Origin of the sequence: Mycolicibacterium arseniciresistens, assembly GCF_030519285.1 — a bacterium.
GTDB classification, from domain to species: domain Bacteria; phylum Actinomycetota; class Actinomycetes; order Mycobacteriales; family Mycobacteriaceae; genus Mycobacterium; species Mycobacterium arseniciresistens.
Genome location: NZ_JAUMSQ010000001.1, coordinates 1 through 113,549, shown reverse-complemented (window position 1 = coordinate 113,549; position 113,549 = coordinate 1). Strand labels below are relative to the sequence as shown.

111 protein-coding genes, 1 other RNA gene and 2 pseudogenes (1 of these 114 running past the window's edge) are annotated in these 113,549 nt (G+C 67.4%); 63 read left to right on the top strand and 51 right to left on the bottom strand.

Annotated features, from left to right (window positions below; translation table 11 throughout):
• From Q2100_RS00565 to Q2100_RS00545, 5 genes are all read left to right on the top strand, one after another.
• On the top strand, positions 1-399 hold the 3' portion of the coding sequence (locus tag Q2100_RS00565; RefSeq protein WP_302912390.1) for a lysophospholipid acyltransferase family protein. It extends 276 nt beyond the left edge of the window; only the last 399 of its 675 coding nucleotides appear in the window; its start codon lies beyond the left edge, outside the window; it ends in the stop codon at positions 397-399.
• Positions 400-412: 13 nt separating this feature from the next.
• On the top strand, positions 413-1,321 hold the full coding sequence (locus Q2100_RS00560) for a phosphatidate cytidylyltransferase (RefSeq protein WP_302912389.1): 909 nt from the start codon (positions 413-415) through the stop codon (positions 1,319-1,321).
• 8 nt (positions 1,322-1,329) lie between these two features.
• A complete protein-coding gene (locus Q2100_RS00555; RefSeq protein WP_407667553.1) occupies positions 1,330-3,627 on the top strand; it encodes an ATP-binding cassette domain-containing protein in 2,298 nt (765 codons plus the stop codon).
• Positions 3,628-3,791: 164 nt separating this feature from the next.
• Positions 3,792-5,147, top strand: coding sequence for an NAD-dependent epimerase/dehydratase family protein (locus Q2100_RS00550; RefSeq protein WP_302912388.1), 1,356 nt, complete (start codon positions 3,792-3,794; stop codon positions 5,145-5,147).
• The gene (locus Q2100_RS00545) at positions 5,144-6,028 is read left to right on the top strand and encodes an SDR family NAD(P)-dependent oxidoreductase (RefSeq protein ID WP_302912387.1); all 885 of its coding nucleotides are present in this window, start codon (positions 5,144-5,146) and stop codon (positions 6,026-6,028) included. The genes Q2100_RS00550 and Q2100_RS00545 overlap by 4 nt, the downstream gene beginning before the upstream one ends.
• A 98-nt stretch (positions 6,029-6,126) precedes the next feature.
• On the opposite strand, the gene Q2100_RS00540 is transcribed toward Q2100_RS00545, so the two are convergent.
• The 7 genes from Q2100_RS00540 to Q2100_RS00510 form a co-directional block, all read right to left on the bottom strand.
• On the bottom strand, positions 6,127-6,846 hold the full coding sequence (locus Q2100_RS00540) for a DUF4189 domain-containing protein (protein WP_302912386.1): 720 nt from the start codon (positions 6,844-6,846) through the stop codon (positions 6,127-6,129).
• 231 nt (positions 6,847-7,077) lie between these two features.
• The gene (locus Q2100_RS00535) at positions 7,078-8,532 is read right to left on the bottom strand and encodes an SDR family NAD(P)-dependent oxidoreductase (RefSeq protein ID WP_302912385.1); all 1,455 of its coding nucleotides are present in this window, start codon (positions 8,530-8,532) and stop codon (positions 7,078-7,080) included.
• Between the two features lie 70 nt (positions 8,533-8,602).
• Positions 8,603-10,297, bottom strand: coding sequence for a glycoside hydrolase family 13 protein (locus Q2100_RS00530; RefSeq protein WP_302912384.1), 1,695 nt, complete (start codon positions 10,295-10,297; stop codon positions 8,603-8,605).
• Complete coding sequence (locus Q2100_RS00525; RefSeq protein ID WP_302912383.1) at positions 10,294-11,298, bottom strand: glycosyltransferase family 4 protein; 1,005 nt, start codon at positions 11,296-11,298, stop codon at positions 10,294-10,296. The genes Q2100_RS00530 and Q2100_RS00525 overlap by 4 nt, the downstream gene beginning before the upstream one ends.
• Before the next feature lie 98 nt (positions 11,299-11,396).
• On the bottom strand, positions 11,397-13,019 hold the full coding sequence (locus Q2100_RS00520) for a sensor domain-containing protein (RefSeq protein WP_302912382.1): 1,623 nt from the start codon (positions 13,017-13,019) through the stop codon (positions 11,397-11,399).
• 118 nt (positions 13,020-13,137) lie between these two features.
• On the bottom strand, positions 13,138-13,950 hold the full coding sequence (locus tag Q2100_RS00515; protein WP_302912381.1) for an alpha/beta hydrolase: 813 nt from the start codon (positions 13,948-13,950) through the stop codon (positions 13,138-13,140).
• 47 nt (positions 13,951-13,997) lie between these two features.
• Positions 13,998-14,792 (bottom strand): SDR family NAD(P)-dependent oxidoreductase, encoded by a 795-nt coding sequence (locus tag Q2100_RS00510; protein WP_302912380.1) that lies wholly within the window; start codon positions 14,790-14,792, stop codon positions 13,998-14,000.
• Positions 14,793-14,914: 122 nt separating this feature from the next.
• Between Q2100_RS00510 and Q2100_RS00505 the strand changes: the two genes are divergently transcribed.
• Positions 14,915-16,339, top strand: a complete 1,425-nt coding sequence (locus Q2100_RS00505; protein ID WP_302912379.1) for a dihydrolipoyl dehydrogenase family protein — start codon at positions 14,915-14,917, stop codon at positions 16,337-16,339.
• A gap of 20 nt (positions 16,340-16,359) precedes the next feature.
• Here Q2100_RS00505 and Q2100_RS00500 read toward each other — a convergent pair whose 3' ends face one another.
• The 3 genes and pseudogenes from Q2100_RS00500 to lnt form a co-directional block, all read right to left on the bottom strand.
• Positions 16,360-17,445: a resuscitation-promoting factor gene (locus Q2100_RS00500; protein ID WP_407667554.1), complete on the bottom strand. Its 1,086-nt coding sequence runs from the start codon at positions 17,443-17,445 to the stop codon at positions 16,360-16,362.
• 177 nt (positions 17,446-17,622) lie between these two features.
• Positions 17,623-18,000 (bottom strand): annotated as a pseudogene (locus Q2100_RS31800) (transposase); the annotation flags it as partial.
• Between the two features lie 88 nt (positions 18,001-18,088).
• Complete coding sequence (gene lnt / locus Q2100_RS00495) at positions 18,089-19,615, bottom strand: apolipoprotein N-acyltransferase (protein WP_407667552.1); 1,527 nt, start codon at positions 19,613-19,615, stop codon at positions 18,089-18,091.
• 95 nt (positions 19,616-19,710) lie between these two features.
• Between lnt and Q2100_RS00490 the strand changes: the two genes are divergently transcribed.
• The 4 genes from Q2100_RS00490 (at position 19,711) to Q2100_RS00475 (ending at position 22,125) form a co-directional block, all read left to right on the top strand.
• The gene (locus Q2100_RS00490) at positions 19,711-20,229 is read left to right on the top strand and encodes a hypothetical protein (protein WP_302912377.1); all 519 of its coding nucleotides are present in this window, start codon (positions 19,711-19,713) and stop codon (positions 20,227-20,229) included.
• 190 nt (positions 20,230-20,419) lie between these two features.
• Entirely contained in the window at positions 20,420-20,812 is a 393-nt protein-coding gene (locus tag Q2100_RS00485) for a hypothetical protein (protein ID WP_302912376.1), read from the top strand.
• 101 nt (positions 20,813-20,913) lie between these two features.
• Positions 20,914-21,123 carry a hypothetical protein gene (locus Q2100_RS00480; RefSeq protein ID WP_302912375.1) on the top strand — a complete coding sequence of 70 codons (210 nt, stop codon included), beginning with the start codon at positions 20,914-20,916 and terminating at the stop codon, positions 21,121-21,123.
• A gap of 363 nt (positions 21,124-21,486) precedes the next feature.
• Entirely contained in the window at positions 21,487-22,125 is a 639-nt protein-coding gene (locus Q2100_RS00475; protein ID WP_302912374.1) for a TetR/AcrR family transcriptional regulator, read from the top strand.
• Positions 22,126-22,168: 43 nt separating this feature from the next.
• On the opposite strand, the gene Q2100_RS00470 is transcribed toward Q2100_RS00475, so the two are convergent.
• A complete protein-coding gene (locus tag Q2100_RS00470; RefSeq protein ID WP_302912373.1) occupies positions 22,169-23,047 on the bottom strand; it encodes an enoyl-CoA hydratase in 879 nt (292 codons plus the stop codon).
• 95 nt (positions 23,048-23,142) lie between these two features.
• On the opposite strand from Q2100_RS00470, the gene Q2100_RS00465 reads away from it, so the two are divergent.
• Positions 23,143-23,997, top strand: a complete 855-nt coding sequence (locus Q2100_RS00465) for an alpha/beta fold hydrolase (RefSeq protein WP_302912372.1) — start codon at positions 23,143-23,145, stop codon at positions 23,995-23,997.
• A 30-nt stretch (positions 23,998-24,027) separates the two neighbouring features.
• Here the strand turns inward: Q2100_RS00465 and Q2100_RS00460 are convergent, their stop codons facing one another.
• Entirely contained in the window at positions 24,028-25,650 is a 1,623-nt protein-coding gene (locus Q2100_RS00460) for a flavin-containing monooxygenase (RefSeq protein ID WP_302912371.1), read from the bottom strand.
• A 123-nt stretch (positions 25,651-25,773) separates the two neighbouring features.
• Here Q2100_RS00460 and Q2100_RS00455 point away from each other — a divergent pair, with 123 nt between their 5' ends.
• The 9 genes and pseudogenes from Q2100_RS00455 to Q2100_RS00415 all read left to right on the top strand — a co-directional run.
• The gene (locus Q2100_RS00455) at positions 25,774-26,829 is read left to right on the top strand and encodes a ferredoxin--NADP reductase (protein WP_302912423.1); all 1,056 of its coding nucleotides are present in this window, start codon (positions 25,774-25,776) and stop codon (positions 26,827-26,829) included.
• Between the two features lie 88 nt (positions 26,830-26,917).
• On the top strand, positions 26,918-28,099 hold the full coding sequence (locus Q2100_RS00450) for an acyl-CoA dehydrogenase family protein (protein WP_302912370.1): 1,182 nt from the start codon (positions 26,918-26,920) through the stop codon (positions 28,097-28,099).
• 15 nt (positions 28,100-28,114) lie between these two features.
• Positions 28,115-29,023 carry a VOC family protein gene (locus Q2100_RS00445; protein WP_302912369.1) on the top strand — a complete coding sequence of 303 codons (909 nt, stop codon included), beginning with the start codon at positions 28,115-28,117 and terminating at the stop codon, positions 29,021-29,023.
• Positions 29,020-30,486 carry an FAD-dependent oxidoreductase gene (locus Q2100_RS00440; protein WP_302912368.1) on the top strand — a complete coding sequence of 489 codons (1,467 nt, stop codon included), beginning with the start codon at positions 29,020-29,022 and terminating at the stop codon, positions 30,484-30,486. Before Q2100_RS00445 ends, Q2100_RS00440 begins: the two co-directional genes overlap by 4 nt.
• A 180-nt stretch (positions 30,487-30,666) precedes the next feature.
• Positions 30,667-31,518: an IclR family transcriptional regulator gene (locus tag Q2100_RS00435; RefSeq protein ID WP_302912367.1), complete on the top strand. Its 852-nt coding sequence runs from the start codon at positions 30,667-30,669 to the stop codon at positions 31,516-31,518.
• Entirely contained in the window at positions 31,515-32,459 is a 945-nt protein-coding gene (locus Q2100_RS00430; RefSeq protein ID WP_302912366.1) for a LipP1 family hormone-sensitive lipase, read from the top strand. The genes Q2100_RS00435 and Q2100_RS00430 overlap by 4 nt, the downstream gene beginning before the upstream one ends.
• Positions 32,452-32,799: a hypothetical protein gene (locus Q2100_RS00425; protein WP_302912365.1), complete on the top strand. Its 348-nt coding sequence runs from the start codon at positions 32,452-32,454 to the stop codon at positions 32,797-32,799. The genes Q2100_RS00430 and Q2100_RS00425 overlap by 8 nt, the downstream gene beginning before the upstream one ends.
• Positions 32,792-33,409, top strand: coding sequence for a Dabb family protein (locus Q2100_RS00420; RefSeq protein ID WP_302912364.1), 618 nt, complete (start codon positions 32,792-32,794; stop codon positions 33,407-33,409). The genes Q2100_RS00425 and Q2100_RS00420 overlap by 8 nt, the downstream gene beginning before the upstream one ends.
• A gap of 34 nt (positions 33,410-33,443) precedes the next feature.
• Positions 33,444-33,635 (top strand): annotated as a pseudogene (locus Q2100_RS00415) (SDR family oxidoreductase); the annotation flags it as partial.
• On the opposite strand, the gene Q2100_RS00410 reads toward Q2100_RS00415, so the two are convergent.
• Positions 33,632-34,519 (bottom strand): SDR family NAD(P)-dependent oxidoreductase, encoded by an 888-nt coding sequence (locus tag Q2100_RS00410; RefSeq protein ID WP_302912363.1) that lies wholly within the window; start codon positions 34,517-34,519, stop codon positions 33,632-33,634. The pseudogene Q2100_RS00415 and the gene Q2100_RS00410 overlap by 4 nt on opposite strands.
• Positions 34,497-36,338, bottom strand: a complete 1,842-nt coding sequence (locus Q2100_RS00405; RefSeq protein ID WP_302912422.1) for a flavin-containing monooxygenase — start codon at positions 36,336-36,338, stop codon at positions 34,497-34,499. Before Q2100_RS00405 ends, Q2100_RS00410 begins: the two co-directional genes overlap by 23 nt.
• Before the next feature lie 217 nt (positions 36,339-36,555).
• Here Q2100_RS00405 and Q2100_RS00400 point away from each other — a divergent pair, with 217 nt between their 5' ends.
• The 6 genes from Q2100_RS00400 to Q2100_RS00375 all read left to right on the top strand — a co-directional run bounded on the left by Q2100_RS00400 (position 36,556) and on the right by Q2100_RS00375 (position 42,514).
• Positions 36,556-38,142 carry an acyl-CoA synthetase gene (locus tag Q2100_RS00400; protein WP_302912362.1) on the top strand — a complete coding sequence of 529 codons (1,587 nt, stop codon included), beginning with the start codon at positions 36,556-36,558 and terminating at the stop codon, positions 38,140-38,142.
• Positions 38,143-38,242: 100 nt separating this feature from the next.
• Positions 38,243-38,722 carry a nuclear transport factor 2 family protein gene (locus tag Q2100_RS00395; RefSeq protein ID WP_264012186.1) on the top strand — a complete coding sequence of 160 codons (480 nt, stop codon included), beginning with the start codon at positions 38,243-38,245 and terminating at the stop codon, positions 38,720-38,722.
• Positions 38,723-38,727: 5 nt separating this feature from the next.
• Positions 38,728-39,588 carry an SDR family NAD(P)-dependent oxidoreductase gene (locus tag Q2100_RS00390; protein ID WP_302912361.1) on the top strand — a complete coding sequence of 287 codons (861 nt, stop codon included), beginning with the start codon at positions 38,728-38,730 and terminating at the stop codon, positions 39,586-39,588.
• Between the two features lie 4 nt (positions 39,589-39,592).
• Positions 39,593-40,537 carry an alpha/beta hydrolase gene (locus Q2100_RS00385; protein WP_302912360.1) on the top strand — a complete coding sequence of 315 codons (945 nt, stop codon included), beginning with the start codon at positions 39,593-39,595 and terminating at the stop codon, positions 40,535-40,537.
• 114 nt (positions 40,538-40,651) lie between these two features.
• Complete coding sequence (locus Q2100_RS00380; protein WP_302912359.1) at positions 40,652-41,728, top strand: hypothetical protein; 1,077 nt, start codon at positions 40,652-40,654, stop codon at positions 41,726-41,728.
• 3 nt (positions 41,729-41,731) lie between these two features.
• Positions 41,732-42,514, top strand: a complete 783-nt coding sequence (locus tag Q2100_RS00375; RefSeq protein ID WP_302912358.1) for an SDR family NAD(P)-dependent oxidoreductase — start codon at positions 41,732-41,734, stop codon at positions 42,512-42,514.
• Positions 42,515-42,517: 3 nt separating this feature from the next.
• Here Q2100_RS00375 and Q2100_RS00370 read toward each other — a convergent pair whose 3' ends face one another.
• Genes Q2100_RS00370 through Q2100_RS00360 form a run of 3 tightly spaced genes read right to left on the bottom strand, consistent with a single transcriptional unit; the run spans position 42,518 to position 44,763 of the window.
• Positions 42,518-43,330: an SDR family NAD(P)-dependent oxidoreductase gene (locus Q2100_RS00370; protein ID WP_302912357.1), complete on the bottom strand. Its 813-nt coding sequence runs from the start codon at positions 43,328-43,330 to the stop codon at positions 42,518-42,520.
• A 9-nt stretch (positions 43,331-43,339) separates the two neighbouring features.
• Complete coding sequence (locus Q2100_RS00365; protein WP_269895792.1) at positions 43,340-43,627, bottom strand: ferredoxin; 288 nt, start codon at positions 43,625-43,627, stop codon at positions 43,340-43,342.
• Positions 43,624-44,763: a 3-ketosteroid-9-alpha-monooxygenase, oxygenase component gene (locus tag Q2100_RS00360; protein ID WP_302912356.1), complete on the bottom strand. Its 1,140-nt coding sequence runs from the start codon at positions 44,761-44,763 to the stop codon at positions 43,624-43,626. Before Q2100_RS00360 ends, Q2100_RS00365 begins: the two co-directional genes overlap by 4 nt.
• Positions 44,764-44,862: 99 nt before the next feature.
• Here Q2100_RS00360 and Q2100_RS00355 point away from each other — a divergent pair, with 99 nt between their 5' ends.
• Complete coding sequence (locus Q2100_RS00355; protein ID WP_302912355.1) at positions 44,863-46,578, top strand: 3-ketosteroid-delta-1-dehydrogenase; 1,716 nt, start codon at positions 44,863-44,865, stop codon at positions 46,576-46,578.
• 42 nt (positions 46,579-46,620) lie between these two features.
• Here the strand turns inward: Q2100_RS00355 and Q2100_RS00350 are convergent, their stop codons facing one another.
• Positions 46,621-47,289 (bottom strand): PadR family transcriptional regulator, encoded by a 669-nt coding sequence (locus tag Q2100_RS00350; RefSeq protein WP_269895789.1) that lies wholly within the window; start codon positions 47,287-47,289, stop codon positions 46,621-46,623.
• A gap of 124 nt (positions 47,290-47,413) precedes the next feature.
• On the opposite strand from Q2100_RS00350, the gene Q2100_RS00345 reads away from it, so the two are divergent.
• From Q2100_RS00345 to Q2100_RS00335, 3 genes are read left to right on the top strand one after another with little or no spacing between them, the layout of a single operon-like run.
• On the top strand, positions 47,414-47,959 hold the full coding sequence (locus tag Q2100_RS00345) for a flavin reductase family protein (protein ID WP_302912354.1): 546 nt from the start codon (positions 47,414-47,416) through the stop codon (positions 47,957-47,959).
• Positions 47,952-49,511, top strand: coding sequence for an FAD-binding protein (locus Q2100_RS00340; protein ID WP_302912353.1), 1,560 nt, complete (start codon positions 47,952-47,954; stop codon positions 49,509-49,511). The genes Q2100_RS00345 and Q2100_RS00340 overlap by 8 nt, the downstream gene beginning before the upstream one ends.
• The gene (locus tag Q2100_RS00335; protein WP_302912352.1) at positions 49,508-50,101 is read left to right on the top strand and encodes a PaaI family thioesterase; all 594 of its coding nucleotides are present in this window, start codon (positions 49,508-49,510) and stop codon (positions 50,099-50,101) included. Before Q2100_RS00340 ends, Q2100_RS00335 begins: the two co-directional genes overlap by 4 nt.
• A gap of 19 nt (positions 50,102-50,120) precedes the next feature.
• On the opposite strand, the gene Q2100_RS00330 is transcribed toward Q2100_RS00335, so the two are convergent.
• The 5 genes from Q2100_RS00330 to Q2100_RS00310 form a co-directional block, all read right to left on the bottom strand.
• Positions 50,121-50,504, bottom strand: coding sequence for a nuclear transport factor 2 family protein (locus Q2100_RS00330; protein WP_302912351.1), 384 nt, complete (start codon positions 50,502-50,504; stop codon positions 50,121-50,123).
• Between the two features lie 85 nt (positions 50,505-50,589).
• The gene (locus Q2100_RS00325) at positions 50,590-51,600 is read right to left on the bottom strand and encodes a zinc-dependent alcohol dehydrogenase (RefSeq protein WP_302912350.1); all 1,011 of its coding nucleotides are present in this window, start codon (positions 51,598-51,600) and stop codon (positions 50,590-50,592) included.
• A gap of 61 nt (positions 51,601-51,661) precedes the next feature.
• The gene (locus Q2100_RS00320) at positions 51,662-52,411 is read right to left on the bottom strand and encodes an SDR family NAD(P)-dependent oxidoreductase (RefSeq protein WP_302912349.1); all 750 of its coding nucleotides are present in this window, start codon (positions 52,409-52,411) and stop codon (positions 51,662-51,664) included.
• Complete coding sequence (locus tag Q2100_RS00315; protein ID WP_302912348.1) at positions 52,408-53,652, bottom strand: alkyl sulfatase dimerization domain-containing protein; 1,245 nt, start codon at positions 53,650-53,652, stop codon at positions 52,408-52,410. The genes Q2100_RS00320 and Q2100_RS00315 overlap by 4 nt, the downstream gene beginning before the upstream one ends.
• Complete coding sequence (locus tag Q2100_RS00310) at positions 53,649-54,902, bottom strand: sulfotransferase family protein (RefSeq protein WP_302912347.1); 1,254 nt, start codon at positions 54,900-54,902, stop codon at positions 53,649-53,651. The genes Q2100_RS00315 and Q2100_RS00310 overlap by 4 nt, the downstream gene beginning before the upstream one ends.
• Positions 54,903-55,028: 126 nt before the next feature.
• Between Q2100_RS00310 and Q2100_RS00305 the strand changes: the two genes are divergently transcribed.
• The 3 genes from Q2100_RS00305 (at position 55,029) to Q2100_RS00295 (ending at position 57,335) form a co-directional block, all read left to right on the top strand.
• Positions 55,029-55,895, top strand: a complete 867-nt coding sequence (locus tag Q2100_RS00305) for a helix-turn-helix domain-containing protein (RefSeq protein ID WP_302912346.1) — start codon at positions 55,029-55,031, stop codon at positions 55,893-55,895.
• Position 55,896: 1 nt separating this feature from the next.
• Positions 55,897-56,886, top strand: a complete 990-nt coding sequence (locus Q2100_RS00300; protein WP_302912421.1) for an LLM class flavin-dependent oxidoreductase — start codon at positions 55,897-55,899, stop codon at positions 56,884-56,886.
• A gap of 185 nt (positions 56,887-57,071) precedes the next feature.
• Positions 57,072-57,335, top strand: coding sequence for a hypothetical protein (locus Q2100_RS00295; protein ID WP_302912345.1), 264 nt, complete (start codon positions 57,072-57,074; stop codon positions 57,333-57,335).
• Here the strand turns inward: Q2100_RS00295 and Q2100_RS00290 are convergent.
• From Q2100_RS00290 to prfB, 10 genes are all read right to left on the bottom strand, one after another.
• Entirely contained in the window at positions 57,332-58,270 is a 939-nt protein-coding gene (locus Q2100_RS00290) for a cutinase family protein (protein WP_302912344.1), read from the bottom strand. The two genes, Q2100_RS00295 and Q2100_RS00290, sit on opposite strands and share 4 nt — an antisense overlap.
• A 135-nt stretch (positions 58,271-58,405) precedes the next feature.
• Positions 58,406-58,774: a transfer-messenger RNA gene (gene ssrA, locus Q2100_RS00285) on the bottom strand.
• A 128-nt stretch (positions 58,775-58,902) separates the two neighbouring features.
• The gene (locus Q2100_RS00280) at positions 58,903-61,233 is read right to left on the bottom strand and encodes a putative bifunctional diguanylate cyclase/phosphodiesterase (protein ID WP_302912343.1); all 2,331 of its coding nucleotides are present in this window, start codon (positions 61,231-61,233) and stop codon (positions 58,903-58,905) included.
• Positions 61,234-61,323: 90 nt separating this feature from the next.
• Complete coding sequence (locus Q2100_RS00275) at positions 61,324-62,148, bottom strand: EamA family transporter (protein WP_456094130.1); 825 nt, start codon at positions 62,146-62,148, stop codon at positions 61,324-61,326.
• 29 nt (positions 62,149-62,177) lie between these two features.
• The gene (gene smpB / locus Q2100_RS00270) at positions 62,178-62,672 is read right to left on the bottom strand and encodes an SsrA-binding protein SmpB (RefSeq protein WP_302912342.1); all 495 of its coding nucleotides are present in this window, start codon (positions 62,670-62,672) and stop codon (positions 62,178-62,180) included.
• 2 nt (positions 62,673-62,674) lie between these two features.
• On the bottom strand, positions 62,675-63,571 hold the full coding sequence (gene ftsX, locus Q2100_RS00265) for a permease-like cell division protein FtsX (RefSeq protein ID WP_264012202.1): 897 nt from the start codon (positions 63,569-63,571) through the stop codon (positions 62,675-62,677).
• A complete protein-coding gene (ftsE, locus tag Q2100_RS00260) occupies positions 63,572-64,261 on the bottom strand; it encodes a cell division ATP-binding protein FtsE (protein WP_264012268.1) in 690 nt (229 codons plus the stop codon).
• A 40-nt stretch (positions 64,262-64,301) separates the two neighbouring features.
• The gene (locus Q2100_RS00255) at positions 64,302-64,799 is read right to left on the bottom strand and encodes an Rv3103c family proline-rich protein (protein WP_302912420.1); all 498 of its coding nucleotides are present in this window, start codon (positions 64,797-64,799) and stop codon (positions 64,302-64,304) included.
• Positions 64,800-64,825: 26 nt separating this feature from the next.
• A complete protein-coding gene (locus Q2100_RS00250) occupies positions 64,826-65,806 on the bottom strand; it encodes a mechanosensitive ion channel family protein (protein WP_269895780.1) in 981 nt (326 codons plus the stop codon).
• Entirely contained in the window at positions 65,796-66,911 is a 1,116-nt protein-coding gene (gene prfB, locus Q2100_RS00245) for a peptide chain release factor 2 (protein ID WP_302912341.1), read from the bottom strand. The genes Q2100_RS00250 and prfB overlap by 11 nt, the downstream gene beginning before the upstream one ends.
• A 196-nt stretch (positions 66,912-67,107) precedes the next feature.
• On the opposite strand from prfB, the gene Q2100_RS00240 reads away from it, so the two are divergent.
• Positions 67,108-68,478 carry an FAD-dependent oxidoreductase gene (locus Q2100_RS00240; RefSeq protein ID WP_302912340.1) on the top strand — a complete coding sequence of 457 codons (1,371 nt, stop codon included), beginning with the start codon at positions 67,108-67,110 and terminating at the stop codon, positions 68,476-68,478.
• Between the two features lie 4 nt (positions 68,479-68,482).
• Here the strand turns inward: Q2100_RS00240 and Q2100_RS00235 are convergent, their stop codons facing one another.
• Positions 68,483-68,836, bottom strand: a complete 354-nt coding sequence (locus Q2100_RS00235) for a hypothetical protein (protein WP_302912339.1) — start codon at positions 68,834-68,836, stop codon at positions 68,483-68,485.
• 23 nt (positions 68,837-68,859) lie between these two features.
• On the opposite strand from Q2100_RS00235, the gene hisN reads away from it, so the two are divergent.
• The gene (hisN, locus tag Q2100_RS00230; protein ID WP_302912338.1) at positions 68,860-69,648 is read left to right on the top strand and encodes a histidinol-phosphatase; all 789 of its coding nucleotides are present in this window, start codon (positions 68,860-68,862) and stop codon (positions 69,646-69,648) included.
• A 54-nt stretch (positions 69,649-69,702) separates the two neighbouring features.
• Here the strand turns inward: hisN and Q2100_RS00225 are convergent, their stop codons facing one another.
• Positions 69,703-70,290 carry a TetR/AcrR family transcriptional regulator gene (locus Q2100_RS00225; RefSeq protein ID WP_302912337.1) on the bottom strand — a complete coding sequence of 196 codons (588 nt, stop codon included), beginning with the start codon at positions 70,288-70,290 and terminating at the stop codon, positions 69,703-69,705.
• A gap of 154 nt (positions 70,291-70,444) precedes the next feature.
• Here Q2100_RS00225 and Q2100_RS00220 point away from each other — a divergent pair, with 154 nt between their 5' ends.
• From Q2100_RS00220 to Q2100_RS00210, 3 genes are read left to right on the top strand one after another with little or no spacing between them, the layout of a single operon-like run.
• On the top strand, positions 70,445-71,083 hold the full coding sequence (locus Q2100_RS00220) for a hypothetical protein (RefSeq protein ID WP_302912336.1): 639 nt from the start codon (positions 70,445-70,447) through the stop codon (positions 71,081-71,083).
• Positions 71,080-71,649: a hypothetical protein gene (locus Q2100_RS00215; protein WP_302912335.1), complete on the top strand. Its 570-nt coding sequence runs from the start codon at positions 71,080-71,082 to the stop codon at positions 71,647-71,649. Before Q2100_RS00220 ends, Q2100_RS00215 begins: the two co-directional genes overlap by 4 nt.
• The gene (locus tag Q2100_RS00210) at positions 71,646-72,251 is read left to right on the top strand and encodes a hypothetical protein (protein ID WP_302912334.1); all 606 of its coding nucleotides are present in this window, start codon (positions 71,646-71,648) and stop codon (positions 72,249-72,251) included. Before Q2100_RS00215 ends, Q2100_RS00210 begins: the two co-directional genes overlap by 4 nt.
• Here Q2100_RS00210 and Q2100_RS00205 read toward each other — a convergent pair.
• The 5 genes from Q2100_RS00205 to Q2100_RS00185 all read right to left on the bottom strand — a co-directional run bounded on the left by Q2100_RS00205 (position 72,193) and on the right by Q2100_RS00185 (position 77,015).
• Entirely contained in the window at positions 72,193-73,476 is a 1,284-nt protein-coding gene (locus Q2100_RS00205) for a hypothetical protein (RefSeq protein WP_302912333.1), read from the bottom strand. The two genes, Q2100_RS00210 and Q2100_RS00205, sit on opposite strands and share 59 nt — an antisense overlap.
• A gap of 183 nt (positions 73,477-73,659) precedes the next feature.
• On the bottom strand, positions 73,660-74,409 hold the full coding sequence (locus tag Q2100_RS00200; RefSeq protein WP_302912332.1) for an SDR family NAD(P)-dependent oxidoreductase: 750 nt from the start codon (positions 74,407-74,409) through the stop codon (positions 73,660-73,662).
• Positions 74,409-75,245 (bottom strand): mycofactocin-coupled SDR family oxidoreductase, encoded by an 837-nt coding sequence (locus tag Q2100_RS00195; protein WP_302912331.1) that lies wholly within the window; start codon positions 75,243-75,245, stop codon positions 74,409-74,411. The genes Q2100_RS00200 and Q2100_RS00195 overlap by 1 nt, the downstream gene beginning before the upstream one ends.
• Positions 75,245-76,480: a cytochrome P450 gene (locus Q2100_RS00190; protein WP_302912330.1), complete on the bottom strand. Its 1,236-nt coding sequence runs from the start codon at positions 76,478-76,480 to the stop codon at positions 75,245-75,247. The genes Q2100_RS00195 and Q2100_RS00190 overlap by 1 nt, the downstream gene beginning before the upstream one ends.
• Positions 76,481-76,484: 4 nt before the next feature.
• On the bottom strand, positions 76,485-77,015 hold the full coding sequence (locus tag Q2100_RS00185; RefSeq protein ID WP_302912329.1) for a nuclear transport factor 2-like protein: 531 nt from the start codon (positions 77,013-77,015) through the stop codon (positions 76,485-76,487).
• Positions 77,016-77,204: 189 nt separating this feature from the next.
• Between Q2100_RS00185 and Q2100_RS00180 the strand changes: the two genes are divergently transcribed.
• The gene (locus Q2100_RS00180; RefSeq protein ID WP_302912419.1) at positions 77,205-77,843 is read left to right on the top strand and encodes a TetR/AcrR family transcriptional regulator; all 639 of its coding nucleotides are present in this window, start codon (positions 77,205-77,207) and stop codon (positions 77,841-77,843) included.
• 25 nt (positions 77,844-77,868) lie between these two features.
• Here the strand turns inward: Q2100_RS00180 and Q2100_RS00175 are convergent, their stop codons facing one another.
• The 4 genes from Q2100_RS00175 to Q2100_RS00160 form a co-directional block, all read right to left on the bottom strand.
• Positions 77,869-78,471 (bottom strand): carboxymuconolactone decarboxylase family protein, encoded by a 603-nt coding sequence (locus tag Q2100_RS00175; RefSeq protein ID WP_302912328.1) that lies wholly within the window; start codon positions 78,469-78,471, stop codon positions 77,869-77,871.
• Positions 78,472-78,510: 39 nt separating this feature from the next.
• Positions 78,511-78,975, bottom strand: a complete 465-nt coding sequence (locus Q2100_RS00170; protein ID WP_302912327.1) for a hypothetical protein — start codon at positions 78,973-78,975, stop codon at positions 78,511-78,513.
• Positions 78,972-80,339 carry an aromatic ring-hydroxylating oxygenase subunit alpha gene (locus Q2100_RS00165; protein WP_302912326.1) on the bottom strand — a complete coding sequence of 456 codons (1,368 nt, stop codon included), beginning with the start codon at positions 80,337-80,339 and terminating at the stop codon, positions 78,972-78,974. Before Q2100_RS00165 ends, Q2100_RS00170 begins: the two co-directional genes overlap by 4 nt.
• Before the next feature lie 199 nt (positions 80,340-80,538).
• A complete protein-coding gene (locus tag Q2100_RS00160; protein WP_302912325.1) occupies positions 80,539-82,287 on the bottom strand; it encodes an MOSC and FAD-binding oxidoreductase domain-containing protein in 1,749 nt (582 codons plus the stop codon).
• Positions 82,288-82,400: 113 nt separating this feature from the next.
• On the opposite strand from Q2100_RS00160, the gene Q2100_RS00155 reads away from it, so the two are divergent.
• On the top strand, positions 82,401-82,856 hold the full coding sequence (locus Q2100_RS00155; RefSeq protein WP_302912324.1) for a nitroreductase/quinone reductase family protein: 456 nt from the start codon (positions 82,401-82,403) through the stop codon (positions 82,854-82,856).
• Positions 82,857-82,868: 12 nt separating this feature from the next.
• Here the strand turns inward: Q2100_RS00155 and Q2100_RS00150 are convergent, their stop codons facing one another.
• Positions 82,869-83,867 carry an NAD-dependent epimerase/dehydratase family protein gene (locus Q2100_RS00150; RefSeq protein ID WP_302912323.1) on the bottom strand — a complete coding sequence of 333 codons (999 nt, stop codon included), beginning with the start codon at positions 83,865-83,867 and terminating at the stop codon, positions 82,869-82,871.
• A gap of 243 nt (positions 83,868-84,110) precedes the next feature.
• Between Q2100_RS00150 and Q2100_RS00145 the strand changes: the two genes are divergently transcribed.
• The 3 genes from Q2100_RS00145 (at position 84,111) to Q2100_RS00135 (ending at position 89,073) form a co-directional block, all read left to right on the top strand.
• The gene (locus Q2100_RS00145; protein WP_302912322.1) at positions 84,111-85,316 is read left to right on the top strand and encodes a cytochrome P450; all 1,206 of its coding nucleotides are present in this window, start codon (positions 84,111-84,113) and stop codon (positions 85,314-85,316) included.
• A gap of 48 nt (positions 85,317-85,364) precedes the next feature.
• Complete coding sequence (locus tag Q2100_RS00140; RefSeq protein WP_302912321.1) at positions 85,365-87,557, top strand: MMPL family transporter; 2,193 nt, start codon at positions 85,365-85,367, stop codon at positions 87,555-87,557.
• Between the two features lie 97 nt (positions 87,558-87,654).
• Positions 87,655-89,073, top strand: a complete 1,419-nt coding sequence (locus tag Q2100_RS00135) for a wax ester/triacylglycerol synthase family O-acyltransferase (RefSeq protein WP_302912320.1) — start codon at positions 87,655-87,657, stop codon at positions 89,071-89,073.
• Positions 89,074-89,091: 18 nt separating this feature from the next.
• On the opposite strand, the gene Q2100_RS00130 is transcribed toward Q2100_RS00135, so the two are convergent.
• Positions 89,092-89,952 carry a Coq4 family protein gene (locus Q2100_RS00130; protein WP_302912319.1) on the bottom strand — a complete coding sequence of 287 codons (861 nt, stop codon included), beginning with the start codon at positions 89,950-89,952 and terminating at the stop codon, positions 89,092-89,094.
• Between the two features lie 201 nt (positions 89,953-90,153).
• Complete coding sequence (locus Q2100_RS00125) at positions 90,154-91,419, bottom strand: cytochrome P450 (RefSeq protein WP_302912318.1); 1,266 nt, start codon at positions 91,417-91,419, stop codon at positions 90,154-90,156.
• A gap of 324 nt (positions 91,420-91,743) precedes the next feature.
• Here Q2100_RS00125 and Q2100_RS00120 point away from each other — a divergent pair, with 324 nt between their 5' ends.
• Together Q2100_RS00120 and Q2100_RS00115 are read left to right on the top strand one after the other, a co-directional pair.
• Positions 91,744-93,144, top strand: a complete 1,401-nt coding sequence (locus Q2100_RS00120; RefSeq protein ID WP_302912317.1) for an acyl-CoA dehydrogenase family protein — start codon at positions 91,744-91,746, stop codon at positions 93,142-93,144.
• Between the two features lie 34 nt (positions 93,145-93,178).
• On the top strand, positions 93,179-94,393 hold the full coding sequence (locus tag Q2100_RS00115) for an acyl-CoA dehydrogenase family protein (RefSeq protein ID WP_264012221.1): 1,215 nt from the start codon (positions 93,179-93,181) through the stop codon (positions 94,391-94,393).
• 10 nt (positions 94,394-94,403) lie between these two features.
• Here the strand turns inward: Q2100_RS00115 and Q2100_RS00110 are convergent, their stop codons facing one another.
• From Q2100_RS00110 to Q2100_RS00100, 3 genes are all read right to left on the bottom strand, one after another.
• Positions 94,404-95,402 (bottom strand): acrylyl-CoA reductase family protein, encoded by a 999-nt coding sequence (locus tag Q2100_RS00110; RefSeq protein ID WP_264012222.1) that lies wholly within the window; start codon positions 95,400-95,402, stop codon positions 94,404-94,406.
• A gap of 66 nt (positions 95,403-95,468) precedes the next feature.
• Positions 95,469-96,443, bottom strand: coding sequence for an esterase family protein (locus tag Q2100_RS00105; protein WP_302912316.1), 975 nt, complete (start codon positions 96,441-96,443; stop codon positions 95,469-95,471).
• Between the two features lie 325 nt (positions 96,444-96,768).
• Positions 96,769-97,248: an SRPBCC family protein gene (locus Q2100_RS00100; RefSeq protein WP_302912315.1), complete on the bottom strand. Its 480-nt coding sequence runs from the start codon at positions 97,246-97,248 to the stop codon at positions 96,769-96,771.
• A 149-nt stretch (positions 97,249-97,397) separates the two neighbouring features.
• Here Q2100_RS00100 and Q2100_RS00095 point away from each other — a divergent pair, with 149 nt between their 5' ends.
• From Q2100_RS00095 to Q2100_RS00060, 8 genes are read left to right on the top strand one after another with little or no spacing between them, the layout of a single operon-like run.
• The gene (locus Q2100_RS00095; RefSeq protein WP_302912314.1) at positions 97,398-98,519 is read left to right on the top strand and encodes a homogentisate 1,2-dioxygenase; all 1,122 of its coding nucleotides are present in this window, start codon (positions 97,398-97,400) and stop codon (positions 98,517-98,519) included.
• A gap of 1 nt (position 98,520) precedes the next feature.
• A complete protein-coding gene (locus Q2100_RS00090) occupies positions 98,521-99,708 on the top strand; it encodes an alpha/beta hydrolase family protein (protein ID WP_302912313.1) in 1,188 nt (395 codons plus the stop codon).
• On the top strand, positions 99,705-100,946 hold the full coding sequence (locus Q2100_RS00085; protein WP_302912312.1) for a CaiB/BaiF CoA transferase family protein: 1,242 nt from the start codon (positions 99,705-99,707) through the stop codon (positions 100,944-100,946). The genes Q2100_RS00090 and Q2100_RS00085 overlap by 4 nt, the downstream gene beginning before the upstream one ends.
• Positions 100,943-101,857, top strand: coding sequence for a hydroxymethylglutaryl-CoA lyase (locus Q2100_RS00080; RefSeq protein ID WP_302912311.1), 915 nt, complete (start codon positions 100,943-100,945; stop codon positions 101,855-101,857). Before Q2100_RS00085 ends, Q2100_RS00080 begins: the two co-directional genes overlap by 4 nt.
• 2 nt (positions 101,858-101,859) lie before the next feature.
• Entirely contained in the window at positions 101,860-102,471 is a 612-nt protein-coding gene (locus Q2100_RS00075; RefSeq protein WP_269895756.1) for a TetR/AcrR family transcriptional regulator, read from the top strand.
• A 21-nt stretch (positions 102,472-102,492) separates the two neighbouring features.
• The gene (locus Q2100_RS00070; protein ID WP_302912310.1) at positions 102,493-103,731 is read left to right on the top strand and encodes an acyl-CoA dehydrogenase family protein; all 1,239 of its coding nucleotides are present in this window, start codon (positions 102,493-102,495) and stop codon (positions 103,729-103,731) included.
• A 1-nt stretch (position 103,732) separates the two neighbouring features.
• Positions 103,733-104,719, top strand: a complete 987-nt coding sequence (locus tag Q2100_RS00065) for a phosphotransferase family protein (protein WP_302912309.1) — start codon at positions 103,733-103,735, stop codon at positions 104,717-104,719.
• Positions 104,719-105,063, top strand: coding sequence for a DUF6285 domain-containing protein (locus Q2100_RS00060; RefSeq protein WP_302912418.1), 345 nt, complete (start codon positions 104,719-104,721; stop codon positions 105,061-105,063). Before Q2100_RS00065 ends, Q2100_RS00060 begins: the two co-directional genes overlap by 1 nt.
• Here the strand turns inward: Q2100_RS00060 and Q2100_RS00055 are convergent.
• On the bottom strand, positions 105,048-105,686 hold the full coding sequence (locus Q2100_RS00055; RefSeq protein ID WP_302912308.1) for a class I SAM-dependent methyltransferase: 639 nt from the start codon (positions 105,684-105,686) through the stop codon (positions 105,048-105,050). The genes Q2100_RS00060 and Q2100_RS00055 overlap by 16 nt on opposite strands.
• Before the next feature lie 94 nt (positions 105,687-105,780).
• Here Q2100_RS00055 and Q2100_RS00050 point away from each other — a divergent pair, with 94 nt between their 5' ends.
• The 10 genes from Q2100_RS00050 to Q2100_RS00005 form a co-directional block, all read left to right on the top strand.
• Positions 105,781-106,185, top strand: a complete 405-nt coding sequence (locus Q2100_RS00050; RefSeq protein ID WP_302912307.1) for a nuclear transport factor 2 family protein — start codon at positions 105,781-105,783, stop codon at positions 106,183-106,185.
• A 2-nt stretch (positions 106,186-106,187) separates the two neighbouring features.
• Positions 106,188-106,724: a YceI family protein gene (locus Q2100_RS00045; RefSeq protein WP_302912306.1), complete on the top strand. Its 537-nt coding sequence runs from the start codon at positions 106,188-106,190 to the stop codon at positions 106,722-106,724.
• 77 nt (positions 106,725-106,801) lie between these two features.
• Positions 106,802-107,203: an Rv3143 family two-component system response regulator gene (locus Q2100_RS00040; protein ID WP_264012235.1), complete on the top strand. Its 402-nt coding sequence runs from the start codon at positions 106,802-106,804 to the stop codon at positions 107,201-107,203.
• A 184-nt stretch (positions 107,204-107,387) separates the two neighbouring features.
• The gene (locus Q2100_RS00035; RefSeq protein WP_264012236.1) at positions 107,388-107,792 is read left to right on the top strand and encodes an NADH-quinone oxidoreductase subunit A; all 405 of its coding nucleotides are present in this window, start codon (positions 107,388-107,390) and stop codon (positions 107,790-107,792) included.
• Positions 107,783-108,337: a NuoB/complex I 20 kDa subunit family protein gene (locus tag Q2100_RS00030; protein ID WP_264012237.1), complete on the top strand. Its 555-nt coding sequence runs from the start codon at positions 107,783-107,785 to the stop codon at positions 108,335-108,337. Before Q2100_RS00035 ends, Q2100_RS00030 begins: the two co-directional genes overlap by 10 nt.
• Positions 108,334-109,053, top strand: a complete 720-nt coding sequence (locus Q2100_RS00025) for an NADH-quinone oxidoreductase subunit C (RefSeq protein WP_302912305.1) — start codon at positions 108,334-108,336, stop codon at positions 109,051-109,053. Before Q2100_RS00030 ends, Q2100_RS00025 begins: the two co-directional genes overlap by 4 nt.
• Positions 109,053-110,393 carry an NADH dehydrogenase (quinone) subunit D gene (gene nuoD / locus Q2100_RS00020; protein WP_302912304.1) on the top strand — a complete coding sequence of 447 codons (1,341 nt, stop codon included), beginning with the start codon at positions 109,053-109,055 and terminating at the stop codon, positions 110,391-110,393. Before Q2100_RS00025 ends, nuoD begins: the two co-directional genes overlap by 1 nt.
• Entirely contained in the window at positions 110,390-111,265 is an 876-nt protein-coding gene (nuoE, locus tag Q2100_RS00015) for an NADH-quinone oxidoreductase subunit NuoE (protein WP_302912303.1), read from the top strand. The genes nuoD and nuoE overlap by 4 nt, the downstream gene beginning before the upstream one ends.
• On the top strand, positions 111,262-112,578 hold the full coding sequence (gene nuoF / locus Q2100_RS00010) for an NADH-quinone oxidoreductase subunit NuoF (protein WP_302912302.1): 1,317 nt from the start codon (positions 111,262-111,264) through the stop codon (positions 112,576-112,578). The genes nuoE and nuoF overlap by 4 nt, the downstream gene beginning before the upstream one ends.
• A partial coding sequence (locus Q2100_RS00005) for a 2Fe-2S iron-sulfur cluster-binding protein (RefSeq protein WP_302912301.1) occupies positions 112,575-113,549 on the top strand: 975 nt, incomplete at its 3' end. The genes nuoF and Q2100_RS00005, both read left to right, overlap by 4 nt.

Here is a 113,549-nt window from a genome sequence, read left to right as displayed (position 1 = left end):
GTCGCCACCTCGCTGGCCGGCATCCTCCCGGTCCGGCGAACCGGTGACGGCGGCTACGCCGCACTGCTTGCGGCGGCCGAGCCGGCGCTGCGGGCCGGCCGCACCGTCGTCCTCTACCCCGAGGGGACGCGGTCGACCGACGGCAGCATCGGCGAGTTCCGCTCCGGCGCGCTGCGATTGGCCCGCGAATGCGGCGTGCCGATCATCCCGGTCGCGATCGCCGGCACGGCTGACGTGCTTCCCAAGGACGGCCGCTACTCCCCCGCTCCGATGAGGGTCCGTCTCGGCGCGCCGCTGGATCCGCACGACACGTCGGCGGCGCAACTGCGGGCGCATGTGTCGGCCCTGCGGGAAGATTTCGAAGGCCGGGCCGGTGACCGATACGCGCTCGCATCCTGAGACAGGCGCCTGAATGACGATCTTCGACCAGTACCTCGCGTTCCTCCACCTCGACCGGCGGATGGCGCTCGACATCGACCTGGGTCCGCTGCAGCTGCATCTCTTCGGCCGGTCGGTGTTCCTGATGTGGATCACGGTGGCCATCCTGGCGGTCGCCGGCATCGCGGTCCTGGTCTCGCGCAGGCCGGAGTTGATCCAGAAGTGGCGCACCTGGGTGCTGATCGCCCCCGCCGTCGGCCTGCCTGTGTGGATCGGCCACGGCACCACCGCCGTACTGGCCGCGGCGCTGGCCGTCGTCGCGGTCACCGAGTACGCGCGGCTGGTCCGGCTCGAGCGGGCAGACACGTGGGTGCTCCTGGCCCTCGCCGTGCTCTATCCCCTCGCCGCGTGGCTGCGGCCGTCACTGCTGCAACTCGCGCCCGTCGTCCTGCTGCTGTGCGCGCTGCCCTCGGTCCTCGGCGGCGACGTCGAGAACGGCGCCAGGCGAACCGCATTCACCGCCTTCGGTTCGGTGTGGATCTGCTGGTCCCTGTCACACCTCGTGATGGTGCTGCCGGACACCTACCTGCTGTGCTTCGCCGTCGCGGCCACCGACGTCGCCGCCTGGTGCGGCGGAAAGGGGCTGCGCCGCATGGCCTGGGCGCGCCGCCCGTTGTCGCCGTTGAGCCCCAACAAGACGGTCGGCGGCCTCGTCGGTGCGATCATCGGCGCATTCGTCATCCTCACCCTGCTCGGCAGCATGTCAGTCGGCCTGCTCATCGCCGTCTCGATCGGCGGTGTCTTCGGCGACCTCCTCGAGTCGATGCTCAAGCGGCAGGCTCAGGTCAAGGACGCCGGCGATTGGCTCCCCGGGTTCGGCGGCCTTCTCGACCGCGTCGATTCGCTGTTACTCGTCCTCCCACTCGCGTACTTCCTAGGATGAACGAACCCATGAGCCACTCTTCGGTTCCCACGATGACGCCCACGATCACCGTCTGCTCGGCACGTGGGCGACACACGTTCGCGCCGGGTCGTGATGTCGTGATCGGACGCGACGTCCGCGCCGACGTCCGCATCCCGCATCCGAAGGTGTCGCGTTCGCACGTGATACTTCGCCATCTCGACGAGGGCTGGATCGTGGTCGACGACACGAGCCTGCACGGGATGTACGTCGAGGGGCAACGGGTGCCTTCGGTCGATGTGCATGGCGGGCTGACGATTCACCTCGTCGCGCCCGACGGTCCGCAGCTGAGATTCGAACTCGGCACCGCGCCTCCTGCGGCCGACGCGGTGACCAAGCGGATGTCGCGGCAGCCCGGCCGGGAGGATTCACTCACGATCGGGCGCGCCGCCGACAACGACATCGTCGTGCCCGACGTGCTCGCCTCGCGCCACCACGCCACACTCGTCACCACGGACGGGGGCGTGCAGCTGTCGAGCACCGACGCCCGCAACGGCACCTTCGTCAACGGGGTGCGCGTCACCGACGCTCCCCTCGCCGACGACGACGTCGTGACGATCGGCAACGTCGACTTCGTCTTCACCGCAGGTGCGCTGGTGCGCCGCACTCAGCCGGCCGTCACCACCGGCGGTCTCGAGGTGAACGAGGTGAGCCTGGCGATCGAGCGTGACACCGTTCTGCTGGACCGGGTCTCGTTCACCGCCCGCCCAGGCACGCTGACGGCGGTGATCGGGCCCTCGGGCTCGGGCAAGTCCACGCTGGCGAGGATGATCGTCGGCGCCGGACGGCCGACCAGTGGTGCGGTCTCGTTCGAAGGGCGCGACCTGCACACCGGGTACGCCGCATTGCGCAGCCGGATCGGCATGGTGCCGCAGGACGACATCGTGCACGGCCGGCTCACCATCGCCCAGGCACTGGAGTTCGCCGCCGAACTTCGGATGCCCGCCGACACCGCCGCCGAGGACCGCAGGCAGGTGATCGCCGCGGTGCTCGAGGAACTCGAACTGAGCGGCCACGCCCAGACCCGCATCGACAAGCTGTCGGGCGGTCAGCGCAAGCGCGTCTCGGTCGCGCTCGAACTGCTGACCGGTCCCTCGCTGCTGGTGCTCGACGAGCCGACCACCGGACTGGACCCGGCGCTGGACCGGGCGGTGATGGGGATGCTGCGCAGGCTCGCCGACGCGGGCCGGGTGATCGTGGTGGTGACCCACTCACTGACGTTCCTGGATGTGTGCGATCAGGTGTTGCTACTGGCGCCGGGCGGCAAGACCGCCTTCTGCGGCCCGCCCGGCGCGCTCGGCCCGGCGATGGGATCCACCGACTGGGCGGACATCTTCACCAGCGTCAGCGCCGACCCCGACGGTGTCCAACGCCGGTTCCTGGCGGGCAGAGAGCCATCGGCCGCACACAGCGTCGTCGACGACGCATCCGCGCAGCCCGCGAGAGCGGCCGCACCGTCGTTCACCGGGCTGCGCCGTCAGGTCAGCACGATCGCCCGTCGTCAGGTACGACTGCTGATGGCCAACCGCGGCTACCTCGTTTTCCTCGCGGTGCTTCCGTTCATCGTCGGCCTGCTGCCGCTGACGGTGGCAGGCGACGCCGGTCTCGGCGGACCCCCGCCGGACGGTGCGCCACCCTTCGAGGCGAAACACGTCATCGCGCTGACGAGCTTCGCCGCCATCCTGATGGGCGTCACGCTCACCGTGCGCGACCTGGTCGGTGAACGTGCCATCTTCCAGCGCGAGCAGGCCACCGGGATGTCCGCCTCGGCGTACCTGCTGGCGAAGATCGCCGTGTTCGGCGCGGTGGCGGTGATCCAGTCGGCGATCCTCGTCCTCGTCGTCACGGCGCCCGGGTTCGGCAAGCCCGCGCCCTCACGCGCGGTGGTGCTGGGCAGCCCGATGCTGGAATTCTTCGCCGGCATCGCGGCGACGGCCGTCGCAGCCGCGGTGCTGGGACTGGCGGTGTCGGCCCTGGCACGGACCGGCGATCAGGTGATCGTGCTGCTGGCGGCGACGTTGATGGCGCAGCTGGTGCTCGCCGGCGGCTTCATCCCGGTGACGGGCAGGCCGCTGTTCGAGACGCTGGCATGGCTCACCCCCGGGCGATGGGGATTCGCCGCGACCGCGTCGACGGCCGACCTGACCTCGCTGGTCGCCGGGATCGCCGATGACAAGCACTGGCGACACTCCCCGTCGGCATGGCTGTTCGACATGGCCATGCTGGCGGTGCTCACCGTGCTCTTCGCCGGCATCGCCCGCTGGCGGATCCGGTTCAGGGCTTCCTGAGCGCCGCGGCGCGACGTTTGCGGCCCACATCCCCGGGTAAGGCTGGGGTGCCGGACGCTTTCTGCAACGTGTGAGCAGCCTCGCATCATCAACGGCAGCACCCTGCGCCATCCGGCTCCGAATACAGGGCATCCGCTGCCGACACTCTGTTCAGGAGACACCACATGCGCGTTGTCGTCACCGGCGCTTCGGGCAACGTCGGCGCCGGCGTGCTGCGGGCGTTGGCCGCACAGATGCCCGACGCCGAGGTGGTCGGCATCTGTCGGCGCCCACCCACGACGGGTGAGAAATACGAACGTGTGCAGTGGCATGCCGTGGATCTGTCGTCGCCCACCGCCGCAGCCGAACTCGAACCGGCGCTGCGACGCGCTGACGTGGTGATCCACCTGGCGCTGGCGATCCAGCCGGTGCGCGACACGGATTACCTCTACCGCGCCAATGTGCTTGGCACACAAGCTCTTCTTTCTGCAATGACGGCAGCGGGGATCCGACAACTCGTGTACGCCTCCAGCCTTGGCATCTACGCCCCCGGCCGCGGGGAACCCGTCTCGGAGGACTGGCCGGACACCGGCCAGCCCGCCTCGACGTACAGCCGGCACAAGGTGATGGTGGAGCGGATGCTCGACCGGTTCGTCGAAGAGCAACCCGAGACGGTCGTGGCACGCTTCCGTCCCACCGTCGTGGTGCAGCGTGAAGCAGCCTGGCTGATTCGTTCGCTCTACCTCGGTCCCCTGGTGCCCCGCGCCGCCTTCGAACTCCTGCGTCGCGGTGCGGTGCGTCTTCTCCCCCTGCCCAGGGGCATCGCGCTGCAGTTCGTCCATGCCGATGACGTCGGCGATGCGGTGATCCGGATGATGCAGCACCGTGCCCACGGTTCGTACAACATCGCGGCGAACGTGCTGGACAGCACCGCGCTCGCCGCCCTGGTCGGGGCACAGGCCGTCGGCGTCAACCCGCGGATGATGCGGACGGTGGTCAGCGCGCTCAGCGCGAGCCGCGTGGTGGCGCTGACTCCGGGCTGGTATGACGTGGCCACCAATTCACCCGTCATGGACACGTCGAAGGCCCGCCGCGAACTCGGGTGGGCCCCCACGCGGACGTCGGCCGAGAGCGCGATGGAACTCCTCGACGGAATGGCTGAGGGCGCCGCGGGCACGAGCGCGGCGATGGGCTGGAGATCCGAGGAGCGACGCATGACACCACAGACGATCCGGCGGATACACGACGGCTCCCTGTTGCTGTGGACCACTCTGGCCGTCGCCCGTGCGCTCGGCTTCGGCGCTGCCAAAGTTCCGGAGGCCGCGGCCGTCGCCGTCAACCTGGCCGCCGGCACACCGATGGCGTTGGAACGTGTCCTCGAACGCCGCCGCGACCCCGTCGCGATACTGGCGCCGCTCGCCGTCGTCGCAGCGCTGACGACCACCGTCCGTGGCGGATGGGCGCCGGTCGCCGCCACCACGGCCCTCAGCCTGCTCGCCGCGGCCGAACGCCGCCGGGCCTCACGGATGGGAAAAACATGAACACACAACACATTGACTCTCAAGTGGTCGTCGTCATCGGCGCTTCGAGCGGGATAGGGCGGGAGACCGCGTTGCACTACGCCAGACGCAATGCCGCCCTGGTGCTGGCGTCGCGCTCAGAGGACGCCCTGCAGGACGTCGCAGACGAGTGCAGATCGGTCGGCGCCATCGACGTGGTGGTGCAGGCGACGGACATCGCCGCCGCCGACCAGGTACAGGAACTATTCGACGTCACGATCGAGCGATTCGGCCGGGCGGACATCGTGGCCCAATGCGCGGCCATCACCGCCTTCGGCCGGTTCGAGGATGTGCCGGCCGACGTCTTCGATGACGTGGTGAAGACGAATCTCCTCGGCGCCGCCAACGTGGCGCGCTCGGCACTGCGCCACTTCCAGGAGCGGCGCTCGGGGCACCTGGTTCTGGTCGGATCACTCCTGGGAACGATCGCGGTGCCATATCAATCTCCCTACGTACTCAGCAAATTCGCGTTGAGTGCGCTCGTTCGGGTGTTGCGTCAGGAGAATCGTCATCTGCCGGAGGTCCGGATCCACGGCATCTACCCGGGACCGGTCGACACTCCGGTGTACGGGACGGCGGGGAATTACTCCGGCCTCACCCCGCGGGTGCCGCCGACCGCTGACGCCCCCGCCGTCGTCGCGGCCGCCATCGTGCGCGCCACCGACAGGCGGCGCTCCAGCGAGCGTCAGGTCGGTCTGCTGAACTGGCCGGCGATCGCCGCCTTCCGGTTGCTGCCGGCGGTCTTCGATGCCCTGGTCGGGCCGTTCGTCCGTGCCGCCTCCTTCGATTCGGGCCCCAGCGACGCCAGCGCCGGGAACGTGCGGTACGCGCCGAGTGCCGTCAACCCGCGCGAATCGGCATGACCCTGATCTGAGGCCCCTCGCTCTCTGACTGCCGCAGAGGAACAGACGAAGCCGCCCGGACCGTGGTGTCACGGTCCGGGCGGATCTTGTCGAACGACTCAGAAGTACGTCGTCGTCGTGGTGCTGGTGCCGTTGTCGCAGGCGATGGTCACCGTCCAGTTCCGGAACCGCGGAACCGCAGGCACGACCCTGAGGTCGTACTTCGAGTTGGCGGGCAGTGCGAAGGCGCGGTTGAAGTTCTCGGCCGTGTAGGTGCACTGCGACGAGACGCCACTGCGGTCGGTGATGTGAGCCACGAAGCCGCCCAGCACCGGGTCGAAGGACACCGTCGGCCCCAGCTTCGGCGCGGGCGGAGGAGGCGGCGGATCGTTGGGCGGCGGCGGGGTGGATCCATTCGCGCAACCGGATACGATCACCTTGGCGCCCTGCTGATTCTGCAGCTTGGCCCTGGCCTTGCTCTGCGCGGCGGAAAGCGACGGATCAGATGCCCCGGTCATCTCGCCGTAGTCGTTGGAGGCCGCCGCCGCACACTCGTTCGTCGCGATCACCTGCGCGACGCAGTGGCTGCCGCCGTTGCTCACACAGTTCGACAGCGCACCCTGGGCGGCCTGGTCCTGGCTGGCGCCGATGGAAGAACCGCCTGCCATCGTGACGGGCGGATTCTCGCTGACGAAGCCGATGGCGAGCGCGATGTGCTGATCGGCGGCACTCGCCGGAGCGGCGGCGCTGACCATGCCGACACCAGATGCGAAGGCAGCCAGGAAGATCATCGCTGCGGTACGGGTGCGGCGGCCGGCTGCGTCTCTTGAGATGGTCATGTTGTCCTCCGATGGAAGTGAGCCGATGTTCGGACCCTCTTGGGCTACTCGAATACTCGGCGTCACGACGCGGCGGGGTAATCGCCTCGAGGGCAGACTTCACCGGAGGATGGGAAGGGTTTCCTGTCCGCTGGGCAAGGGTCTTATCCGGGCAGACTCGCTCGAGGCGATGGCGCTGTACGTCGATAACGGTTGTCCAGCAACCGTTTCGGCTTGCCGGTCGGCCCGCGACTACCAGTTGCTCGGCGAGTAGTCCTTCAGGAAGCAGCCGTGCAGATCTTCGCCGGCCTCGCCGCGGACGATGGGGTCATACACCCGGGCGGCGCCGTCGACGAGGTCGAGTGGGGCGTGGAAACCCTCCTCGGCGAGTCGCAGTTTCGTCGGGTGTGGCCGCTCGTCGGTGATCCATCCCGTGTCGACGGCGGTCATGAGAATGCCGTCCTGCTCCAGCATTTCGGCGGCGCTGGTGCGGGTGAGCATGTTCAGCGCGGCCTTCGCCATGTTGGTGTGCGGGTGCCCCGGTCCCTTGTAGGCGCGGCTGAACTGCCCCTCCATCGCGGACACGTTGACGACGTACGTGCGGCGCGCGGGTGAGGCGGCCATCGCCGGGCGCAGGCGGCTCACCAGGATGAACGGCGCGGTCTGGTTGCACAGCTGGACCTCGAGCAGTTCCATCGCGTCGACCTCGTGCACGCGCTGGGTCCAGCTGTTGACCGACGCGGTGTCGGGCAGCAGCCCACCCGCGTCGATGGCGGTGCCCGCCGCGATCCGCTCCGGGGACGCGCTGCGGGCGGCGAGGGCGAGTTCGGTGACCGGAGGGCAGGAGCGAAGTGACCCGGGATCTGACGGGGCATGCGGGGCCGGGTGCTCGGAGAGGCTGCCTGCGAGTGCGGCCGGATGGGCGTCGCTGACGCGGTCGAACGTGATGACGTCGACCAGTGAAGGCGCCGGGGTCCGCTCCGCTTCGACGAGTGCCGCATACGAGCCGGGGGCCCGGCGCACCGTCTGGGCGGCGTTGTTGATCAGGATGTCCAGCGGGCCCTGCGCGGCGACGCTGTCCGCGAGCGCGACCACCTGCGCGGGGTCGCGGAGGTCGATGCCCACCACGCGGAGCCGGTGCAGCCAGTCGGCGCTGTCGGGCATCGCGGAGAAGCGGCGCACGGCGTCGTTCGGGAATCGGGTGGTGATCGTGGTGTGCGCCCCGTCGCGGAGCAGTCGCAACGCGATGTACATGCCGATCTTGGCGCGACCACCGGTGAGGAGTGCGGTCTTGCCGGTCAGGTCGGTGCGGGCGTCGCGCTTCGCGCGGTTGAGCGCGGCGCACGCCGGGCAGAGTTGGTGGTAGAACGCGTCGACCACCGTGTACCGGATTTTGCACATGTAGCAGGCCCGCGGCCGGAGCAAGGTGCCCGCGGTGGCGCCGAGCGCAGCCGACACCAGCGGCAGACCCTGCGTCTCGTCGTCGATGCGGCCGGGCGCACCGGTGGCGGTGGCGGCGGTGACGGCCTCGTCGGCGGCCGCCACTGCATCGCGCTTGGCGTGCCGGCGGGCCTTCCGTACCGACTTGAAGATGCTCGCCGTCGCCCGGCGCACGGCCACGGCGTCGGGATGCTCGGGGGGCAACGACTCGATGTCGGCCAGCACCTGCAGGCACATGTCGAGCTTGTCCGGGTCGATCGCGTTCACCAACAAAGAGTACTGGTCGGAAACCGCGGGTCCCGCACACGCACGACGCGGCCGAATGGCCCGTCGCCCGTCAGGTCACATGGGCCGAGTAGATTCGCGCCTCCCAGCCGGCGAGTTCGAGGCACGACGACAGCATGGTGACCGGGGTGTCCGGCATGTTGCCGAGCAGCAGTTCGGCCGCAGTCCATTCCCGACCGATGTCGACGGTCCGCCGATCGCGCCCGCAGTTCGCGATCACGAGGATCCTCATCGCCGGGGTGGTTCTGATGTAGGCCCAGATCTGCTGATCCTCCGCCATCAACGGGGTGAAGTCGCCGTCGACCAGGACCGCCGACTCGTGTCGAAGCCGAATAAGGGCTTGGTAGTGCGCGAAGACCGAATCAGCCGAATCGACCTGGTTCTCGGCGTTGAGCCAGACGTGGTTGGGGTTGACCGGCAGCCAGGGATCACCGTCGCTGAATCCGGCGTTGCGATCTGCGTTCCACTGCATCGGCGTCCGGGCGTTGTCACGGCTGATCTCGGCCATACCGGCAAGCGCAACCGCCTCGTCGTTGCCGAGTTCGAGCACATTCCTCAGATAGTTGACCGCCTCGATGTCCTTGTGGTCCTGCGCCGTTCGGAACGGATAGTTCGTCATCCCGAGCTCCTCGCCCTGGTACACGAAGGGGGTTCCCCGCATCCCGTGCAGAACGGTCGCGAGCGCCTTGGCCGATGCGGCCCAGTAGTCCGGGTGGTCGTCGCCGAACCGGGACACCACGCGCGGCTGGTCGTGGTTGTTCCAGTACAGACTGTTCCAGCCTGTTTCGGCCAAAGCCGCCTGCCATCGATGCAGCGATCGCTTCAGGACGACGAGGTCGAGCCCGATGTAGTCGAACTTGTCCGAGGGGCTCTGGTCAACCGACATGTGCTCGAACTGGAAGACCATGTCGAGCTCGCCGCGTGCCGGATCGGTGTACAGCCGCGCTTGTTCCGGCGTCACGGCGGGCATCTCTCCGACGGTGAGGAACTCGCCGTCGCGGCTTCCGAAGACCTCGCGGTTCATCTCGGCGAGATAGTCGTGGACGTGCGGCCCGTTGGCGAAGAGGTCGATCGCACTTGCGAATGTGCGCCCCGGCTGCGGTGCGGCGTCGGGCAGTCCGTCGGCCTTGGAGATGAAATTGATCACGTCCATGCGGAAGCCGTCGACTCCACGGTTGAGCCACCAGCCCATGACCTCGTGAACGGCACGCCGAACTTCGGGGTTCTCCCAGTTGAGGTCGGGTTGCCTTCGGTCGAACAGATGTAGGTAGTACTCGCCGGTGGCCTCGTCCAGCTCCCACGCCGAACCTCCGAAGACCGACGCCCAGTTGTTGGGTTCTCCGCCGTCGCGAGGCTGCCTCCACACGTACCAGTCCCGTTTCGGGTGGTTTCGTGACGACCGGGACTCGACGAACCAGGGGTGCTCGTCGGAGGTGTGGTTGACCACCAGATCCATCACCAGCTTCATGCCGCGTTCGTGCACCCCGGCGAGCAGGGTGTCGAAATCGGCGAGTGTGCCGAACATCGGATCGATGTCGAGGTAGTCGCTGATGTCGTAGCCGTTGTCCGCTTGCGGCGAACGGTATACCGGCGACAGCCAGATCACGTCCACCCCGAGCTTGCGCAGATAGTCGAGCCGCGCGAGGATTCCGACCAGATCGCCCATCCCGTCACCGTTGGAGTCGACGAAGCTGCGTGGGTAGATCTGGTAGACGACGGCGGACTTCCACCACGCGGCTGACGTCATGACTGTTCGCCGATCACGTTGCGGTACACCGATACATATTTGTCGACCATGGCTGTGACCGTGAACCGCTGCGCTGCGTGTCGGGCGATTCCGTGCCGGTCGAGCCCACCTGCGGCCGCCACCGCGGTCACCGCCCGATCGATGTCGTCGACCAGGAAGCCGGTGACGCCGTCGACGATCAGCTCGCCCATCGACCCCCGCGAGTTCGCGATGACCGGTGTGCCACAGGCCATCGACTCGACGACGCTGTAACCGAACGGCTCGTCGAAGTCGATCAGGTGAAGGAGGGCATGCGCCCCTCCCAGCACCTCGGCGCGCTCGGATGCATCGACAGCGCCGAGGTAACGCACACGCTCACCGTCTATGTGCGGCGCGACCTCGTCGCGAAAATACCGTTCATCCTGGATGATTCCGGCGATGTCGAGCCGACGCCCACACCGGCGGGCGACCTCGATCGCGTGCGCGGTGCCCTTGTCGGGGTGGATCCGCCCGAAGAACAGCAGGTGCTCACCGGGGCTCGGGTGCACCGCGAACGCGTCGATGTCGATGCCGTTATGGATGGTGGCGGCGTAGCGCAGATCCGGGTGCCGGTCGGCGTCGCTGATCGACACGTAGGCGGTGGTGCGGTCGTAGCGCTGGTACACGGGGACGATGTGGTGCGAGGAGAACCCGTGGACGGTGGTGATCACCGGTGTCGCGACGAGGTCGCTGTAGGTCAGCGGCAGGAAGTCGAACCCGTTGTGGATGACGTCGAACTGGTCCGCCCGCTCGAACACCGAGGCGATGTGCAGGCACTCTGCGACCTTGGGTTCGATCGTCGCGTCTTCGGACCAGCCGGATCGTACGGTGGCATGCAGATGCGCCGTCGTGATCGAGTCTGCGGTGGCGAACAGCGTCACCTCGTGGCCGGCCGCGACGAGGCCTTCGGTGAGCAGCGAGGCGAACTGCTCCCATGGCCCGTAGTGACGAGGGGGCGTCCGCCAGGCGATGGGCGAGAGCACAGCTATTCGCAGGGGACCGCCGGCACAGGTCTGGGTAGGAATGCGACCAGGCTACGCGGACTCCTGCCGGTGAGCCGCCACGTGCTGGTGGCGCCGCGTCACCGACTCCGTCGGCCCCGCGTGCGTTTGGCCTCGTACATCGCCTGGTCGGCGTCGCGCAGAAGCTGGTCGGCGGTTCGCCGATCCGATCGGCCGACCTCGACCACTCCGATGCTGGCGCCGATCGGGCCCTGCGCGGCGGGGACGGCGAGCGCCGCGTGCAGACGGTTCACCAGGTCGTCGAGATCGGCGGACGTCGCAGCCCGGCATACGAGGACCACGAATTCATCACCGCCCCAACGTCCGACGACGTCGTCGGGAGCGACGGTGCGGCGCAGCCGTTCTGCGGTGGTGCGCAGCACGTGATCTCCGGCCTCGTGGCCGTGCGTGTCGTTCGTCGTCTTGAGGTGATCGACGTCGATGAAGAGCACGGCCCGCAACCGGACGTCGCCCGAGTCCCCGCTCAGAGCGTCATTGATGCGCAGGAGCACCGCGGCGCGGTTGGGCAGGGACGTCAGACCGTCGTGAGTGGCGAGGAATTTCATCTCCTCGGCTTCGGCACGTTGCGCGGTGACATCGGTGAAGGTGATGAGCATGTGCGAGCGCCCCGGCTTGTCGGGATCGAGCAGCCGACAGCTCGACAGGATCCAACCCCTGCCCTGCGGGCGGTCCCACCCGTACACCAGGTTGTCGAACGACACACCTGTACGTAGTACCGCGAGAGCCGGACGGTCCTCTGGCGCGATGTTCACGCCGTTCTCGTCGTAGAACGGGCGTTTCTCGGTCGCCTCGAAGAAGTTGACACCCACGAGGTTCGCCCCTTCAGGGGCGCCCAGGATTCGCAGTCCGGCGGGGTTGATGGACTTGATGGTGCCGTCCTTGTCGGTGACGATCAACCCCTCGATCATCGACGTGACGACGGCTTCGAAGTGCTGTTCCGCGCGGTGCAGTGCCGTCAGGTCGCAGCACACCAGGACGTATCCCTCGGCCATCGTCGCGGCGGAGACCCGCACATCGAGGATGTGGCCGTCGGCGGAGCAGTGTTGAGCCTGTGCGACGCCACCGGACGCGACGATCAAGGCGGGCCTGAGGTCTGCGCCGACCGCGACGGCGATGGGTAGTCCGACCGCGTCGGCCGCGCAGCGCCCGTAGATGGCCTCGGCGGCCGGGTTCCAGCTGGTCACGGTGCCGTCTGCGGTGGTGCCGATGATGGCGTCGCTGACGTGGTTGACGAGAGCGGCCTGGTTTCTGAGCGCCGCCTCGGCGGCGTGCCGCACACTCACGTCCCGGGTGATGATCTGCCATGCGTCGGTGTCATCCGACCCCAGTTTGACCGCGACGACCTCGACCGCGAGCGTGGTGCCGTCGCTGCGCTTCATCTCGGCCGGGAGGTGCGGCGAGCAGTCGCCGCGGTTCACGACGCCGGCGAGATCGGCGAGCATCGGGACCAGCGACTCGGCCGTGACGAAGTCGCTGATCGGGCGGCCGACGAGTTCGGCGCTCGTGTCGGCCCCCATCAGTCGCACGCCGGCCGCGTTGACGTAGATGACGCGCCCGGCTGCAGTCACGCAGATCCCGTCGGGGCTCTGTTCGACCAGTTGCCGGTACCAGTGCTCACCCGACCGCAGCAGCTTCCCGTCGGCCCCTGGCGCGAGCATCGACGGGTGCAGCGGGTCGGACATAGATCACCAACGTACCTGGCAGCGCTTTGCCAGGATAGACACGCGCAAATATCGTCACGATAATCTCCGCTGCTGAGCCGCGATTCCGCGGCCGTCACCGACACCGAGGGGCAATTGCTCACACCCCTACGTCCGTCAGCCAGCGAAGAACAGGTGGCGCGACCCGGTCGACCGCCGACGCGGCCACGATCCAGTGCGGCAGGTCAGGATGCACCTGATGCTCGGCGCTGTAGCGCTTCGCGATCCGGCGCGAGATCCACGACGCGACGTTGCGGTCGGCACCGCCGCTGACGCACAACACGGGACACGTGACATCCGCCGCCCTCACCCGGGTCGGGGCCGCCCCCAACGACATCTGACGGAAAACGCGTCCGGAGTCGCGAACCAGCTCGGGGATGAGCTGATCCTGCTCGGCCGGCGGAAGCGTCACCAGCGGCACGTTGCGCATCGTGCGCGGACTGGGCAGGAACGGGCGGCCACGCAGCAATGCGGGAAGGATCGGTAACAGATACGGCGTCATCCGCGGCTGAGTCCACAGGATCCCCGGCGGCACGGATGCGAGGAGCACGAGCGCGACGGGTTCGCGCTCCGCGGCGATCTTCTGAGCGAGGAGACCGCCCATGCTGTGACCGATGACGATGGCCGGTTCGCCGAGCGCGTCATAGGCCGCCGAAACGACTGCGAAGCATTCCGGGATCCCCGTCCGCGTCAAGGTCGCGTCGTCGGAGGGGTCTCGTCCGGGCAGCGTCGGCGTGACCACGCGGTAACCGGCGGACTGCAGGACGTCGACCCACGGTCGCATGAGCGCCGGCTTGCCGAATACGCCGTGCAACAAAAGAACCGGTGGCTTCGTGGTCATCGGCATGTCACCCTGGTGCTTCGCGTTCTCCTGCACAAGGGCAGTGTCGCGGATCGTGGTGCGCCGCGCCATTACATGAGAGGTAATGGTGGTCGGCCCCTGGGGCGACGCCGCCGCGGCTACTGCGCCAGGTATCCGCCGTCGACGGGCAACACCGCGCCGGTGATGAACGAGGCGTCGTCGGAGGCGAGAAAGACGATGGCGCTTGCCACTTCGTCCGGTTCGCCGAGACGGCCCATCGGGTGCATGCGTTCGATCGCCGCCAGATACTCCGCGCCACCCGGCTCGTCCGGAATCCGCCTGACAGCGTCGGTCCGGATCGTTCCGGGGGCCACGGCGTTGACTCTGATTCCCCGGTCGGCCCATTCGACCGCCAGGTGTTTGGTCAGGCCGGTGGCGACGAACTTGGCGGGCCCGTAGGCCGCCTGCCGCTTCTGTCCGGCCAGTCCGGAGATCGAGGAAAGGCAGACGATGGCGCCGCCACCGGTCGGCAGCATCGCCTCGATCGCGAACTTGCAGGTGAGGAACATGCCGCGGCCGTCGATGGCCATCACGTCGTCCCAGTCGGCGGCCGTCATCTCCAGCACGTCGCCGAGCGGGATGACGCCGGCGTTCGCCACCAGAACGTCGAGCCGCCCGAAGCGCTCGACCGCCGCCTCGATCATCCGCCGGGCATCCTGCTCGATCGAGACGTCGCCGATGACCGTCTCGACTTCGGCGCCGGCGTGCCGCAATTCGTCGGCGAACGCCAGCAACGGCTCACCCTGAACGTCGGTCACGACCAGACGCGCGCCCTCGCGCGCGAACAGCTCGGCCGTCGCCCGACCGATGCCGAATGCCGCGCCGGTGATCACCGCGGACTTCCCGACGAGGCGTCCTCGTCCCTCGGCTGTATCCGGGTCACTGATGGTCACGCCCGAAGCGTACGGGTCTGTTCGGCGCCAAAGCCCGCGAATCTGCGTTGGGACCGTCACTATTCAGGGACGGCATCGGGTCCCGGCCGGTGCACCCACGTCCGCGGAGAGGTTTGGTCGACATGCGTGTTGTCGTCATCGGAGGTGGCCCCGCCGGTGTGTCCGCCGCACTGCACGCCGCCGGGCTGGGCGCGGAGGTCACGCTCATCGAGCGGGCGCGAGTCGGTGGAACCGCGCTCAACAGCGGTCCGGCACCCGTACGCACCCTGGCTCGCGCCGCGAGGCTGGTGCGGGACTGGAACTCCTGGGAGAGATTCGGTCTGCACGGGCCGCGACCCGAGGTCGACCTCGCCGCGACCCTCGGCAATGCGCAGCGGGTGGCCGACTATCTGTACGAGCGCAAACGGCTGGCAGACCACATCCGCTCCGCCGGAGTCGATCTCGTCGAGGAGGCCGGCGAGGCCCGATTCGTCGACACCAACACCGTCGCCGCGGCCGACGGGCGCAGATGGACCGCCGATCGGGTGATCATCGCCGTCGGCGGCAGGGCCGGGCGACTGCCGATTCCCGGAGCCGAACTCGGCCTGACCTACGAGGACGTCCGCAGCCTGACCGCCCTGCCCGACCGGGTCTGCGTCATCGGAGCCGCGGACACGGGTTGCCAGCTCACGTCGATCCTCGCCGACTTCGGCTCTGACGTCACGCTCGTCGAGTACGCGCCCCGCATCGTGCCGCGAGCCGATGCCGACGTCTCCGCCGCGCTGGAGCACGCTTTTCGCGGCCGTGGGATCAGCGTCGTCACCGGCGCTGCCGTGCACCGGATCGACGCGCTCGCCTCCGGTGTGCGCGTTCTCTACCGCGTCGGGGACGAGGAAGGCACGGTCGACGTGGACGCGGCGTTCTTCGCGGTGGGATGGCCCGGCAACGCCGATCTCGTCGACGCTGCCGCGGCCGGTCTGGTCACCGAGCGCGGCTACGTGGTGGTCGACGAACACACGGCCACGAACGTGCCGCACATCTTCGCCGCCGGTGATGTCGACGGGAACAGCATGGTCATCAGCAGCGCAACCCTCGAAGGCCGGGTCGCGGCCGAGAACGCGGTGCTCGGCCGGCATCGCAAGGTGGTGCATGAGATCGTCCCCGGCGGCAGTTTCACCGACCCCGAATACGGCAGCGTCGGGCTCACCGAGGAGCAGGCCCGCGCACGTTATGACTGCACTGTGGCCGTGGCCCGTTATGAGGACATGCTGCGGCCCGTCGCCGACGGACACCCGGAAGGGTTCTGCAAGTTGATCGTCGAGACCTCGCGTCGGCACATCGTCGGCGCGCACGTGCTCGGCGAGTACTCCGCCGAGGTCATCCAGATGGTGGCGGCCTGCATGGCGGCGGGGATGCGTGTCGAGGACGTCGCCGAGCTGCAGTTCGCCTTCCCCACGTTCACCGAAGGAGTCAGCCAGGCCGCGCAGATGGTGGTCAGCCGGCTCGGCGTCCGTCCGGTCCCCCATCTGTGGACCCGCCTGAGCTCCATGCCGTCGGACCTGGCGTAACCGGGTGGTCCGTCAAACGGTCAGCGTCGCGCTCTGGTGCTGCATACCGGCCAGGCACCCCAACCCTGCTTCGCCCGTGTGATCTCGGCGATCGCGATCTGCTCTTCTCGAGTGGCCAGGTCGGCCCGCGGCGCATAACGCAGTCCGCCGTGGCCCTCCCAGGTGCTCTGTGTGAACTGCACGCCGCCGTAGAAGCCGTTGCCGGTGTTGATGGCCCAGTTGCCGCTTGATTCGCACGAGGCGAGTGCGTCCCATGTCGCGCTGTTCCTCACCGGCGGCACCTGGGTGCCCGGCTTGGCACCGACCCGGTGTACCTGCGCCAGGGCGGGTGTCACGACATTGTGAGCGACCAGCCGTCGGCCGACCTCACGCCCGTTGACCGTCGAGACGGCAAAGGTGACGTCCTGGGTGCCAGGCCTTCCGCGGTCCTCGACGACGCGGCGGCTGAGGTTCATCGTCGGGTCGTGGATGCGCCGCAGCGGCGCATGCAGGGCTGTGCGTGCGGCGACCTCATGGGTTCTGATGCGGGTCACCACGATCCGCATGCCCGCGGCGACCGGCGTAGACGCCGGGGGCACCACCTTGTCGTCCTGCTGGAGCGGCGCGCCGGCCGCTGCCAGCAGATGCCCCACGGTGGTTGCCGCCAAGCGTCGATCGCCGGCCATGCCGCCGTCGATGATGTGCACCTGTTTCGGGCTCACCAACGGCAACGCCGTGCCGGCCAACGGCAGGCGGCTGGCGCGAGACATCGCAACGGGCGCATGGTCGCTCATCGACAGCCGCTCGAGTGCCTCGTCAACGGTCAAGGCAGTCGTCCACACCTGCTTGCCTGGTTGACCGTCGATCGACACCTGCAGCGGGCGACCACGTCGCAGCACGATGGTGTCGGACTGGCGGATCCGCTGATCGGTGCCTGGCTGGAGCTCGTCGTGCTCGCCCACGGCGTAGCCGTTTTCCCGCACCACGTCGATCACGCGCGACTTCATCGTCGATACCGTCATCGACGCGTCGTCGACCGACAGCGTGACGCGCTTGTGCACCGCCACGGCGTAGCCGCCGGCAAGCATCAAAGCCGACAAGAGTGCGCCGACCAGCGCACGTTGCACCGTCGATGTGGCGGTGGTCGTTCTAGCCTCGTCCTCGGCCGTATCGGTGCGTTCGGCGTCGTCCAGCAGGGTCACGGCCTTCTCGGCCAGGCTGTTCGTCGTCCCGCTCAGCGCGATCCGGCCCAGCCGGAGCACACCAGCGGCCCGGCACAACACCAACGCCTGCACGAAAAGCGGTGTCAGCGCAGCCAAGTGCCGCCTACGGAACCGTGCGATCTCTCGATGGTCCGGGGCCTGCCCTGCGGCCAGCCACCGGAAACACGCATCGTCGACACACTTGCGTTCGATCTGCCGCGACGAGCGCACCCCGGTGATGTAGCCGTAGAACAGGACGCCCAACAGCAGACGCGGATCACATGCCGGCGTGTCGCGCCCGTCGGCGTAGGCGGCCCGAATGGGGGCGAGTTCCAAGTGCTCGTCGACCAGGTCCGCAATCAACCGGGCCAGTTGCTCGGACGAGATCCCGCCGTTCAGGGACGGCGCCGATCTCCGAAGATGGGTGGATACCCGAAACAGCGTGTTCAGCAGAGGGTTTCGACCCCGCGAGACGCGCATCTGCCCGCTCACCAAATCTACCTCGAACAATCCATCGGCACGGAGTTCATCAGCCACCAATCATGCCCCCCAACCGATTCCCAGCCGATCACCCCGCCCGGCGTGTTGAGCGCCGAGACCGCAGGGTCGCCATGCCGATGGCGCCGGCGAGGATGGACAACGCGAGCGCCAATACCCAGTTGCCGAACCGTTGGAACGGGGTGGTGTGCGAATCGAGCGGGACCTCCACCACGATCGCCCCGCGTTCAATGGCGGGGTACCAGGCGAGTTGTCGGCCTCGTGCGTCGAAGGCAGTGCTGATTCCTGACAGCCCGGTGTGGACCGCTGGGTGCCCCACCTCCGCGGCGTGCACCGCGGCCTGGCTGGCCAACTGCGCCTGCGCCCAACTTCCTTGGTACGTCGAGGTGGAACTCTGATACACCAGCAGCTGCGCGCCGCGCTGCACCTCCCGGCGGGGAAGGTCGGAGAAGGTCGTCTCGAAACTGATCAGCGGTCCGATCGCGAGCCCCCCGACGGGCTTTTCCGGGTCGGCACCCGCCGGCCCTCCGGTGTGCAATACGACCTGTCCACTGCCGCGCCGTCGGTCCTCGGCCGCCGCCTCGGTGTGCCGGGTGGCCCAACCGAGCAGCGGCCGCAGCGGCACGTACTCGCCGAATGGCACCAGCCGCGTCTTCGAATACGCGCCGCGCGATCCGTCCGGTCCGATGAGGACCGACGACTTCGAGATTCCGCCCGCGCGGTCACGGGCATCGACGTTGACGAGCAGGTCCGCGCCGACCCGTCGGGACAGGGCCGCCAGGCGCGCCATGGCCTCCGGCTGCCCGCTGAGATCGACCCCGACGCTGCTCTCGCCCCAGACGATCACGTCGAGCCGCCGGCCCGCGAGAGCCGCGGTCAGCGCTTCGCCGGCCGCCTGACGAGCGACGGAGTCCTCGATGTCGCCCGGCTGAACAAGCGCCACCCGTACCGTCGACCCGGCCGCAGGAGCCGGTCCCAGCCAGAACCACGCCGGACCGAGCGCCGCACATGCCAGTGCCACCGCTGCCGCGGTGACGCGGACGGAGACGCGCCGATGCAGGATCGCACCGGCGATCGCGGTGTTCGCGCCGACGATCACGAAACTTGTGAGCCACATGCCGCCGAGTGAGGCCGAGGCGAGCGTGGCCGGCTGGTTCCACTGCGACGCGCCGAGCAATGCCCATGGACCACCCAGGCTCGGCCACGATCGCACCGCCTCGGCCACCACCCATGCACTGGGTGACACCACCATGGCCGCGAAAGTCCCGCGGGCCGTGATCGGTTCGCGCAGAAGCAGATACGCGGCCACACCCCACGGCATCCACAGCGCCCCGAGTCCGATGGCCAGGACGATCAGCAGCGGCCCGGCACTCGGCAGCAGCCAGTACTGGGTGGCCGATACGTAGCCGGCCATACCGCAGCACGCCCGCAGAGCGGCCGCGCGGGCGGTCGGCGCCGCACGCACCACCAACAGCAGCGGGACGATGCCGAACCACGCCAGCCACCACCACGACGGCGCGGGGAACGCAAGCGCCGGCAGCGCGCCGGCGAGCACTGCCGCCGCGAGGCCTGACCACGTTCGGCTCACAACGCGCACCGCCTATGCGTCGCTCGACGTGTCCGATCCCGTCGGCTGGTCGGTCGCACAACCCCAGTCTGCCGGGCGCCGGGGCGCGTTACGGTGGATCGACCATGCAGGTCTTGACCGCTCCTGCGAGTTTCGGTCACTCGGACTGCGAGCGCATCCTCGGCGCGGCGCTGGCGCAGCCCGTGCTGGCCGTCACCAGCCTGGCCTACGTTGCGGCCGGAATGGCCGTGCTGTGCTGGGCCAGGCGGTGGAGGGCACCACTTGCCGGTGCCGCCGGAGTGACCCTCGTGGCGGTCGGGGCCGGCAGCTTCGCCTTCCACGGGCCCCAGCCGTCCTGGGCCGAGCCCGCGCACGACTGGCCGATCGTCGCCGTGGGTGCGGTGTACGCCGCCGTGCTCGCCCGGAACCGGCGCCCGGGTTGGCGGTCGCTCTGGGCGGGTGCGGCCGGGGTCTTCGCCCTGGGACTGGCCGCCTACGCCGCAGGACGCTCGGGATCACCGTTATGCCGACCCGACAGCCTCTGGCAGTTCCACGGCGCCTGGCATGTCCTCTCTGCCGCTGCGGCCGTATTGGCCGCCCGCGCCATGGCGCCGGGGCGGGCACCGTCGGACATGTCCCCGTGACGACGAACCGGGCCCCGGCGGCGCTGCGCGGGACGAAGCAGCATGCAGGCCGGTCGCCGAAGTGTGCGACCCGCAATTTGTCGAAATTGTGATCGTCAGCAACGTTGGCAGGGTCTACTTGCAGCGCACGAGCAGCACCAATTATCTGACGCGTCAAATATCAGCAAACGCTGCCGACAGAGGAAGCGACATGAACACCACCAAGATGATGACGCACACCGTCGCCGGGGCGTTGATCTCGGGCGCCATCGCGGCGGTCGGGTTGGGGCTGGGCGCAGGTTCCGCCGCCGCCGAGAATCCCGCCGGCAGGTGGTGCCCAGGCCAACCGGTGCCGTTGGGTCCGTTATCGGACTTCGGCTGGGACGACAACGTCTGCCACGACTTCTGGTACGTCCCCTTCGGGGAGGGCAACGTCCCCATCACGAACATTCCCACCGGCGAACCGGTGAAGAGCCATATCTGGATCGGTTCCCCACCCGGGCGGACGCCGCCTCCACCGCCCGCACCACCGGCACCGGGTTCTTACTGCGCGACCAACCCGGTTGGGTGCCATTTCTTCGGCCCATATGGACCGGGCTCATAACCGCTTGAAGAGATGGCGCCGGGTCAGCGGCCCCATGAACGCCGGAAACGCAACCAGGTCAGAGACTGTGTCTCGGTCTCGGCGTTGCCGCAGCTGCGTTCATGACCGGCATCGCGTTCGGGGCAAGCCCGCTTGCCAGCGCAATTCCCGAGGGCACCATCACGTCCGAATGCAAGTCCGCGGGAGGCACGTACGAGACGAGCGTAGGACCGGACGGCAACAGGTACTCGGATTGCACCTATACAGACGTCGGCGGTGGGCTGCACATCGACCAGTACAAGAACGGCAATTACACGGGCGCGGTTGAGTAGGGCGAAATCGCGATCAGCCCAACTCCACGGACCGGGCCAAGACTGTACAGCGGGCCCGGTCTTTCGTCCTGGCCCGCGTCGTTTGTGGAGCTGCCTGGATCGAACCAGACGCTGAAACGCGATGAGCTGGGCGAACGCCTCAGACCACCCGCCAAACGACGCAAACTGACTCGAAGCCCGGACAACGTCCCGATGACCGGAAGGCAACCGTCGGTGAAAGCGTCTCGCCCCTTAGCGTCAAGAGATCACCGCCGCCTCGAGGTGCGACACCACTGCGCGGCTGGAACGCCTCAAGCTAGGAGGAGTGTCGTCATTCCGAGGGAGCTTCGTCTGATCGACGGCCGCCGGCGATCGGTCGAGCCGATGACCGACCAGGTGGCAGTCAACCGGGAAGCGCTTCCGGCGGTGCCGTCGAAACGGGGACCCCGACGTGAGCGCATCGTCGCCTCGGCACTCGCGCTCGCCGCTGAGGGCTACGACGCCGTCCACATGCGAACGGTTGCCGAACACGCGAAGGTAGCGACCGACACGGTGTACCAGCACTTCACGTCGAAGGACGACCTGCTGGTCGCGGCGCTCGATCGCTGGCTCACCACCTTCGAACCGGCATCCGAATCCGGATCGCAACCAGTCACCGATCCGTCACGTCAGCTGTCCCACGTGCTGGACGTGCTCACCCGGCGGCTGTGGGGTAACCCGCTCTGCGCGGATGCGGTGATGCGCGCGTACCTCTCGTCCGACAATTCAGCAGCATCATACGTGGATCAGGTTCGCGACACCTTGACGCGCATCTTCACCTCGGCCATCAGCCCTCGTCCGGCATCGGCGGAGCGGACCGAGATCGCCGGCCTGGTTGCCGACGTATGGGTATCGAACATGCTCGCCTTGGTGCAGGGCCGCGCGACGACGGCCGAGGCAGGACAACGTCTACTACGAATCGCTAGAGCGCTCAGCCGATCTGACAGCGGCGGCGACTGCTTTCCTCCTGTTCGGTTCCCGTGATCGGGCATCTAGATGCCGGCGCGTTGATCGCACCGGCGCCGGATCAATTCTCCCTACCCAGTTGAACATTCCTGGCGCCCCGAGGTGCCGCCATCGCCTTGACATCCATATCTCCGAGTGAGCCCTGTCCTATTTCGGCATTGTGCGCATGCGCGAAGTGGTGCAGCCCGAACACCGAGTCGATTGCGTTGCGCAGACCCATCTGGTCCTCACATTGGTTGACCGCCTTCTTGGTGAGGGCCAACCCGAACCGCGGCATCGTCGCAATCCGCGACGCGAGCTCGAACGTCGCGCTTTCTAGGGCGTTCCTCGCCACAATCCGATTGACCATGCCGACCTCGTAGGCCCGTCGAGCATCGAATCGGTCACCGGTGTAGAGGAACTCCTTCGCGAACCGCGGTCCGAGCACCCATGGGTGCGCGAAGTACTCCACGCCGGGAATCCCCATGCGAACGACGGGATCGGAGAAGAAGGCATCGTCGGCGGCGATGATGAGGTCACAGACCCAGGCGAGCATGAGTCCGCCGGCGATACACGCCCCGTGCACCATGGCGATCATGGGTTTCGGAATCTCCCGCCAGCGCCGGCACATTCCGACGTAGACCTCCATCTCGCGGGCGAAGCGCTGGTCTCCCCCGGGCTTGTCGACGTGGTCCCACCACAACACCGCCCGGTTGTCGTAGGTGACGTGGTGATCCCGCTCCGGTGTGCCGATGTCGTGTCCGGCGCTGAAGTGGTCGCCCGCGCCGCCCAGCACGATGACGGCGACGTCGTCGTCCTCGACGGCCCGCTGGAAGGCGGCGTCCAAGGCGTAGGTCATGACGGAGTTCTGTGCGTTGCGGTACCGCGGTCGGTTCATCGTGATGACAGCGATACGGTCACTCACCCGGTAAGTCACTACGTCCTGGTCATCGAGCACCATGTCATCGTGGACCGTCCCGAACCCGACGTCAGACGCGGCGTCCGCTGACCGGAAGTCGCCCACCTCACATCAGCGGCCGATGAAAGGCTTGAGCCATGACCACCGATCTCGAGATCCCTCTTCAGGAAGTGTCGACGCCGGCCGGAACGCTGCGCTACTACGACACCGGTACCGGCAGGCCACTGTTGTTCTTGCACGGTTCTGGGCCGGGCGTCACGGGGTGGCGCAACTTCCGCGGTATCCTTCCCGCATTCAATGGCGACTTTCGTTGCCTCGTACTCGAATTCCCCGGCTTCGGCGTGAGCGACGACCAGGGCGGGCATCCGATGGTCACCGCACAGGGCGTCGTCGCGCCCTTCCTCGACGCACTCGAGGTGGACCACGTCGACATCGTGGGCAACTCGATGGGCGGCGGGGTTGGGATCAACTTCGCCATCCACCATCCGGACCGCCTTCGGCGCCTGGTCACGATCGGCGGTATCGGGACGAACGTCTTCAGCCCCGGCCCCAGTGAGGGCATCAGGCTGCTGCAGGAGTTCACCGAGGACCCCACTCGTCAACGGCTCGTCGACTGGCTGTATTCGATGGTGTACGACCCCGAATTGGTGACCGACGAACTGATCGAGGAGCGCTGGCAACTGGCGACCGATGCCGAAACGCTGGCCGCAGCGCGACGGATGTACGGAAAGGCGGCGTTCGCCCAGATGATGGCGTTCATGCGCAGTTCCGATGTGCCGTTGCCGTGGGCGCAGATGCACAAGGTGGCTGCGCCCACGCTGCTGACGTGGGGCCGTGACGACCGGGTCAGCCCACTGGACATGGCGCTGATCCCGATGCGCACGATCCCGAGCGCCGAACTGCATGTGTTCCCCAATTGCGGCCACTGGGCGATGATCGAGGCGAAGGCGGCGTTCGAGGCCACGGTCCGGTCGTTCCTGCTGCGCAAGTAGCACGATTTCCGCGCGGGCGGGATGTCGGACTCAGTCGGCCTTCAGCAGGGCGAATCCTTTGTAGCCGGCGTCGGCGACCTCCGCGCAGATATCGAGGTAGACACCGAATCCTCCGATGAACAGCATGAACACCCGCGGCTTGCCGGGCACGTTCGCACCCATGTACCAGGAGTCGGCCTTGGTGAACAGCGTCGCCTCGGCGCGCCGCGCCAGCTCGGCGCCCCACTCGTCGACAGCTTCCTTCGTCGCCTCGATGGCCGTGTACCCGTGGTCGTCGAGATGGCGGATGCAGCCGGCGATCCAGTTCACATGCGCTTCGGCGTGCAAGACCATGTTGGCCAGCACGGCCGGCGCCCCCGGCCCGGAGACGACGAACAGGTTCGGGTAGCCGTCGACCCCTAGGCCTAGATATGTGCGTGGCCCGTCGCGCCAGTCGTCATTGAGCGTCTCACCGCCGCGCCCCGCGATCTCCATCTTGCCGAGTGCACCGGTCATCGCGTCGAAACCGGTTGCCAGCACGATGGTGTCGACGTCGTAGTGCGCGTCAGAGGTGTTGATCCCGTCCGCGTCGATCGACGTGATCGGAGTTCTGCGGACACTGACCAGTTCCACGTCAGGGCGGTTGAAGGTTTGGAAATAGTTTGTATCGGTGCAGATGCGTTTGGTGCCGATCGGGTGATCAGAGGGGATGAGCAGCTCGGCAACGTCGGGGTCGTCGATGACGGCTCTGATCTTCTCCTCGTAGAACTTGCGAGCTTCCTCGTTGGCCCTCGAGTCGATCATCTGATCCCGGAACGTCTTGGAGAACAGCACCCCGCCGAGTTGCCAGCGCTTCTCGAACGCGGCCCTGCGCTCCTCGTCGGACACCTCCATGGTGAGTTTCGGGTGCGCAACGTGCGGAGAGCCGCCGCCGCTCTGCCAGGAGAGCCGGCGCCGCTCGGCGTAGGTGGCCTTGACCTGCGCGACGTCCTCGGCGCTGAGGGGGCGATTACCCGCCGGCACGCTGTAGTTGGGCGTCCGCTGGAACACGTAGAGCTGTTCGGCCTGCTCGGCGATGATCGGAATCGACTGCACCCCGGATGATCCCGTGCCGATGACCGCCACTCGCCGACCGGTGAAGTCGACGCCTTCGTGCGGCCAGTCGGCGGTGTGATAGATCCTGCCGCCGAAGCCGTTCAGCCCGGCGAACTGCGGAGTGAGCGCCGCAGACAGCGGGCCGGTGGCCATGAGGCAGAACCGGGCGCAGACCACAGCGCCGGTGTCCGTCGTGACCGTCCAGCGCAGCGAGTCCTCGTCGAGGACGGCCGAGGTGACTCTTGTGTTGAACGTGATGCCTCGGCGCAGATCCAGCTTGTCGGCGACCCAGTTGATGTAGCGCAGGATTTCGGCCTGGGTCGCGTACTTCTCGGTCCACGTCCACTCCTGCTGGAGATCATCGGAGAACGAGTAGCAGTAGTCGACGCTTTCGACGTCGCATCGCGCACCGGGATAGCGGTTGTAGTACCAGGTGCCCCCGACGTCGGGCGCCGCCTCGAACACCCGAACCGTCAGACCCTGTTGCCGCAGCTTGTGGAGAGCGTAGAGGCCGGCGAAGCCGGCGCCGACGACCACGGCATCGACGGCTTCGGGCAGCAGGTCAGCGGTGGTGGCCACGAGAGTCGAAGGTAGGCGTCCCGCACGCGCGGAGGGTGAGCCCGTCCCGGTCACCGGACGTCGCGTTCATGGCGTCCCGGCCATCGGACTCCGGAGTCGCGCACCGCATGAACCGCCAGCAGCATCAGCGTCGTGTCTTCGCCACCCGAGTCTCGCAGCGTGAAGCTCACCGTGACCGATGTCATCGAGGAGAGCCACGACGCCCGCTCCCTGATCTTCGCCGTCGCAGAACACGAACAGCGTCAGCTGAACTACCGGCCCGGCCAATTCCTGACCCTACGGGTACCCGGCCAGGACAGTACGTCGGTGGCCCGCTGCTATTCACTGTCGAGTTCACCGCACACCGATCAGTTGCCCAAGGTGACGATCAAGCGGGTTGACAGCGGCTACGCATCGAACTGGTTGTGCGACAACGTCAATCCCGGTGACGTCATCGAGGCGCTGCTCCCGTCTGGGGTCTTCACGCCGGCGGACCTCGACGCCGATCTGCTGCTGTGGGCGGCCGGCAGCGGTATCACCCCGGTGATATCGATACTGAAATCGGCGCTGGCTGAGGGCACCGGCCGGGTGACACTGATCTATGCCAACCGCGACGAGCGTTCGGTCATCTTCGCCGAAGAGTTGGCTGACCTCGCTATCCGCCATCCCGACCGGTTGACGGTGGTGCACTGGCTGGAATCCGTGCAGGGATTGCCGCAGCAGCCGCAACTCACCGCCCTCGCGCGCTGTCTCGGAAACGCCGAGTCCTACATCTGCGGCCCCACGCCGTTCATGGCCGCCGTTGCGGCCGCGCTCGCGAACGCCGGTGTCCCACGCAGCGCCGTGCACACCGAGGTCTTCCAGTCGCTGACCGGCGATCCCTTCGCGATCGCAGAACCACCGGTCGTCGACCCCGCCGTCGATCGTGAGGCGGTCACCGTCCGGGTCAACCTCGACGGACAGCAGCACACGTTGCGTTGGCCCGCCAGGTCGACCCTGGTGGACGCGATGTTGGCCGCGAATATCGATGTGCCGTACTCCTGCCGGGAGGGCCAATGCGGCTCGTGCGCCGCGACCCTGCTACGCGGCGAGGTCGACATGCCGACCAGTGACATCCTCGAGTCCGACGACGTCGAGGCCGGAACCATCCTCGGCTGCCAGGCGCGGCCGGTGTCAGACGACATACACGTCGAATTCTGACGCGCCGTCCATTCACCGGGATCAGCCCACACGTCGGTGCCCTTCGCGGTAGACCATCCAAGACAGCCTCACGAGAGAAGGACACCTCATGACCGAGCGGGTAATCGACCGGGTGATGGAACTGGCCGACCAGTTCAAGGAGCAGGCCGTCGAGGCCGAGAAGTTCGGCCAGCTGTCGGATGCCACCGTCAAGAACATGAAGGCAGCCGGATCGATCCGCCTGCTGCAGCCGGCCGAATACGCCGGGTTCGAGGTGCACCCCCGCGAGTTCGCCGAGACCGTGATGGCCACCGCGGCGCTCGACCCGGCGGCGGGGTGGGTCAACGGCGTGGTCGGCGTGCACCCCTACCAGCTCGCGTACGCAGATCCTCGAGTCGCACAAGAAGTCTGGGCTACCGATGTCGACACCTGGATCGCATCACCCTATGCCCCACAGGGGGTGGCCAAGCCGGTCGACGGCGGCTACTTGTTCAACGGCCGCTGGCAGTTCAGCTCCGGCACCGACGCGTGCGACTGGATCATCCTCGGCGCGATGGTCGGTGACGCCGACGGCAAACCGGTGATGCCGCCGCAGATCCTGCACATGATCCTGCCGCGTAGCGACTACGAGATCGTCGACGACTCGTGGGACGTGGTCGGTCTGCGCGGCACGGGGTCGAAGGACGTGATTGTTCGCGATGCGTTCGTGCCGGCATACCGCACGATGGACGGCTTGAAGGTGATGGACGGCACCGCGCAGATCGAAGCCGGCATGACGAAGACGCTCTACAAGATGCCGTGGTCGACGATGTTCCCGCTGGGGATCAGTGCCGCCACGATCGGCATCTGCGAGGGTGCGCTGGCGGCGCACCTGGACTACCAGCGCGAACGTGTTGGCGCCAACGGCACCGCGATCAAGGACGACCCCTACGTCATGTTCGCCATCGGCGACGCTGCAGCCGACATCGAGGCATCCCGCCAGGCGCTGCTGGCCAACGTCGACCGCGTCTATGACATGGTCGACGCAGGCAAGGAAGTCAGCTTCGCCGACCGTGCGGCTGTGCGGCGCAGCCAGGTGAAGGCGGTCTGGCGGGCAGTCGCCGCGGTCGACCAGATCTTCTCCCGCTCGGGCGGCAACGCACTGCGCATGGACAAGCCGCTGCAGCGGTACTGGCGCGATGCACACGCCGGCGTCGCCCATGCCATCCATGTCCCCGGAACCATCTACCACGCCTCGGCGCTGAGCTCGCTGGGGGTCGACCCGCAGGGGCCGCTGCGGGCGATGATCTGACCTCTAGGACACAACATGACAGCACTCAAGAGCCTCGGATACGTCACCGTCCAGACCGCCGACATCGATCGCTGGCGCCACTTCGCCTTCCAGGTGCTGGGTTTCGCAGAAGGACGCGGATCCAACGAGTCGGCGCTGTACCTGCGGATGGACGAGCGAGCAGCACGCATCATCGTCACCCCGGGAGACACCGACCGCATCATGACCGTCGGCTGGGAGGTCCGTGACCGTGCCGGCCTGGAGGACGTCAAAGCCGCCCTCGACGGCGCGGGCGTGCCCTTCAAACAGTTGCCGCTGGAAGAGGCGGACGCACGCCGCGTCGAAGAGGTCATCGCCTTCGACGACCCGGCCGGCACTGCGATCGAGGTCTTCCACGGACCGGTCCTCGACCACAGTCCGGTGATCACTCCGTTCGGGGCACGGTTCGTCACCGGAGCACAAGGGCTGGGACACGTGGTCCTGCCCGCACTGGACGCCAACGGCCTGTTCGAGTTCTACACCGGTGTACTCGGGTTCCGGTCCCGCGGCGCGTTCCGCGTGCCGGTGCCACCGGAGTACGGGCCGGTGCGTGTGCGCTTCCTCGGCATCAACGAGCGCCACCACAGCCTGGCGATCTGTCCGGCGACAACCCTTCGCGATCCCGGTCTGGTCCACCTCATGGTCGAGGTCGACAGCCTCGACACGGTCGGGCAGGCGCTGGACCGCGTCGGCGCCGACGGTTACCAGTTGTCGTCGACGCTCGGCCGGCACACCAACGACAAGATGGTGTCCTTCTATGTCCGGGCACCGGGCGACTGGGACATCGAATTCGGCACCGACGGCATGCGCGTCGACGAAACCTACTACACTGCAGAGGAAATCACCGCCGACAGCTACTGGGGTCACCAGTGGGTGAGCGACCTGCCGGCAGCGATGCGGCCATGACGCCCGACGCCGACGTCAGCCCGGTCTCGGCGTCCACGATCAGCCATTGGGATCATGAGGCGGACGTGGTGATCGCCGGTTACGGCATCGCCGGCGCCGCCGCAGCGGTTGAGGCCGCCCGAGCGGGTGCGGATGTGCTCGTGCTCGAACGGACCGGCTCCTGGGGCGGGGCGGCCGCCATGGCCGGCGGCTTCATCTACCTCGGTGGCGGGACGGCGCTGCAAAAGGCCTGCGGCTTCGACGATTCCGTCGAGAACATGGCGGCGTTCCTGAACGCGGCGATGGGTCCCGGCGCCGACGGCCGCCGCATCGCCGACTACTGCGAAGGCAGCGTCGCCCACTTCGACTGGCTCGTCGAAAGCGGTGTGCCGTTCAAGGCCGAGTTCTTCGGTGAGCCGGGCTGGGAGCCGATGGGCGACCAGGGTCTGATGTACAGCGGCGGGGAGAACTCCTATCCGTTCAACACCATCGCCACGCCGGCACCCCGCGGACACGTCCCGCAGATGTCGGACAAGAAGCTGGGCGAGGCCAGCGCCGGCTACATGCTGATGAAGCCGCTGGTCGAGACCGCCACCGCGGCCGGGGCCCGGGCGCTCTACGACGTGCGGGTGCAAACCCTGGTGGTCGAAGCCGACGGCCGGGTGGCTGGAATCCGCGCCCGGCAGTACGGCACCGAGGTGACGATCCGCGCGCGCCGTGGCGTGGTGCTGGCCACTGGCAGCTTCGCCTACAACGACGCGATGGTGGCGCAGTACGCCCCGCGTATCGCCGGACGCCCGGCGGCGTCGATCGAACAGCACGACGGTCAGGCGATCCGGATGGCCCAGGCGCTCGGCGCCGACCTCGCCCACATGGACGCCACCGAGGTCGCGATCTTCATCGACCCGCAGCAGTTGGTCCGCGGCGTCCTCGTCAACGAACGCGGCCAGCGCTACGTCGCCGAAGACACCTACCCGGGCCGGGTGGGCCAACTGACGCTGTACCACCAGAACAACACCGCGTACCTGATCATCGACGGCGACGCCCAGGAAGAGGCGATGGCATCGCTGTCCCCACAGTTGATGATGCGTCCGCCGACGTGGGTGTGCGAGACCGTTGCCGAACTCGAAGCCGAGATCGGGTTGGCGCCCGGATCACTTCAGGCCACGATCGCCGCCTACAACGACGGGGCAGCGCGGGGTGAGGATCCGCTGCTGCACAAGAAGCCGCAGTGGCTGCGCCCGGTCGGCTCGCCGGTCGGGGCGATCGATCTGCGGGAGAGCACCGGAGGATTCACCCTGGGCGGCCTGCAGACTTCGCTGGACGGCGAGGTGCTGCACGTCAGCGGCGAGCCCATCCCCGGCCTGTTAGCCGCCGGGCGCTCGACCGCGGGCCTTGCCGCGTGGGGTTACGCCAGCGGCATCTCGCTGGGCGACGGCAGCTTCTACGGGCGACGCGCCGGCCGTCGCGCTGCCAAAGGCTGACCGCCACCCAGCCGGAACAAACCGTGGCGTCGTCCTCGTGAGCCGGGTAGACGACCGGTTGACCGGCGCTGCCTCCTGATGGCCTCGGTCACATCGAAACTCCGGTGTGACACGGCGCACTCTTGTATGATACAAACAGGCATATTCCTATTAGGCATATGCACTCAGCGAGGAGATGTCATGACTGCAGTCCCCGTCATCCAGGAATCCACTACGCCCAGCGCGGTCATCGATCGGGTGTCGCTGGTGCTCGACGCGTTCGACGGCCCGGGCAGACTGACGCTGGCTCAGATCGTCCGCCGCACCGGGTTGCCCCGGTCGTCGGCGCACCGCATGCTCGAGCGCCTCGTACAGCTGCGGTGGCTGCGCCGCAGCGGTCGTGACTACGAACTCGGAATGCGGTTGGTCGAACTCGGCTCACTGGCCGTTCACCAGGACCGGCTGCACCGCGCCGCCGCCCCGCTGCTGCACGACCTGCACCGCGCCACCGGCCTGGTGGTGCACCTGGCCGTGTTGGACGGCGCCGACGTGGTGTACCTCGAGAAGATCGGCGATCGTATGGCCGCCGCACTGCCCAGCCGTGTCGGCGGGCGCCAGGCCGCGCACTGCACCGCGATCGGCAAGGCCATGCTGGCGTACAACGCCGACGCGAGCGACGAGGTCGACCTGTCGAATCGTCGCACCCGGTACTCCATCGGAAGCGCCGCCCAACTCGCCGGCGATCTGGCCAAGGTCCGGGCGCACGGCGTCGCCTTCGACCGGGAAGAAGCGCTGAGCGGATTCGGCTGTGTCGCAGCGCCGATCGGTGCCCCCGGTGACGCCGTCGCTGCACTGTCGGTGTGCGGGCCGATGAGCCGGATGGCCTTCGACCAGCGCCTCGCCGCACCGGTGCGGATGACCGCCATGGGCATCTGGCGCAACGTGGAAGGCGGTCCGCAGCGCGTCGCTCCCACGCTGCAGCAGGTGCGCCCGCTGCGCGGCGGACCCGCGCACCGTCCGCTGCACGAGTCGGCCGCCCTGCAGCTCGCATGACGCTCGACCCTCAGATCGCCGAGATCATCGACGCTCTCGACGGCGGATTCCCGGCCGTCGAGACGATGACCGGTGAACAGGCGCGCGCAATCATCCGATCGCGTTTCGTCGCACCGGCCGAACCGGAACCGGTCGGCAGTGTCAGCGATCGGGTCGTCGACGGTCCGGGTGGCAGCATCCCGGTTCGGGTGTATCACCCCACCGGAGCCGCGGCCGGATTGCTACCGGGCCTCGTCTACGCCCATGGTGGCGGATTCGTGTTCTGCGACCTCGACAGCCACGACGGGCTGTGCCGAGACCTGGCCAACCGACTCGGCGCGGTGGTGGTGGCGGTCGACTACCGCCTCGCACCCGAGCACCCGTGGCCGGCGGCGGCGGAAGACGTCTACGCCGTCACCCGGTGGATCACCGACAACTGCATCGAACTCGGCGTCGACACCGGCCGCATCGCGGTGGGCGGCGACAGCGCCGGCGGCAATCTGGCCGCGGTGACCGCCCTGATGTCTCGCGACCGCGGGGGGCCGGCGCTCTGCGCTCAACTGCTGATCTATCCGATGATCACGTCCGACTTCATCACAGAGTCCTACCAGCGCTACGGAAGCGGCTTCTACAATCCCGAGTCCGCGCTGCGCTGGTACTGGGACCAGTACGTGCCCGACGAGGCGAGCCGCACCGACCCCTACGCCTCCCCGTTGCACGCCGATCTGCACGGGCTGCCGCCGGCGGTGGTCGTGATCGCGGGACACGATCCTCTGCGCGACGAGGGCGTTGCCTACAGCGCAGCGCTGACCGCTGCCGGAGTGCCCACCGTGATGGAGATGTTCGACGGCGGCATCCACGGGTTCATGACAATGCCCAAGTTCACGATCGCTCAGACAGCGCGAGCTCGATTGTGTGAGCAGGCAGCGAGTCTCATGGCCGGAGTAGCGGCGCGTGGGTGAGGGTGCGGTGTACGTCATCGACCGCGTGGTCACCCGGCCGGGATGCGCGCGGCGCTTCGTCGACGCCTACCTCGCCGGGTACGCACCGGGTGCTCGCAGCCGCGGTATGACTCTGGAGCATGTGTTGGTCAGTCCACCCATCTGGTTCGAGGAACATCCGAATACGGTCACCGCGACGTGGTCACTGCCCAGCGCGCAGGCCTGGTGGGAGATGACGTGGCAGGGGCGCCCGGATCCGGCGATCGGTGAGTGGTGGGAGAGCATCGGCGACCTCGTTCTCGAGCGCAGCCGCAGCGTTGCCTCCGCCGCTGGTGACGTGGACGCCCTCTGCGATGTCTAGTGTCATCCGACTGGTCGAGACGGCCGACGAGCATCGGGACCGGTTGCTCGACGAACTGCGCGACTGCGCCCGCGAAATCGGTGCCGAACGGGCACTCGTGCAGCCCACGCTGCCGGGTGTGCGCAACGGCGGAGACATCCTCATCCACCTCAGATTCTCGGGGACCGCTACCCGGGCGAAGGGTGTCAAGGCGATCGATGACCTGCTGAGGGACACGGCGGTGCGACACTACAACGGCGCCACCTACGGCGGCGTGCCGGTCGCAGGCGCCGACGGGAGGGGCGCCGTGTACCGGACGCTGCTGCTGCGGGTGCGCCCCGGCACCGACGACATGGTCGTCCAGCAGTTCGAGAACGACCTGCGCCTACTCCCCCGCTACGTCCGCACCATTCATTCTTGGCAACTCAGCCGGGTCGAGGACGCCGTCGGCGCCTCTGCGTGGACGCACGTGTTCGAGCAGGCGTTCACCGACCTCGACGGCCTGATGGGCCCCTACCTGATGCACCCCGTCCATTGGGCACGCGTCGACCGTTGGTTCGACCCGGAGTGCCCGGAAGCGATTGTCCGGGAACGCGTCTGCCACAGCTTCTGCCGAAACGTCGAGAACTGAGCTCGGACCGTAGGCGTACATATGCCGTCACCGGCTCGGGGACTTCGGCGACCCCGGACAGCTCGCCGACTGGGCGCAACTCATGCTCTCCGATGCTGCCAAATTTCTTTGCGGCAGTGTCCTGTTCGTCGACGGCGGCACCGACGCGCATTTCCGGCCCGACGACTGGCCCAACCCCGTCCCGGCGCGTCGGCTGGTCGGCTACCTGCGGCGTTTCCGGAACTAGACCCCGGCCGGGAGGATGTTCGGATTCGCCGTCGCGGGCGGCTCGAACGGGGGCAGTAGACCCGTCCCGTCGAGGCTGTGCACCGGCAAGCTCTGTGACCACGGGTAGTGCAGGCTGAAGGCGACCAGTCCGGTGCGTTCGGCGGCGGGCAGGTGGCTCATCGCCAGCACGGTTTCGGCGAGGTACTCGACAGGCTCGGTCGGGAAAGTGTCCGGGATCAGGTCCGAGGCGCCCGGCGTACGCACCGCGGTCGAGGGCCCCACGCAGTTGACGGCGATGTTGTCGTCGACCAACTCGGCAGCCAGGCCTTGTGTGAATCGGTGCAGCGCCGCTTTCAGCGAGGCGTACACCACGTCTCCGGAACTCCTGTTGTACTCGCGAAAGGGGCGCACCGGCGCCATGCCGGTGACCGAGCCGATGTTGACGATCCACCCGCCACCGCGGCTGCGCATGTGCGGAATCGCGGCCTGCGACAGGACGAAGGGCGTGCGCAGGTACTGCTCGACAGTGCGGTCGAACGTGTTCATCGCCATCTTTTCGATGACCGAGTAGTCGGCATAGCCGGCGTTGTTGACCAGGATGTCGAGTCGGCCGGTGTGTTCGATGACGTTCGGTATCAGTGCTTCACGCTGCACGGTGTCTTCGAGGTCGGCCGCAAGGCCGATGGCCGTGCCACCTGCCGCCTCGATGAGTGCAATCGTCTCGCCGATCGTCCCGGGCAGCGCAATCGCCCCTCCCGCGCGCACCGAGGGCGACGGCGTGTGGGACCGCGCAGTCACCACCACGGTGGCGCCCTCGGCGGCCAGTCGCTGGGCGATCGCCCGTCCGATCCCCCGGCTGCTTCCGGTGACCAGTGCGGTCTTATCCCGCAGCAGATCCGCCACCGGATTCTCCTTGTCGGCCGTCCAATACGAAATGCTCCTCGATCGGCGCCCGGTGCTGATGCCAGACGTCGACCAGCCGCCACGGGGTCGACACCACCACCCGTCCCGAACCCGACCGGTAGTAGGTGTGCGCGTTGGGGGTGTGGCACCACACCGTGCGCGACATGGCGTCGTCGATCTGCGCCACGTAGTCGTCGTAGGCCTGCTGCGTCACTTCCATCGTCGTCGCGCCGCGCATCGCCATCAACTGCAGGCACTCCACGATGTAGTGCGCGAGCACCTCCATCGAGAAATTGGCGCCGGCACCGTGGCCCGGGCTGTAGTTCGGCGCCGAGGTGATGAACAGGTTCGGGAAGCCGGGCACGGTGCCGCCCCGGTACGCACGAGGGCTGTCGCCCCACTCTGCGCGCAATGTGCGCCCGTCGCGTCCGCGGATGTCCACCGTCGACAGGAAGTCGAGGTGATAGCCCGTGGCGTAGATGATCACATCGAGGTCGATCTGTCGACCGTCCTGCGTGACGATTCCTTCTGCGTTGACCGCTGCGGGCTCACTGGCCTCCACGTCGACGTGGTCGCGGGTCAGCGCGGCGTAGTAGCCGCCGGGATCGCGGATGATGCGCTTGCCGTACGGCGCGAAATCCGGCGTGACCTTCTTCGCCAGTTCTGTTCCCTCGCCGAACATCCGGTCGATGTACTCCGTGCACATCTGCAACAGCACGTCGTTCGCCGGAGAGATCGACAGATGCTCGGCGGCCCACTCCGGGTCTCGCAGGATCACGGGATAATTGTTGTCCGCGGTACCCCAGTACGACTTGAGCCGATGCCAGTTGGCGTAGTACGGCAGGTGTCGTCCGAGAAAACGGCGGAAGTCCGGAACGTCGTCGGAGAGCCGTTTGCGCGGTGCCACCCAGTGCGGCTGCCGTTGGAACACGGTCAGATGGTCGACCTGATCGACACAGGCATCGACGATCTGCACCGCTGTGCAACCGGCGCCGATGATCGCCACCCGCTTGCCGGTCAGATCCAAGGCCGAAACCCACCGCGCGGAATGCACGCTGACACCGGCGAAGCTCTCGCGGCCGGGAAGGTCCGGCCAGCGGGGACGATTCAGGTAGCCCGCAGCGGTGATCACCACCCGGGCGTGACTCACCTCGCGGTGACCCTCGCGAGTCACCGAGTGGATCTGCCACTGCCGGCGGTCCTCGTCCCACCACAGCGCCTCGACTTCGGTACCGAACCGCGTGTGCTCACGAAGCCCGTACCTGTCGGCGAGTGACACGAGGTAGGCCTGGTATTCCGCGCCCTGCGGGTAGTAGTTCGACCAATCCGGGTTGACCTCGCGTGACAACGAGTAGTACACCGACGGGGTGTCCACCCCGATGCCCGGATAGGTCGTCGTCAACCAGGTACCGCCGACCTCGTGGTTGCGATCGTAGATCTCGTAGGTCACGCCCGCATCCTCGGCAGCCAGCGCATTCACGATGCCGGCGATACCGGCGCCGATGATCGCGACCGTCGTGGTGGACGGAATCGGCACATCACGCGGGAGCGCAGGTTGCGACAGCTGGAAGCCGCCCTGCTCGAGCAGCAGTGGGACGAACTCGTCGTCGACATCGGAACCGAGGGCGAGCGGGAGCAGGCGGCTGAAGAGCACCTCGTCGACGGGCACCGGTGCCGCTTGAGCTTCGACGGCGCTCACCAGTGCCGCCACGATCGCCTCCATGGTGTCGGAGTCGGTGACACCCCTCTTCTCCGGAGGGTCGGGTTCGTGCGAGATCTTCGGCGCGAACCGGTCGAGCACCGACGCGTCATTGGTCATCTGTGCCAGCACCGCCACCAGTACGCCCGGATCCGCCTGCCGCAGGTGGGTCCTCAGCGCCTCGAGGTCGACCTGGGAGGCGTCGTGCGTCGTCGGGGTTGCGGCGTCAATCGTCACGTCACCGAGTATCGAACCGCTCCCCGGTGACAGCACCGTATGTGCCTACTGAGCGGGACAGCGATCGGTGAGCGGGGGTGGTTCGTGTTTGGCTGCCCTCATGCAAGGCGACCTCGACACCGACAGCCTGGTCGCACGGGCTCGCAGCCACGCACTCGGTGACATCCCGCGGCGGTCGGCCCGCCGGCAACCCGACAAGACCGCGATCATCGACGGCGAGGTCACACTGACGTTCGCAGAGTTCGATCGGCTCGTCGACCGCACCGCAGCAGCGCTGCGCGACAACGGTTTCGACGTCAGTGACCGGATTGCACTGCTGTCCCACAACTGCTGGCAGTACGCCGTGCTGACGTTCGCCACCGCGCGTGCGGGCGTAGTGCTGGTGCCGGTGAACTTCATGCTCACCGCCGAGGAGATCGCCTACCTGCTCGGCCACAGCCACGTCACCGGCTTCATCGTTGAAGCCGAGCTGACGCCCACCGCCGAGGACGCCATGCGGCGCGGCGGCGCGGTCACCACCACGGTGGCGCTGACCCGCGACGGGGCCGCCCCGCCGCCGGGATGGCAGGACTTCGCCACGTGGCTCGACACCGACAGCCCGGCCCCGCGCCCGCATATCGACGACGAGCAGGTACTGCGCCTGATGTACACCAGCGGCACCGAATCGCGGCCCAAGGCGGTGATGCACACCAGTCGCAGCCTGATGTGCCAGTATGTCAGCACGATTCTGGCCGGAGGCATGTCCGGTGGCGACGTCGAGATCCACTCCCTGCCGCTGTACCACTGCGCGCAGTTGGACAACTTCCTGGCCACCGACATCTACCTGGGAGCCACCAGCATCATCCTGGCACTTCCTGATCCCGAGACGGTTCTGCGCACCATCGAGCGGTACCGGGTGACGAACTACTTTGCGCCTCCGACGGTGTGGATCAGCCTGCTGCGCTGTCCGGTCTTCGATCAGGTCGACCTGTCCAGTCTGCGCAAGGGCTACTACGGTGCGTCGGCGATGCCGACGGAGATCCTCGCCGAGATGCGGGAACGCCTCCCCGACCTGCGGCTGTGGAACTTCTACGGACAGACCGAGATGGCGCCGCTGGCCTCGGCGCTCGGGCCCGACGAGCAGGACACGCACGCCGGCTCCGCCGGGCGCCCGGTGCTCAACGTGGAGACCACCATCCTCGACACCGCCGACTCGCCGGTGCCCGCCGGCGTCATCGGCGAGATCGCCCACCGCAGCCCCCATCTCATGCTCGGCTATCTCGACGACCCGGCCAAGACTGCGGAAGCCTTCCGTGCCGGCTGGTTCCACTCCGGTGACCTCGGCTACTACGACGAGCACGGGCTTCTCCACGTCGTCGACCGCAAGAAGGACATGATCAAGACGGGCGGGGAGAACGTGGCCAGCCGTGAGGTCGAGGAAGTCCTCTATCGCCACAACGGGATACATGAAGTTGCGGTCTTCGGGTTGGCTCACCCGGTATGGGTGGAAGCCGTTGTCGCCGCGGTGGTGCTGCGCGAGGGAGCCGACCTCACCGAGAACGACGTGATTGCGCACTGCCGAGCGCACCTGGCCGGGTTCAAGGCTCCCAAGCAGGTGTTCTTCGTCGAGGCACTGCCGAAGAACCCCAGTGGCAAGCTGCTCAAGCGCGATCTGCGCCGGCGGTTCAGCCTCGAGCACAGTCACTGAGAACGATGCCGGACTGTGGAACCTCATCGCCGGCTGATGGTGTTCCGCTCACCGGTCACGCCCCTGTTTCCGATTCCTCAAGGGGGCTTGACTGGCCGGTATGAGCAACGACATCACCCTGGCGGAACTTCAGGATTTCGTCTCCGGTTACTGGTACGCCTACGACGAGGCGCTGTACGACGACATGGCGGCGGCTAAAGCCGAAGACATCCGCTTCATCACTCGCAGCGATTCCGGGGCCAGCCCGTTCGAGGAGCTGATGTCGCCCGATCTGCACGGCCGCGACGCCGTGATGGAATGGCTCACCGACCATCGCCGCCAGAGCCCCTACCCGCTGCGCCACCACGCCACCAACATCCACCGCACGGGCACCCACGATGGCACCGTCCGTGCCCGCTTCTACATTTTCGTCAACCAGATCACGAATTTTGTGCCGTTCGCGGTGTCCAGCGGCGTCGCCAACGTCGCGGTGCGCCGCGGCGCGAGCGGGCTCGAGTTCACCGAGATGGAAATGGTCCTGGACACCACGAATTCGGTGCTGCTGGCGGAGATGTCCGCCGACGCGGGCGCGGGCGCCTGAGCGGCGTGGACGCCCGCGAGACCTTCTCCGGCGGTGTCGCCGTCATCACCGGCGCGGGTGCCGGCATCGGCGCCGGGCTCGCACGTCACGCTGCGCGGCTCGGGATGACGGTGATCCTGGCCGACATCGACGGCGACGCCATCGCCGCGCTGCGCGACGAACTGACCGCGCAGAGCGTTCATGCACTTGCTGCCGTCTGCGATGTCACTGATTTCGACGCGGTGCAGGAACTCGCCGACCGGACCTATCGCGACGCCGGGCCGGTCCGTCTCCTCGTCAACAACGCCGGTGTCGAACAGTTCGGCTTCCTGTGGGACACCCCGGTCGCCAATTGGCAGCGGCTGGTGGACATCAACATCTCAGGCGTCTTCAACGGCATACGTGCGTTCCTTCCGCACATGATCGCCGCCGGATCGCCGGCGTGGGTGTGGAACCTGTCCTCGATCGGCGGTGTCGCGGTGGTGCCGCTTCAGGCGCCCTACATCATGAGCAAGCATGCGGTGCTGGCCCTCACCGAATGCCTCGCGTTGGAGACGCAACTGGCGGGACACGACCACATCCACGTGCAGGCGGTGTTGCCGGGTGCGGTGGTGTCGAACATCTTCGAGTCCGCAGGCGGCGTCTCCGACGGCGACATCGGGGCTGCCGAAGCGCAACGCAGCGCCATGCTCGACATCAAAGCCGAGGCGATGGATCCCGTGGCGGCGGCCGAGGTGGTCTTCGAGCAATCCGCCGAGGGCCGTTTCTATCTGCTCACCCAGCCGGAGTACGTCGGGTCGGCGATGGCCGAGCGCGCCGACGTGCTCACCTCACAGCGCGCACCGGTACTGAAGACCAAGCAGCGCTTCGACTCCGCGAAGCACTGACGGGATGTCCAGTTACGTCTTGGATCCCGACGCCGCCGCGCGCGTCGCGGCGTTCGGAGTGATCCCCCCGATGCGGCAGCGTGGCCTGACCGAGGTCCGCCGAACCATCGAGGCGGCAGCGCATCCTGATGCGATGCCGGAGATGTCCAGTGTCGAGGACCGGCTCGCTCCGGGCCCGGCTGGGCCCATTCCGCTGAGGATCTACCGACCCGCGGGCGACGCCGACGCTCCCGTGCTCGTCTACTTTCACGGCGGCGGCTTGGTACTCGGATCCAACCACTCGTTCGAGCCGCTGGCCCGGGAACTGGCCGCGGCCAGCGGGGCGACTGTGGTGTCCGTGGACTACCGCCTCGCGCCCGAGGCGCCACCCCCCGCCCAGTTCGACGACGCCTACGCCGCCACCGCACACGTCGCCGTCAACGCGGAGTCACTACGCGTCGACGCCGATCGGCTCGCCGTGATCGGGGACAGCGCAGGCGGCTCACTGGCGGCGGCGGTGTCGCTGGCCGCACGCGACCGCGACGGGCCATCTATCCGGTGCCAGGTGTTGATGTACCCGGGTCTCGACCGCGACATGACGTGTTCGTCGATACAGGATATGCCCGACGCACCGATGCTCAGCCGCGACGACATCGACTACATGCACGAGCTCGCGGACAGCGGCGTGACCACGCCGCCTGCCCCTTACCGGTTTCCGGCAATGGCCACCGATCTGACGGGACTGCCGCAGGCAATCGTCGTGACCGGTGCCTGCGATCCGATTCGAGATTGGGGAGAGCGCTATGCGCTGCGTCTTCGTGATGCAGGTGTGCAGACCACCCTGACCCGCTATCCCGGTGTCTATCACGGTTTCCTGATGCGATCGGACGCCACCGCCCGCGGCCGGTTGGCCATCGCCGAGACCGGAGCGTTGCTGCGCGCGAAGTTCGCCCATCCCCTGTGGGCGTGAGCCGGTGTTCACCTCCCGATCACCGGACAGTTGAGCTCACCGGAAGCCGCTACGGCCCCAGTATTGACGTGATGACGGTGCTGCCGAGCGCCTGATGGAACTAGAGGAGATCCGATGCTGACTGATGATCGGCGCATGGAGCTGTCGGACGTGCTGCGCCCGGCCTCGCCGCCGCGGGAGATCGACAATGTCTACAGCGACGACCAGCGGGAGCGTCTGCTCGACGTCGTGCGGACCCAGGGCCCGTGGCAGTTGATCATCGCGCAGCATTTCGCTTCGGCCGACGAACTCATGGCCACCATGAGTGGTGCCTTCCCCGAAGGCTTCGAGCCGTCACTCGACCTGTTCCTCACCCCGACGTTCCGTGGCTACCTGGCGAACTACGGCGCCGTGCTCTACCCGGAACTGCACGATTGCTTCTACAACGAGACGTTCCTGAACCAGGCCAAGAGCTACTGGAACGCCCAATACGCCAAGCCCGAGCTGATGCTCTTCAACATCAACGGCCCGTGCGCCAACCGCGACCCCGGCCACCTGGACTCCCCCAGCTTTCGCGGTGTGCGCCACGAGAACGCACCGACGTGGCTCTGCAGTGTGATGGGGAAATCTGGTCTGTTCCAGGACTATTTGATCAAGATGGCACAGGTGATCACCTGGTTCTCACTAGACGAGAGCAGCGGGTTCACCTACTGGCCCGACGGTCCACTCAAGGCCCCGCAGCGTCTGCTGCCGCCGGTCTACAACCGTGGAGTGGTCGTGCAGAACGAGATGATGGTGCACCGCGGTGAAGCCAACGGCCCGCTACAGCAGCAGGTCCCGGCCGGTCTGGCATTCGATACGGTCTTCACCGGAGACTCGAACGACCGCGACCAATGGTTGTTGAAAAACGGCGACGATGTGATCGCGCGGCACCACACCGACGACCTACGCTTCCTGGTGCACTGGTCGGCCGAGGTGTTCTCCGACTTCGACGAGCTCAAGAAGAACATGGACCACTCCGACGACCTGACCATCGACCGCGCGATCGGCATGATGGTCGACGACCTGCGCGCCAAGGGCATCAAAGTCGACGTGCCCGGTGAGCCGCTGCACGACCCGCAGTTCATCGGTGCGCTGAACGCCGCCTACGACCTCGGTGGGCCGTCGATATACCCCGACGAAGCGCCGTTGTCGGCGTTCCAGCTGGCCTGACCGATGGACCGATTCAACGATCGCCGAGTCATCGTCACCGGTGCAGGATCGGGTATCGGTCAGGCGACCGTCGCTCGTCTACTCGACGAGGGAGCGACCGTCGTCGCCTTCGACATCTCGGAGGACGGCTTGGCGCAGACAGTGTCGGCCGCTGCCGACGTCGGCACCGACAAGCGGCTGACCAGTGCGGTCCTCGACATCTCGGACGAACACTCGGTGACCGCCGCGGTCACCGGCGCGGTCGATGATCTGGGCGGACTGGATGTCCTCGTCAACGCAGCGGCGATCCAACGGTGCGCCCACACCCACGAGCACACGCTCGACGACTGGAACGCCACCTTGGCGGTGAATCTGACCGGCACTTTCCTGATGACCCGCCAGGCGTTACCGGCGCTGTGCGAATCCGGCCGAGGCGTGGTCGTGAACTTCACGTCCACCTCGGCATCCTTCGCTCACCCGTACATGGCGGCCTACGCGGCCAGTAAGGGCGGGATCCTGGCGTTCACGCACTGCCTCGCGCTCGAATACGCGAAGCAGGGATTGCGCGCGGTCAACATCCAGCCCGGTGGCGTGTCCACGGCGCTGGCGCTGAGCACCCTGGACAAGATGCCCGAGGGCTACGACCTCGGCCTGTGGGCCAAGCAGACACCGATCCTGCCGCAGGACGACGGCGGCATCCTGGGCGAGCCCGCCAAGGTCGCCTCCGTCATCGCGATGGTGGCCTCCGATGACGGAGCTTTCATCACCGGCACCGAGATCCGCATCGACGGCGGCGCCCACGCCTGATCGTCAGCGCACGATCACCTCGCTCGGTGTCCGTGGCGCGCCCAACATCTCGCGGTGTGACGGCGGAGTTCGTCCTTCCTCGTCCGTGACTCCATAGCGCTGCGCCAGCTCGGCACTGATCAGGGTATGGCCGCTGAGTGCCGCCCGGTCCGGGTCGCGGAAGAGGGCGTCGATGACGTAGCCGGTGAACTCCGGCGTCTCGGCGTGCTGCGCGAAATCACGCAGGCCTACTGGATCGCCGCCGAACACTTCTCGCATCTTCTCGGTGAGCAGGATCCCCATCCAGAGAGACACGACGTCGACCGGCGTATCGCGGAAGTCGACTCCCATGTCGGCCGCCATCTTGTCTATCCCGGCTTTCTGCGCGCCGTACGCCGGGCCGTGCATATAACAGACGGAGCCCGGGGATGACGTGAAGACGATCAAGCCCGCTCTGCTTCGCAACAGAAGCGGGGCCGCATACCAGGACGCGACGTAGGCCGATCGCAACCCGACATCGAGGATGTCGACCAAGTCGATCGGCTTCTCCCAGAACGGGTTCGGTCCGGTCAATTCATCATGCACTGCGGCGGCGTTGTTGACCAGCAGGTCGAGCCGGCCGTTTTCCCGCTCGACCCGGGCGAACAGTGCAGCGACCGCCGTGTCGTCACGATGGTCGAGCGGTACCGCGATCGCCTCGTCGCCGGTCTCGACCACGGTTCGGCCGGTTGCGTACACCCGCCATCCGCAGTTCGACAGGGCTCGCGCAATTCCGCGGCCGGCACCGCGGCTGGCGCCCGTCACCACCGCGACGGTTGTGTCAGAAGAGTGAGTCACACAGCGAGGTTAAGGCGCGACCGGCGCCTCGTCGACGATCTGCAACCGGCCCCCGCGCACCGCGTCCACGATCGAATGGGTCAGCTCGGAGCAGGAGAGAAATACTGGGGGGCGACCGTGTGCAGCCAGCTCCTCGGCGGCGCGGCGCTGCGGACATGTACGCACCGCCGCGGCGTTCCACTGCACACTCGTCTGCTCCCAGGTGCTCTTGCGCGCCAACACGCCCGCCCCGCAGGCCCGGCAGGTCACCGGAACCATCGGCGCGTCGTCCAGCCGGTTGTCCGGCCGAATGCTCATCCGGCGCTCGACGCCGAGAGTCTGGCCGCCAGGTTGTCCTCGACGACCTTCATCCACTCCTCCCGGGGGCGGGTGGTGTCGATCTCGTACTCGAAGCGGTCGACCATGTCCGGAGTGACATCTGCGGCGTCGACATAGAACTGCTCGTACCAACGGCGCAGCTGGTAGACCGGACCGTCCTCTTCGCACAGCAGCGGGTTGTCGATGCGCGCCTTGTTCTTCCAGATGTCGACATCCTGCTCGAAGCCCATCTTCACGAAATCTCCAAGGCCGATAGCGGTCTGCATCGCCAGCTCGTCGGTCAACGCCTCCGACTTCTTCACGATGATGCCGTACTGCAGCACGAACGATTCGGCGTCGACGGGATAGTGGCAGTTGATCAGAACTGTGCGGTGATCGATGTTCTCGTAGTGGTACGTGAGGTCATCGATCATGAAAGAAGGACCGTGATACCCGGCTACCGAGGTGGTGCCGAGGATCTTCGGCCCCTCGAGTGGCTGCATGTCGGGACGGCCGGCACTGTTCATGTACTGGATCGCCACGTGACCTTCGAACACGTTCTTGAAATGCGTGGGCAGCGATCCGTGGATGTAGAAGAAGTGCGCCATATCGACCACGTTGTCGATGACTTCACGGCAATTGGTGCCGACCACGGTGGTGTACCAGTGCCAGTCGGTCCACTCGTCGCTGGTGGCTCCTTCGATCCGCGGGATCGTCACGCCATCCGGCGGCGGTTTGCGCTCAGGATCGTTCCACACGAACAGCATTCCGTCCTGCTCGAGTGTCGTCCACGTCGCCGTGCGCGCCAGTCGCGGAGCCCGCTTGCTGTACGGCACCTTCTTGCAGCGGCCGTCACCGCCCCAACGCCAGTCGTGGAACGGGCAGGCGATCTCGTCGCCTTTGACCTCGCCCTGGCTCAGGTCCCCACCCATATGCCGGCAGTACCCGTCCAGGACGTTGATCTTGCCGTCGCCGCCACGGAACACCACCAACTTGTTGCCGAAGGCGTTGACTGAATGAGGTTGACCGTCACCGAAATTTTTCGTCAGACCGAGGCAGTGCCATCCGCGGGCGAAGCGTGTCGGCGCCGCATCGGCTTCGATGTGCCGCACCTCGACATCGGGCTGTAGCGTCATGGCACTGTTCTACCGCCGTTGGCCGCAGCGAGAAACCTGCTGTTCCGCTCATCAGGACAGGCAATGCCTTCCTCCGCCCGAGCCACCTAACGTCGGTTCGTGACCACTGCGCCGCACAGCACCATCCCGACGGGCCTGCCCGTCAACGACACCATCATCGACTTGCTGGTGATTGGGTCGGGCACCGGTATGGCTGCGGCCCTGGCCGCAAGCGATCACGGGCTGTCGGTGCTGATCGTCGAGAAGTCCGAATACATCGGTGGGTCGACCGCACGTTCCGGTGGAGCGCTCTGGCTGCCCGCCAGCCAGGTGATCGACGGCGACGGGGGCGGCGACACCCAGCAGAGGGCCCGGACCTACCTCGATGCGGTGGTGGACGGCACCGCGCCCTCGTCGCGTTCCACCGCATTCCTCGCACACATCGACGCGACCGTCGACCTGCTGCGCCGCACCACACCGATGCGCTTCTTCTGGGCGAAGGAGTACTCCGACTACCACCCCGAGCTGCCGGGAGGCAGCGCGACGGGTCGGACCTGCGAGTGCCGGCCGCTGGACACCGCGGTGCTCGGCGGGCATCGCTCGCGGCTGCGTCCCGGGGTCATGGAGGTCAAGATCCCCATGCCGACCACCGGTGCGGACTACCGCTGGCTGAACTTGATGTCACGGGTGCCCCGCAAGGGTGTGCCGGTGGTGCTCAAGCGGCTCGGTCAGGGCGTCGGTGGCCTTCTGCTGGGCCGGCGGTACGCCGCCGGCGGTCAAGCGCTGGCGGCGGGGCTGTTCGCCGGGGTCTTGCGGGCCGGTATCCCGGTATGGACCGAGACATCGCTGCAGCGCCTCACCACTGACGACGACGGCCAGGTGAGGGGTGCGGTGGTCGTCGACCAACAGGGCAGGGAGATCAACGTGACAGCGCGGCGCGGCGTCGTGCTTGCGGCCGGCGGATTCGACCACCGCATGGACATGCGCTGGAAGTTCCAGTCCGAGTCGCTGGGTGAACATGCCAGCCTGGGCGCGGAGACGAACACCGGCGATGCGATCCGCGTCGCTCAAGATATCGGCGCTGCAATCGATCTGATGGATCAGTCATGGTGGTTCCCCGCCGTGGCGGCCCTGCCCGACGCCGATCCGAAGGTGATGCTGGCAGAGCGGTCACTACCCGGATCACTCATCGTCGACCAGAGCGGCAGCCGGTTCGTCAACGAGGCCACCGACTACATGTCCTTCGGACAGTGTGTGCTCGAACGTGAGCGGACGGGCGATCCGGTCGACTCCATGTGGATCGTGTTCGACCAGCAGTACCGCAACAGCTACGTCTTCGCGGCGGAACTGTTTCCTCGCATGGCGGTTCCGCCCTCGTGGTACGACGCCGGCATCGCGCACCGCGCCGGCGATCTGGGCGAACTCGGCCGCAGGATGGGGGTGCCCTCCGCCGACTTCCTCACCACCATCGCGCGTTTCAACGAGATGGCGCGAGCCGGACAGGATTCGGACTTCGGGCGCGGTCGCAGCGCCTATGACCGCTACTACGGCGATGTCACGGTGACGCCCAATCCGAATCTGCGGGCGCTCGACCGCGGGCCGTTCTACGCGGTGAAGATGGTGCTCAGCGACCTCGGCACCTGTGGCGGCCTACGTGCCGACGAGCGCGCCAGGGTGCTGCGGGAGGACGGCACCGCGATCACCGGTCTCTACGCGATCGGTAACACTGCCGCCAACGCGTTCGGGACGACGTATCCGGGCGCGGGCGCGACGATCGCGCAGGGACTGGTGTACGGATACATCGCCGCCCGAGACGCCGCACAACACGCGACGTAGAGCGGCCGATGCGTCAGAGACGCACCAACGTGAACGGACGGACTACTCCGGCTCTTCGGCCTGCACTCTGCGCTCGATCTCGTACCAGTAGTCGCGCAGTAGGGGCGGCGTCCCTTTGTCGCTGGCGGGTTGCGCCTTCGCGAAGGCTTCCTCGGCCTCGTCGAGGTCCTTGATCACTTTGAGCGCCAGTTCCCGTTCGGCGGCGTAGTAGCGCTCGGCCCATTGCAGTGCCACGCGTCCGTATGCCCAGGCGGGTTCCACCTCGGCCCACTTCGCCTCGACGGCGGCTTCGCGCTGCATCCGGTCGGCGAACGCCACGTGCTCCTGCATGATCTCTTTGAGTCGGGCCGGATTGGTCAGGTGCCCGAACGTCACTCTCAGCAGAGGATTGTGCTTGAGCTGCGGCGGGTCGACAGGCGCTTTTTCGGCCCATTCCCGCAACGCAGCCGATCCGGCTTCGGTGATCTTGTAGAGCCGCTTGCTACGTGCACCGCCGTCGTTCTCGACCCGCGAGGTGAGCAGATGCTGCTCTTCGAGCTTCTTGAGTTCGGTGTAGATCTGGCTGTAGGCCGGGCTACCGTAGAAGAACCGCAAGCTCCACTCGGTCCACTTCTTGATGTCGTAACCCGACAGCTCGTCCTCATACGACAGCACCCCGAGCAGGGCCCAGCCTGTCGCGGTCACCTTCGGCCTGTCGGCACTCGATGGCATTTGTCCAGGCTAACAACTCCTGGTCGCAGCGGTCGTCGCGTCATCCGCTGATCGGGAGCGCCACTTGCCAGTGCGTTGTGCGCCGCCGACAGTTGAGGTACTCCGAACCCGGCCCAGGATGGTGATGACGATCAGCGAGACCACCCAGACGAGCGTCGAGGACTGCTCTCCCGATCCCGCGGTGATGCGTCGCGTGTTGGGCCACTTCTGCACCGGCGTTGCCGTGGTGGCCGGATACGGCGGTGAAGGTTCGCTCGGCTTCACCTGCCAGTCGGTGACATCGGTGTCGCTCGACCCGCCCTACATCTCGTTCTGCCCGTCCAACGGCTCGAGCAGTTGGCCACGGATCCGCGAGACCGGTTCCTTGTGCGTCAATGTCCTCGCCGCCGACCAGCGCGAGGTCTGCTGGAGCTTCGCCAAGAGCGGTGGCGACAAGTTCGCCGGCGTCGCTTGGCGACCGGGGTCGAACGGCGCCCCGGTCCTCGACGGTGTGCTCGCCTCCATCGAAGCCGACATCGAGTTCGAACACGAGGCCGGCGACCACACCATCGTCGTGGCCCGGGTGACCGCACTCCGGGCTCACCCGCAGCGTGAGCCCCTGCTGTTCTTCCGGGGTGACTTCGGCGGCTTCGCCGGATGCTTGGAGGCGGCGGGCTCGGGCAATGCCTGACGACGCGGTGACCTTCGATGACGAGGTGGATGTCGTCGTCGTGGGGTCGGGCGGCGGGGTCGCGGGCGCGTACACCGCGGCGCGCGAAGGCCTCTCGGTCGCCCTGGTCGAGGCGACGGATCAATTCGGCGGCACCACCGCGTATTCCGGTGGTGGGGGCATGTGGTTCCCCGGGAATCCGGTGATCCACCGAGCGGGCGTCGACGACACCCCGCAGCAGGCGCTCGAGTACTTCCACGCCGTGGTCGGCGATCGAACGCCCTACGAACTGCAGCAGACCTATGTGGCGGGCGGGTCGAGGCTCGTCGAATACCTCGAGCGCGACGAGCATTTCGCGTTCGCCGAGCTGCCGTGGCCGGACTACTACGGATCGGTGCCGGGTGCGCGCGCCGACGGGCGGCGGCACATCGTGCCGGTACCGGTGTCGGCGTCGGCGCTCGGAGCTCTGGCCGACGTCATCCGTGGTCCGCTCGACACCGAACGTCTGGGCCATCCGGCCCCGCCGATGCTCAGCGGGGGGCGGGCGCTCATCGGCCGGTTCCTGTGGGCGCTCAGCCGGTTTCCTCAGGCACGAACGTATTTGAATTCGCCCCTCGTCGAGTTGATCACCACGGGCAACGGCGCGGTGACCGGAGCCGTCGTGGACCGCAGCGGCGAAGAAGTCAGGATCGGCGCGCGGCGAGGAGTGCTGCTGGCGGCCGGCGGCTTCGAACAGAACCCCCAGTTACGCCGGTATTGGGGTGTGCCGGGACGCGCCGACGACAGCATGGGGTGTCCCGGCAACACCGGGGCCGCACATCAGGCGGCGATCCGCGTCGGAGCCGACACCGACCTGATGGATCAGGCCTGGTGGTCGCCGGGACTGACCCACCCCGACGGCCGCTCGGCCTTCGCCCTCTGGTTCACCGGCGGGATCTTCGTCGACCGGACCGGTGAGCGATTCGTCAACGAGTCCGCCCCCTATGACCGGCTCGGTCGTGCGGTACTGGATCAGATGAATTCGCGTGGCACGGCTTTGCCGTTCTGGATGATCTACGACGACCGTGAGGGCGAGACGCCGCCGGTGAAGGCGACCAACGTCTCGATGACAGATCCCGCGCACTACCGGTCGGCTGGTCTGTGGCACACGGCCGAGACCCTCGACGACCTCGCGGCGCTGATCGACGTCCCGGGCGGCGCGCTGTGCGCCACCGTCGCCCGTTACAACGCCCTGGTCGCCGGTGGCCGCGACACCGACTTCGGGCGCGGCGACGAGCCCTACGATCGAGCCTTCTCCGGCGGAGAGCTGCCCCTGGTCCCGATCGAGAAGCCGCCCTTCCACGCCGCGGTCTTCGGGCTGTCCGACCTCGGGACCAAGGGCGGTCTGCGGACCGACACCAACGCACGGGTACTCGACACGTCCGGTGCGCCCATTCCTGGGCTCTACGCGGCCGGCAACACCATGGCGGCGGTCACCGGCACCACCTATCCGGGCGGCGGCAATCCGATCGGCGCGTCGCTGTTGTTCAGCCACCTCGCCGCTCTCGACATGGCCGGCCGGGCATCGCAGTGACCACCGACGGCGAACTCGGCGCCCATGAACCGCTGACAGAGTCGGTGCGGGCGCTGATCGACAGGGTGATCCGCACCAAGGTCGACACGGCAACGCAAGAGGCGGCACTAGCGCATGTGAGCGCCGCTCTGAATCTTCTCGGAGAACGGATCATGCCGGATTCGTTCGGCATGCACGCACTAGCGACCCACGGACCCACGACAGCGGGCAATGTGGTGATCGGCGAGCGCAATGCCATCGCTCCCCCGCTCATCGTCGAGCGCGACGGCATCGGCCAGGTCAGTGCCGACGTCGACCTGGGTGCCGCGTACGAGGGGCCCGTCGGCCACGTGCACGGCGGTGTCTGCTCACTGCTCCTCGACCACGTGCTCGGCGCCACCGCCCACCGGCCAGGACATCCCGCCTACACCGGCACGCTGCAACTGCGTTACCTTCGCCCGACTCTGCTGGGTCGGCTCCGGGTGGAGGCGTGGGTGGAGCACGAGCAAGGACGCAAGACCTATGCGCGTGGTCGCATTCTGCGCGATGGCAACGTCACGGTCGACGCGCAGGGCATTTTCATCCGACCCCGAGACGTCGACGCCGGTTGACGAACAACGGCGGCGACGGTTACGACGACGTGACGTCTGTTGGGGCGAAATAGCTACGCAAAGAGATGATTTCGCCGGAAGTGTTGAACGTCATCGTGTCGATCGGTTGGAGAGACATCCGGGTGTCGCCCACCTTGAAGTTGATGGTGAAGTCGAACGCCGCCTCCTGCCCGACTATCCGTAGTAAGCCCAAATCCGTTTGGCGGTCCATCGCCTCCAAGGCGGAGAAGAATTGGTGAATCTCCCGTCGGCCGGTGCGAACATCGCTACCGACCGGATCCTCCACTGTCGCGTCTTCGGCGAACAGTTCGAGGAGTTCGTCGGCGCTGCCCGTCGCGAGCAATGCGACGTAGCGTCGAATCGTACCGGCCAGTCCGTTGGTGTCGTTAGATGACAACGTCATTCACTCTTCTCTATCGAGATCTGTGGCGAAATCACAGAACGGGCAAGCGCGAGGGGCTGGGCTTCACCTCCGGTGGCTCGCCATGTCAACTCAACGTGATGACGACCTTGTCGGCTGCGCCTGGTGTCGCCACACACTGCAACGCCCCCTGCAGGTCATCGAGGTCGAATGTGTGGCTGATGATCGCCTGGTACTTCTCCCAGTTGTCGACGATGTCCTTCGTCACCTCGAAGATCTCACTGGGATAGCCCATGGAACCGATGATCGTCAGCTCGTTGCTCATGATGTTCATGAAGTCCATGCTGACGGGCTCTTTGTGGACGGCTACCACTCCGAGCGTGGCCCCGCGCTTCGCCGCGGCCAGGGCTGTCTCGACCGCAGCAGGCACCCCGGCGGCGTCCAGGAACACGTCGGTGCCAGACCTATTGGGCCACATCGACTCGCCTGGGCCATGCAGCTCGATCAGCCGCGCGGTGACGTCATCCTCCCTGGAGTTGATGACGGCGTCAGCACCGACTTTCAACGCCTTCTCCAACCGGGACGGCAGGATGTCGGCCACCACGACGTGTCCGACCCCTCGCGACTTCAACGCAATCGTGATACCCAGGCCGATGGGGCCGGCCCCCAACACCAAAACCTGGTCGCTCTGCCGAGGCGCTACCTGGTTGACCGCATGAAGTGCCACCGCCATGGGTTCGTTGAGCGCCGCGACCTCGTACGGAATGTGGTGGGGTACGACCTCGAGGCTCCGGCCGCGCACGGCGTCCTTGATGAGCAGGAAGTCGGCAAGTGCACCGGCCGAACCACCGTTGCCGATGATGTCGTCCGCCAGGGCCATTGGATTGACCACCACACGATCACCAACGGCTATCCCGCTCACATCCCTGCCGACTTCCACCACCTCACCGGCCGGTTCGTGACCGATCGGCATACACCCGTGCCGCGGAGGCAAACCACCAATGGCGATGTAGAGCGTGTCGGTACCGCAGATCCCGCACGCCCGAATGCGCACCAGGACGTCATTCGATCCCACCGATGGTGTCGGCACCTCTTGTATTTCGGTTGTATCAGGGGCGGTGACAATCGCTGCTCGCACTATCGGGATCCCATTTCGTAGATGTCGTTGACTCGGTCTCGCAAGTCAGTGGCCGTCTAGCTCAAAGAACGCTGTAGCCGCCGTCGACGACCAGCGTGGAACCCGTGCTGTAGCAGGCGTTGCCACTACAGAGGTACAGGATTGGGCTGGCGATCTCTGCCGGGTCGGCGAACCGACCGAGCGGGATGTGGTCGATTTGTTGCTGCTTGATCTCGGGTACGAAGTCCATCGGCGCTGTCATGCGGGTAGCGACGAGGCCCGGGACGATGGCGTTGACGCGGATTCCGTCGGCTGCCCATTTAACGGCGAGGTTTCGAGTCAGGGCGAGCATTCCCGCCTTGCCCGAACCGTATCCCGGTACCACCGGCACGGCCCTCAGCGCCGCCATGGAGCCGAACATGATCACGCTGGCCCCGCCGTGCGCCTTTGACGCCTTCAGCGCACCGTGCAGACGCTCGGTCAGTCGAAACGGCGCCAGCAGATTGACCGCGACCGATGCGGTGAAACCTTCCGCAGTCGACTCGTCGAGACCACCCGGAAAGTTGGCTCCGGCGTTGTTGATGAGTATGTCCAACTCCGTGAACGAATCTGCGAGCGCCTCGATACCGTCGGAGTCGGTCAGCGCCAACTGCCGATACTCCAGTCCGGACAGATCGACGTCGTAGTCCTGCGGTCCCGTTCTGGTGCCGGTGATCGTGACTCGTGCGCCGCTGTCACGAAGAAGCGATGCCGTCGCATGGCCGATGCCACTCGTACCCCCGGTGACCAGGGCGGTCGTATCGGCGAAGTCGAACAGTACGCGGTTGTTCATGACAGTTCTTTGATCTGCTCGCGAAGCCAGGCGGCTTCCCAGAAGTTGGTGCTGGCCTGCAGCAGATGTTCATGCGCGGTGATCAACACCTGTTTGGCCTTTTCGTTGTCGGGTTCGGCTCTGTTCACGATCTCGGCCAGCTGGATGGCCCGCACCGGTTCCCCGGCACGCAGATGCTCGCGCGCCCGATTGAGAATTGGCTCTGCGCCGGCAAGTTCGAGCAGATCCGCCTCCATCCCGTCCGGGCCTTCGGCGTAGAGCTCGGCGGTGGAGCGGTGGTGGAACCAGCCCGCGTAGTTCTCCCAGATTGCGCGGACGTCCCACCGGACCGTCCCGTAGCCCTGGCCGACCTCCAGTTCGGGCGGCAGCACCACCTCACGCATCAGCGTATGAACATCTTGGCCGGCGTTCATCCCTTCGACCGTCTGGTCGTGAATTGACATCACGGCGTCGCGCAGTCGGGTCAGCTCCCATTCGATCCGGTCCTTTCCGACGATCGGGCCGAAGTGTCCGGTGAGCAACGTCTCGGCGCCCAGCGCGCGCACCCGGTCGATCGACTCCACCACCGTCAGCGCATCCCGGTAGCGGTCGCCGCGCACGGTGACCAGATTCGGGATATGCCCGAAAAGACATCCGAACACATTGCCGGACAGACAGATACCCTCGTCGGGCAGCCACACGACCAGGCTGTCGAAGGTCTCGCCGCCGGGCGTGGCGTACAACTCCAAACGGCGGCCGCCCAGTTCGATGACGTGCTGGTCCTCGACGACGACTGTCGGGGTCGGGACGCTCTGCGGTGGCGGCGGGCCGAATCGTTGTGTCGTTCTCGTGATCGTGTCCATCACCTTGTCGATCCAGGCGAAGGCGGAGTTCTTGGCCCGGAACGCCGCCAGCAGTTCATTGTCGCGCTGCCATGTCTTCCAGTTCGCTTGGGCCACGATCTGAGTGTCGGGGTCGGCGACGCAACCGATACCGCCGACATGGTCGACGTGGCCCTGCGTGAGGATGACGTAGCGGATCGGCGCGGTGTCTACGGCGTCATAGTTCGCGCGGTGCACCGGACCTTCGAAGCCCATCCCCGTGTTCAGGACGATCCGGCCCTCGCTGGTCGTCAGCATGTACGAGTTCGACAGACCGGGAGACAACCAGATGCCGGGGCTCACCTCCTCCGCCGGCGCACCGGCACCGACGATGTCATCGCCTCCTGGGCGGCTCAGGTAGGCAGGTTCGTAGACGGTCATACTTCCTCCTTCACGTGGAAGCGGTCGAAGTAGAAGCCGAATCGCGATCGGACTTCCTCCGGGGACCGACCGAAGTGGCCCTTGAGGTCATACTGCAGCCGGCCGTGCTTACCGCGCGGGTTGTCGTCGAGGTAGCCGCGGAATGCGGCCAGTGCCTCCGCAGTCAACTCGGTGCCGTTGTAGGCGTACAACGTCTCCAGAATCGACATCTCGTTCCCGTTGAGTTGGTGGAAGGGTATGTCCATACTGCGGTCGGGCGCCACGAGTTCCCGGTCCCGCACACACGCGCGCAGTAGCCGCTCGACCCGGTCAATCCAGTAATCAACGAGTCCTTCGGGGTCGATTTCCCTGCGGCGGAGTCGATCTCCGTACGCCAGCATGGTGACCGCGGATTGGATGACCGCTACCGGATCCCGGTGGGTGAAAGCGACGGTGGCGTCGGGGAAGGTTCGCGTCAGCGGCCCGAGTTGCTCACAGTGCTGTGGCGACTTGAGCACCCACTGGCGCGGTCCCCGCAAGAACGTCAGCGCCTTGAGCGTCGTGCGCAGATAGGCGTAATGCTCATCCTGGTTCAACCCGAGGTAATAGTCACGCCATTGCGGCACCCGGCCATGCCACTCCAGCACATAGCTCGCGAAGTCGAGGTCCAGGACCTCGACCTCTTCCTCGATCGCCTGGGGGAAGCGGTCGTGCATGGCCTGTATCAGCGGCGTCATCGACTTTGACGCTTCGTGCTCGGCGGCACATCGTACGAACCGAGGATCGACGCCGTTGACGTCCGGGCCCTCGCCGTGCAGCGGGAACGGCTCCTGACTTTCCCAGTACGGCAGGGCCCGCCGCCGGGTATCGGATGCGATCAAGTTGACCAGATGCGTTGTGCCAGAACGTGGCAGACCGACAACGATGATCGGCTTATCTATCTCGATGTCGTGGATCTCGGGGTGGCGACGGAGCAGGTCGGTCAGCAGCAACCGCTGCGACAGCAGGCGAACGATGCGATTGCGCAGGATCAGACGGTTGAGGTTCGTGTTGCCACTGTCGGCTTCTACCGCTCCGGCGTATGCGTCGAGCCGTGGTCGAAAGTCTGCGGTCCCGAAGTCGTCCAGCCCCGTTTTCTCGACTGCTTGACCGATCAACCCGGCTGGATCCAAGTCGACCGACAGGCGCTCGAGTTGATCGAGGACATCTCGTTGTGTCGCTGTGAGCACCGGGTCCGTCAAGTCCTCGATGGCTAGTGCACCGTCCGGCATGAAGGCCCTTCCCGACACTTGTTATGACGAATATTCGTTGTATGATCCGAATATATGAACGCCAAGTTAGATCGATCCAGGACGCCCGGTCAAGACCCGTCGCCGCCGACCCGGCGTGTCGTCGCTGTGGTCGAATTGCTGGCAACGGCCGAGGCGACACCGTTGACGTTGGCCGAAATATGCCGTGAACTGCGAATCAGTCGATCCACCGGGCACGCCATCCTGACCACACTGTGCTCGTGCGACTGGGTGCTACGTGACCCGGTGAGTGGGAGATACGCGTTGGGTGCCGGCCTCTCGGCGATGTATCGACATGCGACGACGACGTCACGGTTGCTGCGCGAGCCGCTGCAAGAGCTGTGTTCAGCGATCGGCGTATCGGCATGTATCTCCGAGCTCAGCAACGGCGCCATTTCCGTGATCGCGTCTGCCTCACCGAACACCACCCGCCCGCCGGTGCAGGCTGGGGTGACACTGCCCTTCGTTGCCCCGTTTGGACGCGAGTTCGTAGCGTGGGCGGCGCCGGCGGACCGCGAGCGCTGGCTGGACGCCGCGGGCCCCGTCAACGACGTTTACCGGGCGCGAATGCCCAAGATTCTCAACGAGATCCACGAGCGCGGCTACGGCATCGAGCGGCTCAGCGACCCGCTCCTCAAGGTGTTCGGGGCACTGCTGGCCGTTGAAGACGGCAGCGCGCCGGACCCCGTGGCGGTGCGCCTGGCGGGCGCGGTCGCCGATCTGACGATCGTGGACTTCCTGCCCGGCGAGTTGGCCGAGATCGAGGAGTATCCACTCGCGACGATCTCGGCGCCGATCTTCGATGGTCAGGGCAACGTCATGATGACGGTCTCCGCGCAGCCATACACGAAACTCACCCAACAGGAAGTACGCAGCATCGGTGCGAGACTCGTCGAGTTCGCCGGGCATGCCAGTTCCCTGCTCGCACCGCGGGTCCCGCCTGCTGCCACTCAGTACCTCGATGGGAAGCGCTGAAATGGTGATGCCAGTTCTCAGATTCAACTTCGCAAACCCCAACGGCGAGGCTTCAACGCAGCGTGAAATGGTCCTGGCTGCAATCGAGATGGCAACGTGGGGTGACACGCGGGGCTTGGCCGCAGTGAGCGTCGACGAGCACCACTTGACCAGTCACGGATGGAGTTCCAACCCGGTCATGACGGCCGCGTTGTTCCTACACAACACGAGCAACATGATCGTGAGCATCGACTGCGCTCTCGGTCCGCTATGGGATCCGCTGCGCCTGGCCGAGGACATTCGTTTCGTCGACTCGATGAGCGCCGGAAGACTGCTCACCACGGTGGGTTTGGGATATCGACCGGTGGAGTATCAAGGATTCGGCGTCGATTTTGACCGCCGGGCGGCCCTGATGGACTGCCTGCTCGAGCGGATGCTTGCGGCGTGGTCTGCGGAGACCTTCGTCGACGGTCGGCCGGGCTCCCGTATCGGCGCCGGCACGTGGTCGCAGCCGCATCCGCCCCTCTATGTGGGCGGCGGCGTACGCGCTACTGCGCGACGCGCTGTGCGGTTCAGTCTGGGGCTGAGTCTGCCGGCACATCTGCCCGAACTGGGGCAGTACTACCTCGATCTGTGCCAGCGGCAGGGTGTCGAGCCGAATCTGATCATGCCCACAGCGGTCAACCGGGGAATGATCTTCCTGCACGAGGAGCCAGAGAAGGCGTGGGCTGAGTTCGGTGAGCACATCCTCTGGGAGGCAGTGACTTATGGCGGATGGGTCGATGGTGCACCGCTGTCGTCAATGCACCTTCCCGGCGTACTGACGCTCGACGAGGTGAGGGCCTCCGGCCGGTACCGATTCCTCACGCCCGATGAACTTGTCGCCGAAGCGAGGGACTGCCCAGATTACGGCCCGATGGTGTTTCATCCTCTGGTCGGCGGTATGCCGATCGACGAGGCCTGGAAGTCGGTGCAGCTGTTCATCGACGTGGTGATGCCGCAGCTCCGATAGACAGGCGTGACGACTGAGGTCTCCCCACACACTGGTTCTCTTGGGTCGCCCCTTACCTCGGGGCAAGCCTTGCCTATCCAACTGGTCTGAGAACTGTGGCTCGCAAAGGGATATCGGGCGGCACTGCAGCCTTCTTACGATCTCCAGCAACGGCTCACCTGCAGAGCCACGAAAAGGAGAATCCCATGACTTCCACCATCGTGACTCGAATCGGTCTCGGCGTTGCCGCAGCCGCGTTCATGACGGGCATCGCGCTCGGGGCAAGCCCCCTTGCCAGCGCACTGCCCGAGGGCACCATCAAGTCCGAATGCAAGTCCGCGGGAGGCACGTACGAGACGGGCGTCGGACCGGACGGCAACAGGTACTCGGATTGCACCTATACAGACGTCGGCGGTGGGCTGCACGTCGACCATTACAAGAACGGTAAGTACACGGCCACGTCCGATTAGGGCAAGCCGGCCACGGCCGAGGGGTCGTAGCCCGGCACGGACGAGGTGTAACCGGGTGACTGCTGGTAGCCCGGTGTCTGCGGGCCATACGCCGGCGTCTGCGCGACGTACCCCGGCGGCATGTGGTCGGTGCCCTGCGGCGGCGACGCGTAGACGGGCGCCTGCATGGCAGATCCCGGCAGCTGTCCATACCCTGTCGGCGGCCCGAAGCCGGGTACCGATTGGGTCATACCAGCCAGCAGTTTGGACGCCGCGAAAGTCGCGGCCTGCGTGGTGTACGCGGGGACGTAGCCGTCGGTGTGCCCGCTCCATGCGTTGCCTTGGCCTGCGTGACAGATCGGGTCGGCTGGGTTGCAGAGGTCGATCGCCTTGCCGGTGAACATGGCGGACTGGGATGGCAGCTTGGTACCGGAGCGGTTCGCGACGTTTCCGAAGGTGGCGATCGCCGCGATGTTTCCCGCCAGCGACGACGGCATCGACTCGCCCCATGCGATGCCGACGATGGGATTACCTGCGACGATGTTGACGACGTTCGCGCCCTGCGAGTACCCGCCCAACACGATCTTGGTGTCGGGGCACGTGGCCGCCATGGATTTGATGTGCTTGATCGTGTCCTTGGCGCCGTCGCCACTGCCCAGCTGCAGCTTGCCCGCGTCATAATCCACCGCGTAGGTCGCGATGTTCATGCCGACGGCCTGCTCGCGCAGTGAGTCGACGAAGGCAGCGCCGACGACGCCGATGCCTTCGGGCTCGTCCGTGCCCCTGGCGAACACGACCTCGGCGTCGGCACAGTCGGCGGCGGACGCAACCGGTACTGCGCTCGGAATCCACGCCTGAACGGCGGCGATGACCAGCGCAACCGCGCCACGGCCGGCCCAGCGGCCCACCAATCGCGCATTCGTCGCCCGCGAGCTACGCCCGCAACGAGGTGGCATGGCGCGAATCTACCCTTGGCCGGCAGATACGCACTAGTCGTGCGCGACAGAAGGTTCTCAGCGAATGTGCATGCGGCCCGTCGCGGTGAACACCGACACAAAACCAGGCCAGGGCTTTGGCCCTGGCCTGGTTCCTTGTGGAGCTGCCGGGAATCGAACCCGGGTCCTACGGCACTTCCTCGAGGCTTCTCCGTGCGCAGTTCGCTATGCCTCTACTCGGATCTCCTGATCACGCGAACAAGTCAGGATGACGATCCCAGTCGCTGTTTGATGTCCCCATGGGTTCCGCGACCGAACCCATGGGTGGGTCCCTCTAGCTGATGCCAGGGTCCGGGCCGAGGGCGCTCCCGGTCTGACAGACACACCGTCGCTTAGGCAGCGAGGGCGTAGTCGCGCTGATTGGTATCGGCGCTTAATTGGTTGCAACGACGCTTACGGTGGTCAATTGCCTGCACCGGCACGCTTCCCTTGATTCGATGCGCGAAGTCGAAACCGTTCAGCCCCTCGCACACCCGCCGAAGTTCGGCAGGAAAATCAATGGTACGCCCACATCAACGAGCGATTCCAGTCGATTGTTCCGTGTCGCGGCACGCACCCTCGGCAGGGCGCGAGCGTGCGCCGATGCCGGCGATCTACGGCGTGTCGGCCGACAGACCCGCGCGCTCGCGGGATGTGGTGGAGGAAACGAGCTCGGCGGCGATCTCGTCGATCAGCATCGCCCGGCCGAACAGATGGCCCTGCGCCATCCGGCAACCCGCCCGGAACACCACGTCGGACTGTCCCTGCGATTCGATTCCCTCGGCGATCACCTGCAGACCCAGCGCGTCGGCCAGGCCGACCACCGAGCGGTACACCGCCAGGTTGCCGTCGTGCTCGGCGCCGACGGCGAGGCTGCGGTCCAACTTGAGGATCTGCACGGGCAGGGCGTGCAGGTACGTCAGCGAATTGAACCCCGCGCCGAAGTCGTCGAGGGCCACCCGCACTCCACCGGCACTCAACCGCCTGATCGCGGCGGCGCCGTCCGCGAGGTCCACGATCGGCACCGTCTCGGTGACCTCGAGCACCAGCCGCCTCGGTGCCACACCGTGGCGGCCCAGTGTCCGGTTCACCAGCTGCTCGAAGGCCCGGTTACCCAGTCGGGCCGCGCCGATGTTGACGTGGATGTCGAGGTCCAGCCCGGCGGCCTGCACCTGCCTGCAGGCCAGGTCGAGCACGAGAGCGTCGAGGGCGGCGCCCAGCCCGGCACCCTCGGCCGCCGCGACGAATGTCTCCGGCGGGATCTGCATGCCGTTCGGCGCTGCCCATCGGGCGAGTGCCTCGACGGCGACGAATCTGCCGTGCGGGAGGTCGACGACGGGCTGATAGGCGAGGCTGAAGCCCTCCGGCGAGTCGCCGTTCGCCCGCCGCAGCGCGGTCGGGAAGTCGACCGACACTCCCGACGACGGCTGGTAGACCACGGCGGTGTCCTTGCCGAGCCGCTTACCCGCATACATCGAGATGTCCGCCTGACGCAGCAGGTCATCGGAGGTCGGACGCGGTTCGTCGGCTCCGGGCCGGACCAGACCCATGCTGGCGCGCACCCGGACCGACGAACCGTGCACGGCGAACGGATCACGCAGCGCGACCCGAAGCCGGTCGGCGACCACCTCGGGCGCCTCGTGCTCGTCGTCGATCAGGATCGCGAACTCGTCGCCGCCGATGCGGGCCAGCGTGTCGGTGGCGCCGACGCACCCCCGGAGACGATCCCCCACGGCCCGCAGCAGCTCGTCCCCCGCCGCATGGCCGAACCGGTCGTTGACCTCCTTGAAGTCGTCGAGGTCGACGAAGATCAGCACGAAGCCGCCGTCGGTCAACGCTGTGTCGAGCCGCTGGGCGAACAGCACCCGGTTGGGTAGGCCGGTCAGCGGGTCGTGATAGACCTGGTGAGCGAGTCGGCGCTGCGCCTCGTACAGGCGAGCGGTCAGCTGCCGTTGCGCGCGCATCGTCGCGACCTGTCGTGCGGTGACCAGCAGGACGATCACCACGCCGAGGACCACCACCGCGGTGCTCAGCGTGCGTCCGATCAACACGTGGTAGGCGGCAAGGACGACGATGCCGAGGAAACCGAGGTAGGGCACGACGGACCGGACCCAGTCCATCGCGTCCTGCGTACGGGCGCTCGACGGCTGTGGCCGGAGGTCGAGCACGGCGAACATGATGCTCAGCGGCCCGAGGATGGCGCCGATGCCGCCCCAGAGGTCCCAGTTGTCCGCGCCGGCGGAACGGAAATAGGCGACCAGCCTGTCCGACGCCGCGATCATGACGACCCCGCCGGCGAGCAGGAGATAGTTCGCGCGGAAGGGACGGTTGCGTTGGAAGGCCATCGCCATGAGGACGGCCAGCACGACCACGACGAGCTCCAGCGCGGAGTACGCGATCACGACGGCGGCGGTCTGGGACCGAGGGGCCGCGGCGCCGGTCAACGCGCCGCTGCCGGCGATCACCACGAGGAACGCGAAGGACACTGCGGCGACCAGCCCGTCGAGCGCGGCGATGACGGGCGGATTGCCCGCCCGGCCGTCCCTGGCGCTGCGAAGTCCGCCGGCGCGGGCCAGCAGGATCATCGCTGCCAGGGACAGCACGGGCGGAAGGAAGTAGGCGACCACCGCAGCCGCCGGCGCAGCCTCACCGCGCTCGTCCGCGCCACTGAATTGCCAGATCAGCTCGCCGACGAGCCAGCTGACCATGGCAGCGATGACCAGCAGCCGCCACCACCGCGCGACGCCGTCGACCCGGCGGGCGACCGTCACCGCACAGACCATCGCACCCGCGCCGACCACCGATTGGAGGGCGACGCCGACCCAGCGGGCGGCCTGGTCGCCGTAGGGAGCGAGCGCGTTCACAGACGCCAGCACCGCAACGCCGGCGAACAGCGACAGGCGAAGATGGTTGGCGCTGACCGCGACCGCCCCCTCCCCTCGCACAGGTCGTGAAACCTATCTCGCCCCATGATGGCCTACCGGGCGTTACGGCGTTCCACAACGCAGCTACCGGAAAGGCGACCGCAGGATTTCTCAGCCGCCGGCGATCATCGCGACCGCGGCCAGCGCCGCCACCATGCCGACCACCTGCCAGCGGGTGACGCGTTCCCGCAGCACCACGATGGCCAGCACCATCGTCGCCGCCGGATACAGCGACATCAGCACCCCGGCCAGTGACAGCAGCGAGGCCTGCAACGCCAGCAGCATCGCCACGTTGGCCCCGGTGTCGAGCACACCCGCCAGCAACGCCAGCCGCAGCGGAGTGCCCGTCGGGGCCCGCAGGTTCCTGCTCACCACCGCGATCACCAGCACCAGCACCGTCGCGGTGACCCGCGCGAACACCAATGGCCACAGTCCCGCTTCGGCGGGCGCCTGGTCGATCAGGACGAAGTTCAGGCCGAACGCGACGCCGGAGCCGAGCGTCAGCCACGCGACCTTCGGGGTGAACGGCAGCGCCGCCGCGTCGGGGGAAGCCGACTGCCTGCTCACCAGCACCACGGCCACCAGTGCGAGCGCGACACCCGCGGTCGCGACGGCACCGGGCCGCTCCCCCAGCGCCAGGCCGACACCGACCGGCACACCCGCGACGATGACCGCCGTCAGCGGGGAGACCACCGAGATGGGACCCGACCCGAGCGCGGCGTAGAACCACCACACCCCGAATGCCTGCGACACCCCGCAGAGCGCGCCCCAGACCACCGCGCCGCGGGAGATGTCACCGCCCACCACGAGTGCGAGCACCGCCAGCAGCACCATCGCGACGGGATAGGACACCAGGACCACCCGCAGCGCCGCGACCTTGCGCGAGGCGATGCCGCCGACGAAGTCGCTGACCCCGTAGGCCAGACCCGATGCCAGTGCGAAAGACGGACCCTCGAGCGGCCCGGTCAGGACATGCCCTTGGCCCGCCGGCCCAGTTCGCGCACGACCTCGCGGGCGGCGTCGCGCTTGGCGATGTCCTGCCGCTTGTCGTGCGCCTGCTTGCCGCGTGCCAGCGCCAACTCCACCTTGACCTTGCCGTCGGTGAAGTACAGCGACAGCGGCACCAGCGTGAGGTTGCCGTCACGGATCTTGCCGATCAAGGTGTCGATCTGGCTGCGGTGCAACAGCAGCTTGCGGTTGCGCCGCGGCGTGTGGTTGGTCCAGCTGCCGTGGTGATACTCCGGGATGTGCAGATTGCGCAGCCAGATCTCGCCGTCGTCCACGGTGGCGAACGCGTCGGCCAGAGATGCCGTGCCGTCGCGCAGGCTCTTGACCTCGGTGCCCATCAGGGCGACGCCGGCCTCGTAGGTCTCCAGGATCGAGTAGTTGTGCCGCGCACGCCGATTCGTGGCGACCACCTTGTTGTTGCTCTTCGCGGCCAGGTCGGCCTTCTTCGCCATCGCTACCTCCGCACGTACAGGCGCAGCGTGATGTAGGCGGTGATGCCCGACATGGTCAGACCGAGGCCGAGCATCCACGGCGCGCAGTAGTAGACGACGTCCTTGAAGTCGACCTTCGCGATGAGATTCGCCTGATAGAACTGGTCGAGCGCGTCCTCGAGGAACAGCGCGCGCACCAGGATGAGCCCGACGATCGCGAGCACCACGCCGATGAACGCGGCGAGCATGGCCTCCACGAGGAAGGGCAGCTGCGTGTACCAGCGGGTGGCGCCGACCAGTCGCATGATGCCGATCTCGGTGCGCCGCGTATAGGCGGCGACCTGAACCATGTTCGCGATCAACAGCACCGCGCCGACGGCCTGCACCAGCGCGATCGCGAACGCGGCGTTGCTGATGCCGTCGAGGACGGCGAAGAGCCGGTCGATCAGATCCTTCTGGTTGAGCACGTTGAGCACGCCGGCCTGGCCCACCATGGACTCGTCGAAGCCCTGATGCTCCTCCGGGTTGGTCAGCTTGACGACGAACGACGCGGGGAACGCGTCCCGCCCGGCGACCTCCTTGTACTGCGGGAACTTCTTGATCGCGTCGTCGTAGGCCTGGTCGCGGTTGAGGAAGCGCACCGACGCGACGTCGTCGCGCTCCTCGATCTTCGCCCGCAGCGCCCGGCACGGGTCGGCGTCGCAACTGGGATCACCCGCCGACACCTCCGGCGTCAGGAAGACCTGGCTCTCCACCCGGTCGAGGTAGATCTCCCGGGACTGGTCGGCCAGCCGGATCACCAGCAGGCCGCCGCCGAACAGGCCGATCGAGATCGCCGTGGTGAGGATCATCGCCACCGTCATGGTGACGTTGCGACGAAGGCCGGTGAGGACCTCGTTGATGAGGAAGCCGAAGCGCACTTAGCGGTCCATTCCGTAGACGCCGCGCTGTTCGTCGCGAATCAGGCGGCCGAGTTCGAGTTCGATGACGCGCTGGCGCATCGAGTCGACGATGTGGTGGTCGTGGGTGGCCATCAGCACCGTCGTGCCCGTGCGGTTGATCCGCTCGAGCAGGTCCATGATGTCCTTGCTGGTGTCCGGGTCGAGGTTTCCGGTGGGCTCGTCGGCGAGCAGCACCAGCGGCCGGTTCACGAACGCGCGGGCGATCGCCACCCGCTGCTGCTCACCACCGGAGAGTTCGTTGGGAAGCCGGTTCGCCTTGCCCGACAACCCGACCATCTCGAGCACATCGGGCACGACACGGTTGATGACGTCGCCCCGCTTGCCGATGACCTCGAGCGCGAATGCGACGTTCTCGAACACCGTCTTCTGCTGCAGCAGCCGGAAGTCCTGGAAGACGCAGCCGAGCACCTGCCGCAGCCCGGGGATGTGGCGACCGGGCAGCTTGTTCACATGGAACTTCGACACCCGGATGTCGCCGGTCGACGGTGACTCCTCGGCGAGCAGCAGCCGCATGAACGTCGACTTGCCCGAACCCGATGGCCCGATCAGGAAGACGAACTCACCCTTGTCGATCTTGAGAGAGACATTGTCCAGCGCCGGACGGGCCGAGGACTTGTACTGCTTGCTCACACGGTCGAGGGTGATCATCACGGCACGCCAGTGTAGCGGTGCGGCAGACCCGGCCGGGCTACCGCGGCGGCGCGGGCGTCGTCGGCACCGGTCCCGGCCCGTCCAACGGTGCGGTCACCGTCGGCGTGAGGGGCGGGAACGACTGCACCGTCTGCGTCTGCGGCGGCAGCGGGCCCGGGCCGTCGGGGTCGACGACCGTGGTCTGCGGCGTCGTGGAGCTCGGCGAGGTGGGCGTCGTGGTGGTGGCGCTCGGATCGGTGGTCGTCGTCTCGGTGGGCGTCGTCGGCGTGGTGGTGGTCGTGGTGGTGGTGCGGCGCGGGGTGGTCGGCTCCTGCACCTGGGTGCGCGGCACCCAGGTGTACTCCGGATCGGGGACGAAGCCCGGGGGCACGACGGCGGCGGGAGGTGGCGCCGGCTCCGGCTCGAAGCTCTGCTGCACCCAGGTCAGCGCGAAGAACGCCAGCAGCAACGCCGCTGTCGAGGTGCGCACCCGGCCGCCGAAGAGGTATCCCGGCCAGCCCTGACCGACCTTCCGCGCGGCCGCGCGGGGACGCAGCACCGCGCGGAAGAATTCGGCCGGCTTCACTTCTTCTGCTCCGCGGGGCCCTGGCTCTCTTCGGCACCACCTGCCGTGGCGGGGTGCACGATCGCGCCGACGGTCGGGGTCGCGCCGCCGTCACCCGGAGTCACGACACCCGCGCGTCGTAGCGCGGCGATCACCAGGACCCGGAGCCGCCTGCCGACCTCGAACTGCTTGCCCGGCAGTGTGCGGGCCACCATCCGCAGGTTCACCGTGTCGAGTTCGATGCTCTCCACGCCCATCAGCTGCGGTGCGTCGAGCACCAACTGGCGCAGACCCTCGTCCTCCATCGCCTTCTGCGCCACCTCGTGCAGTAGGTCGTTGACCTTGTTCAGATCGGCCGCCGCAGGCACCGGCACGTCGATCACCGCGCGTGCCCAGTCCTTGGACAGGTTCACCGTCTTGACGATCTGACCGTTGGGGATGGTGAGCATCTCGCCCTCGGCGGACCGCATCTTGGTGACGCGCAGCGTGACGTCCTCGACGGTGCCCTCGGCGGGCATCGCGATACCGGCGACCGTCAGGGCGACGAGGTCACCGAAGCCGTACTGCTTCTCGGTGATGATGAAGAAGCCGGCCAGCAGATCCTGGACTATCCGCTGGGCGCCGAAACCCAGCGCGGCGCCGAGCACCGCCGCGGGGGCGACCAGGGACCCGACCGGGATCGCCAGCGCATCGGTGATCTCGACAGCGACCACCACGAACAGGATCGCGATGGAAACCCACGAGATCACCGAGGCGACGGCCTGGCGGTGTTTGGCGCTCTCCGAGCGCACCAGCTGGTCGCTCTCCTGATACTCGGCGTCGATGCGGCGGCTGATGCGCTGAGCGACCCAGTTGATGAAGCGCGCGGCCAGCAGTCCTGCTATCAGCAGCAGCGCGATGTGGATGCCGTTGGTGAGGATCCACCGACCGATATCGCCCTGCCAGAAGCCGGACCAGCGTTCTGACGTCGATACTGCGAGTAGCGAGTTAATCGTCATCTTTCCTGTTGCGCCAGCGGATTCCCGCCTCCAGGAACCCGTCGATGTCGCCGTCGAGCACGGTGGCCGGATTGCCGACCTCGAAGTCGGTGCGCAGATCCTTCACCATCTGGTACGGGTGCAGCACGTAGGAGCGCATCTGGTTGCCCCACGAACTTCCGCCGTCGCCCTTCAGCGCGTCCATCTCAGCACGTTCTTCGCGGCGTTTGCGTTCCAGCAGTTTCGCCTGGAGCACGCGCATCGCCGAAATCTTGTTCTGCAGCTGCGATTTCTCATTCTGGCAGGTGACGACGATTCCGGTCGGGATGTGGGTGAGCCGGACGGCCGAGTCCGTCGTGTTCACCGACTGCCCGCCGGGACCGCTGGAGCGGTAGACGTCGACGCGCACGTCGCCTTCGGGGATGTCGATGTGGTCGGTGGTCTCGGTGACGGGCAGCACCTCGACCTCGGCGAAGGACGTCTGACGGCGGCCCTGGTTGTCGAACGGGCTGATCCGCACCAGCCGGTGGGTGCCCTGTTCGACCGACAGCGTCCCGTACGCGAACGGCGCGTGCACGGCGAAGGTGGCGCTCTTGATGCCGGCCTCCTCGGCGTAGGAGGTGTCGAACACCTCGACGCCGTAGGAGTGCTGTTCGGCCCAGCGGATGTACATCCGCATCAGCATCTCGGCCCAGTCGGCGGCGTCGACGCCGCCCGCGCCGGACCTGATGGTCACCAGGGCCTCACGTTCGTCGTACTCGCCGGACAGCAGCGTGCGGACCTCCATCGCCGCGATGTCCTCGCGCAGCTTGGCGCGCTCGACATCGGCTTCGACCGCGGCCTCCGAACCGCTCGCCCCTTCTTCCTCGGAAGCGAGTTCGTAGAGGATCGGCAGGTCGTCGAGGCGCTGGCGGAGTTCCTCGACCCGGCGCAGTTCGTTCTGGGCGTGCGACAGCTCGCTGGTCACATGCTGGGCATGGGCCTGGTCGTCCCACAGGGTCGGGTCCGACGCCTCGTTCTCGAGCTTGTCGATCCGGGCACGCAGACCGTCGATGTCGAGCACCCGCTCCACCGTGGTCAGCGTGGTGTCGAGGGCGGCGAGGTCGGCTTGACGGTCGGGATCCACGAAAGTCGAGGGTACCGGTCAGCGGGCGGATTCCCGCCTGCCGCCCGCCGGGGACCGCCCCGCCGCCCGCCGCACCGGTTCTCCGCGACTTCCCGCGACGCGGCGGGTCACCCGGCTAGCATCGATGGCGGTTACCAGCCCGGCCGCGCCGTGACAGCCCCTCGCGGGTGACCGGGCAAGCGACAGAAGGCTGCCCATGCAGAAGCGCCCCTATCACGTGGCGATCGTCGGCTCCGGTCCATCCGGTTACTTCGCCGCCGCGTCACTGCTCAAAGCCGCTGATCTCGACGACGCCCCCGATGTGCGGGTCGACATGCTCGAGATGCTCCCGACACCGTGGGGACTGGTGCGGTCCGGCGTCGCGCCGGATCACCCGAAGATCAAGTCGATCAGCGCCCAGTTCGACAAGACCTCCGGCGATCCGCGGTTCCGGTTCTTCGGCAACATCGCCGTCGGTGAGCACGTGCAGGCCGACGAGCTGACCGAGCGCTACGACGCCGTGGTCTACGCCGTCGGCGCCCAGTCCGACCGGTCGCTCGGCATTCCCGGTGAGGACATCCCGGGAAGCGTCGCCGCGGTGGACTTCGTCGGCTGGTACAACGCCCACCCGTACTTCGAGCAGATGGGCCCGGACCTGTCGACGGGACGCGCGATCGTCGTGGGCAACGGCAACGTCGCCCTCGACGTGGCCCGCATCCTGGTCACCGACCCCGACGTGCTCGCCAACACCGACATCGCCGACCACGCGCTGGAGTCGCTGCACGCCCGCGGTGTCGAGGAGGTCGTCGTCATCGGCAGGCGCGGGCCGCTGCAGGCCACGTTCACCACGCTGGAACTGCGCGAGCTCGGTGCGCTCGAGGGTCTCGGCGACGTCGACGTGATCGTCGACCCGGCCGATTTCGCCGGCATCACCGACGAGGACCTCGAAGCCGCGGGCAAGACCGTCAAACAGAACATCAAGGTGTTGCGCGGCTACGCCGACCGCGAGCCTGCCGGCGCCAAGCGTCGCATCGTGTTCCGGTTCGGCACCTCCCCGATCGAGATCAAGGGCGACGAGCACGTCGAGTCGATCGTGCTCGGACGCAACGAGCTGGTCGAGGAGAACGGCCGCATCGTGGCCAGGGACACCGGTGAACGCGAGGAACTGCCCGCCCAGCTGGTGGTGCGGGCGGTGGGTTACCGCGGGGTGGCCACCCCGGGCCTGCCGTTCGACGAGAAGACCGGCACCATCCCGCACACCGACGGCCGCGTCGACGGCAGGCGCAACGAGTACGTCGTCGGCTGGATCAAGCGGGGGCCGTCGGGCGTCATCGGCAGCAACAAGAAGGACTCACAGGCGACCGTCGACACGCTGCTCGCCGACCTGTCCGGTGCGCAGCTCGCCGACTTCGACGCCGACCACTCCGAGGAGCTGGTCGAGTGGCTGCTGTCGCGGCAGCCGAAGCTGGTCACCGACGACCACTGGCGACTGATCGACGAACACGAGCGCACGACGGGCGAGTCGGCGGGCCGGCCGCGCAGGAAGCTCACCAGCGTGGCCGATCTGTTGCGCATCGGCCACGGCTGAGCGTTCAGGAGTAGGTCTGCGGCGGGGGCGGTGGCGGCGCCTCGTCCGACCCGAAGCCCCACTTGTCCGGGTTCTTCGTCGAGTACACCACCGGGATGAGTTGACCCATCGTCGGCCACTGCTCCACATCGACCGCCATCCGCTGGTAGACGACGTGCTCGTTGACCGTGGGCCCGTTGATCACGCCGGTGATCGTGACGAACTGCTCGCCCGTCGCGTCCGGGCGCGGGCTGACGCCCGTCACCAGCAGCGTGCCCTGAGCCAGTTCACCCTTCATCCCGCGCCGCCGCATGATCATCGGCCCGATCAACAACGCGAGCGCACCGACCATGAGCAACAGGATTCCGAATTCCCACACCCGGCCATGGTAGGACTGCTGCCATGACCGCGGCTCCTCCTGACGATCTGACGCTGGCTCTGCGGCTCGCCGACCAGGCCGACGCGGTGACCGTGGAGCGCTTCGGCGCGATGGACCTGCACGTCGACACCAAACCCGACCTGACCCCGGTGACCGACGCCGACCGCTCCGTGGAGGCGGCGCTGCGCGACACGCTGTCCGCCCAGCGGGCGGGCGACGCGGTGCTGGGCGAGGAGTTCGGCGGTTCGGCGGTCTTCACCGGACGGCAGTGGGTGATCGACCCCATCGACGGCACCAAGAACTTCGTCCGCGGCGTACCGGTGTGGGCCACGCTGATCTCCCTGTTGCACGACGGTGTGCCCGTCGTCGGCGTGGTGAGCGCACCGGCGCTGCAGCGCCGGTGGTGGGCGGCGGCGGGCGCGGGCGCCCACCTGTCGGTGGCGGGCGGACCGGCGCGCCGGTTGTCGGTGTCGTCGGTCGGTGACGTGGCGGCCGCCAGCCTGTCGTTCTCCAGCCTGTCCGGCTGGGCCGATCTCGGTCTGCGCGACCGGTTCATCGGCCTGACCGACGCTGTGTGGCGGGTGCGCGGCTACGGCGACTTCTTCTCGTACTGCCTGCTCGCCGAGGGCGCCGTCGACATCGCGGCCGAACCCGAGGTCTCGCTGTGGGACCTGGCCGCGCTCGACATCCTCGTGCGTGAGGCGGGCGGAGCGTTCACCGGTCTCGACGGCACCGCGGGACCACACGCGGGAAGCGCCGTGGCCACCAACGGCCTGCTGCACGGCGCGGTGCTGGCGGCACTGCGCGACTGACGGTCGCCGAGTGTGAAACCTCGGCGACTTTCGGGCCGGATTCTCGCCGTGGATTCACACTCGGCGTTCGTCGGCCAGGCCTCGGGCCATCAGGCGGGCGGTGTAGCGCACGGTCTCGTCCCAGGTGAACCGGTGCAGTTCGTGCCGGACGGTGGTGAACTGGTTGGCCAGCCCGGTGATCGTCGACCACAGCGCCGCCAGGGACAGATCGGGGTCGAGTGCGCCTGCGGCCTCGACGACGTCACGCAGCGCCGCCCACACGTCGCCGGCCGCGGTCAGGAGTTCCTCGTCGACGGGTGATTCTTCGCGGGTCAGCGAGAGGATGTCCAGGTCGCGACCGAACTCGACGTACATGTCGCGGTAACGCGACGCGACGGCGACGAAGGTCGTCTCGAAGTCGTTCGTCGCGTCGAGCTCCGCGCGGACGTCGGAGAGGAAACCGGTCAACCGGTGCGTGTACATCGCCGAGTACAGCGACTCCTTGGTGGGGAAGTACGTGTAGACGGTCCCGAGCGCAATTCCCGCGCGCCGGGCCACTTCCCGCATCTGTAGCGCCTCGAGGCCCTGCTCCTCGAGCAGCATGAGGCCTGCGCGAACGATGTCGCTCCGCCGCGCCGTCCGGTCGCCCCATCGAGTCTGCACGTCGACCCCTCCTCGAGATCGGGGGATTTTCACCCACCCGGTCGCGGACGGTCAAGCGTGCGATCCCGTCCGTGTTGACGGGACCAGGTGGGCGACGGCAATATGAACATGGTTCATTTTACCGGGAGGCTGAGCCTGGATGTGGCGATCGACCATGACGCACAGACGCTCCGAAGCCGTTGCGGGGTGGTTTCGGGGCAGTCCGGCGACGCGGATCGGCGGGCCGGTCGCCGCTGCACTGCTGGGTGTGTCCGGTCTCTTCGGCGGCCTGGATCACGTCCCGCTCGCCGAGCGGGTAGACGCCGCGAAGCCGGGCAGCGAGGTGACCGTGCAGCCGTTCGCCCTGACATGGAAGCGGGCGGTCGCCGTCGACGAGATCGCCGGCGTCGTCCGGCCTCTGACCGCCGGGCACCACCTGATGGTCGTGTTGCTCGACGCGCGCAACCTCAGTGGGCGATCGGTCCGCAGTCTTCTGCTGCTTCCACTTTCCCGGGCGGAGTCGTTTCGGGACCGCAACGTCGTGGTGCTCGACGACCGGTTGGCCCCGCGCACCGCGACGCTGTATGACGCCGACACCGACACCGTGGTCAACGTGCTCAGTCCCGGGTTGACCTACCGTCTGGCGATCGTGTGGGAGTTCGGCGGAGCGGTGCCGGACCGCTTGCCGCTCGGACTGGCCGAGTTGACCCTGCGCGGTGGGTCCGTCTCGCCGGACGTGCTCGAGTGGGAGGACCCCGACGAGGCCGCGACGGTGACGCTGCCGGTGGTCGACGGCACGACGGAACCGGCGTGAGTCGCACGGCGCGAATCGGTGTCGGCGTCGCGGTCGTGGCGGCACTCGCACTCGGGCGCGCGATCGACACCGTGGTGCCTGCGGTCACCGACACCCGCCCGTTCGAGCATTCCGGCGGCGTCGGTGACCGGGTCCGGCTGGCCTACGCCGACATCACGGTCGATGCCGTCCACATCGCCAGGCGGGTGGACAACGGTTCCCGCCGCCTGGGAAGTCCGGGCAGATGGTTGGTGGTGGATGCGACGGTGGTCGCCCGGGGGCGCCCGCTCGCCACCCCGGGCGTGTGGTTGCACGACGCCCGCGGCCGCACGTTCTCCGCCGACCCCCGGTCGGGTTACGCCTGGGTCCCCGCGCCGACAGGGGTGCGGTGGCGGGTGCGGATTCCGTTCGAGATCCCGGAGGACGCGCTGGCGGGAGCGATGCTCACGTGGGCGCGAAACACCAAGGACGACAGGCGCGACGACGTGGCGCAGGTCGACCTCGGCATCGACCGCGACGAAGCGGCAGAACTGTGGCACACCGACGAGACGATCGAGATCACAGAGCCCGGGATCGTCGCGTCGTGACCGGTTGGCTCAGGAGGAACCGATGGGGCCTGCTTGCGCTGCCCGCCGCCGCGGTTCTCGCCGTGGGTGCGAACGCACAACGCGTACAGGACTATTGGTGGGAGAACGACCTGCGGCACGCGGCCGCGACCGCGGTGCCCGGTGAGTGGGTCACCTGGACCGACTCATTCGACGACTCCGCGGGCCGCGGAACCCGGACTCTCCGAGTCAAACTCACCGCCGCCGAACCGGCCGCCGATCCCGCGGACGCCGGCCTGCCGCCGGATCTCACCGCGTGGCAGGTCACTCTGCACTTCGAGGCCGCGCCCGATCAGGTGCTGTACGGCTGCCTCCTGGCGCTGCGCGACGAGGACGGCAACCGCTACGAATACCGATCCACCGCCGAATCCCTCGGTCAGGACGACTGGCCGTGCCTCCCCGGACAGCGTGTCGGACCGCGACCCGCGCTCACGCCGGGACGACCGCGGGCCGCCACACCGGGTGAGGACAGACCACCGGGCTGGACCACCCGGCCGGTCGTGCTGGTGCCGCGCTCGGCGAGGATCACCGAAGTCCTGATGTGGTGGGAAGAGCCGGATCATCTTGTGGTGCGGGTGAACTGACCGCGCCGAGCACCCGGTCGACAGCCGCGGCGAGCAGCACGGCCATCAGGACCAACATCGCGGCGTTCTCGATCGCTCCTTCGATCGGCGCCCACAGCACATAGGTGTCGCTGTCGACGGGCCCGACCACGATCCGCCAACCGGCACTGATGAGATACGGAGCGCGCATCGCGAGCATGGTCGCCAGGCCGAAGACCAGCATCGGCACCAGGCCGGCCCTTGCCATCATGCGCAGGCCGTGGAACAGCGCAGCGAACCGGGATGCGACGTCGTCGGTGAGCCCTCCGACGGCCTGCACGATCGGCGGCGGCACACGCTTGGCTCGCGAGAGCCACGGGTGCTCGAATTCCGGCGGTGGGGCCAGCTTGTGACCCAGCACGACGGCACCGACTGCGAGCCAGGCGAGCGGCACGATCACCACCGCGTCGAACGAGTCGAGCACATCTCCCAGCCAGGTGGTGGTCGTCGTCAGCGGATGCCCCAGTGGTCCGAGACCCTCGACGACACGGTCGGACAATTCAGCCAGTTGCGCGACAGCCACCCGGTTGTGCAGCCACTCCTGCGCCGCGGCCTTCTCCCCCTCGATGTAGCCCGCGACGTTGGCCGACCAGTACACCTCGACCAGTGCACCCATGATCGCCAATCCCAGGAATCGCCAGCGCTTCTCGAAGCTGCCGAGCAGGAAGCGCAGTACCCAGGCGGCGACGACGAGACCGGCCACGAGCCACCAGTCGTTGAGGAAGACGCGGCTGAAGTCCGCTCCTGCGCCCGTCCGATAGAAATCGGTCTGGCCGAGTTCCTCCACGCCTGCCTGGTTCGTGAAGTACGCGACGTCCTGGCTGAGCAATCCGTACGCCACGTACACCGCGAAGAACGGCACCACCATCGATGTTGCGACGTCGACCAATCGACGTTCGCGTCCCGTCGTGGCGTCGGCCGGCGCCGCGCTTGCCAGTACCCGTTCGGAGTTCGGCAGGTCGTGGCGCAGCACGTGCAGCATGGCGATCATCGCGACGAGGAAGCCGAGTGGAGCGAAGACGACCAGCCCGTGTCCCAGCCAGTTGACCCGATCGCTGACCGCGACCGCCGCCCAGAGCGCTGCACCGCGAAAGGCGACGCCCGCCAGCGCAATCGAGACGAGCACCGGCCAGTTCCGACCGAGCAATCGGAGCGCGTCGACCACCACGCTGACAGCGTCGCGCAGAAAACCCCCCGCAGTTCTCATGACGCCAGCGTACCGACTCAGGCGGTGCCGGGCCTTGCCTCGGCGGTGATGACGGCGCATCATGATGAGCGCCGTCGATAAATCGCGGTACGGGTTGAATCGGCGAAGGTCGGGGGATCGGCCGAATGCCTCGGGTATGCCGGTTCCGCACCGGGTGACGCTCCCGGTGTGGGACCGCCGCCATCACATCACCGCCCCGCCGTTCACGCCGAGCACCTGGCCGGTGATGAACCCCGCTTCGTCAGAGCAGAGAAAGCAGACGGCGGCGGCGATGTCCGCACTGGTGCCCATGTGTCCCATCGGGATACGTTTGGCCAGTTCCTCGGGTGAATACAACGTCCCTTCTGACTGGGATCGGCGGGCCATCGGCGTGTCGATGCTCGACGGTGGAATGTTGTTCACCGTGATTCCTTTTCGCGCGTATTCGGCGGCCAACGACTTCGTCAACGTGATCACTGCACCCTTGGAGACGGCGTAGTGCGCCATGTACGGCGAGCCCCGTTGCGCGCTCGACGAGGAGATCATCACGATGCGGCCCCAACGCGCGGCGACCATGTCGGGTAGTGCGACCTGGCAGCAGTGAAAGGTGCCGGTGAGGTTCACGTCCAGCATGTCCCGCCACGCATCGGCCGTGATGTCCTCGAACTTGGCGAAGGCCACCTTGCCGGCGCTGGTGACGAGGACCGCCACCGGACCGAGTGCCTGGCGGACCCGTTCGAACGCCGACTCGACGGCCGGTCGGTGGGTGACGTCGACTCCGATCCCGACAGCGGAGCCGCCCTCATCGATGATCCTGACCGACACCCGATCGGCTTGCTGCCCGTTGAGGTCGAGCACGGCGACGCTGTGGCCACGGCGGGCCAACTCGTAGCAGGTCTCTTCGCCCATCCCGGAGGCTCCACCGGTCACCACGGCGACTCGGTTCGCACGCACTACTTCAGGCAGCTTCCGAGGTCGATGGGCATGGCCACGCCGGTGACGTAGCGCGAGTCGTCGGAAGCGAAGAACATCACGGCATTGGTGATGTCCTTTGCCTCCACCCACGGTTTGGGCATCGTGTGGAACAACTGGCAGATGGGAGCAATGTCATCCGGTCCCGGATTCTCCAGGTCCGGGCGGAACAGGTCGAAGGTCTGCTGGTTCATCACCAGCGGGGTGTCGACGTGGGTGGGGTGGACGCTGTTGACCCGGATCATGTGCTGACCCAACTCGACTGCGCAGGAGCGCATCAGTCCCACCACTCCGTGTTTTGCGGCCACGTACTGCCCCATCTGGGGATAAGCCTTGAGCCCGGCAACCGAACTTGTCAGGATGATGGACCCGCCGCGCCCCCCGGCGATCATGTGAGGAATCCCGGCCTTGACCGTCTTCCAGACGCCCGTGAGATTGATGTCCATCATCGTCTGCCAGACCGGCTCTTCCAGATTCTCGATCGTCTGGCCGCCGTTGCCGATCCCCGCGTTGGCCAAGATGATGTCCAGCCTGCCCAATTCAGCGACCCCGCGGTCGACGACACTCTTGAGCGCGTCGTAGTCGCGGACATCGGCTTCTTCGATGATGATGCGACGCCCCAACGCCTCGACCAGTTCCTTCGTCGCGAGAAGGTCTCCAGGCGAGGCCAATTCGAGCTGACAGTGATCGGCGTTCTTGCAAATGTCGATCGCAATGATGTCGGCGCCCTCCTCGGCCAATTTGAGCGCATGACTCCTCCCCTGCCCCCGTGCCGCTCCGGTGATGAAGGCGACCTTGCCCTCGACACGACCTGCCATCAGTTGTTCGCTCCTTGATCGATCGGGTCCCGTGTGATGCGGGCCGGCATACTGTCCCAGCCGCGTACCGTCGAGGACGGCGAGAGGACGGCATGGTCGAGGTCGACTTCCCAGTCGGGGAAGCGGTTGAGGATCTCGTCGAGGGCAATGCGGCCCTCGATGCGGGCCAGCGCGTTGCCCAGGCAGTAATGTGCGCCGACGCCGAAGGTGAGGTGTTGGCGGATGGGTCGGGTGATGTCGAATACCCCTGCATCAGCGCCGAAACGGCGCGGGTCGCGGTTGGCGGCGCCAATCAGCATCAGCATGGCCGACCCTTCCGGAATGGTCCGGCCGTGATACTCGACGTCGCGTCTGACGTATCGTGCGGCCTGTAACGCTGGAGGCTCGTAGCGCAGGATCTCCTCGACAGCGCCGGGAAGCAGCGCCCGGTCGCCTGCGAGTTGCCGCCGTTGGTCGGGGTGCTCGGAGAGCAGCTTTCCCGACCATCCGATCAATCGCGTCGTGGTTTCCGCACCGGCGACCGCGACCAGATTCATGAATATCAACAACTCGTCGCGGTGCAGGCGGCGCCTGGTTCCCGTCTCGTCTTCGAATTCCGCTTTGAGCAATTCGGTGGTGAGGTCGTCGGATGGGTGGTCGGTGCGCCAGTCGATGAAGTCGGCGAAAACTTGGCCGTCGGACAGTGCGCCATCGGGATTGTCGGTCATCGAGCCGCCACGGTCGACCCGGACGTGGCGGTCGCCGTCCTCCTGGACGAGCCGCTGATAGTCCTCGGGGATCCCGAACAGCATCCCGACCACACGCATGGGCATCACCGCACCGAGTTGCTTGACGAAGTCGAATCCGCTCGATGCGCTCACCAGGTCGAGGCACCTCTGCGTGAACTCGCGGATCTTCGGTTCCAGAGCGTTGATCTTGCGAGGCGTGAAGGCTCGCGACAAGAGGTTGCGGTGGATGTCGTGGATGGGCGGATCTTCGAAGACCAGCAGACCGGGCGGGATCTCCATCCCCGATTTGATGATCTCCAGGACGGCGCCCCGTGCCGAACTGAAGGTCAGATGGTCGACGAGCCCGCGGTTCACGTCATCGAAGCGGCTGAGCGCGAAGAAGTCGTGTTCGGCGTTGTAGTAGAGCGGCGCTTCCTCGCGGAGCCGGCCCAACATCGGATACGGGTCGGCATTCAGCTCGATGTTCCACGGGTCGTAGTACAGCTCGCCGACCGCACTCGTCGTCATGAACTCAGAGCTCCCAACTCAAGCCGTGCTTCTCGAAATGTTCCGACAGAGCCCGCATGTAGTCCTCGCCGCGGAATGGCCCGCGCGCTCCAATCGCCGCCTCGAGGAAGGGCCCGTACTCCTCGTCGTTGACGTAGGTCGACCAGTGCACGATCTGCGCATCATCGTTCGTCTCGACGAAGCTGATGGAGTAGAAACCCATCTTGGCGCCGGTGTTGACATTCGTCCCCTCCCACCGGAAGCGCTGCACAAACCCGTTCTCGGCGGGCCAGACCTTGAAATCGACGGGCTTCCAGTCCGGGAATGTGACGCCATAGGCCCTGGATTCAACGGTTGCCGCCATATCCCAGTGTGTGGCCACGTCTTTGAGCACCAGTTCCTGACCGGCCGCGAAGTACGGCGAGGTGTACACCGCGTCGTCGGCGAACTCCCACTCGTCGTAGGTCTCGCCCTCCTGCACTTTCTGGAACACATACTTGTCGCGATAGCTCTCGGCCATCCGGCGGTGCTTGGCGATCCGGTCTTCCAGCTTCATGACGGCTCCTTGTGTGGTCTGACGATGACTCAGCCGGACACGAACGCTCCGGGACGCAAGATGCGTTCGAGACGCCTGCGCAGCTCCGATCAGCAGCGTATACGTTTCCGTATCTCATATACAATAATGTATATGGGATCTTCGGCGGCGGACTGCCCGATGGCAACCGCAACCTGGGAAGATAAGCCCGTGGTGGAACGATGGACACGGCAGAGGCGCCTCGAACACACGCGCAGTCTGCTGCTCGACGCGGCAGAGCAAGTCTTCGCGAAACAGGGATTCGGAGGAGCCGCACTCGAGGACATCGCCGAAGTCGCCGGCTACACCAGAGGCGCCATCTACTCGCACTTCGGCGCCAAGGAAGAACTCTTCCTCGCCGTCATCGAGCGCCACCGCCTCCGCCTGCTCACCAGCTTCGCCGACGTTCTCTCGTCGTTCGAGGGCCTCGACACTCTCGACATCGAGAAACTCGCCGAACGCTGGCGCGAGCTGACCATCGCCGGACCCGACGGTGCCGCTCTGGGCCTCGAGTTCTCGTTGTTCCTGCTGCGCAATCCCGACGCCCGCGAACGGCTCATGGCCCAGCGTGAGGAGACGATCTCCTCTCTGGCCGAATACATCACCGTCCATGTCGAGCAATTGGGCGGCACCCTCGACATCCCGGCTCGCACACTGGCGCGCATCCTGTTGGCGAGCAACGAGGGAGTCACCATCAGCGGGCACCTCGACGGCGAGGACCTCTACGGACCATTCCTGCGACTGGTGATGGCCAACATCACGCCCAAGGCGGCTCCGGTCAGGAAGCCCCGCAGCCGTCGGACTTCGTGAGCAGCCCCCCGAGCGGTCGGCCCTCTCAGCCGGACGCGGCATGTCGTTCATCGGCATCAGGAAGGACCGCGCTGCCCGGTATCGAGTCGAGTCCCCAGGTTCCGAACGCCATGCCGGTGGTCACGTAGGCGCCCACGATGAAGATCACCTCCATCGCCTGATGGGTGCCGAGGTCGGCGACGAGAAGATCCCAGGTCTCCCCACTGACGGTCCCCGCGTCGACCAGCTCGTCGGCAGCGGTCAGGACGAGCCCGTCGATGCCAACGAATGCCGCTGCTCCCCTGGGGATCTGGTTGATTTCCTGCGGAGTGACACCGGCCGCGAGCGCCATCGTGACGTGCTGCCCCCATTCGAAGGCCGACCGGTGGCCGTAGGCGACCCGGAGAATCACCAACTCACGTAACCGGGTGCTGAGTTCGCCACGCTGCAGGAGGTAGGCATTGAACGTCAAGAACGCCTCGGCCAGCTTCGGGTGCCGCGCGAGCAACCCCACGACGGGGAACTTCAGCGGGTCGTAGGCGTGACCAGAACCCGCCCGAGGAACCTGATGACCGGGCGCGCCGAGCAACTTCCCGAACGCGGCGTATTCATCGTCACCCCACTCGTCGGCGGACAGGGGCTGCACCACGCGTCCTTCCGCCTGCGGGATCATCTGGCACATTGGCCGTCACGTGGCGATCTCCACACCGTCGTACCCTTGCAGGAGTTCAGAACTGGGCAGTTCCATCTGCAGGTAGACGTCGATGCGGCGAATCCGTCCGTCGCCGCTGAATTCGTAGACACTCATCGAGTTCACGACACTGTGGAAGTTCCCCACAGTGCTGCGCTCCTCCAATTCGAGGAAGACGACCCCGTTCGCCTCGGTGACTCGTTTGAAGGAGCAGTCCCACTCGGCCGATGCCGCCCAGTTCCCGAGGAACGACGTGTACTCCTGCCAGTTCATCTCCTCCTTGAAGTTGCCCACCCGCACGAATTCGTGAGTGGCCACCAGCTCAGCCAGCGGTGCCCATCCGTCCGGGCCGAATCCCGGAGCTTTTGCGGCCTTCACCAGTTTCTCGACCGTCTGCCCGTACTCGAGCACCGTGCGCGACGGACCTTCGTGCTGCCTGATGACCCTGTCGATGTCGCTCACTGGACGGCGTCGCTCAGGTAGCGGTCGACCACCGAGTGATAGTGGGCGATCACCACCTCCTCCTTGACCAGCGACATGTGGTCGAGACGGCTGTTGCGCAGGCCGATCTGCTGACGTGGCATCTGCTCGTAGTCCTGCTGCAGGGCCAGGAAGTACTTGAAGCTGCCTGGTTCCTCGACCTCGATGTGATCGGTCCTCAACGCGTCCTTGTACTCATCGGGAAGCCACATCACGCTGATGATGTGCCAGTAGCACTTGTTGGGATCGCCGCTCTCATGCGGCTGGGCGAGGATCACCGTCGCCTCACCGGCGCGCACGGTCATGAAGAAGTTGGGGAACAGCACCCAGCCGTGGTTGTCACTCATCTGCGCGTCGGTCAGCCCGCTGACGTCGAAGCCCATACCGGTCAGCGTCTCCCGCGTCGCCGTCTGCAGCACGGTGCGCGGTGTGACCCCCTCCGGGAACGCCAGTTCACCGTTCGCATCCCGATACTCGGCGACCAACTCCTGGAACCGCGGCAGCGACGCCGTCACCGACGGGAACGTCTCGGGCAGCTTCATGATGCCCTCAATCTGCTCCTCGAGGCCGTACTTCTTGCCAGCGACCTCGAACGGGGCGCAGGAGACGCTGTGTTTGTCGAAGAAGTGATACCGCGTCGTGCTGGGGTCGATCATCACCACCTGCAGCAGCTCCGGGTGGATGCCGGAGATGTGATAGCCCTCCTCGAAAGCGTCCATCACCACCTTCCAGTTGCAGTTCAGCGCTTCCCGCACGTCGAGAACGACGTCCATCTCGTCAAGGTGGTAGGGGCTCAGGAAGTCGACCACTTCGCCCAGGAAGTCCGACAGCGGTTCCGCATCAGGGTCCGGGTTGAGGAATACGAAGCCTGCGAAGCACTCGACCGAGATGGGCAGCAGTCCCAACCCCTCCTTGTCCAACGCCGTGAGGTCGTTCTCCTCCTGTCGCAGAACTCCTTTGAGCTTTCCCTCCAGGTCGTAAGACCACAGGTGGTACTGGCAGAGAATTCCGCGCTTAGCGTTCCCCTTGCCGTTGCAGAGCATGTTGCCCCGGTGTCGGCACGCGTTGACGAAACCGCGAATCCGTTGATCCCGTCCGCGAATCAGAACGAAGGACTGCTCCAGTAGCCGGTATTCCTTCCAGTCGCCGACCTCGGGCAGTTCCGACTCCCGACCGGCCACCTGCCACACCCGCATCCAGATGTTGTCGTGCTCTCGCTGCACGTAATCGCGGTCCGTGTACCGGTCGGTGGTGATGTCCATGCGGAAGTGGCCCGCATCGATGTCGTCCAGACCCATCCCGGTGTCGAACCATTCGCCCGGGCGTGTCGGGTGTGTCGCAGTCATTGCAGTCGCTCCTCAGCTGTGTCGACGCTGGCTTCGTTCGAGCCGGTTCCCACGCGCACGCCGGCGACCTGAACCGGCGCCGACGCGCTCGGGCCACCATCGACGCTTGTGATGACGATCACGACTATACATTTGTGTATCTCAAATACAAGCCTGGATATAAGTACCACCTATGCCGAGGCGCGCACCGCCCCGCCGTTCACAGATCGACCACCACGGGCTCAATGGGTTGTGCGCAGCAGATGAGGACGTTGCCCTCGGCGGGCGGTTCCAGGGGTTCGGGGTCGTAGCTGACAGATCCGGAGAGCAGCGGCGTCTCGCAGTTGTGGCACACCCCGGTGCGACACGACCACCGGGTCGGGACGTCGCAGGCCTCGGCGAATTCGAGCAAGCTGGTACTCGGCGGACCCCACGGCGCCGAGATGCCGCTGCGGGCGAATTGGACAGCCGGGCCGGGCCCGGGCGGCCCCGCGGGCCCGTGGGGACGACGTGCGGCCGCCGCGACGATCCCGGGAGCGAGCGACGTTGCGGCGCCGAAGGTCTCGGTGTGAACGCGCGCGGGAGCCAGACCGTGGGTCATCAGTCCGGCGCCCAGCTCCGCCATGAAGGTCGCCGGCCCGCAGAGATACGCGTCGGCGTCGTTGGGCAGGTCGAGCCGGCCAACGGCCTCGGCTGAGAGGCGGCCGTGGACGTCGTAGTCGACGCCGGCCCGGTCGCCGGAGGCCGGGCTGCTGAAGAACACCCGGGAGTGGCTGCCCGGCAACTGCTCGAGCAACGCGCGACTCTCCTGCGCGAACGGATGCTCGGATCCGTTTCGGGCGCCGTGCAACCACCAGACCGACCGCGTCGACCGCGCGTCCGCGAGCGCATGCAGCATGGAGAGCACCGGGGTGGCGCCCACTCCGGCCGACAGCAGGATGACCGGGGCGTCGCCCTCGGCAAGGACGAATGTTCCGCGGGGCGCGGCGACGTCGACCAGATCGCCGGTCGCGACGTGTGCGTGCAGGTGACTGCTCGCGACCCCGTGCGGCTCGCGCTTGACACTTATCCGGTACTCGCCGGAACCGGCTCGGTTCGACAGGGAATAGTTGCGGATCACGGAGCCGTCCGCGGTGGGCAGACGCAGCGTGATCGCCTGGCCAGGGAGCCATTCCGGTAATGACGCACCATCGGGATCCGCGAGCGTGATGGAACGGACGAGGCGGCTCTCGTCGTGGACGGCGCGCACACTCAGCGGCCGGAAGCCGGCCCATGCCGGCGGCGGGCTGCCCGCGGCGGCCGTCAGGCCGACATTGCCCGCGGCGCCGCCCTGTTCGGCCAGGCTCTGCAGCGACGTCCGCCAACCCGGGCTCAGCGCCGGGATGCGCAGCGCGCGGTGCAGTCCGTCGCGCGGATGGCCCGGCAGGTACAGCAGTGCGTCGATCTCGGCGACCGTGACCTGCTCGGGGGCGGAACCGACCTTGACTATCTCCTGACCCGCCTCGACTTCGCCTTCGGTGATCACCCGGCAGTAGAAGCCGGGGCGACGGTGTGACACCAGCAGCGCGGCCATCCTCGGCTCGCCGATCCGCAGGCCGGCCCGGTAGCAGGTGACCCGCGGTTGGGTGACCTCGAAGACCGCGTCGCCGATCGCGAAGCGGTCCCCGATGCACACCTCGTCGTCGGGCAGCCCGTCGACGGTGAGATTCTCACCGAGCATCCCCGGCACGAGGTCGTCTCGGCCGAACTCCTCGGCCCAGTGCCGGTACGAATCCAGTTGGTAGACCAGCACGGCGCGGTTCTCGCCGCCGTGCCCACCGAGGTCCCCCTGGCCGTCCCCGTCGACGTTCAGCCGCCGGACCATGCGCGGACCGGTGACGGGGTGCTTCCAGGCGCCGGTGTACACGGTTCGGTCGTTCCAGGCGACATTCCTGGGTAGACCGACGTTCACCGACATCAACGTCGCCATACCGACCACTCTCGACCATCGACCGCTCCTCGTCAGGGCAACGCCGTTAACATCGGCCGGTGGGGCTGAAGTACATCGATCCGGGCCGCCCGGCGACACGGCCGATTCGTCTTATGGTTCGGTTCGGCCGGTCCCCCGCAGGGCAGCTGTTCGCCCTGCACGTCGCGGCGCGGACGGATGTCTGGCTGAGCCGGGCGTCGCGGGGACGGCTGAATTCGGGGATGTTCAGCGTGCCGTCCGCGCCGCTGACGACGACGGGCGCCAGGACCGGGCTGCGACGGACGGTGCAGATCGCCTACTTCCACGACGGCGACGACGTCATCGCCATCGCCTCGAATTTCGGCGGCGAGCGCGACCCGGCCTGGTACCGGAATCTCGTCGCACACCCGCGCTGCACGCTCGGCGGACAGCCCTTCACCGCCCGTGAGGTCACCGATGAGGCGGAGTACCACCGCCTCTTCGCCGTGGCCGAGCGGTACTACGGCGGATACGCCGACTACCGGGCCAGGACGGCGCTCATCGGTCGACGGATTCCGATCCTCAGATTGACGTCCGCGGAGAACGGCTGACAGGCAACGTGTTCACGAGGCGAGCGCACCTGCCTGCCGACGGGTGATGCGGCCGGTTCGGTGCAACCAGCGGATCGTATCGGCGTAACTGCTTCTCACGTCTCGAAGCGCGGGGCCAGGCGACCCGGTGCCCGGAGCGGAGGTGGCCGGCCATGCCGTCGCGAGTTCCATCGTCTCCGCCGACAGCGGCAGGTGCAGAGGCACCCGGTCGGCGGCGCGCCCGAGTGCCCGCAGGAAGGCGCCGTTGAGGCGCATTCGCCGGACGCGGCGTCCGGTGAGGTCGTCGAAGAGTGCGATGAGTTCGCACCAGCGCAGGAAGTGGCCGTTGACGACGCGGCGTCCGGGGCGGCCATCGAAGGCAGAGGCGCTGATGAGTGCGGCCAGGTCCCGGACGTCGATGACCTCGTAACCCGATGTGGTGTCGGGCACGAGTTGGGACACGAACCCCCGGACCGCGCGGTTGCCCTCGGACAGACCCGGGTCGTCCGGACCGATGACGCCGGGCGGATACAGGGTGGTGACGGGCGCGCCGTCATCCTGCAGCGCCCGCACGTAGCTGTCACCCGCGGCCTTCGACCGGGCATAGGCGCCGCGCGCCACTGCGGGTTCGGATCGCGCGTCGATCGGCGCTCCCGGCGTGAACAACGCTGTCTGACTGGACAAATACACAATCGCGTCAATACCCCGGTGCACCGCTCCCCCGATCACCAGTTCGGTCGAGCGCACGTTCACGGTGTGCATCTCGCGGCCCCGGTGGGTTCGCGGGGACACGTCCGTCGCGACGACGGCCGCACAGTGCACGACGGCGTCGACGCCGCTCAGCGCCGTGTCCACGGCGGCCGGATCCGTCACATCGCCGACGATCACTTCACCCAGACGTCCTGTGCCGTAGACGCGTTCGGCCTTCGCACAGTCACGGACAAGCAGTCGCACATCGTGTCCATCCGCGCGCAGCGCGCGCACGGTGTGCGACCCGACGAAGCCGGTGCCGCCGGTGACCAGGCAGAGCATCAGCCGCGCCGGTAGGTGTCGTCGAGGCGATGCGGGAAGCCCGCGGCACACCGGAGCACACGGGTCGCCGTCACACCGACCATGATGACACCTCGCTTCGAAGCGGAATCGCGATCACCGAATGTGCTTGTCCGTCAATTGATTGGCTCACGTAGGCTGCCGATGCGAATCGATGCGATGGCGCCGCGGGGGCAGTGCGGTCGTCCGGTCGCCGCTCGATCCGGTCTACGGAAGGGAACCTCGATGGCTCAGCCGGACGTCATCTTCGATCCGTTCTCGGCCGAGTACTTCGCCGATCCGCACAGCGTCTACCGGCGGCTGCGCGACGAGGCGCCGGTCTACTACAACGCCGAGCACGACTTCTACGCCCTCACCAGGCACAGCGACGTCGCGGCGGCGTACCGCGACTTCCGGACGTTCTCGTCGACGGGAGGCATCGACCTGGCGATGGTGAAATCCGGCGAGCCACCGCCCAGTTCCATCCTCTTCATGGACCCACCCGAACACCGGCGGATGCGCGGCCTGCTCGCCAAGGCGTTCACGCCGAATGCCGTACGACATCAGCGCTCGACGGTGACCGACCTTGTCCGCAAACATCTCGGCGCTGCGGATCCCCGCCGATTCGACGTGGTGCAGGACTTCGCGGCACTGTTCCCGGTCGAGGTGATCACCAGGATCACCGGTGTGCCCGAACAGTTCAGCCAACAGGTGCGGCACTGGATAGACGAGGCGCTGCACCATGACCCGGGGCAACTCGAGCGCACCGAGACGAGCATGGCCGGATTCGTGAACGTAGCGATGTTCTACTTCAACCTGGTGCAGCAGCGGCGTGCAGAACCGCACCGGGACGACATGATCGGCACACTGATCGCCGCCGAGGTCGAGAGGGACAACGGCGAGCTGAGCAGTTTGGACGACCTGGAGATCGCCGGCTTCGCCACGCTGTTGGGCGGGGCAGGCGCGGAGACGGTGACCAAGCTGGTGGGCAACGCCGTCGCGGTGTTCGCCGATCATCCGGATCAGTGGCGCATGCTCGTCGAGGACCGGAGCAGGATCGGATCGGCCGTGGAAGAGGTGCTCAGATACGAGGGGCCCGTGCAGCACAACATCCGGCGCACGCTGCGGGACATCACCCTGCACGGGGTGACCATTCCGGCGGGCAAACCCGTGCTGCTCTGCGGCGCCTCGGCGAACCGCGATCCGAGGGCGTTCACCGATCCCGACACCTTCGACATCGACCGCGATCACTCCGAGGCTCAGCAACTCGGACTCGGATTCGGGGTGCACATCTGTCTGGGAGCCGCCCTCGCCCGGATGGAGACCGCGATCGCACTCGACCATCTGCTCGACTTCATGCCCCGCTACGACGTGCTCTGGGACGAGGCCAGACGGATCAGCTCACCGAACATGTCGGGATGGTCGCATCTGCCGGTCGCGGTACACCGCTGACCGCCCGCTGATGTTCATCGCACTGCGACCGCACGCGGAAAGGACTGGATGCTCGACGCCATAGCCCGGGCGGTCATCGCCGCACCCAGACGTGTGCTCGCGGTGGCCGTCATGGTGATGGCGTTCGCCGGCGTCCTCGGCGCACCGGTCGGCTCGATGCTGTCGGTCGTCGGATTCAGTGATCCCGGTGCGGAATCCAGCCGTGCCAACCGGATACTCGTCGACGACCTCGGCCAGGGTTACGTCCCGCTCTACCTCCTCGTCGAAGCACCGGGACCGGTCTCAGCGCCGCAGGCACGGGCGGTGATCGACGATGTGGTCGCCGACCTGCGGCGGGCCGACGAGGTGGCGCGGGTGAACTCCCCCTTCGAGGTGCCCGATCCCGTCGCGGCCGGCCTCGTCAGCCGGGACGGCCGTTCGGCGCTGCTCGTCGCGTTCCTCGACGGAGACGAGAGCGAGGGACTCGCCAACGCACCGGCCGTGCAGGAGCGGTTCGCCGGGGATCTCGGCGCCGGGATCACGGTCTCGGTGGGCGGACCGGGCGCCGTGTCCGCGCAGATCGCCGAACAGAGCCGCAGCGACCTGACGCTCAGCGAGGCGATCGTGCTGCCGCTGAGCTTCCTGGTGTTGATCTGGGTTTTCGGTGGTGCGATCGCCGCACTGATCCCGCTCGCGGTGGGGGCGTTCGCGATCGTCGGAACGACTGCCGTGCTCCGCGGACTGGCCGAGATCACCGAGGTGTCGATCTTCGCCATGAATCTCGCGGTGGCACTGGGACTCGCCCTCGCGATCGACTACTCGCTGCTCCTCGTGAGCCGCTACCGGGAGGAGATCGCGTCCGGGCTCGAGCCACCCGAAGCCGTCCGGCGGACCCTGCGCACCGCGGGCCGTACGGTCGTCTTCTCCGCGGTCACCGTGGCGCTCGGGTTGGCGACGATGGCCGCTTTCCCCATGAGTTTCCTGAGGTCGTTCGCCTACGGGGCGGTCTCGGTGGTGGCGCTCGCGGCGGTGGCCGCACTGGTGCTGGCGCCCGCGGCGATCCTGTTGACCGCAGGCCGGATCGGTAAGGCCGGCCGACGCGGCCCGCTCACCGAGAGCCGCTGGTATTCCTGGGCGCTCGCGGTGATGCGCCGGCCGAGAACGGCTGCCGCCGTGACGGTGATCCCGTTGATCCTCGTCGGCTTACCGTTTCTCGGCGTCGAATTCGGTTTTCCCGACGATCGCATCCTGCCGACGTCGACCGAGGCGCGACAAGTCGGCGATCGGATTCGCGCCGACTTCACGCAGGAGGCCGGGGCGGCGACCGCGATCGTGATCACCGGCGTCGACGGCGTCGACGCCGGACTGCTCGACGCCTATGCCGCCGAGCTGTCCCGGGTGCCGGGCGTGGCAACGGTTTCCGCGCCGAGGGCGATCTATGCACGCGGGGCACCGGTGGCGCCTCCTCTGAAGTCGGCCGTCGAGCGTGCAGACGTCGCGCTGATCACCGTCAGTTCGGCGGCGTCGCCGTACTCCCCCGAATCGAAGGCGGTGCTCGAGGAGCTGCGGGCCGTGCCGAAACCGGCCGGCGCCGGCGTGCTGTTCACCGGCGCCGAGCAGTCCAACCACGATGCGGTGCAGTCGATCGAGTCGAAATTGCCGCTTATGCTGGCGCTCATCGCGGTGGTGATGTTCGTGCTGCTGTTCGCCCTCAGCGGCAGCCTGGTCATACCGCTGAAGGCGTTGGTGCTCAATGTGTTGTCGCTGACGGCAACCTTCGGAGCGATGGTATGGATCTTCCAGGACGGACACCTGGGCGGCCTCGGAACGACGGCTACGGGGACGCTGCAGGCGAACATGCCGGTGCTGATGTTCTGCATCACCTTCGGTCTCTCGATGGACTACGAGGTGTTCCTGATCTCCCGGATCCGGGAGTTCTGGTTGGCCTCCGACCGTACGGACGCCGCGAACACCGAGTCGGTGGCGCTGGGGCTGGCGAGCACCGGGCGGATCGTCACCGCCGCGGCGTTGATCATGGCGATCACGTTCGCCGGCCTGATCGCGTCGAAGGTGGCGATGCTGCGCTTCTTCGGACTGGGACTGACGGTCGCGGTGCTGGTGGACGCGACGGTGATCAGATCGGTGCTGCTGCCGTCGGTGATGGTGCTCCTGGGTCGGTGGAACTGGTGGGCGCCAGCACCATTGGCGCGTCTGCACACGAGACTCATCGGCGCCGACGACCGACTGTCCAGGAGCGGGTGATGCCTACCGGTTCACCGCCGGCTGCGGTAGATTTCATGAGAGTGCCGTTCTCGTATCGGCAGAATCTTGTTCTTCACGGTGATCCGGGGGTGTCGACGTGACCATTCAACGACTCAGCGGTTTCGACACCAGCCTCTTGCGACTGGAGACCGCCGCCGAGCCCATGACGATCTCGGTGATCCTGGAGCTCGACACGTCGACCATGCCGTGCGGATACCGCTTCGAGACCTTCCGCGAAGATCTGCTCGGGCACATCGGAGCGGTGCCCGAGTTCCGGACGATGCTCTCCGACCGCCGAACGGACCTGGGCAACCCATTGTGGGTGCAGGACCGCGACTTCGACGTCGACCGGCACCTGCACCGCGTCGAACTGCCGGCGTCCGGCGGACGGCACGAGTTGTCGGAACTGGTGTCACGGCTCGTCGCCGTGCCGCTCGACCGCACGAGGCCGCTGTGGGAGATGTGGATGATCGAGGGCCTCTCGGACTCGGCCTTCGGCACGGACGGGCGCATCGCCGTGCTGACGATGATCCACCACAGCATGCTGGACGGTTCCGGTAGTCGCGATCTGTTCTCCCGGCTGCTCGGCACCGATCCCGATCCCTCGCCGCCCGCCCCGGTGCCGGGTGCGGCTCCCCCGAGCCGCACGGCGATCGCCCGGGACGGCCTGGCGCGCATCGGCCGTCGCGTCCGGCACTTCTTCACGGCGGTGCTCCCGGCGAGTGCGACGGCACTGGTCAAGGTGGTCCGCCGGACCGCCACCGGTCGCGGCACCACCGGCGTCCTCAGCGCGCCGCGAACGCCGTTCAACGGCGACATCACCACGCGCCGCGCCGTCGCGTACACCGGGCTGAGCCTCGATGACGTCAAGGCTGTGAAGAACGCGTTCGGAGTGAAGGTCAACGACGTGGTGCTCGCGGTGGTGTCGGGTGCGATCCGTCGCTATCTGGTGAATCGCGAGGCGCTCCCGGAGGAGGCGCTGGTCGCGATGATCCCCATCGGGGTCGTCGACGAGTCGGACCTGTCGGGCGGCAACAACATGTCGGTGATGTTCTCCAGCCTGCACACCCACGTGGAGGACCCGGTGCAGCGGCTGCTGGCGGTCGCCGCGGCGACTGCGCGCGCCAAAGAGGCCAGTGCCGACATCGTCGGCACGCTGGTGCGGGACTGGGCCGAGTGCGCCCCGGGCCTCATGGGTGCGGTGACGTGGCTGTACGCCCGCTCGGGGCTCAGCGGCCGCCGGCCGTGGTTCAACCTGTCGCTGTCCAACGTCATCGGCGCGCTGGAGCAGTCCTACCTGCTTGGGGCGACGGTGCGCCGGATCTATCCGCTCGGACCGGTCCTGAACGGAGTCGGCCTGAACGTCTCGGTGGGCACCTACTACGGACACTTCGACGTGGGACTGGTGGCGTGCGCCGACCTGCTGCCCGACGTCTGGGAGCTGGCTGACGGCCTCCCGGCGGCGCTCGCCGAATTGCTCTCTGCTGCCGACGAACTCACTGCGAAGAGCTCTTAGACCGCGCGGTCTTCGGCGTCAGGCGGAAACGGAGGCGCTCGGCACCGAGCCGGCGCGCGCCTCGGCGAGGATCTCGTCGTAGTCCCATCGCGTCGGCTTGGGCATCCCGATCGGGGTCCACTTCGTGAACCACCAACCGTTCGGATGAGCCTCCTCGGCGGGCGCGATCCCCAGCTGCGCCCGCACCTCGTCGAGAGGCTTGTCGAGCAGTTCCTCCCACGGTGCCGCCACGATGAGGTCGGCGCGGCTTCCCCGCTCGAGTGCCTCCCGGTAGACGCGCACCTTGTGTCGCATCGACGCGCCGGGGATGGTGATGGCCATCAGATAGCCGAGCTTCTTCAGCGGGCCCGCGGGTTCCATTTGCCCGCAGTGCAACCCGATGGTGGCGACCTCGCCGGCCATGTCCGGCCCGTAACCGCCGAGAACGTGGTGGATGTCGTGCAGGGCGGTGGTCCGCACCATGAGGTAGTAGAAGTCCTCGGACCAGTTGTACTTCTCGGCGAGCGGACGAATCACCTTGTTCTCCTGGAACACCCCGGCGTCGAGCCGGTTTGACCGGAGGAAGGTGCGGTATGCGTGACCGACAGTTCCGGGTGGCAGCGATGCCAGGTAGTCGTCGTCGCGCAGCACCGCAAGCAGGTCGGGCTTGTCCCGCAGAAGGCTCCGGCCGGTGGGGTGCGAGCGCACCTGGTAGTACGACCGCGCATACTGAGCCGCCTCCATGGCGAGGTAGGCGACGTAGACCTGGTCGATGTGATGACCGGTCAGGATGAAGCCGCGCCAGCACTTCAGGACTGTCAGCCAGCTCTTCTGGTCCGGCACGATCCCGTCGGGATTCGAATACTCGTCAGCGCGCGCAGCGGCCTCGGTCGACGACATCAAACGTCCCTCCCCGGATTTGCGATGTTCACCGACCCTACAGCGGTGACCACTCCCCCGCCAAGGTTTTGCCCGCGCGGAAGCCTGCGCGTAATTAATAGCCACACTGGTCAATTCGCGATTTTCCGGCCTGAACGATGCGGGGACGAGCGGATTCACCACAACGCTTACGGCAGGGGCTACCGTGAGACCGACGACGGCCTACGCCCACAGCGCCGCGGTCGCGGCCGGACCGGCTTCGGCAGGTGCGTCGGTGGACCGCTCGCCCGGGGTGAACACCACCGGGATGCGGCGGTATCCGCGGGTGATCGAGTTCCCGTGGAAGTCGGCTGCCTCGCCGGGAGCGAGCGAGAGTTCGGGCATCCGCCGCAACGCCTGCTCGACGCCGATGCGGAACTCCAGCCGCGCGAGGTTGGAGCCCAGACAACGGTGCACACCCGCGCCGAAGCCGAGGTGCCGGTTCGCTGTGCGATCCAGCAGGCAGCGGTCCGGCTCCGGGAAGGCGTCGTCGTCACGATTGGCTGACGCGTAGTTGACCACGACCGACTCTCCAGGATGGAACGTGTGCCCGCTGACTTCGACTTCCTTGGCGACGGTCCGCGGGATGCCGTGGATGGAGCCGGCGAATCGGAGGAACTCCTCGATGGCCATCGGCATCAGGTCGGGTTCGCCGATCAGGCGATCGCGATCTCCGTGATGCGTAGCGAGGTGATGGAAAGCGAATGACATTGCGTTCGCCGTCGTCTCAAGCCCGGCCTGCACCAGCAGCATCGCGTTGGAGACGACGTCCTCGAAACGCAATCTCTCGCCGTCGATCTCGGCGCTGAGGAGGACGTCGATCATGTCGTCCCGCGGTGTCTGGGTGGTGCGCAGCGACACCGCGTCGTGGATGTGCTGATAGAGACCACCCCACGCCGTCATCCGATCCTGCTCGGTCACACCGTTCAAGGCGCGGTCGGCCAGTTGCAGACACAGTGGGACATCGTCGACGGGCATGCCGAGTAGGTACTTGAAGAAGACGATCCCGGGCTGCCGCCAGGCGATCTGCGCCAGGTCGCCCTCCCCCGCCTCGATGAACTCGTCGATCAGCAGGTCGGTCTCGGCGCGGATCTGTGGGCTGAGCGCCTTCATCCGCGCCGGTGAGAAGTAGGGGTTCAGAACCCGGCGGAACTTCTGCTGCCGTGGCGGATCGAGGGTGATGACGAGGTCGCCGGCGAGATGCTCGGCGCCCTCCGGAGTCGGATTGCTCGAGAAGTGTTCCCAGTCCTGCAGAATCTGATGACACTCCCGGTAACGCACGGCGACCCAGGCGCCGCCCGGCGACGGCGCGAGGAACGGCGTGTCGGTGTGGGCGAAGGGGCCGTTGCGGCGCATGACGGCGTACACGTCGTAGAGGAACCCGTCGTCCTGGAAGTCGTCGTGCCGAAGATCCCAGTCGGCGGCATGCGATTCCGGCGGCTTCGGCACGTTTGCAACTCCTACCTCTGTCCGGCCGTGCCCCACCGCCCTCGCCGTCTCCCGGCAAGGACGACAGAGCTACGGCCCGTTTTCACTGACTATAGTCATTGGTATAGCCATCGCGGAACCTGTCGTCACAGTCCGAGTTGCTGCTCCAGCGTGATTCGGCCGTCCACCGCCGCGCTTCTAGTTTTCGATGACCCCAGTCAACAAAGCGCCTCCCTGCACGGTTCCGGCGCCGGGCCCTGCTGTGACGTTCACGACAGAACGGGCGTACCTTACTCTGGAGTAAGATACGGTCGCAGGTACCGCCCGACGAAGTGAGGCTGTCGTATGACCAACACCCTGCCGTCCAAGAACGGCTCAGAGCCGAAGCGTCCACGGCGCTCCGGACGTGAGAGCGCCGTCGGCCTGCAACGCCCCAAGCGGACGGCGACCTCGGTCGGGTTGGCCCTGGTCACGCCCCTCGTCGGCCAGGAGTTCCTGGACCGGCACGGGCTGCGCGATCCGCTCAATCGCGGCCTGCGCTACGGCGTGCGGACGGCGTTCTCGGCACTCGGCGCCTCCACCCGCCAGTTCAACCGGGTGCAGGGTCTCGGTAAGCCGCCGACGCGACTGAAGCCGAGCGGCGCGGATTACTTCGACCTCACGCCCGACGACGACCAGAAGATGATCGTCGAGACCGTGGCGGAGTTCGCCGAGGAGATTCTCCGCCCGGCCGCGCACGACGCCGACGCCGCCGCGGCGTACCCGGCGGATCTCATCGCCAAGGCCGCTGAACTCGGCATCACCGCCGTCAACGTGCCCGAGGATTTCGACGGCATCGCCGAGCACCGCGGCACCGTCACCAACGCGCTCGTCGCCGAAGCCCTCGCATACGGCGACATGGGACTGGCGCTGCCGATCCTGGCCCCCGGCGGAGTCGCGTCCGCACTGACCCACTGGGGCAGCGCCGACCAGCAGGCCACCTACCTCAAGGAGTTCGCCGGCGAGAACGTGCCGCAGGCGTGTGTCGCGATCGCCGAACCGCATGCGCTGTTCGACCCGACCGCCTTGCGGACCACGGCGGTGCGCACCCCGAGCGGCTACCGGCTGAACGGAGTGAAGTCCCTGGTGCCTGCCGCGGCCGACGCCGAACTGTTCGTCATCGGCGCTCAACTCAACGGCAAGCCCGCCCTCTTCATCGTCGAGTCGGCCTCCGAGGGGCTCACGGTCAAGGCGGACCCGAGCATGGGCATCCGCGCCGCCGCGCTCGGCCGTGTCGAACTCGACAACGTCGCGGTCCCCCTTGGCAACCGTCTCGGCGAGGACCAGGCCACCGATGCGGACTACTCGGAGGCCATCGCTCTGGCCCGATTGGGCTGGGCCGCACTGGCCGTCGGCACATCGCACGCCGTGCTCGACTACGTCGTGCCCTACATCAAGGAACGTGAGGCCTTCGGCGAGCCGATCGCGCACCGGCAGTCGGTGGCATTCATGTGCGCGAACATCGCCATCGAACTCGACGGGCTACGGCTCATCACCTGGCGCGGCGCCGCGCGCGCGGAACAGGGCCTGTCCTTCGCCCGTGAGGCGGCACTGGCCAAGAAGTTCGGCACCGACAAGGGCATGCAGATCGGCCTCGACGGCGTCCAGCTGCTGGGCGGTCACGGATTCACCAAGGAACATCCGGTGGAACGCTGGTACCGCGACCTTCGTGCGCTCGGCGTCGCCGAGGGCGTCGTCGTCCTGTAACGGCAACCTAGAGACCAGGAACGGAAACCCAGTCATGGCAATCAATCTGGAAATGCCGAAGAAGTTGCAGGCCGTCATCGACATGGCCCACGAGGGCGCCGCCGAGATGCTGCGGCCGATCTCGCGCAAGTACGATCTCGCCGAGCACGCCTACCCGGTGGAGCTGGACACCCTCGCCGACCTGTTCGAGGGCATCTCCGAGGCGAACACCATCTCCTTCGCCGGCGCCGAGGCGTTCCGCGATTCGAGCGGTGGCCCCAAGCAGAACGTCAACGGCGGGAACATGTCCGCGCTGGTGAACGCGCTGGAGGTCAGCTGGGGCGATGTGGCGTTGCTGCTGTCGGTGCCACGTCAGGGCCTGGGTAACGCCGCCATTTCCTCGGTGGCCTCGCCCGACCAGCTGGAGAAGCTGGGCAAGGACGTCTGGGCCGCGATGGCGATCACCGAGCCCGGCTTCGGATCGGACTCGGCGGCGGTGACCACCACCGCGGTGCTCGACGGCGACGAGTACGTGATCAACGGCGAGAAGATCTATGTCACCGCGGGTTCCCGCGCCACCCACATCGTGGTGTGGGCGACCCTGGACAAGTCACTGGGCCGGGCGGCGATCAAGTCGTTCATCGTCCCGCGTGAGCATCCGGGTGTCACTGTCGAGCGCCTCGAGCACAAGCTCGGCATCAAGGCCTCCGACACCGCGGCGATCCGCTTCGAGAACGCCCGGGTGCCGAAGGAGAACCTGCTCGGGGACCCCGAGATCCACGTCGACAAGGGGTTCGCGGGGGTGATGGAGACCTTCGACAACACCCGGCCGATCGTGGCCGCGATGGCCGTCGGAATCGCCCGCGCCGCGCTGGAGGATCTGCGCAAGATCCTCACCGACGCCGGGATCGAGATCTCTTACGACAAGCCCGCGCACGCACAGAGCGCCGCCGCCGCCGAGTTCCTGCGGATGGAGGCCGACTGGGAGGCCGGCTACCTGCTGACCGTGCGATCGGCGTGGCAGGCCGACAACGCCATCCCGAACTCGAAAGAGGCGTCGATGGGCAAGGCCAAGTCCGCCCGGGTGGCCAGCGACGTCACCCTCAAGGCCGTCGAGATGGCGGGCACCACGGGCTATTCCGAGGAGACACTGCTGGAGAAGTGGGCCCGCGACAGCAAGATCCTCGACATCTTCGAGGGCACCCAGCAGATCCAGCAGCTGGTCGTCGCGCGCCGGCTGCTCGGGCTGTCCTCCGCCGAGCTCAAGTAGTCCCGGACGGTCAGAAGCCGCCGGCGACCGCGACCCGGGTGCGCCCGGTGACGCCGCCGCCGACGATGGTGCGCAGGGTGTGCGGCGCGTCGAGGATCGACACGTCGCTGGTGATGGCGTCGAGGTGGGCCGGCTTGAGGTCGCCCTCGATCGCCCGCCAGAGTTCGCGACGCCGCTCGATCGGCAGCTGTACCGAGTCGATCCCCGCCAGGGTGACGCCGCGGAGGATGAACGGCAGAACCGTGGTCGGAAGCTCCGGTGACCGGGCGAGGCCCGACACCGCCGCCACGCCGCCGTAGTTCAGGACGCTGAGCGCATACGCCAGGGTGTCCCCGCCGACACTGTCGACGACGGCGGCATAGCTGGACTTGCCCAGCGGGCGGAGCTTCTCGCCCTCGGCCGGCAGCCGGCCGATCACCTGGTAGGCGCCCAGCTCCATCAGGAAGTCGTGGGCATCGGCCTTGCCCGTCGAGGCGATCACCTCGTAACCCAGCCCGGCCAGCAGGTCGACGCTGACACTGCCGACGCCTCCTGTGGCGCCCGTCACCAGGATCGGCCCGTCCTGCGGACGGATGCCGTTGACGCGCAACACGTCAACGCTCATCGCGGCGGTGAAGCCTGCGGTGCCGATCGCCGCAGCCTCGGCCGTGCTGAGCGCATCGAGCTTGACCAGGTAGTCGGCGGGGTAGCGGGCCCGGTCGGCGTAGCCGCCGTGTCGGCCGGTGCCGATGTCGTAGCCGTGCGCAACCACCCGGTCACCGGGCGCGAAACCGTCGGCCGAGCTGGCGACCACGGTCCCGGCGGCGTCGATGCCCGGGATCAGCGGGTACGACCGGGCCACGCCACCCTTGGGGGTGATGGCCAGTGCGTCCTTGTAGTTCACACCGGAGTATTCGACGGCGATGGTCACCTCACCGTCGGGCAGGAAGCTCTCGTCGACCACCTCCGGGTTCAGGGCGATCGATCCGTCGGAGTCCTGGTGCGCCACCAGAGCGTTGACTGCGGTCATGACGCCATCGTAGAGACGCGAAACCCCCGCCACGCGCGATGCGTGGCGGGGGTTTCGTACGTCGGGTCAGCCGAGAAGCACGCGCTGCAGGTCGGGCTTCATCTGCTGCAGCTGCTGGCCCCAGTACATCCAGGTGTGGGTGCCGCTCGGCGGGAAGTTGAACACGCCGTTCTGGCCGCCCGCCGCGATGTAGCGCTCCTGGAAACTGATGTTGCTCTTCAGCGTCAGGCCCTCCAGGAATTCCTGCGGCAGGCCGCCGCCGCCCAGCTCACCGGGCTTGCCGTTGCCGCAGTAGACCCAGATGCGGGTGCCGTTGGCGACGATCCTGTCGATGTTGACCGTCGGGTCGTTGCGCCGCCACGCCTCGCTGCCGCCCGGGCCCCACATCGGTTCGGACTTGTAGCCGCCGGCGTCGCCCATTGCCAGACCGACCAGGAACGGCCACGACCCCTCGGACAGGTTCAGGAAGCCCGACAGCGAGGCCGCATAGATGAACTGCTGCGGGTGGTAGGCCGACAGGATCAGCGAGGCGGATCCGGCCATGGAGAGACCGACCGCGGCGCTGCCGGTGGACTTGACGTCACGGTTGGCCGCCAACCAGTTCGGCAGCTCGGAGGTCAGGAAGGTCTCCCACTTGTAGGTCTGGCAGCCGACCTTGCCGCACGCCGGCTGGTACCAGTCGGTGTAGAAGCTCGACTGTCCACCGACCGGGAGCACGAGCGACAGACCCGAGTCGAGGTACCACTCGAACGCCTGGGTCTCGATGTCCCAGCCGTTGAAGTCCTCGCGGGCGCGCAGACCGTCCAGCAGGTAGACGATGGGCGATCCCGCGCCACCACTCTGGAACTGCACCTTGATGTCGCGGCCCATCGAAGGGGACGGAACCATCAGGTACTCGACCGGCAGGCCAGGGCGGGAGAACGCCCCGGCGATCGCCGAGCCGCCCGTGAAGCCGATCACGCCGGGGAGGAGTGCCGCGACGGCGGCGACCACCGCGAAGCGGCGGGCCCAACGGTTACGAATCTTGTCAACGAAGGTCATAGAGAGGAGTCCATCCATCTACCGGTTACCGCGTCATTCGCCAATACCGCGCGATCACAGATCGCAAATACGGCACCGCAGCAGTTTCTTCACTGCGCTGTCGCGCGCCCGCCCGGGCTGATCGTGAAAAACGGCAGCAGAACGGACCGAGAGATTCAGTTGTCGCGCCTGAAGTAAAACATGAGGGTCAAGCTGAGAAAACCCCGTCAAGTCGGTCAGACCGCGTCACGAGGTCCCGGACGCGACGCCGCCCGGCTGCCGGGAGAGCCGCCCACACGTGTTCTACCAGGACAAACTGAGCCTGCTGCGGCCGTGAGCCGCCCGATCATCCGCGGCGCGCCAGTTCGGCGAGGTGGTCGAGCGAGTTGTGCAGGTGCTCGATCGCGAACGGCGGGAACTCGATGTGCTCGCGCAGAGCCGATCCCACACCCGACCAGTCGTAGGTGAGCATGACACGAGTTCGAGCCGGATCCTCGGCCGTCAGGTCATAGCGCCAGATCCAGCCGCCGAACTCGATGTCCCCGCCGTTGGCGGGCCGCTGGCCGGGCTCCCAGGCGATCGCGTGCGGGCGGTCGAAGTGCACCACCTTGTTCGCCATTTCGTAATGACCGTCGGGGTGGTTGCCATGGAACATCGCGATCCGGAAGATCTGGCCCGCCTCGGTCAGCGTGCGGCCGTCGAGCGACTCGCGCACCCACCCGGTGCCGTCGATCGCGGCATGCTGCGCGGGGTCCGCGAGGATGGCGAACACGGTGTCGGCGGAGGCGTCGACGGTCGTGGTGGCGGTGATGACGTCGTTCGGCATGGCGGTGGCCCTTTCTCGGCGGATGTCAGCAGAACCGACCCCGGCCGCACGCCAGACTCATCGCAGACCCTTGCGAGGCGTCTGAGATAAAAGTAACGTCAGTTTCAGTTTCACCGTCCTCGACCGCCACCACGTCATCGGAGCCGCTGATGGAATCGTTCGTCCACCTGCACAGAGGCAAGACACCGCGGCGCCCGCACGCGGACCTCGACGGCCAGAAGGACGACGAGCTCGGTCGTGGCGGGTTCACCGGACGCACTGCCAATCTGTACCGGCGCAACGACCCCACCGCGTTCCGCGCCGCGGGTCCACTGCGTCCCCTCGACGTCCTCGGCGACCAACTCAAGCCGTCCGACGCGACCGACGCCGCCGGGGCGCCGCTGCTGATGTTCTCGAACCCCGACTGCCAGGTGCTGCTGTCCCGGCGCACCGAGGAGATGCCCTTCTTCGCCCGCTACATCGACGGCGACCTGTTGTCGTTCGTCCACAAGGGAAGCGGGTTGCTCGAAACCGAATTCGGGCCGCTGCGCTACCGCGAAGGCGACTGGGTGTACATCCCCAAGGCGTGCAGCTGGCGCCAGATCCCTGATCACACGCCGGACGGCCCTGCCGAGTCCATGTGGCTGATGATCCAGTCCACCGACGATTTCCGGGTACCGCCGGCCGGCTCGCTGGGCAGGCACTTCCCGTTCGACCCGTCCATGATCGTCGTTCCCGAACCGGCACCGATCGACGACGGTGTCGGCCCGCATACCGACGGTGAGTACGAAGTCCGGCTCTACCACGAGGGCGGACCGACCAGCCTGTACTACCGGCACCATCCGCTGGACGTCGAGGGATGGCGGGGTGACAACTTCCCCTTCACCTTCAACATCGCCGACTACAACGTCATCACCTCCGACAGCGTGCACCTGCCGCCGACGGTGCACCTGTTCATGCAGGCGACCGGCGTCTACGTGATGAACTTCCTGCCCAAACCCGCCGAATCCGTGCCGGGCACCGAACGCACCCCCTGGTATCACCGCAACGTCGACTTCGACGAGATCGCGTTCTTCCACAGCGGCTCGCTCTACGGCATCCCGATGCCGCCCGGACTGATCTCCCACGCACCGCAGGGCGTCCATCACGGCGCACCGGAGAAGGCACGCGAACGGGCGAGGCGGAAGTTCGACGAGTACAGCCGGGTCGACTGGTCGGTGATCGCCGTCGACACCAGGCGCAGGCTCGTCCCGTCGGCCGAGATCCTCGCCAACGACCTCGGACAGCACTGACATGACGACCGCGATCAAGCACGAGTACGACCGGATCCCGTATCTGGTTGCCTACCAGAACACTTCCGGCGTTCGGGATGTCTACGGCGGCGTTGCCGAACTCGTCGTCCTCGAGAGTCATCTGCTCCGGCCGAAGTCGCGAGCCTCCGAAACCGTGCTGGTGTTCATGCACCCCATCGGCGGCGGCGCCTACCTCCCGATGATGAACGCGCTGGCCCGCGCCGGACACCATGTCATCTACTGCAACAGCCGTTTTCGCGGCACCGACTCCGCGCTGTTGATGGAGAAGGTGGTGGAGGACCTCGGCGAGTGCATCAAGGACGCCAAGAACCGGCTGGGCTACCAGAAGGTGGTGCTGGCCGGCTGGAGCGGCGGTGGCTCGTTGTCGGCGTTCTATCAGCAGCAGGCGCAGCATCCCACGGTGACGGCGAGCCCGTCCGGCGACGGACCCGACCTGACGAAGCTGGGCCTCATCCCGGCCGACGGCATCATGCTGCTGGCCGCCCACATCAGTCGCCACGGCACGCTGACCGAATGGCTCGACGCCTCGATCCTCGACGAGTCCGACCCCACCAACCGCGATCCGGAACTCGACCTGTACGACCCCGCCAACCCCAACCAGCCGCCGTACACGCATGCGTTCCTCGAGCGCTACCGGCAGGCGCAGATCGACCGCAACCGGCGGATCACCAAGTGGGTCAAGGCGAAACTTGCCGAGCTGGAGGCCGCCGGACGCCCCGCAGACGAGTTCGCCTTCGTTGTGCACGGCACCATGGCCGACCCGCGCTGGCTCGACCCGACGGTCGACCCCAACGAACGCGCACCGGGCACCTGCTATCTCGGCGATCCACAGGTGGTCAACAACGGCCCGGTCGGGCTGGCCCGGTTCTGCACGCTGCGCAGCTGGCTGTCGCAGTGGAGCTATGACGACGCCAACGGCGACGCCGTGAAGGCCGGGCCGGACATCGCGGTGCCCGCACTGGTGATCGGCAATCTCGCCGACGACGCATGCACGCCCAGCCACACCCGCCGGCTCTTCGACGCGATCGGGCATCCCGACAAGGAGATGCACGAGATCCCCGGCGCCAACCATTACTACGCCGGTCCCGACCAACGCGCTCAATTGCGCCAGGCGGTGAGTATCGTGACGGATTGGCTGATCCGCCACGACTTCGCGAGGGCTGTATGACACCTACCGGCGGGCGAGAAGCCGACCCGGCGCACACTCCGACCGGCGCGCTCGACGGCGTCCGCGTCATCGAGGTCGGCACGTTGATCTCCGGGCCGTTCGCCGGCCGGCTGCTCGGCGACATGGGCGCCGAGGTCATCAAGATCGAGCCGCCCGGCGCACCGGACCCGCTACGCACCTGGGGACAGGCCGAACTCGACGGCGAGCACTTCTTCTGGACGGTGCACGCCAGGAACAAGAAGGCGATCACCCTCGACCTGCGCACACCCCGCGGTCGCGAGCTGTTCCTCGAACTCGTCGAGCGCTCCGACGTCATCGTGGAGAACTTCCGGCCCGGCACGCTGGAGAAGTGGGACCTGGGTTACGACGTACTGCGCGATCGCAACAAGGGCATCATCCTGGTCCGGGTGTCGGGCTACGGGCAGACCGGACCCGACGCGCACCGAGCGGGATACGCCTCGGTCGCGGAGGCGGCCAGCGGACTGCGCCATCTCAACGGCTTCCCCGGCGGCCCGCCACCCCGGCTCGCGCTCTCGATCGGTGACAGCCTCGCAGGCATGTTCGCCGCCCAGGGCGCGCTCGCCGCGCTGTACCGGCGCTCGGTCACCGGCGAAGGCCAGGTCGTCGACACCGCACTCACCGAATCCTGTCTGGCCGTGCAGGAGTCGACGATCCCCGACTACGACGTCGGCGGCGTCGTGCGCGGCCCCTCGGGCACGCGGCTGGAGGGCATCGCGCCGTCGAACATCTACAAGACCGCCGACGGCAGCTGGGTGGTGATCGCGGCCAACCAGGACACCGTGTTCCGCAGGCTCTGCCTGGCGATGGACCGCGCCGAGCTCGCCACCGACGACCGGTTCGCCGACCATGTGGCCCGCGGCCGCAACCAGGACGAACTCGACAAGATCATCGGCGACTGGGCGGCGGAGCGGCACCCGGGCGACATCATCGACGTGCTGTCGGCCGCCGGGGTGATCGCCGGGCCCATCAACACCGTCGCCGAGGTGGTCGTCGACCCGCAGCTGCTTTCGCGCGGCATGATCGCCGAACACCACGACGAGAGGATCGGGCGCACGGTCCTGGGCCCCGGCATCGTTCCAGTGCTCTCGGAGTCACCGGGAAGCATCCGCAGCGCGGGCCCGTCGCGACCGGGCCGGCACAACGAGGAGGTCTTCTCTGGTCTGCTCGGCCGGACCGCCGAGCAACTCGACGAACTGCGGGCGGAGGGAGTGCTGTGACCGGGCTGCCGGACAGGGTCGACATCCGGGAGGTGTCGCTGCGCGACGGGCTGCAGATCGAGACGCCGATCCCGTTGCCTGCGAAGCTGGAACTGCTGGAGGCGGTCGTCGCGACCGGCGTCCGCGAGATCGAGGCGACCGCCTTCGTGTCGCCGTCGAAGGTGCCTGCGCTCGCCGACGCCGCCGAACTGGCCGCCGAACTGGACCGATTCCGGGCCGAGCGCGATGTCGAGTTCTCCGCCCTGGTGGCAGGTCCCGGCGGGGCGAAGCGCGCGATCGCCGCCGGCATGGGCTCGATCGAGTACGTCGTGTCGGCGGCCGACGGCCACAGCCAGGCCAACGTGGGGCGGTCGACGGCCGAGTCCACCGACCTGATCGCCGACATCACCCGCATCGCCCACGAGGGCGGCGCCACCATCGAGGTCATCATCGCCACCGCGTGGGACTGCCCCTTCGACGGTCCCACCGACCCGCGCCGCGTCGTCGACATCGCCGCGGCGGCCACCGAACTCGGCGCCGACCGGCTGGCGATCGCCGACACGATCGGCACCACGACGCCCAAGCGGGTCGCGGACCTCGTCGCTGCCGTCCGCCCGGTGTCCGGCGACATCCCGCTCGGCGCGCACTTCCACAACACCCGCGGCGCGGGCCTGGCGAGCGCATACGCCGCCGTCACCGCGGGGATCACCCGGCTCGACGCCTCGGTGGGCGGGCTCGGCGGCTGCCCGTTCGCTCCCGGCGCCAGCGGCAACATCGCCACCGAAGATCTCGTCTACCTGTTGCGCGACAGCGGCATCGAGGTCGACGTCGACCTGCAGGCGGCGATCGCCGCCGCCGACGTGGCCCGCCGGGTCGTCGGCCACGACCTGCCGAGCGCGCTGCTGCGCGCCGGCGACCGGATCCTGCACTGACCGTGGCCACCGACTCGCTCACCGCCAAAGGTCGCCAGACGCGTGGCGCGATCGAGACGGCTGCACGGAAACTGTTCGCCGAGCGCGGCTTCCACGGCACCACGCTGGCCGACATCACCGCCGCGGCGGGCAAGTCACCCGCGGTGTTCTACCGCTACTACCGCGACAAGGAAGACCTGTTGGTCGCGCTCGCGGAATCCTTCCTGCACGACGTGGTGGTGCCGTCCGGACTCACCGTCCATCTGCCCGAGTCGGCCGACGACACGGCCTTCTTCTCGGCGGTGGTGACCGGCTACTGGAACATGTTCAAGCAGAACATCGGGATCATGATCGCGGTCAACCAGCTGGCCGACACCCGACCCAGATTCGCCGACGTGCAGAACGAGTTCCGGCGCTTCGGCGTCGACATGGTCTCCGCGACCGTGCGCCGCGCGCAGGAGCAGGGCTACGCCGCCGACCTCGATCCCGGCCACACCGGCGCGGCGATCGCGCTGCTGTTCGAGAACTTCACCGCGGTGTTCCTGCGGCCCAACGGCCTCGGGCTGCGGATCGGTGATGCCGAGGCGATCACCACGCTGTCGACGATCTGGAAGAAGACACTGTACGGCTACTGAGCGCACCAGAGAGGAATCAGAGTGGATTTCGCACTGCCGCAACATCTTCCGCCGCTACTGGAGGAGATGGACGCGTTCATCGAGGCGGAGATCAAACCGCTGGAGCGCGAACACATCCAGTACTTCGACCACCGCCGCGAGTACGCGCGCACGGACTGGGAGAACGGCGGGATCCCACGCCGCGAGTGGGAGGACCTGCTCGACGAGATGCGGCGGCGCGCCGACGCAGCGGGCTGGCTGCGCTACGGACTGCCGTCCCGGTTCGGCGGCCGCGACGGCACCAACATCGACATGGCGGTGATCCGCGAACACCTGGCGCACAAGGGTCTGGGCCTGCACAACGATCTGCAGGACGAGTCCTCGATCGTGGGGAACTTCCCCCAGGTCATCATGATGGACCGGTTCGGCACCGAGGCGCAGAAAGCCGAGTGGATCGAAGCCATGCTGACCGGCGAGCGGTCGATGGCCTTCGGGCTGACCGAACCGAAACACGGCTCCGACGCCACCTGGCTCGAGACGCGCGCTGTTCCCGACGGCGACGGCTGGGTGGTCAACGGCACGAAACGGTGGAACACCGGGGTGCACCGCGCCACTCATGACCTGATCTTCGCCCGCACGTCCGGCGAACCCGGCCAGGCGCGGGGCATCACGGCGTTCCTGGTGCCGACCGACTCCCCCGGCTTCACCGTGCCGTACTACTGGTGGACGTTCAACATGCCGACCGACCACGGCGAGGTGGAGCTGAAAGACGTCCGCGTGCCTGCCGACGCGGTGCTCGGCGAGGTGGACCGCGGCCTCGAAGTGGGCCAGACGTTCCTGCACGAGAACCGGATCCGGCAGGCGGCCAGCAGCCTGGGCGCCGCACAGCACTGCATCGACCGTGCGGTCACCTACGCCAACTCGCGCAACGTGTTCGGCAAACCGCTGGCCGTCAACCAGGCCGTGCAGTGGCCGCTGGTCGAGCTGCAGACCGAGGCGCAGATGGTGCGCCTGCTGGTGTATTACGCCGCAACCGAACTGGATCGCAGCCACCACATGGAGGTCTCGGACAAGGTGTCGATGGCCAACTACCGGGCGAACCGGCTGGTGTGTGAGGCCGCCGACCGGGCCATGCAGGTGCACGGCGGCGTGGGCTACAGCCGTCACGAGCCGTTCGAACACATCTACCGCCACCACCGGCGCTACCGCATCACCGAAGGCGCGGAGGAGATCCAGATCCGGCGGGTGGCGCAGCGGCTCTTCGGGTTCGGCAAGCGCTGACATGGCGGGCGGCGATGTCGGCACCGGTCTGGCCGGCGCTCTCGTCACGGTGCTGCGGCCGGTGCTCGGGGACTCGGTGGCGGTGCGCGACCTGCACCGCCTCACCGGCGGAGCCAGCCGCACCACCTGGGCATTCGACGCGGTCACCGACCGGGCCCAGGCGCTGATCCTGCGCACCGGTCCGGCCGACGAGGTGCATGCGGGCATGGAATTGGAGGCCAGGGCGCAGCAGCGGGCGGCCGCGGTAGGCGCACCGGTTCCTCACATCCTCGCCGCCGACGATTCGGCTGCGGCGCTGGGCAATCCGTATCTGATCTGCGGCGCCATCGCGGGCGAGACCATCGTGCGACGGATCTTCCGCGGCCTCGACGACGCCGGGCGCGACCGGCTGCTGCGGCAGTGCGCGCAGGCGCTGGCCGCGATCCATCGCGCGGACCCCGACGGCATCGGTCTGATACCGGCCGACCCGTTGGCCGAGTGGCGCGAGCGGCTCGACGAGATGGGTGACACCACCGCGACGTTCGAGTGGGCCTTCCGCTGGCTGGAAGCCAACCGGCCGCCGCCGACGCCGCCACGGCTGGTGCACGGCGACTTCCGGATGGGCAACCTGATCGTCGACGACTCCGGGCTGGCGGCCGTGCTGGACTGGGAACTCGTCCACATCGGCGAGGTGTACGAGGATCTGGCCTGGTTCTGCATCCGGGCCTGGCGGTTCGGAGCGCCCGAGCACCTCGGGGCGGGCGGGCTGGGCAGCGTCGAGAGCCTGCTCTCGGAGTACGAGGCCGCGGGAGGTTGCCCGATCGACCGGGCGGCCTTCCGGTGGTGGCTGGCGGTGGCGACACTGCGCTGGGGCGTCATCTGCCGCTTCCAGGCCGAGCGGCACCTCGCCGGGCAGACCCGGTCGGTCGAGCTCGCCGCGATCGGCCGACGGGTCTGCGAAACGGAGTGGGACCTGTTGGAACTGCTGGAAGGACGGGGCCCGAGGTGATCCACGACGCGCCGCTGCACGGTCGCCCCACCGCCGCCGAGCTCGTCGCCGCCGTCGCCGAGTTCCTCGAGCACGACGTGCGCGAGGCCACCGAGGGGCAGGTCAACTTCCACGCCCGGGTGGCGGCCAACGTGCTGCGCACCGTCGAACGCGAACTGCTGGACTCGTCGGCAGCGGACGTCGCGGCCGCGGTGCGCGACCTCGGCTATGACGACGAGACGCACCTCGCCGCGGGCATCCGGGCCGGTGAGCTCGACGACCGGGCCACCGAGCTGCCGGCCGCTCTACGGGTGCTCGTGCGGCACCGCCTCACCGTCGCCCATCCCGGCTACGACGCCACGTGACGCACGGTGGCCAGCCAGGCCGGTTCGTCGACCCGGGTGCCGACCGGCACGCCGTAGGCATCGGTCTGCGCCTGCCCCACCACGCCGCGGTACGTCGTGGTGTCCAGCGCCTCGAACTCCCAGCCGTCGGCGAATGCGCCGCGGATGTCCGCCTCACTGACCTGCGGCCCGAATCCGCGACCGGCATCCGACAGCGCGAGCACGTGCACCAGCGCGTCGGGCCGGCACACCCGGGACAACCCGGCGACGTAGCGGGCGCGGTCGGCGGCGTCGAACACGTGGAAGAGCGCGCTGTCGACGATGGTGTCGTACCGGTGCGGCCCGTCCAAGGCCAGCGCGTCGGCGACCTCGAACCGCGCGCTCACGCCCCTGGCCGCCGCGTTGTCGCGGGCCGTGCGCACGGCGTGCGGCGAGAAGTCGATCCCGACCACGTCGTAGCCGAGGCCGGTCAGCAGGATCGTGTGCTCGCCGGCACCGCAACCGGCGTCGAGGACGCGACCGCGGATGAGTCCACGCCGTTCCAGCTCGACGATCGCGGGTTGCGGGCCGTCGATGACCCACGGCGCAGTACCCGACCGGTAGGCGTCGTCGAACACGGACTTGGCGGGTGTCACTTCGGGCATTGCCTGGCCTCTCCTGATGCGGAATCCTGCTTGTGACCGAAGTGTGAAACCTCAATCGCCGTTGAGGTCAAGTCCCCACGATGAGGAGGTGGCCATGACACCGGCTCCGCCCCGGGCCGCCGACCAGGTGGCCGACCGCCTCTTCACGGCGATCGAGGCAGGCGACGCCGCCGCCGTCGAACGGCTCTGGGCCGGCGACGTGCTGGTCTGGCACTCCGGCGACCGGCAGGACAACGACCGCGCGCGGGCGTTGCGGGTGATCGGATGGTTCATCGACCGGACAACCGAACGCCGCTACGAGATACTCGATCGCACACTGTTCGACGGCGGTTTCGTCCAGCAGCACGTGCTGCGCGCCGCCGGAACGGACGGCGCAACCATCGCGATGCGCGTCTGCATCGTGATCAAAGTGAGCGACGACGGGCTGATCACCCGGATCGACGAATACTTCGATCCGGCGGAGATGGCGCCGCTGCTCACTCAGCAACCACGGAGGTGATCATGGCCAGCTTGGCAGAACTGCTCGCCAGCCCGCAGGCGGTGGGCGTGTGGACCCTGGTGCCCGACCGGTCCCGCATCGGGTTCAGCAACCGGACGTTCTGGGGCGTCGTGAAGGTGAAGGGGTCGTTCAGCGACTTCAGTGCCGAGGGACAGATCACCGGGACGGGCGCCGTGTTCGGCCGGGTCGACGTGCGCGCCGACTCACTGAGCACCGGTATCGGGAAACGCGACGCACACCTGCGGTCGGAGGAGTTCTTCGACGTCGGCGCCCACCCCGAGATCAGCGTCGTCGTGACGGCGGCCGAACCGCGCGACACCGACCGCGCCGAGCTACGCGCCGACCTGCGCATCAAGGGGATCTCCCGACCGATCGAGTTGCCGGCCGTCGTGCAGGTCCTCGACGACGGCGCCATCCGGATCGCCGGTGAGACGACCATCGACCGCACCGAATTCGGGGTCAGCGGCAACATGATCGGGATGATGGGACCGAAGTCAGGCGTGTCGGCTGATCTGGTGTTCCGCCGCGCGAGCGCTTGAGCGGCGAAACAGGCGGCAACGCATCCTGATTCGCCGACATCGCTGTCGGCGTCCGCGAGGTCGGTAGCATCTCGCGCATGGCCGAGCCGTCCCGCCCGCTGCGGATCCTGGTGTACAGCGACAATCCGCGCACCCGTGAGGCAGTACAGCTGGCCCTGGGTCGGCGGATCCACCCGGAACTGCCCGAGCTGTCCTACGTCGACGTCGCCACCGGGCCCATGGTGATCAAGCACATGGACGCCGGCGGCTTCGACCTGGTGATCCTCGACGGAGAGGCAAGTCCGACCGGCGGCCTGGGCATCGCCAAGCAGCTCAAGGACGAGATCGACGACTGTCCACCCGTCCTGGTGCTGACAGGCCGCCCGGACGACGCCTGGCTGGCCAACTGGTCGCGCGCCGAGGCCGCGGTGCCCCATCCCATCGACCCGATCCGGCTCGGCGACGCGGTGGTGTCGCTGCTGCGGACGCCGGTGCAGTAGCCCCGGCACCACCCAGGACCTCAGAATGCTTGGCGCTCTTGACTCTTGAGCGCCGAGACATGAGCGCTGCGGCGCGCCCAGCCATTGGATACCGATACTAACCAAAACGTGTGGCGCGGATCGCAAACATGGCTAGGCTGTGGGTTAGCTCACATCGACAGCCACGAGGGAGCGCTTGCGCAGTATGGATTTGTACACACCGATCCTGGTACTGGGGGCGATCGCGGCCGCCTTCGCGGTGGTATCGGTGGTGATCTCCATGGTCATCGGCCCAGGACGGTACAACCGGGCCAAGCTCGAGGCCTATGAGTGCGGCATCGAACCGCTGGCGCCGCCGTCCGAGCCGCAGACCGGCGGCATGCACAAAGGCGGGTCGCGGTCAGCGACCGTCCAGCGGATCCCGATCAGGTACTACCTGACCGCGATGTTGTTCATCGTCTTCGACATCGAGATCGTGTTCCTCTACCCGTGGGCGGTGGCCTTCGACAGTCTGGGACTGTTCGCCCTGGTGGAGATGCTGCTGTTCATGCTCACCGTCTTCGTGGCCTATGCCTACGTATGGCGGCGGGGAGGCTTGAATTGGGACTAGAGGAACGGCTGCCGGGCGGGATCCTGCTGTCCACCGTCGAGAAGGTCGCCGGCTACGTCCGCAAGGGCTCGCTGTGGCCGGCCACCTTCGGTCTGGCGTGCTGCGCCATCGAGATGATGTCGACGGCGGGCCCGCGGTTCGACATCTCCCGCTTCGGGATGGAGCGGTTCTCGGCGACGCCGCGACAGGCCGACCTGATGATCGTCGCCGGGCGGGTAAGCCAGAAGATGGCGCCGGTGCTGCGGCAGATCTACGACCAGATGGCCGAACCCAAGTGGGTGCTGGCGATGGGGGTGTGCGCGTCGTCCGGCGGGATGTTCAACAACTACGCGGTGGTCCAGGGCGTCGACCACGTGGTGCCGGTGGACATCTACCTGCCCGGCTGCCCGCCGCGTCCGGAGATGCTGCTACACGCAATTCTCAAGCTGCACGACAAGATTCAGCAGATGCCGCTCGGGGTGAACCGGGAAGAGGCGATCCGTGCGGCCGAAGAGGCCGCTTTGGCGGTGACTCCGACCATCGAGCTCAAGGGGTTGCTGCGGTGACCGAGCACGCGAACGGCAACGGCCACGGCAACGGCGCCGCCAACGGAGACGGCGCCACCACTCCGGAGGTCATCGGCGTCCGCCGAGGCATGTTCGGAGCCAAGGGCACCGGCGACACGTCGGGCTACGGACGACTGGTGCGCCCGGTGGCCCTGCCCGGTGGCAGCCCCCGCCCCTACGGCGGCTACTTCGACGACGTCGTCGACGCCCTCGCCGCCGTACTCGGTGAGGACGCGTACGCGGAGGCCGTCGAGCAGGTGGTGGTGTATCGCGACGAACTCACGCTCGAGGTCAGGCGCGAGCACCTGCCCGCGGTGGCGCGTGCGTTACGCGACGACGCCGCACTGCGTTTCGAGCTGTGCCTCGGCGTCAGCGGGGTGCACTACCCTGACGACGCCGGTCGCGAACTGCACGCGGTGTATCCGCTGATGTCGATCACCCACAACCGTCGGATCCGGCTGGAGGTGGCCGCCCCCGACGCCGATGCCCACCTGCCATCGCTTTTCGGCATCTACCCCACGACCGACTGGCACGAGCGCGAGACGTACGACTTCTTCGGCATCGTCTTCGACGGCCACCCGTCGCTCACCCGCATCGAGATGCCCGACGACTGGGTGGGACATCCGCAGCGCAAGGACTATCCGTTGGGCGGGATTCCCGTGGAGTACCACGGAGCCGAGATTCCCCCGCCCGACGAGCGAAGGGCCTACAGCTGATGTCTCGAAACCCGAAGCCGCCCACCGACGGCGGTGGTTCCGCGGCAGGTGCCGACACCGTCGTCGTCGTCGGTGGCGAGGACTGGGACCAGGTGGTGGCCGCCGCGGCGAAGGCGCAGTCCGGTGAGCGCATCGTGGTGAACATGGGCCCCCAGCATCCGTCCACCCACGGTGTGCTGCGACTCATCCTCGAGATCGAGGGCGAGACGATCATGTCGGCGCGTTGCGGCATCGGCTATCTGCACACCGGCATCGAGAAGAACCTCGAGTACCGCAACTGGACGCAGGGCGTCACGTTCGTCACCCGCATGGACTACCTGTCACCGTTCTTCAACGAGACCGCCTACTGCCTGGGTGTCGAGAAGCTGCTCGACGTCACCGACGCGGTGCCCGAGCGCGCCAGCGTGATCCGCGTGATGCTGATGGAGCTGAACCGCATCTCGTCGCACCTGGTGGCGCTGGCCACCGGCGGCATGGAACTGGGTGCGATGAGCGCCATGTTCTACGGCTTCCGGGAGCGGGAACAGATCCTGTCGGTGTTCGAGCTGATCACCGGACTGCGGATGAACCACGCCTACATCCGCCCCGGCGGGCTGGCGGCCGATCTGCCCGACGACGCGGTGCCCAGGATCCAGGACCTGCTGGAGCTGCTGCCCCGACGGCTGCGCGATCTCGAGGACCTGCTCAACGAGAACTACATCTGGAAGGCCCGCACACAGGGCATCGGCTACCTCGACCTGGCCGGCTGCATGGCGTTGGGCATCACCGGGCCGGTGCTGCGGTCCACCGGGCTGCCGCACGACCTGCGCAGAGCCCAGCCGTACTGCGGTTACGAGAACTACGAATTCGACGTGATCACCGACGACGGCTGCGACGCGTACGGCCGCTACCTGATCCGGGTCAAGGAGATGCGCGAGTCGATCAAGATCGCCCAACAGTGCCTGGACAAGCTGCGGCCCGGCCCGGTGATGATCACCGACAAGAAGCTGGCCTGGCCCGCCGACCTGAAGCTCGGACCCGACGGGCTGGGCAACAGCCCCGAACACATCGCGAAGATCATGGGCCACTCGATGGAAGGCCTGATCCACCACTTCAAGCTGGTGACCGAAGGCATCCGGGTGCCGGCCGGCCAGGTGTACTCGGCCGTGGAGTCACCGCGCGGCGAGCTCGGGGTGCACATGGTGTCCGACGGCGGGACCCGCCCCTACCGGGTGCACTACCGCGATCCGTCGTTCACGAATCTGCAAGCGGTGGCGGCGATGTGCGAAGGCGGCATGGTGGCAGACGCGATCTCGGCGGTCGCCTCGATCGATCCGGTGATGGGCGGGGTGGATAGATGACGATCTTCCTGGAACTCGGCCAGCGCCCCGACGAGGCGGGCCCGCCGATCCACGGACCCTCGGCCTACCCGCCCGACGTGGCCGCGAGGCTGACCGCCGACGCCGACGCGATCATCGAGAAGTATCCGCAGTCCCGCTCGGCGCTGCTGCCGCTGCTGCACCTGGTGCAGTCCCAGGACGGCTACCTGACCCCGGCGGGCATCGGATTCTGCGCGGACCGACTCGGCCTGACCGCCGCCGAGGTCACCGCCGTCGCCACGTTCTACTCGATGTACCGGCGCAATCCCACCGGCGACTTCCTCGTCGGCGTGTGCACCAACACCCTGTGCGCGATCATGGGCGGCGACGCGATCCTGGAGGCGCTGCAGGATCATCTGGACATCCACGCCGGTGGGACCACCGGTGACGGTCGCGTCACCCTCGAGCACATCGAGTGCAACGCCGCGTGCGACTACGCGCCGGTCGTGATGGTCAACTGGGAGTTCTTCGACAACCAGACCCCGTCGTCGGCCCGCGACCTGGTCGACGAGTTGCGGTCCGGCACGCCGCCCGCGCCGACGCGCGGGGGGCCGCTGTGCACCTTCCGGGAGACGGCCCGCACGCTCGCCGGACTCGGCGAACCACGGTCCGGCGCCGGAGAGGTCGGCGCCGCCACGCTCGCCGGTCTGCACGTCGCGCAGGAGAACTCCATGACGGCACCCGCGCCGGCGGCCACGGAGGACCGGCCGCCCACCGGTGACAACGGAGCCGCTGCCGCGCAGGATGCCGTGGAGACCACCCGCGACGAACCCGCACCCGCGCCGTCGGCCACGGTGCCCGTCGAGTCGGGTACCGCCGAAACCACCCCGCGCGCAACGGAGTCCGACACATGACCGGGCTGACGCCGGTGCTGAGCCGGTTCTGGGACGAGCCCGAGCCGTGGTCGATGGAGACCTACCGCCGCCACGACGGATACCGCGCGCTGGATCGGGCGCTGCACATGGCGCCCGACGACGTGATCGCGCTGGTGAAGGACTCCGGGCTGCGCGGGCGCGGCGGCGCCGGCTTCCCCACGGGCACCAAGTGGTCGTTCATCCCGCAGGACGACACCGGCGCCGGCGCCAAACCGCACTACCTGGTGATCAACGCCGACGAGTCCGAACCCGGCACGTGCAAAGACATCCCGCTGATGATGACCACTCCGCACTTCCTGGTCGAGGGTGCGATCATCGCCGCCTACGCGATCCGTGCCCACCACGCGTTCATCTACGTGCGCGGCGAGGTGGTGCCGGTGCTGCGCCGCCTGCAGGCCGCGGTGGCGGAGGCCTACGCGGCCGGATACCTCGGCAGCGACATCGGCGGCTCGGGCTACGACCTCGAACTGATCGTGCACGCCGGCGCGGGTGCCTACATCTGCGGCGAGGAGACCGCGCTGCTCGACTCGCTGGAAGGCCGCCGCGGCCAGCCCCGGTTGCGCCCGCCGTTTCCCGCGGTGGCCGGCCTGTACGCCTGCCCCACGGTGGTCAACAACGTCGAGTCGATCGCCAGCGTCGCGCCGATCCTGCTCAACGGCATCGACTGGTTCCGCTCGATGGGTTCGGAGAAGTCGCCGGGCTTCACGCTGTACTCGTTGTCCGGCCACGTGACCAGGCCCGGCCAGTACGAGGCGCCGCTCGGCATCACGCTGCGCGAACTGCTCGAGTACGCGGGCGGTGTGCGGGCGGGGCACACACTCAAGTTCTGGACCCCCGGCGGATCGTCGACACCGTTGCTCACCGACGAACACCTCGACGTGCCACTCGATTACGAGGGCGTCGCCGGCGCCGGTTCCATGCTCGGCACCAAGGCCCTACAGATCTTCGACGAGACCACCTGCGTCGTGCGCGCGGTGCGGCGCTGGACGGAGTTCTACGCCCACGAATCCTGCGGCAAGTGCACGCCGTGCCGCGAGGGCACCTACTGGCTGACCCAGATCTACGCCCGGCTCGAGAGCGGACAGGCAGGCACCGAGGACGTCGACAAGCTGCTCGACATCTCCGACGCCATCCTCGGGAAGTCGTTCTGCGCGTTGGGGGACGGCGCCGCCAGCCCGATCATCTCGTCCATCAAGTACTTCCGCGACGAGTACCTGGCGCACCTCGATGGCGGGTGCCCGTTCGATCCGCACGCCTCCACACTGCTGGCCGCCGAGGGGGTGGGAGTATGACGCAGACCGCGCAACCCGGGACAGAGGTACCGCCGGTCGAGATGGTCACGCTGACGATCGACGGCGCCGAGGTCAGCGTGCCCAAGGGCACGCTGGTGATCCGGGCGGCCGAACTGATGGGCATCCAGATCCCGCGGTTCTGCGACCACCCGCTGCTCGACCCCGTCGGCGCCTGCAGGCAATGCCTGGTGGAGGTGGAGGGCCAGCGCAAGCCGATGGCGTCGTGCACCACCACGGTGAGTCCGGACATGGTGGTGAGCACGCAGTTCAGTTCCGAGGTCGCCGACAAGGCACAGCGCGGGGTGATGGAACTGCTGCTGATCAACCACCCGCTGGATTGCCCGGTCTGCGACAAGGGCGGCGAATGCCCGCTGCAGAACCAGGCGATGTCCAACGGCCGCGCCGAGACCCGGTTCACCGACGTCAAGCGCACCTTCCCCAAACCCATCAACATCTCCGCCCAGGTGCTGCTCGACCGGGAGCGCTGCGTGCTGTGCGCCCGCTGCACCCGGTTCTCCGAACAGATCGCCGGCGACCCGTTCATCGACCTGCTGGAACGCGGTGCGCTGCAACAGGTCGGCATCGCTCCGGGCGAACCGTTCGCCTCCTACTTCTCGGGCAACACCGTGCAGATCTGCCCGGTCGGCGCGCTCACCGGCACCGCGTACCGGTTCCGCGCCCGGCCGTTCGACCTGGTATCCACGCCGAGCGTGTGCGAGCACTGCGCCTCCGGCTGCGCGCAGCGCACCGACCACCGCCGCGGAAAAGTGCTGCGCCGGTTGGCCGGTGACGACCCAGAGGTCAACGAGGAGTGGAACTGCGACAAGGGCCGGTGGGCGTTCACGTACACCGGCCTCGGCGACCGCATCACCACACCCGGGCTCCGCGAGCCCGACGGCACCCTGCGGCCGGCATCGTGGTCCGAGGCGCTGGGCGTGGCGGCGGCCGGACTGGCCCGCGCGACCGGCGCG

What these genes read in the sequence shown, in the direction of transcription:
- Q2100_RS00330 (WP_302912351.1), bottom strand. Translation starts at nt 50,504, where the DNA reads ATGACGTTGTCATCTAACGACACCAACGGACTGGCCGGTACGATTCGA.
- ftsE (WP_264012268.1), bottom strand. Translation starts at nt 64,261, where the DNA reads ATGATCACCCTCGACCGTGTGAGCAAGCAGTACAAGTCCTCGGCCCGT.
- Q2100_RS00250 (WP_269895780.1), bottom strand. Translation starts at nt 65,806, where the DNA reads ATGACGATTAACTCGCTACTCGCAGTATCGACGTCAGAACGCTGGTCC.
- Q2100_RS00320 (WP_302912349.1), bottom strand. Translation starts at nt 52,411, where the DNA reads ATGAACAACCGCGTACTGTTCGACTTCGCCGATACGACCGCCCTGGTC.
- Q2100_RS00450 (WP_302912370.1), top strand. Translation starts at nt 26,918, where the DNA reads ATGACCGAGCGGGTAATCGACCGGGTGATGGAACTGGCCGACCAGTTC.
- Q2100_RS00440 (WP_302912368.1), top strand. Translation starts at nt 29,020, where the DNA reads ATGACGCCCGACGCCGACGTCAGCCCGGTCTCGGCGTCCACGATCAGC.
- Q2100_RS00040 (WP_264012235.1), top strand. Translation starts at nt 106,802, where the DNA reads ATGGCCGAGCCGTCCCGCCCGCTGCGGATCCTGGTGTACAGCGACAAT.
- Q2100_RS00240 (WP_302912340.1), top strand. Translation starts at nt 67,108, where the DNA reads ATGCAGAAGCGCCCCTATCACGTGGCGATCGTCGGCTCCGGTCCATCC.
- Q2100_RS00490 (WP_302912377.1), top strand. Translation starts at nt 19,711, where the DNA reads ATGCAGGTCTTGACCGCTCCTGCGAGTTTCGGTCACTCGGACTGCGAG.
- Q2100_RS00385 (WP_302912360.1), top strand. Translation starts at nt 39,593, where the DNA reads ATGTCCAGTTACGTCTTGGATCCCGACGCCGCCGCGCGCGTCGCGGCG.
- Q2100_RS00160 (WP_302912325.1), bottom strand. Translation starts at nt 82,287, where the DNA reads ATGGCGACGTTGATGTCGGTGAACGTCGGTCTACCCAGGAATGTCGCC.
- Q2100_RS00195 (WP_302912331.1), bottom strand. Translation starts at nt 75,245, where the DNA reads ATGGCAGGTCGTGTCGAGGGCAAGGTCGCCTTCATCACCGGAGCGGCA.
- Q2100_RS00475 (WP_302912374.1), top strand. Translation starts at nt 21,487, where the DNA reads ATGACCGACCAGGTGGCAGTCAACCGGGAAGCGCTTCCGGCGGTGCCG.
- Q2100_RS00515 (WP_302912381.1), bottom strand. Translation starts at nt 13,950, where the DNA reads ATGGCGCGGCGCACCACGATCCGCGACACTGCCCTTGTGCAGGAGAAC.
- Q2100_RS00150 (WP_302912323.1), bottom strand. Translation starts at nt 83,867, where the DNA reads ATGCTCTGCCTGGTCACCGGCGGCACCGGCTTCGTCGGGTCGCACACC.
- Q2100_RS00065 (WP_302912309.1), top strand. Translation starts at nt 103,733, where the DNA reads ATGGCGGGCGGCGATGTCGGCACCGGTCTGGCCGGCGCTCTCGTCACG.
- Q2100_RS00220 (WP_302912336.1), top strand. Translation starts at nt 70,445, where the DNA reads ATGACGCACAGACGCTCCGAAGCCGTTGCGGGGTGGTTTCGGGGCAGT.
- Q2100_RS00400 (WP_302912362.1), top strand. Translation starts at nt 36,556, where the DNA reads ATGCAAGGCGACCTCGACACCGACAGCCTGGTCGCACGGGCTCGCAGC.
- Q2100_RS00365 (WP_269895792.1), bottom strand. Translation starts at nt 43,627, where the DNA reads ATGAGCATTCGGCCGGACAACCGGCTGGACGACGCGCCGATGGTTCCG.
- Q2100_RS00375 (WP_302912358.1), top strand. Translation starts at nt 41,732, where the DNA reads ATGGACCGATTCAACGATCGCCGAGTCATCGTCACCGGTGCAGGATCG.
- Q2100_RS00360 (WP_302912356.1), bottom strand. Translation starts at nt 44,763, where the DNA reads ATGACGCTACAGCCCGATGTCGAGGTGCGGCACATCGAAGCCGATGCG.
- Q2100_RS00295 (WP_302912345.1), top strand. Translation starts at nt 57,072, where the DNA reads ATGACTTCCACCATCGTGACTCGAATCGGTCTCGGCGTTGCCGCAGCC.
- Q2100_RS00055 (WP_302912308.1), bottom strand. Translation starts at nt 105,686, where the DNA reads ATGCCCGAAGTGACACCCGCCAAGTCCGTGTTCGACGACGCCTACCGG.
- Q2100_RS00185 (WP_302912329.1), bottom strand. Translation starts at nt 77,015, where the DNA reads ATGAAGCTGGAAGACCGGATCGCCAAGCACCGCCGGATGGCCGAGAGC.
- Q2100_RS00480 (WP_302912375.1), top strand. Translation starts at nt 20,914, where the DNA reads ATGACCGGCATCGCGTTCGGGGCAAGCCCGCTTGCCAGCGCAATTCCC.
- Q2100_RS00050 (WP_302912307.1), top strand. Translation starts at nt 105,781, where the DNA reads ATGACACCGGCTCCGCCCCGGGCCGCCGACCAGGTGGCCGACCGCCTC.
- Q2100_RS00140 (WP_302912321.1), top strand. Translation starts at nt 85,365, where the DNA reads ATGCTCGACGCCATAGCCCGGGCGGTCATCGCCGCACCCAGACGTGTG.
- Q2100_RS00100 (WP_302912315.1), bottom strand. Translation starts at nt 97,248, where the DNA reads ATGCCGAACGACGTCATCACCGCCACCACGACCGTCGACGCCTCCGCC.
- Q2100_RS00115 (WP_264012221.1), top strand. Translation starts at nt 93,179, where the DNA reads ATGGCAATCAATCTGGAAATGCCGAAGAAGTTGCAGGCCGTCATCGAC.
- Q2100_RS00110 (WP_264012222.1), bottom strand. Translation starts at nt 95,402, where the DNA reads ATGACCGCAGTCAACGCTCTGGTGGCGCACCAGGACTCCGACGGATCG.
- Q2100_RS00350 (WP_269895789.1), bottom strand. Translation starts at nt 47,289, where the DNA reads ATGCCATCGAGTGCCGACAGGCCGAAGGTGACCGCGACAGGCTGGGCC.
- Q2100_RS00545 (WP_302912387.1), top strand. Translation starts at nt 5,144, where the DNA reads ATGAACACACAACACATTGACTCTCAAGTGGTCGTCGTCATCGGCGCT.
- Q2100_RS00445 (WP_302912369.1), top strand. Translation starts at nt 28,115, where the DNA reads ATGACAGCACTCAAGAGCCTCGGATACGTCACCGTCCAGACCGCCGAC.
- Q2100_RS00145 (WP_302912322.1), top strand. Translation starts at nt 84,111, where the DNA reads ATGGCTCAGCCGGACGTCATCTTCGATCCGTTCTCGGCCGAGTACTTC.
- Q2100_RS00550 (WP_302912388.1), top strand. Translation starts at nt 3,792, where the DNA reads ATGCGCGTTGTCGTCACCGGCGCTTCGGGCAACGTCGGCGCCGGCGTG.
- hisN (WP_302912338.1), top strand. Translation starts at nt 68,860, where the DNA reads ATGACCGCGGCTCCTCCTGACGATCTGACGCTGGCTCTGCGGCTCGCC.
- Q2100_RS00485 (WP_302912376.1), top strand. Translation starts at nt 20,420, where the DNA reads ATGAACACCACCAAGATGATGACGCACACCGTCGCCGGGGCGTTGATC.
- Q2100_RS00470 (WP_302912373.1), bottom strand. Translation starts at nt 23,047, where the DNA reads ATGGTGCTCGATGACCAGGACGTAGTGACTTACCGGGTGAGTGACCGT.
- Q2100_RS00205 (WP_302912333.1), bottom strand. Translation starts at nt 73,476, where the DNA reads ATGAGAACTGCGGGGGGTTTTCTGCGCGACGCTGTCAGCGTGGTGGTC.
- Q2100_RS00520 (WP_302912382.1), bottom strand. Translation starts at nt 13,019, where the DNA reads ATGTCCGACCCGCTGCACCCGTCGATGCTCGCGCCAGGGGCCGACGGG.
- Q2100_RS00085 (WP_302912312.1), top strand. Translation starts at nt 99,705, where the DNA reads ATGACACCTACCGGCGGGCGAGAAGCCGACCCGGCGCACACTCCGACC.
- Q2100_RS00555 (WP_407667553.1), top strand. Translation starts at nt 1,330, where the DNA reads ATGAGCCACTCTTCGGTTCCCACGATGACGCCCACGATCACCGTCTGC.
- Q2100_RS00190 (WP_302912330.1), bottom strand. Translation starts at nt 76,480, where the DNA reads ATGACGACGAGTGCGGTCGGCGAGCTGTACTACGACCCGTGGAACATC.
- nuoD (WP_302912304.1), top strand. Translation starts at nt 109,053, where the DNA reads ATGTCTCGAAACCCGAAGCCGCCCACCGACGGCGGTGGTTCCGCGGCA.
- Q2100_RS00045 (WP_302912306.1), top strand. Translation starts at nt 106,188, where the DNA reads ATGGCCAGCTTGGCAGAACTGCTCGCCAGCCCGCAGGCGGTGGGCGTG.
- nuoE (WP_302912303.1), top strand. Translation starts at nt 110,390, where the DNA reads ATGACGATCTTCCTGGAACTCGGCCAGCGCCCCGACGAGGCGGGCCCG.
- Q2100_RS00530 (WP_302912384.1), bottom strand. Translation starts at nt 10,297, where the DNA reads ATGACGTCAGCCGCGTGGTGGAAGTCCGCCGTCGTCTACCAGATCTAC.
- Q2100_RS00300 (WP_302912421.1), top strand. Translation starts at nt 55,897, where the DNA reads ATGGTGATGCCAGTTCTCAGATTCAACTTCGCAAACCCCAACGGCGAG.
- Q2100_RS00035 (WP_264012236.1), top strand. Translation starts at nt 107,388, where the DNA reads ATGGATTTGTACACACCGATCCTGGTACTGGGGGCGATCGCGGCCGCC.
- Q2100_RS00120 (WP_302912317.1), top strand. Translation starts at nt 91,744, where the DNA reads ATGACCAACACCCTGCCGTCCAAGAACGGCTCAGAGCCGAAGCGTCCA.
- Q2100_RS00540 (WP_302912386.1), bottom strand. Translation starts at nt 6,846, where the DNA reads ATGACCATCTCAAGAGACGCAGCCGGCCGCCGCACCCGTACCGCAGCG.
- Q2100_RS00130 (WP_302912319.1), bottom strand. Translation starts at nt 89,952, where the DNA reads ATGTCGTCGACCGAGGCCGCTGCGCGCGCTGACGAGTATTCGAATCCC.
- Q2100_RS00395 (WP_264012186.1), top strand. Translation starts at nt 38,243, where the DNA reads ATGAGCAACGACATCACCCTGGCGGAACTTCAGGATTTCGTCTCCGGT.
- nuoF (WP_302912302.1), top strand. Translation starts at nt 111,262, where the DNA reads ATGACCGGGCTGACGCCGGTGCTGAGCCGGTTCTGGGACGAGCCCGAG.
- Q2100_RS00380 (WP_302912359.1), top strand. Translation starts at nt 40,652, where the DNA reads ATGCTGACTGATGATCGGCGCATGGAGCTGTCGGACGTGCTGCGCCCG.
- Q2100_RS00405 (WP_302912422.1), bottom strand. Translation starts at nt 36,338, where the DNA reads ATGACCAATGACGCGTCGGTGCTCGACCGGTTCGCGCCGAAGATCTCG.
- Q2100_RS00340 (WP_302912353.1), top strand. Translation starts at nt 47,952, where the DNA reads ATGCCTGACGACGCGGTGACCTTCGATGACGAGGTGGATGTCGTCGTC.
- Q2100_RS00345 (WP_302912354.1), top strand. Translation starts at nt 47,414, where the DNA reads ATGACGATCAGCGAGACCACCCAGACGAGCGTCGAGGACTGCTCTCCC.
- Q2100_RS00165 (WP_302912326.1), bottom strand. Translation starts at nt 80,339, where the DNA reads ATGACTGCGACACACCCGACACGCCCGGGCGAATGGTTCGACACCGGG.
- Q2100_RS00310 (WP_302912347.1), bottom strand. Translation starts at nt 54,902, where the DNA reads ATGCCGGACGGTGCACTAGCCATCGAGGACTTGACGGACCCGGTGCTC.
- Q2100_RS00420 (WP_302912364.1), top strand. Translation starts at nt 32,792, where the DNA reads ATGTCTAGTGTCATCCGACTGGTCGAGACGGCCGACGAGCATCGGGAC.
- Q2100_RS00505 (WP_302912379.1), top strand. Translation starts at nt 14,915, where the DNA reads ATGCGTGTTGTCGTCATCGGAGGTGGCCCCGCCGGTGTGTCCGCCGCA.
- Q2100_RS00105 (WP_302912316.1), bottom strand. Translation starts at nt 96,443, where the DNA reads ATGACCTTCGTTGACAAGATTCGTAACCGTTGGGCCCGCCGCTTCGCG.
- Q2100_RS00095 (WP_302912314.1), top strand. Translation starts at nt 97,398, where the DNA reads ATGGAATCGTTCGTCCACCTGCACAGAGGCAAGACACCGCGGCGCCCG.
- Q2100_RS00430 (WP_302912366.1), top strand. Translation starts at nt 31,515, where the DNA reads ATGACGCTCGACCCTCAGATCGCCGAGATCATCGACGCTCTCGACGGC.
- Q2100_RS00090 (WP_302912313.1), top strand. Translation starts at nt 98,521, where the DNA reads ATGACGACCGCGATCAAGCACGAGTACGACCGGATCCCGTATCTGGTT.
- Q2100_RS00290 (WP_302912344.1), bottom strand. Translation starts at nt 58,270, where the DNA reads ATGCCACCTCGTTGCGGGCGTAGCTCGCGGGCGACGAATGCGCGATTG.
- Q2100_RS00315 (WP_302912348.1), bottom strand. Translation starts at nt 53,652, where the DNA reads ATGACCGTCTACGAACCTGCCTACCTGAGCCGCCCAGGAGGCGATGAC.
- Q2100_RS00465 (WP_302912372.1), top strand. Translation starts at nt 23,143, where the DNA reads ATGACCACCGATCTCGAGATCCCTCTTCAGGAAGTGTCGACGCCGGCC.
- smpB (WP_302912342.1), bottom strand. Translation starts at nt 62,672, where the DNA reads ATGGCGAAGAAGGCCGACCTGGCCGCGAAGAGCAACAACAAGGTGGTC.
- Q2100_RS00155 (WP_302912324.1), top strand. Translation starts at nt 82,401, where the DNA reads ATGGTTCGGTTCGGCCGGTCCCCCGCAGGGCAGCTGTTCGCCCTGCAC.
- Q2100_RS00560 (WP_302912389.1), top strand. Translation starts at nt 413, where the DNA reads ATGACGATCTTCGACCAGTACCTCGCGTTCCTCCACCTCGACCGGCGG.
- Q2100_RS00435 (WP_302912367.1), top strand. Translation starts at nt 30,667, where the DNA reads ATGACTGCAGTCCCCGTCATCCAGGAATCCACTACGCCCAGCGCGGTC.